Here is a 114791-nt window from a genome sequence, read left to right on the forward strand (position 1 = left end):
CGCGTCACACCACAGGTGTGTGTACGTCGCGTGCGACCTCGGCGTTCGAGCCGTCCTTGCGGAACAGGGCTCCTCCCATGCCCAGGCCTTCCCGGCCGCCGGTCCCCGTCGCTGCGGTGTCTCGATACGCGTTTGCCCCTGATCGCCCCGAGCAACCGCGGAGGCCCGCATGTCACCATCCATCACCTGTACGTCCCTCGCCTTCACCTGGCCCGACGGCACCACCGTCTTCGAGGGCCTCGACGCCGCCTTCGGCCCCGGCCGTACCGGGCTCGTCGGCGTCAACGGGTCCGGCAAGTCGACCCTGCTCAAGCTGATCGCCGGCGAACTGCGCCCGGCCGACGGCGTCGTCCGGGTCGCCGGCGAGGTCGGCTACCTGCCGCAGAACGTGACGCTCGACACCGCCCTGCGGGTCGACGAGGCGCTCGGCATCGCCGCACACCGTGCGGCGCTGCACGCCATCGAGGCCGGCGACGTGGCCGAGGAGCACTTCGAGACCGTCGGCGATGACTGGGACGTGGAAGAACGCGCCCTGGCCACGCTCGGCGAACTCGGCCTCGGCCACATCGGCCTCGACCGCACCGTGGGCGAGGTGTCCGGCGGTGAGTCGGTGCTGCTGCGGCTGGCCGCGCTGCTGCTGCGCCGCCCGGACGTGCTGCTGCTCGACGAGCCCACGAACAACCTCGACGTGTACGCCCGCAAGCGGCTGTACACGGCCGTCGCGGGCTGGCCCGGCGTCATGATCGTGGTCAGTCACGACCGTGAACTGCTGGAACTCGTCGACCAGATCGCGGACCTGCGCTCCGGGGAGGTGACCTGGTACGGCGGCGCCTTCTCGGCGTACCAGGAGGCGCTCGCGGTCGAACAGGAGGCCGCCGAGCGCATGGTGCGCGTCGCCGAGGCGGACTTCCGCAAACAGAAGCGCGAACTGGTCGACGCCCAGGTCAAACTGGCCCGCCGTAAGCGGTACGGACAGAAGATGTTCGAGCAGAAGCGCGAGCCGAAGATCGTCATGGGGGCGCGCAAGCGCGCGGCACAGGAGTCCGCGGGCAAGCACCGCATCATGCACGAGGAGAAGCTCGCCGAGGCCAGGGAACGGCTCGACGACGCGGTGGACGCCGTACGGGACGACGACGAGATCCGCGTCGACCTGCCGTACACGGCCGTACCGCCGGGCCGCGGCGTCCTCACGCTCATGGACCTGGAGCTGGCGTACGGCGCCCGGGTGAACGGCGGTCTCGATCTGCGCGGCCCGGAGCGGGTGGCGCTGATCGGGCGCAACGGCGCGGGCAAGACGACGCTGCTGCGCACGGTCGCCGGGGAGCTGGAGGCCGTCTCCGGCGAGGTGCGCGCCCATGTGCCCCTGCGGTTCCTGCCGCAGCGGCTGGACGTCCTCGACCCGGAGCTGAGCGTCGCCGAGAACGTGGCCCGGTTCGCGCCGGCCGCCACCAACAACCGGGTACGGGCCCGGCTCGCCCGCTTCCTGTTCCGGGGCGCCCGCGCCGACCAGAAGGCGGCGACGCTCTCCGGCGGCGAACGCTTCCGGGCGGCCCTGGCCGCGCTGATGCTGGCGGAGCCCGCGCCGCAGCTGCTGATGCTGGACGAGCCGACCAACAACCTCGACATGGCGAGCGTCCGGCAGCTGACCTCGGCGCTGGAGTCGTACGAGGGAGCCCTGGTCGTGGCCAGTCACGATCTGCCGTTCCTGGAGTCCATCGGGATCACCCGGTGGCTGCTGATGGAGGAGGGAGAGCTGAAGGAGATCGAACCGGAGGACGTCGAGTAGGCGGCCGGGGCGGTTACCGGCGGTACGGATTTGTGTCGGCCGGGGTGGTCCGGTCCGCACCGGCCCTGCATGATGGCTGGGCCGGAACCCGGGGAGCCTCCCCCGGCCCGGCCGCGTCCCCACACGTCCCGTCCGATGCGGAGTCCCCCTCGTGCCCAGCAAGAAGGCCCTCGTCCGCCGCCCTTCCCCCCCGTCTGACCGAGGGGCTGGTGACGCACGTCGAACGGGAAGGCGTCGACATGGACCGGGCGGTGGAGCAGTGGGAGGCGTACACGGAGACACTGCGCGCCCACGGCTGGGAGACGATCGAGGTCGACCCGGCCGACGACTGCCCGGACTCCGTGTTCGTCGAGGACACGGTGGTGATGTACCGGAACGTGGCGCTGATCGCCCGCTCCGGCGCCGAGTCCCGCCGCACGGAGACCCTCGGCGTCGAGGAGGCCGTGGCGTCGCTCGGCTGCTCGGTGAACTGGGTCTGGGAGCCGGGCACGCTGGACGGCGGCGATGTGCTGAAGGCCGGCGACACGGTCTACGTCGGCCGGGGCTGGGGGCACCTCCCACGCCTTTAAGGCAGTGGGGGAGGACCAACGCGGCCGGGGTACGGCAGGTGCGGGCCGCGTTCGAGCCGTTGGGGGCGCGGGTGGTCGCCGTACCGGTCGCCAAGGTGCTGCATCTGAAGTCGGCCGTCACGGCGCTGCCCGGCGGGACGGTCATCGGGCATGTGCCGAACATGGACGCGCCGGCGTTGTTCCCCCGTTTCCTTCCGGTTCCGGAGCCGGCCGGGGCGCATGTGGTGCTGCTCGGCGGGGACAGGCTGCTGATGGCGGCGAGCGCGCCGAAGACGGCGGAGCTGCTCGCGGACCTCGGCTACGAGCCGGTCCTGGTGGACATCGGGGAGTTCGAGAAGCTCGAGGGCTGTGTCACATGCCTCTCGGTCCGGCTGCGGGAACTGTATGCCTGACAGCCGGCATCTTCACCCGTACGGCTCAGCCACCTGCGGCTCCGCACCCCTGGACGGCGCTTCGGGGACCCCGCTGATCAGGGGTCTTTACGGCGCTCTTAACCTACGGCTACGTAACCTACGGACTCGTAGCCTACGATGCCGTAGGTTCCCGGCCCGCTCGCCGGTACTTCCGTATTCTCCCGTCCCCTGGAGTCACCCGTGTCGCTCACTTCTCCCCACCTGGGCAGCCCTTCGGTCTGGACCGACGCCCGGCTGTTGTACGCGCTGGAGGAAGTGGTCGAGAAGGAGCTCAACCGGCATCTGAAGGTCACCAAGGACTGGATGCCGCACGAGTACGTGCCGTGGAGCGACGGACGCAACTTCCCGGGCTTCTTCGAGGACGGCGAGGCCTGGGACAAGGAGCAGTCGAAGGTCACCGAGGTCGGCAAGATCGCCCTGGTGGTCAACCTGCTGACCGAGGACAACCTCCCCAGCTACCACCACGAGATCGCCACGCTGTTCGGCCGGGAGGGCGCCTGGGGCACCTGGGTGCACCGCTGGACGGCCGAGGAGGGCCGGCACGGCATCGTGATGCGGGACTACCTGCTCGCCTCGCGGGCGGTGGACCCGGACAAGCTGGAGCAGTTCCGCATGTCGCACATGAGTGAGGGCTTCGAGTCGGACAACCGGCACTCGATGCTGCACTCGATCGCCTACGTCGCCTTCCAGGAGCTGGCCACCCGCATCTCGCACCGCAACACCGGCCACCAGTCCGGTGACCCGGTCTGCGACCGCATGCTGGCACGCATCGCGACCGACGAGAACCTGCACATGGTCTTCTACCGCAATCTGCTGAAGGCGGCGTTCGAACTCGCCCCGGACCTCACGATGCAGGCGGTGCGCGATGTCGTGGTGAACTTCCGGATGCCCGGACACGGGATTCCCGGGTTCGAGCGGGCGGCCGCGCAGATGGCCATCGGCGAGGTGTACAACATGCGCATCCACCACGACGACGTGCTCCAGCCGGTGCTGCGCTTCCTGAAGATCATGGAGATCGACGGGCTGGGCCCCGAGGGGCTCAAGGCGCAGGAGGAGCTGGGCCTCTTCATGGGCGGCCTGGACGCGGAGGCGTCGAAGTTCGACGAGAAGCTGGCGGCTCGCAAGGCCCGTATGGCGGCCCGCGCGCAACACGTCTAGTCAGCGGCCCGTTCGGCGCAGTTCCAGGCGTTCCTTCTCGGACATGCCGCCCCAGACGCCGAACCGCATGTCGTGGGAGAGGGCGTACTCGAGGCACGTCGCGCGGATCGGGCACAGGCCGCAGATCCGCTTGGCGTCACGGACCGAGCTGCCCGGCTCGGGGAAGAAGAAGTCTCCCCCGGTCTGCGCGCACAGCGCCTCCTCCTGCCAGGCGAGGTCGGGCGACGGGAACGTTTCGGTGTGCATGACCGGAAGCGTGCCGGGCGGCGAAAAACGTTCGCTCAACGCGGGATCAACGCGGGGATTCGCGTGACCGCATGATGATGTCGGCGGGACACCCGGCGCGCACGGCGGCGCGCCGGGTCTTTCACGTCTGGCGGGGGTCGCCCTTGATGACGGCGAACCGTGCGCCGTACGGGTCCTCCAGGCGGGCCAGCCTGCCGACGCCGGCGAGGGACGTGGCGGGCAGGCGCACCCGGCCGCCCAGTTCCACGGCCCTGGCGACGACGGCGTCCGTGTCGTCCACCCCGAAGTACGGCAGCCAGTGGGGCTCGCCGGTCTCCGGTCCGGCGAGGTCGTCGGCGGGCGGGACCAGTCCGCCGAACATGCCGTCCTCGCCCGTCCCGGCGGGGTTGACGGAGGTGTAGACGCCGCCCGGGAAGGCCACCGCCGAGGTCTCCCAGCCGAGGACGGAGTGGTAGAACGCGGCGGCGCGGGCGATGTCCGGGGTGCAGAGCTCGACCCAGCAGAGCGAGCCGGCCTCTCCGGCCACTTCCAGGCCCTTGCGCTGCGCGGGCTGCCAGACGCCGAAGGGGACGCCGGTCTGGTCGGCGAGGATCGCCATGCGGCCCTGCCGCATGACGTCCACGGGTGGGACGGGGACGCTGCCGTGGGCCTGTCGGGCGGCCTCGGCGGTGGCGTCGGCGTCGGGGGTCCGGAAGTAGACGGTCCAGGCGGGTGGGCCCTGTTCGGGGGTGGTCCGCATGCCGCCGGCGACGATGCGGTCGGCGAGCCGGAAGAAGCCGTAGCCTCCGGCGTCGGGGCCGGCGGAGGCGAACTCCCAGCCGAAGAGGGTGCCGTAGAAGTGGGCTGCGCCGTCCATGTCGGCGGTGCCGACGTCGATCCAGTTGGGGGAGCCGTCGGTGAAGTGGGTGGTGAGCATGGTGCCTCCTCCCTGGCGAGTGTTCCACCGTTGGGTGACCGTCACCGCCGGGGCGGGGCGGACGGGTGGGGGTTCTACTCGCCCCCGCCGCCCCTTCCCGTCCCGACACCGGGGCTCCGCCCCGGATCCCCGCTCCTCCAACGCCGGAGAGGCTGAGTTCAGCCTCTCCGGCGTTCGAAGACCCTCGTGTCACGCTGACGCTCGCCGCACCAGCGTCGTCGGGAGGATCAGACCGTCGGCATCGGCGCCGTCGAGGTCGCTCAGGAGGCGACGGGCCATCAGCCGGCCCATCTCCTCTATGTCCTGACGGACCGTCGTCAACGGCGGATCCGTCTGTTCCGCGATCGGCAGCATGTCGTCGAAGCCCACGACCGCCACGTCGTCCGGCACCCGCCGCCCCTGCTCACGCAGCACCCGCAACGCCCCCGCCGCCATCAGATCGTTCGCCGCGAACACCGCGTCCAGCGACGGGCACCGCTCAAGAAGCAGCCGCATCGCCCGCTCACCCCCGCCCGGCGTGAAGTCCCCCTCCGCGACCAGCGGGGGATCCGCGTCCCCCATGACGTCCCGGAACCCGTCCAGCCGGTCCACCGCCGCCGTCTGGTCCAGCGCGCCGGTGATGTGGGCGACGCGCCCGCGGCCGAGGCCGAGCAAATGCCGTACGGCGTCACGCGCGCCGCCCCGGTTGTCGCTGTCGACGTAGGACACGCCGCCCTGGCCGCCGTTCCAGTCGGGCCGGCCGCCGTACACGGTGGGCAGACCGGCCCGCTGGATCAGCTGGGGCAGCGGGTCGTCGATGTGCAGGGAGAACACCAGCGCGCCGTCGACATGCCCGCCCGCCAGGTAGCGGCCGACGCGCGCGTGGTCGTCGCGGTCCTCGGTGAGCAGCAGGACCAGCTGGTTGTCGTGGGCCGTCAGTTCCTTGCTGATGCCGCGCAGCTGCCGGGCGAAGAAGGGGTCGGCGAAGACCCTGGTCTCCGGTTCGGCCACGATGACCGCGACGGCGTCGTGCCGCTTGGTCACCAGGCTGCGGGCCGCCTGGTTCGGCACGTACCCGAGTTCGTCCACCGCCCGCCTCACCCGCTCGGCCAGGGGTTCGCGCACCCCGTCCGAGCCGTTGACCACGCGGGAGACCGTGGCCCGGGAGACCCCGGCCCGCGCGGCCACGGCCTCCAGGGTGGGGCGCGGCACTGTGTCGGTCACTGTCAGGGCTCCTCACCTGCGGCTGCGGGCAAGGATAGCCCCGCCCCGCCACGGGCGAGAGCGCTCTCGGATCAACGTCCGGTGCGTCAGTGCTCGTGCTCGTGGGTCTCCTCGGCGGCCGCCCCGTGCGCGTGTTCGTGGGGGTCGTAGCCCGGGATCGTACCGTCCGGCTTCTTCACCAGGAACAGGCCGACCATGCCCATGTCGGAGTGGCTCTGGACATGGCAGTGGTACATCCAGGCACCCGCTCCGACCCCTTCCCCGGCGATGATCTGGAAGCCGAAGGAGTCGGCGGGGCCGCAGATCTTGGTGTCGATGACCTGGCTGGGGTCGTCGGGCCCGGTGAGCATGCCGGTGCGGTTGTCGGCCCAGCGGTGACCGTGCATATGGAAGGTGTGGTAGAACTCGCCGTGCGTGATCATGACGATCTCGACGCGATCCCCCACCGTGGCCTCGAAGTTCGGCCCGGTGTGCGCCGGCTTGTTGTTGATCGACATGTCGTTGAAGACGATGGTGTGGGTCGCGTCCGGCAGTACGTCGCCCTTGCGGCGCACGATCACCGGCCCGTACAGCCCGTTGCGAATGCCGCCGGTGCCGTGCACCGTGCCGACCACATGGTCGTGGTAGTGCCAGTAGCCCGCGCTGCCCGACCGCCAGGTGCCGTCGGAGCGGCGGCCGGGCTTGTGGGTGCGCCAGGTGTAGGTGCGGGTGCCCCCGGGCGGGACGTCGCTCTTGTTCTGCTGGGTGCCGTCGCTGGAGATCTCGTAGTCCAGCCCGTGGACGTGCAGGCTCACGGGCACGTCCATGGTGTTCTCGAACTCGACGTGCAGGGTGTCGCCTTCGTTGAGCTCGATCAGCGGTCCGGGGATGGACGCCTTGCCCTTCTCGAGGCCGTAGCCCATCTGTCCGCCGCCGAGCCGCTCGGCGTACAGCTTGATACGCCGCACCTCGCCCCCGGCGGGCGCGGTCTTCGCCGGTGTGGCCGCGCTCACGGCCTCGGGCGCGATGGACAACGATGTCGCGACGGCAGCGCCGCCCAGCAGTACGCGTCGGTTGAAACCGCGTCTGTCCATGCCGAACTCCCCACGTGGCTGTCATGAACCTGTGAAACCGTAGCGGCCGCCCCCTCGTTTATCCACACTCAGGACAAAGTTCGTGTCATCTCTGCGATAGGTATTGGCGTGTGGCGCAAAGAGGTCTAGCTTCCTTGACGCTGTTGCTGCGACCGAGGAGGGGTGGGTGGCCACGTGCGGTCCACATCGCATCAAGAACCCATGCGCTTACGAGGGCTGAGCACGAGAAGCACCACGAGCGCACGAAGGACGAGAACCGGACGACGCGCCTGGGCGGCCACCGTGACCGCCGGTGTCGTCGCCGCCGGACTGCTGTCGGGTCCCGCCGCCAGCGCGCGTACGGCCCCGGATCCGTCCCTGACAACGATGTCCATCAAGTCGCCCCCGGGCGGCGCGAACGTACGTGTGCTGCTGTTCTACGGCTCCGCGGCCGCCGGTGACGAGTCACCACTTGTGAACGCCGGGATCGCGGCGATCGAGAAGATCGGGCTGTCCGGTCCGGAGAACCAGCGGTTCAAGGTCACCGCCACGGACGACGCCTCGGTCTTCACCAACGAGAAGAAGCTGGGCCGGTTCAACGCCATCGTGTTCCTGACCGGCGGCGGGGACGTCCTCGACCCGGACCAGGAGGCGGGCCTCGAGGCGTACATGGAGGCCGGCGGCGGTTTCGTCGGTCTGCACGACGCCGCCCGCGCGGAGCCGTACTCGGACTGGTTCACCGGTCTGATCGGCGCCCGCCCGGCCGCCTCCAGCCCCGGCACGGTGCAGCGGGCGACCGTCGAGGTCGGCGACCGGACGCATCCGGCGGCCAAGAGCCTGCCGCAGCAGTGGAAGCGGCCCGACAAGTGGCTCAACTGGGTGAAGAACCCGTCCGGCGACGTGCACACGGTCGCCAGGGTCCGCGAGTCGACGTACGAGCCCGGTGCGAGCGCCAACGGCTGGGACCACCCGGTCAGCTGGTGCCGTGACTACGACGGCGGCCGGTCCTTCTACACCGGGATGGGCGGCACGGTGTCGTCGTACGACGAGACCGACTTCCGTGACCATCTGCGCGGCGCGCTGCTGTGGACCACCCGGCTGGTGCGGGCCGACTGCAAGGCGACCATCACCGGCAACTACAAGGCGGAGCGGCTGACCCAGCCCAACCAGCCGGGCCGGAACGACCAGATCGGCGAGCCGCACGGCCTGGTGGCGGCGCCCGACGGCCGCGTGCTGTACATCGGCCGGGGCGGCGCCGACGCCTCCCAGCCCGTGGTGACCGACTGGAACGACCCGGACATCGGCAAGGGCAGGGGCGAGGTCCACGTCTACGACCCGAAGACGAAGAAGGTGACCCTCGCCGGGGCGCTCACCGTCTTCGGCAACAAGGGCGGCGGCGACGAGCTGCGCAAGGTCGAGGAGGGCCTGCTCGGCATCGAACTCGACCCGGCGTTCGAGCAGAACGGGTGGGTGTATCTGCACTACACCCCGCACTCGGAGATCAACCGGGACACGCACATGGCCGAGCGGCGGGTCTCCCGCTTCACGCTCGACCCGGCCACCGACAAGCTGGACCTGTCCAGCGAGAAGGTGCTGCTGAAGTGGCCGGTGCAGATCCACAGCTGCTGCCACGCGGGCGGCGGGCTGGCCTGGGACTCCAAGGGCAATCTGTACATCGCCACCGGTGACAACAACTCCAGTGGCTTCAGCGACGGTTACTCGGGCAACAACCCGCAGCCCAACTTCAAGGGCGTGTCCTTCGCGGACGCGCGCCGCACCGCCGGCAACACCAACAACCTCAACGGCAAGATCCTTCGCATCCACCCCGAGCCGGACGGCACGTACACCCTCCCCGAGGGGAACCTGTTCACCGGTGAGGAGACCGCCGAGGGCGGCGGCAAGACGCGCGGCGAGATCTATGTGATGGGTGTGCGCAACCCCGCGCGCATCTCCGTCGACCGGCGGACCGACACCCTGTACGCGGGCTGGGTCGGCCCGGACGCCGGCGCCCCGTCGACGACCTGGGGTCCGGCGAAGTACGACACGTTCGCCGTGATCACCAAGGCGTCCAACCGCGGCTGGCCCTACTGCATGGGCAACAAGCAGCCCTACCGGGACCGCAATCTGCCCGACCCGTCGAAGCCGCTGGGCTGGTACGACTGCGACCACCCGAAGAACGAGTCGCCGAACAACGACGGTCTGGTCAATCTGCCGCCGGTGACCGGCAACAACATCTGGTACTCGCCGCAGGGCGGCGGCCCGGACTACCCGCGCGACGCGAACGGCGTCCCGTCGTACGTCCAGGGTGAGGCCACGTACAAGCTGCCCTGGCTGAAGGGCGGCGGACAGGCCGCGATGAACGGCCCGGTCTACCGCTACGACGCCGACAGCGCCAGTGAGGTCAAGTGGCCGGCGTACTGGGACGGCAAGTGGTTCGTCGGTGACTTCTACGACGCCGACCAGCCGCGCAACGCGGTGCTGATGGACCCGAAGACGCAGGGGGACGGCGGTCTTCCGGTGCACTCGGAGTCACTGAAGAAGATCGTGCCGGTCGGCAACGACGGCATCAGGAACCTGATGGGCTGGAAGTTCGGCCCGGACGGCTCGCTGTACGTCCTCGACTACGGCCGGGGCTTCTTCACCTCCGACTCCAAGTCCGCGCTGTGGCGGGTCACCTACACGGGCGGCGGCCCGACCCCGGCCGCCGGTCAGCTGGCGAGGAAGGCCGAGTGAAACCAGTGATACGGCAACGAAGAATATGGGCCGGTCTGCTGGCCGCCCTGCTGATGACGCTCGGTCTGCAGACGACGTCCGCGGCCGGTGACCCCCGGTCCGCGGCCGGCGCGGCGGCGGAGCAGGTCCTCACCTGGACCGCCGGTGACAGCATCACCGACTATGTGTCCGCGCCAGTGACCGCGGTGGCCGGTGCGGCGACGATCGTCTTCGAGAACAGCGCGGCGACGGGCAACACCACCGGAATGCCGCACACATTGACATTCGTGACCTCCGACCCGGAGTTCAACAACGACGTCCAGCTGAACATCCTGGCCAATCCGGCCGACGCCCAGGGCGGGAAGCACACCGCCGAGGTGACGCTCACCCCGGGGCGCTACTTCTACCACTGCACCATCCCGGGCCACGGGGAGATGCAGGGCATCCTCACGGTGACCGAGGGCGGCGGCGGTGACGACACCACCGCGCCCGAGGCCACGGCGAAGGTGACCGGTTCGCAGAACGCGGACGGTGAGTACGTCGGTTCGGCGAGCGTCGCGCTCGCCGCCACCGACGAGGGTTCGGGCGTGGAGCGGATCGAGTACGCGATCGGCGCCGACGGCGCCTGGCAGCCGTACACCGCCCCGGTCGTCGTCGACCAGGTCGGCACGCACACCGTGCGCTACCGCGCGCTGGACAAGGCGGGCAACGTATCGGCGGAGCAGAGCGTCGAGTTCACCGTGGCCGCCCCGCAGTCCGACGACACCACCGCGCCTCAGACCTCGGCGACGGTGGCCGGTGAGAAGAACGACGCCGGTGACTACATCGACATGGCGACGGTCACCGTCACCGCGTCGGACACCGGTACCGGCGTCAACACCATCGAGTACGCGATCGGCGCCGACGGCGCCTGGCAGCCGTACACCGGACCGGTGATGGTGCATCAGGTGGGTACGCACACCGTGCGCTACCGGGCCACCGACAGGGCGGGCAACGCGGCGGCGGCCAAGAGCGTGGAGTTCACGGTCGTCGCCGCTCCCCCGCAGGACACCACCCCGCCGGCGACCGGTGTGACCGTGGAGGGCACCAAGAACTCCGACGGCGCCTACGTCGGTGACGCCAAGGTGACCGTCACCGCCGACGACGGGCACGGAGGTTCCGGTGTCGCCGGTATCGAGTACTCGCTCGACGGCGGCCCCTACCTGGCGTACACCGCGCCCGTGGTGGTCGACCGGGCGGGCCGGCACACGGTCGCCTACCGGGCGAGCGACCGGGCCGGCAACACCTCCGAGCCGCTCGCCGTGAACTTCACGGTGGTGGCGGACGGCGGGGTGCCCGCGCCCAACTGCCCTGAGTACGACGAGCGGTTGACGGTAATCGTCGGCACGGTCGACTCGGGTGTGCCGAACCGGGTCACCAACAGCCGGTGCCGGATCGGTGAGCTGATCGAGGACGAGAAGGAGTGGACCTCCCAGGCGCTGTTCCTCAAGCATGTGAAGACCGTCCTGGACAGGCTCAAGAAGGAAGGGGTCGTCGACCAGCGGGAGTACCGGGCGGTCAACAAGGCGGCCCGTCAGTCCGGCATCGGCAAGCCCGGCCAGACCGACGGCTACCGCAAGATCCTGGACGGCACCCAGGAGTCGTTCGGCAAGTGGGAGCACGTGGGCGGCGGTTCGTTCGCGCTGAACCCGGACGGCTCGATCACCTCCGGCACCTCACGGGGCGGCCTCGGCATGCTGTGGTTCCCCGAGCGCAAGTACGGCGACTTCTCGCTGAAGCTGCAGTGGCGTGATGACGGTCCGGGCACCGTCAACGCCAACTCCGGTGTGTTCGTGCGGTTCCCGCAGGTCCACGACCACCCGGAGGAGCCGAGCCCGGAGTGGGTCGCCATCAAGTACGGGCACGAGGTGCAGGCGTTCGACTCGCCCACCGGCGACATGTACAAGACGGGCTCGGTCTACGGCTTCGACCGGGTCGGTCTGGCCGGCGCGGGCGTGACGCAGAAGGGCACCTGGAACGACTACGAGATCCGGGTGGTGGACCAGCACTACTCGGTCTACCGCAACGGTGTGCTGATCAACGAGTTCGACAACATCGGCGGCCAGGACTTCACCCCGCCGCGCTCGGACGACCCGGGCACGGACGGGCGGCGGTTCGCCTCCGGTTACGTCGGACTGCAGGTGCACAGCACGACGGACGTCGTCTCCTTCAGGGACGTCCGGATCAAGGAGCTGTAGGCACGTCCCCCGGGTCAGGAGGCCGGAGGTTCCGGTTTCCTGGCCCGGCTGGGCTGTACCCGCAGGGGCTCCCCCGGCATCTTCGGATACTCGGGCGGGTACGGCAGATCGCCCAGGCCGTGGTCGTGCTCGTCCCGGCGGGCGAGTTCGAGCAGGGGCTCCAGTGAGTAGGCGTGATCGTCCATGTCCGCGTGCACATCGCCGAGTTCGGCGAAGCGCGCGGGCATGGTCGTGATGTCGAAGTCCCGCGGACGCGCGGCGCCGGTCTCCTCCCAGCGCAGCGGCGCCGAGACGGGCGCGTGCGGGCGGGGGCGTACGGAGTAGGCGGAGGCGATGGTGCGGTCGCGGGCGGTCTGGTTGTAGTCGACGAAGATACGTTCGCCGCGCTCCTCCTTCCACCACTTGGTGGTGACCCGCTCGGGCATCCGCCGTTCCAGTTCCCGTCCGACGGCGATGGCGGCCCGCCGTACCTGGGTGAAGGTCCAGCGCGGCTCGATGGGCACGAAGACATGCAGTCCCCGGCCGCCGGATGTCTTGGGCCAGCCCCGGAGTCCGCCGAACTCGTCCAGTACGGCGCGCAGTTCACCCGCGGCACGGACGGCGTCGTCGTAGTCGGTGCCGGGCTGGGGGTCGAGGTCGAGGCGGAGTTCGTCGGGGTGGTCGACGTCGTCGCGGCGCACCGGCCAGGGGTGGAAGGTGAGGGTGCCGTACTGGGCGGCCCACACCACGGCGGCCTCCTCGGTGGGGCACATCTCGTCGGCGCTGCGTCCGCTGGGGAAGGTGATGTGCGCGGTGGGGATCCAGTCGGGCATGCTCTTCGGCGCGCGCTTCTGGTAGAACCACTCGCCGGTGACCCCGTCCGGGTAGCGCTGCAGGGTGGTGGGCCTCTCGCGCAGGGCGCGCAGGATGCCGGGGGCGACGGCCTGGTAGTAGCGGGCCACGTCGAGCTTGGTGTATCCGGGCTCCGGGAAGAAGATCTTCCCCGGACTGGACAGCCGTACGGTCCGGCCCGCCACCTCGAGTTCCACCGCGTCGCCCATGCGAGCCACCGTAGGCGTAGCGCGCATAGCGCGCACACCGGGCGGTACCGGGCGCGGGCGCGCAGAATCGGGGCATGGATCTGCCCGTGATGCCGCCCGTGAAGCCGATGCTCGCCAAGTCCGTGGCGAAGATCCCGCCGGGGATGCAGTACGAGGCGAAGTGGGACGGGTTCCGGGCGATCGTGTTCCGTGACGGGGACGAGGTCGAGCTGGGCAGCCGTACCGGCAAGTCGCTGACCAGGTACTTTCCCGAGCTGGTGGTGGCGGTGCGGGAGCGGTTGCCCACCCGGTGTGTGATGGACGGGGAGATCGTGATCGCGCGGGAGGGACACCTCGACTTCGACGCGCTGACCGAGCGCATCCATCCGGCGGACTCGCGGGTGCGGACGCTCGCCGAGCGGACGCCGGCCTCCTTCGTCGCCTTCGATCTGCTGGCGCTGGGGGACGAGTCCCTGCTGGAGACCGCGCAGACCGGCCGCCGGGAGCGGCTGGCCGGGGTGCTGGCGGGGGTGCGTCCGCCGGTGCATGTGGCGCCGGCGACGACGGACATCGAGGTGGCGCGGGGCTGGTTCGAGCACTACGAGGGGGCGGGTCTGGACGGGGTGATCGCCAAGCCGCTGGAGCTGCGCTACCGGCAGGACGAGCGGGCCATGTACAAGATCAAGCACGAGCGCACGGCCGATGTGGTGGTCGCGGGGTACCGGTTGCACAAGAGCGGCCCGGTGGTGGGCTCGCTGCTGCTGGGGCTCCACGACGACCAGGGGCGGCTACAGCATGTCGGTGTGTCGGCGGCGTTCCCGATGAAGCGGCGGGCGGAGCTGATCGGGGAGCTGGAGCCGCTGCGGATGGACGACGTGTCGGGGCATCCGTGGGCGGCCTGGGCGGACGAGGCCGCCCACGAGTCGGCGCGGCTGCCGGGCGCGCCGAGCCGCTGGTCGGGGCGGAAGGACCTCTCCTGGGTGCCGCTGCGCCCTGAGCGGGTGGCCGAGGTCGCGTACGACCACATGGAGAACGGGCGGCGCTTCCGGCACACCGCCCGCTTCCGCCGCTGGCGCCCGGACCGCACCCCGGAGAGCTGCACGTACGGGCAGCTGGAGGAGCCGGTCCGCTACGACCTCGCCGAAATCCTCGGCGGCGCCTGAGTCAGGGCCGCATCAGCACCTTGACCGCGCCGTCGCGCTTCTCCTGGAACATCGCGTAGGCCTCCGGGCCCTCGTCGAGGGAGACATGGTGGGTGGCGAAGTCGTCGACGCCGAGCCGGTCCTCGTCGGTGAGGTGGGGGATGATGTCGTCGCTCCAGCGGCGTACGTTCGCCTGTCCCATGCGCAGCTGGATCTGCTTGTCGAACAGTGTGAGCATGGGCATCGGGTCGGCCATACCGCCGTAGACGCCGACGACCGAGATCGTGCCGCCGCGCCGCACCAGTTCGATGGCGGTGTGGAGGGCGGCGAGCCGGTCGACGCTGAAGCGTTCCGCCATCGGGCCGCTGAGTTTGCGGGGCAGGAGTGCCGAGACGTTCTGCACCATGCGGGCGGCCGCGCCGCCGTGCGCCTCGGTGCCGACGGCGTCGATCACGGCGTCGGGGCCACGGCCGTCGGTCCGGTCGCGGATCGCGGTGACGAGTTCCTTCTCGTCGTCGAAGGAACGCAGGTCGAAGGTCTCCACGCCCCGTTCCTTGGCCCGGTCGAGCCGTTCCGGGACCAGGTCGACGCCGAACACCGTCCCGGCGCCCTGCACCTGGGCCACCCGGCAGGCCATGTCGCCGATGGGGCCGAGGCCGAGCACGGCGACGCTGCCGCCCCGCGGGACACCGGCGTACTCGACCGCCTGCCAGGCGGTGGGCAGGACGTCGGAGAGATAGACGAACCGGTCGTCGGACGGCCCCTCAGGGACCTTGATCGGGCCGTACTGCGCCTGCGGGACCCGCAGGTATTCGGCCTGGGCGCCCGGCACCGCGCCGTACAGCCGGGTGTAGCCGAACAGGGCCGCGCCCATGCCCTCGGCGCTGACCTGGGTGGTCTCGCACTGGGTGGGCAGTCCGGTCAGACACATCCAGCAGTTGCCGCAGGCGATCTGGAACGGCACCACGACCCGGTCGCCGGCCTGGAGGTCCGGCACCGCTGCCCCGACCTCCTCGACGATGCCCATCGGCTCGTGGCCGAGGATGTCGCCCGGTGTCATGAACGGGGTGAGTACCTCGTACAGATGCAGATCGGATCCGCACAGTCCGGTGGAGGTGATGCGGATGATCGCGTCCGTCGGCTCCTCGATCCGGGGATCGGGCACGTTCTCCACCCTCACGTCCCGCTTTCCCTGCCAGGTCAGTGCCCTCATCGCCGCCCGCTCCCTTCTGTGCCGGCCGGTGTGCCGCTCGTGCGGTGGGCGTCCGGGTACCCGAGCGGCGGCACGCCGAACCGCGGGCCGCTGGGCCGATCGGCGGACGTCACCGCGCGGGAACGCCTCTGATCGGCTATGGCCAGTGACTATCGGAAAAGCGCACAATCAAGACAACGGATGATATGAGGCGGGCGCGGTGGCGACGGTGGGCACGGGACAAGGGGCGCGCCGACGGCGCGGCACGGGGGCGAGAGCGCTGGTGGCCGCGTTGCTGGCGGCCGGACTGGCGGCGGGGTGCACGGTGTCGCAGGCGCCGGGCGACGACGGGCGCGGATCGCCCCGGCAGTCGTCCGCCGCGCCACGGGAAACGACGCCGAGCGAGCCGGAGAGTGAGCCGGAGACCTCTCCGGTGCTGGCCGTGAAGATCGACAACGCGTTCCCGGCCCGGCCGCAGACGGGTCTGGACGCCGCCGACGTGGTCTATGTCGAGCAGGTGGAGGGCGGACTGAGCCGGCTGCTGGCGGTGTACGCCACCCGGCTCCCGGAGTCCGTGGGGCCGGTGCGCAGCGCCCGTGAGTCGGATCTCGAGCTGCTGCGCCAGTTCGACCGTCCGGTGCTGGCCTTCTCCGGGGCGCAGGGCAAGCTGCTGCCGCTCATCGACCGGGCTCCGCTGGAGGCGGTGACCCCCGAGTCGGCGCCGGACGCCTTCGTCCGGCGCTCTGGACGGTTCGCCCCGCACAATCTGTATCTGCGACCGGACCGGCTCAGGAAGGAGCCGCCCGGCGCGGCCTCGCCGACCACCGGATTCCATCAGGGTCCGGCGCCGGCCGGCGGCAGGACGGACGCCGAGGTGACGGTCCGCTTCCCGGCGGCCCGCTTCACCTTCACCTGGTCCGGCGCCCGCGACGGCTGGCTGGTCTCCATGGACGGGACGCCCGCGCTCACCCCGGAGGGCGAGCGGCTGGCGCCGCCGACGGTCGTCGTGCAGCACGTGAGCGTGCGCCGTTCCCGGTTCGGGGACTTCCTCGGCAACAACACCCCGTACACCGAGACGGTGGGCTCGGGGAAGGCCACGGTGCTGCGTGGCGGGCAGGCGTACGAGGCGCGGTGGAGCCGTCCGACGGCCGGGGACGGCACGTCGTTCACCACCGGCGACGGCGAGGAGGTGAACGTCGCGCCCGGTCAGGTGTGGGTGGTGTACACGGAGACGCCCTGAGCGGTACCGGTCAGTGCGGGGCGGCCAGGGAGGGGGCGGGGTCGCGCAGCCCTTCGGCCGCGTCGGCCACCCTGCGGATCAGGTCGATGAACACCGCCTGTTCCTCGGGGGCGAGAGGGGCCAGCAGTACCTGGTTCATCCGGGCGGTGCGCACGGTCAGCCCGCGGTGGGTGCGTACGCCGTGGTCGGTGAGGCGCAGCAGGAAGCGGCGGCCGTCCTGCGGATCGCGGACCTTGTCCAGCAGTCCGCGCCGCAGAAGCCGGGCGATCACCTCGGCGATGGTGGACCGGTCGAGGCCGACCCTCTCCCCCACGGTGCGCTGGTCCAGGCCCGGTTCGGCGACGAGGGCGTTGAGGACCGCGAACTGCGGCGAGGTGGTCTCCTCGGAGACCATCGTGTTCCACAGCAGGTGGTGCGCCTGCTGGAGCCGGCGGGCGAGGTGCCCGGGATGGGTGGTGAGGTCCACGGCGGCCATGCGCTCCCCCGGTACTTTTGTCAGTGCACTGATCTCTTGCAGGCATCCGAAGAGTACTGGACAGCAGAGCTGTCCCACGTAAATACTCAGTGCGCTGACTAAATCGGTCGTCTCGCTGGGATGGGGTTCCTCGGATGGACAAGGTGGTCGCCTCCGCTGCGGAGGCGGTGGCTGACGTACCGGACGGCGCGTCGCTGGCGGTGGGTGGCTTCGGCCTCAGCGGTGTGCCGAACGTGCTGATCCAGGCGCTGTACGAGCGCGGGACCGGCTCTCTGTCGGTCGTCTCCAACAACTGCGGGGCCATGGAGTCCGGGCTCGCGGTGCTGCTCGCGGCGGGCCGGATCGCCCGGGTGACCGGTTCCTACATCGGCGCGAACAAGGAGTTCGCCCGGCAGTATCTGGCCGGTGAGCTGGAGGTGGAGCTGATCCCGCAGGGCACGCTCGCCGAAAGGCTGCGCGCCGGGGGCGCCGGCATCCCCGCGTTCTACACCCCGGCCGGGGTGGGCACGCAGGTCGCCGAGGGCGGTCTGCCGTGGCGCTACGACGGCTCCGGCGGCGTCGCCGTCGCCTCGCCGGCGAAGGAGGTGCGGGAGTTCGACGGCATTCAGTACGTGCTGGAGCGCGGTATCCGCACCGACTACGCGCTGGTGCGGGCGGCGAAGGGCGACCGGCACGGAAACCTCGTGTTCGGCAAGTCGGCCCGCAACTTCAACCCCCTTGCCGCGATGGCGGGCCGGGTGACGGTCGCGGAGGTGGAGGAGCTGGTCGAGCCCGGCGCGATCGATCCGGACGCGGTGCATCTGCCGGGCGTCTTCGTGCGGCGGGTCGTCGCGCTCACGCCCGACCAGGCGGCGGACAAGCGGATCGAGCGGCGGACGGTGAGCGGCTGATGGCCTGGACCAGGGAAGAGATGGCCGCGCGGGCGGCCCGGGAGCTGAGCGACGGCCAGTACGTCAACCTCGGCATCGGTCTGCCCACGCTCATCCCCGATCACCTTCCGCCGGGTGTCGAGGTGGTGCTGGAGAGCGAGAACGGCATCCTCGGCACGGGCCCGTATCCCACCGAGCCGGAGGTCGACCCGGACCTGATCAACGCCGGGAAGGAGACCGTCACCGTCCTTCCGGGCGCGTCCTTCTTCGACTCGGCGCTGTCGTTCTCGATGATCCGCGGCGGGCACATCGATGTCGCCGTCCTCGGCGCCATGCAGGTGTCCGGGCGCGGTGACCTGGCCAACTGGGCGATACCCGGCAAGCTCGTCACCGGGATCGGCGGCGCGATGGACCTGGTCCACGGCGCCCGCACGGTGATCGTGGTGATGACGCACACCGCGAAGGACGGCTCACCGAAGATCGTGACCGAGTGCGCGCTGCCGCTGACCGGCAAGGAGTGCGTGGACCGGATCATCACCGACCTCGGTGTCCTCGACGTCGCCGACGGCGGACTCGTCCTCGTGGAGACCGCTCCCGGCGTGTCCGTCGACGAGATCACCGCCAGGACCGGAGCCGAACTCACCCTCGGGGAGGGCCTGTCGTGACCGACGTACTCACTCAAGCCGACATCGACCGGGAGATCGCGGCCGAACGCGCCGCGTACGGGAAGCGGGTCGCGGACGGGGCGCCCGTCGAGCACCACCCGCGCCGCGACTACGCCCCGTACCGCTCGTCGGTGCTGCGTCATCCGCAGCGGCCGCCGGTCGCCATCGACGCCGGTAAGGACCCGGAGCTGGTGGAGCTGTCCTCCCCCGCGTTCGGGGAGCGGGACATCACCGTGGTCGACAACGACCTCACCCGGCAGCACCCCGGTGAGCCGATCGGTGAGCGCGTCACCATCTCCGGGCGGCTGCTCGACCGCGACGGCCGGCCCGTGCGCGGTCAGCTGGTGGAGGTGTGGCAGGCCAACTCGGCCGGCCGGTACGCCCATCGGCGCGAGCAGCACGAGGCGCCGCTGGACCCGAACTTCACCGGCGTGGGCCGCACGCTCTCCGACGAGGACGGCTTCTACCGCTTCACCACGGTCCAGCCGGGCCCGTATCCATGGCGCAACCATGTGAACGCCTGGCGTCCGGCGCACATCCACTTCTCGGTCTTCGGCTCGGCGTTCACCCAGCGGCTGGTGACGCAGATGTACTTCCCGAACGACCCGCTGTTCCCGTACGACCCGATCCTGCAGTCCGTCACCGACGACGCGGCGCGGCAGCGGCTCGTCGCGACGTACGACCACAGCCTGTCGGTGCCGGAGTTCTCGCTCGGCTACCACTGGGACATCGTGCTGGACGGGCCGCGGGCCACCTGGATGGAAGAGGGACGCTGACACCATGACGCGCATCGACACGGACAACGCGCTGCCCACCCCCTCGCACACCGTCGGCCCCTTCTACGGCTACGCGCTGCCGTTCCCCGGCGGCGAGGACATCGCACCGCTCGGGCATCCGGACACCGTCACCGTGCACGGCCATGTGTACGACGGCGAGGGCCGGCCGATTCCCGACGCGCTGCTGGAGATCTGGGGGCCGGACCCCGAGGGGAACGTGGCGACAGCGGACGGCTCGATGCGGCGGGACCCGGCGAGCGGCGGCTTCCTCGGCCGCAACGGCGTGGAGTTCACCGGGTTCGGGCGGATCCAGACCGACGCGGACGGCCACTGGTACGTCCGTACGCTGCGCCCCGGAGCGCGCGGCCGGAGCGCGCCGTATCTGAGTGTGTGCGTGTTCGCGCGTGGTCTGCTGGTGCATCTGTTCACCCGGATCTATCTGCCGGGCGACGAGGCGGCGCTGGCGGCGGACCCGCTGCTGTCCCGGCTCGACACCGGGCGCCGCGACACGCTGGTCGCGGGCGCGGAGGGCGCGGGCACGTACCGTTTCGACATCCGCCTTCAGGGCGAAGGCGAGACGGTCTTCCTGGAGTTCCAGTGACATCAGCCGATCACGGCACCGGTCTGCTCGCCCCCGGGTGGGCCGGTTCCCCCGCCGCCGCCGAGACCGCGGACACGGCGGTCCTGCGGGCGCTGCTCGACGCGGAGACGGCGCTGACCCGTGCCCAGGCCGCGCTGGGGCTCGCCCCGCAGCGGGCGGCGACGGCGGTGACGGAGGCCGCCGACCCGGCCCGGTTCGCCATCGCGTCCCTCGCCGCGCGGGCGCGGGGCGGCGGCAATCCGGTGATCCCGCTGGTCGCGGAGCTGACCCGGGCGGCCGGCGAGGAGCACGGCCCGTATGTGCACCGGGGGGCGACCAGCCAGGACATCATGGACACGGCGATGATGCTGGTCGCCCATCGCGCCCTGCGCCCGGTCCTCGCCGACCTGGACCGCTGCGAGCGGGCCCTGGCCCTGCTGGCCGCCGGGCACCGGGACACGCCGATGCCGGGCCGGACGCTCACCCAGCACGCCGTACCGACGACGTTCGGGCTGAAGGCGGCCGGGTGGCGGTCGCTGGTGCTGGACGCGCGGGACAGGGTGACGGCGGTACGCGGCTCGCTGCCCGCCCAGCTCGGCGGCGCGGCGGGGACACTGGCCGCCTTCTCCGCGTACGGCGCCGGGGACCCGACCGCGCTGCCGGGCGCGTACGCCCGTGAACTCGGCCTCGCGGAACCGCTGTTGCCCTGGCACACCCTGCGCACACCGGTCGCCGACCTGGCAGGGTGTCTCGCCTTCGCGGCCGGCGCCCTGGGCAAGCTCGCGGCCGACGTCCTCACCCTGTCCCGTACCGAGATCGCGGAGGTCGCCGAGGGCAGCGGCGGCGGCTCCTCGGCCATGCCGCACAAGGCGAACCCGGTCCGCTCGACGCTGATCGCGGCCGCGGCCCGGCGGGCACCGCAGCTCGCGGCCACGCTGTACGGCTCCCTGGTCGCCGAGGACGAGCGGCCGGCCGGGGCGTGGCACGCCGAGTGGGAGCCGCTGCGGGATCTGCTCCGCCTGGTGGGCGGAGCCACCCGGGACGCGGCCGAGCTGACCGAAGGGCTGCGGGTGTACCCGGAGGTCATGCGCGGACACCTCGGCCTCACCCACGGACTGATCGTCTCCGAGCGGCTCTCCGCCGGACTCGCTCCAGTCCTCGGCCGCTCCCGCGCGAAGGAACTGCTGACCCAAGCGGCCCGGCGGGCGTACGAAGAAGGCCGCGAGCTCGGTGAACTGCTGGCCGAGGAGCAGGAGTTGAAGGAGGTCGACCTCTCCCCGCTGATCGACCCCGCCCGTTACACCGGCTCCGCCGGAGCCCTCACCGACCGCGCTCTGGAGCGACGTTGACCGACCGACTTCTCAACCACCGTGAAGAGGGCGCCGCTTCGGCTCCCCCGCTCCTGCTCGGGCCTTCGCTCGGCACGTCGTACGCCCTGTGGGACAGGGTGGCGCCCGAACTGTCGGCCGGACACCGGGTGGTCCGCTGGGATCTGCCGGGGCACGGGGGTTCGGCGGCGGGGCTGATCGGTGCCGGTGCGACCGTCGGCGACCTCGCCTCCCTGGTGCTCACGCTCGCCGACACGCTCGGCATAGGGCGGTTCGCGTACGCGGGTGTGTCGCTGGGCGGCGCGGTCGGGCTGCATCTGGCCGTGCACCACCCGGACCGGCTGTCGTCACTGGCCGTGATCTGTTCCTCGGCGCATTTCGACGGCGCCGGGCCCTGGCGGGAGCGGGCTGCACGGGTGCGGCGCGAAGGGCTCGGCGGCCTCGCGGACGGTGCGGACGCCCGCTGGTTCACGGCCGGCTTCACCGTGCCGCGGCTGGTCCGGGACCACCGGGAGGCCGACCCGGAGGCGTACGCCGCCTGCTGTGACGCGCTCGCCGCGTTCGATCTGCGGGACCGGCTGGCCGAGGTCCTTGTGCCGACGCTGCTGATCGCGGGCCGGGAGGACCCGGCGACACCCCCCGGGCATCTGCGGGAGATCGCCGACGCGGTACCGGACGCCACGCTGGTGGAGCTCCCCGGGGCCTCGCACCTGGCGCCCGCGCAGCGGCCGGAGGCGGTACTGACGGCGCTGCGGGCGCACTTCGACGGGACCGCCCGGCGTGGCATGAAGGCGCGCCGGGAGGTGCTGGGCGACGCGCACGTGGACCGGGCGCAGGCGCGGCAGACGCCGTTCACGGCCCGCTTCCAGGACTTCATCTCCCGCTATGCCTGGGGGGAGGTCTGGACCGACCCGACCCTCACTCGCCGCGAACGCAGCATGATCACGCTCACGGCGCTGGTCGCGCACGGCCACTACGACGAACTCGCCATGCATGTCCGCGCGGCGCGCCGGGGCGGGCTCACCCCCGAGGAGATCGGCGCGGTGCTGCTCCAGACGGCCGTGTACTGCGGGGTCCCGGCGGCCAACTCGGCGTTCGCGACGGCCCAGCGGGTCCTGGCGGAAGAGGACGAGTAGCCACGGGCGCTAGCGTGGCCCCACGCCCGTCCCGAGTTCCTGTGCGGCCCGCTCCGCCAGGGCGTCCGCGCCGCAGGCGCGGGCCAGGGCCAGTCCGCGTTCGAGGTCGGGGACGGAGCGGGCGAGGATGCCGTACTCGACACGGGCCGCGGCGTGTTCGTACTGGCAGGGCGAGGACTCCAGGTAGGTGACCGCCTGGGCGGCGAGACGGACAGCGCGCTGGCCGGTCTCCAGAGCGGCGGCGACCCGCAGGGCCTCGCCTATCGCGGTGTCCGTGCCGAGGCGTTCGGCCCGTCGGCGGAGATCGACCGCCAGCCGGGCGGCGCGCACCGGGTCCTCCGTGACGAGGGCGCGGGCGAGATCCGCGGCGCAGAACACATGTACCGGGTGGTGGTGGCCGCGCGCGGCGGCCGCCTTCTCCGCCGCCTCCAGTTCGTTGACTCCGTCCTTGGTGCGGCCGACGGCCAGCAGCAGCCGGCCGCGTACCGAACGCGGGTCGGGCAGCACGACGGTGGACGGGTAGGGCGGGGCGAAGCCGTGCCGTTCGGCGACCTCCCACGCCTCGTCGACATGGCCGCGGGCGAGCAGGGTGTCGACGAGGTTGCAGGTGGCCGTCCAGTAGAGGGGCAGCCCGCGGCCCACGCGTTCGGCCAGGCGCAGGGACTCGCGCAGTGAGGTCTCCGCCGCCTCCAGCCGGCCCCGCCGGCGGTGCCCGAGGCCCACATAGGCGTGCGCGAGAGCCAGGTGCCCGCCGCTCCAGCCCGCCGTGTCGTAGGCGCGCAGGGCCTCGTTGTAGAGGCTCTCGGCGCGGTCGAGGCGGTCGGTGTAGGCGTAGGAACTCGCCAGCATCAGGAGGAGTTCGACGCCCCACTCGGAGTCGGTCCAGCCGAGGCCCGGCGCGAGGCGCCCGTTGACGAGGGCGCGGTCGCAGACCTCGACGATCTCCTCGGCGTTCTCACCGCGCATCATGGCGTCGAAGCCGCGCAGGATCAGCAGCACGCGTTCGGAGTTGTCACGGCCGGTGCAGGTGGCGGCGAGTTCGGCCAGCCGCTCGGAGCGGCCGGGTGCGCCCGCCTCCCCGGCGAGCAGGCCCTCCCACATGAACTGCACGGCCCGCAGGCGCAGTTGGCCGGGGCCGGGTTCCAGACGGGCGGCCTCCGCCTCGACGGTGCGGACGGCCTCGTCCATCTGGTTGTTGTGGAGCAGCGCCTGGGAGAGCCGGACCACGGCGTCCACCCGGCGGTCGCCGTCGAGGCCGGGCATGCCGAGGGCGGCCCGCAGATGGCCGATGGTGCGGGCGGGCGCGGTAAGGAAGGTGGCGCAGCCCAGTTCGTAGAGGACATGGGCGTGGATCTCGGGGCGGGGCGGCTCCTCCAGGGCGCGTTCCAGGCAGCGGCGGGCCGCGTCGGGGGCGCCGACGGCGACATGTTCGCGGGCGGCCTCGCGCAGTTGCCAGACCAGTTCCTCGTCGTCGTCCGGGTGGACCTCGAGGAGATGGCGGGCGGCCGCCGCCGCGCCGCGTCCGGAGTCGGTGACGATCCGGGCGGCGATGCCGTGCATGGCGCGGCGCAGTGCGTCGGGGATGGAGTTGTAGACGGCGGTGGCGATCAGGGGGTGGACGAACTCGAGGTCGCCGGGTGTGCCGCGGCCCGCGCCGGACGGGTCGGGGGTGGTCAGGATGCGCGCGCTGCGCAGGAGTTCGGCGCAGCGGGCGGCCGAGTCGGGTTTCAGCATGGCGAGTTCGGCGACCAGGTCGACAGTGATGTCGTTGCCGAGGATGGCGGCGGCCCAGGCGAAGCGGGTGGCGTCTATGCCCAGTTGTTCGAGGCGGGCGACGAGTCCGCCGCCGCGGGCCGAGCGGTTGAGGTCGCGCAGTTCACCGGCGTGGGCCTCGACGGGTTCGAGTTCGCTGTCCTGGACCTTGGCGAGGAGTTCGACGGTCTCGTAGGGGTTGCCGCCGGTGACGGCCCAGACCTCACGGCAGAACGCGGCGTCGGCGTGAGTGCCCAGGGCGGCGCGGGTGAGTCCGGCGGCGGCCTCCGGGGTGAGGGCGCTGAGGACGGTGACGGGGCGGTCGGCCGCGGCGGCGACGGCGTCGAGGTGGCCGGCGCTCACTCCCGAGATCTCGCCGGGGCGGCGGGCGACCACGACGAGGACGGACAGGTCGGCGAGGCGTTCGGCGAAGGCGGCCAGCCAGTGCAGGGTCTCCTGGTCGGCCCAGTGGGCATCGTCGATCAGCAGGACCAGCGGCCAGTCCCGGCGGGCCAGCCGGCTCACCGCGGCGACCAGTCCCTCGCACACGCCCTGCGGGTCGGCGTGACCCTCGCCGGGGTCGGTGATGCCGAGGGCGGGGCCCGCGATGCCGTACGAGTCGCCGAGGTACTCCCGTGCCTCCTCCGGCAGCATCGACACCAGGGCGGGCTGCAGCAGCCTGCGGACGACGTTGAAGGGGACGGAGCGCAGGGTCTCGCCGCCACGGGCCGACCACACGGTGCAGCCGCGCTGTTCGGCGATGCGGCGGGTCTCGGCGAGCAGCGCGGTCTTGCCGAATCCGGCCTCGCCGCGGAGCACCAGCAGACTGCCCGGCGAGGAGCGGTCCGCGCACAGCGTGTCGATGGCCCCCGCGATGGCGGCGACCTCCTCGTCGCGCTCCCACAGACCCGCCGTGGGGGCGCCCGGGGGCCGTACCTCCGTCATCCCGCTACCTCCCCGAGTCGCCCGAATGACGTACAGAGGTCGAGCGTAGTCCCCCGGCCGTCCGAGCGGTGCCTGCTCGTGGCACGTGTTGCCGTGAAGGGTGACATGGACGCCGGAAGTCGACGCATACCGCTCCCGACCAGGGTTCCCTTTGGTCAACAGCTGTCAAGGGCAGGGGAGATGGAGATTTCCGGGTGGGCCGCGCGGCGGTGTGACGGGGCTCTCTCATCCGGCTTTCACCGACGCCTCATACGGTGGGGGCATGACGCAGGTGACTCCTCCCGGGTGGTACCCCGACCCCGGGCAGACGAATGAGGGGCCGGCCACCGAGCGCTGGTGGGACGGCAGGGCCTGGACGGAGCAGGTCCGTCCGGTGGGGCAGGCCGCCGCCCCTTGGGGTCCTCCGGCGCCGGGCGGGCCGGCATATCCGGCCTATCCGGCGTATCCCGCCGCACCCCCGCCCGGACGGAGCCGGCGGGTGCGCAACGGGATAGCCGTGGCGGTGGCCGTCGCCGTGCTGGCGAGTATCGGTGTGGGTGTGTACGCGCTGACGGACGACGGCGGGGGCGGCGGAAACGCGGCCTCACAGGGTCCGGACGGCCGGGACGGCGGGCCGTTCGGCGACTCGGGCGGCGGGTCCGGCGGGGGCTCGGGCGGGTCCGGCGGTTCCGGCGGTTCCGGCGGTTCCGGCGGTTCCGAGGGGGACGAGCCGGGCCCCGAGGGATCCGAGGCGCCGCGGATCGAGAGCGGGTCGGTGACCGACGGGCTGAGCGGGATCAGTCTGCCCATCCCGGACGGCTGGTACGGACAGGAGCTGGAGGTCGGCGCCTCGGTGACGTCGAAGAACGCGTACGACTGTCCCGGCGACACCTCGAAGACCTGCACCAAGGGCGGGGCGTACTCGGCGCCGGCCCTGGCGTTCGGGCTCAAGGGCACCACCGCCGAGGAGGTCGCCAAGGAGGACATCACCGCCAACGCGGAGCAGAGCTACGGCGGCGACTCGTACGGGAAGATCACCTCGCACGATGTCCTCGCGTCCAAGGCCGTGACCGTGGCCGGGCAGAAGGGCTATCTGGTGCGCTGGAAGGCGGTCACCAGCAAGGGCTCCGACGGGTATGTGCAGTCGCTGGCCTTCCCGTCCCCGGCGCAGCCTCGGCAGATCGTCGTGGTGCGCTTCGGGGTGGACACCGACCAGAAGGAGTCCGTCCTCGACGAGATCACGAAGGGCATCGAGGTGTCGTCGGGCGGCGGCAGCGGCCAGGACGTCTGACGCCCCACGGACGACGGCCGGGTGGGACACCCTCCGCTCAGAGGTGTCCCACCCGGCCGGCGTGAGCGCCGCCCCCGTCCCCACGGTGCGGCGCGGTCAGACCCCCGCCGTACGGTCATGCCGTCGGCGGCGGCCTGCGTCTCATTCGAGGCCGAGCGCCGGCAGTACGGCGGCCTCGACGAAGCGGATCAGATAGTCCGGGTCCGCGTTCCGCCCGTCCAGGATGGGGCGGACCCGGAGCACGCCGAAGAGCTGTGCCGGGATGTACTCCAGCGCCGCGTTCTCCGCGGCGACCTCCCCGCGGTCGACGCCGCGCCGCAGGATCTCCTCCAGCGCGGTGATCTCCGGGTCGACCAGCGCCTCGCGCAGCGCCTGCGCCAGCTCCCGGTCCTGGGTGACCGCGTGCCCCAGCGCCTGGAGCAGCGTGGTGTCCTTCGGCGACCACTCCCCCGCGCACCGCGCCGCCTCGCGCAGATCACCGGCGAGGCTGCCGGTGTCGATACCGGCGAACCGCGCCCGCCGACTGGAGCGCAGGGCCGCGGCGACGAACTGCGGCTTGGTCCGCCACTGCCGGTACAGGGTGGACTTGCTGCACCGCGTACTGGCGGCGACGCCCTCCATGGTGACGGCGTCGTAGCCGCACTCGCGGATCTGGTCCAGCACGGCGTCGAAGAACTCCCGCTCACGCTCCGGCGTGATCTTGGAGCGGCGCGAGGTTCCGACCGGCCCGGGTCGGTCCGCGTCCTGCGACGTCATCGGCTCGGCTCCTTGCCTCTCGGGTGAGACCCACTTCATCGATACGCCAGTGTACCGGTACGCGACCGTATCGGTACACTGGCGTATCGGTACGGACCCGTATCGATGAGACGGTCGGTGGAAGGGCCGGGGGATGAATGCCCGCAAGGAGCCTGAAGCGGTAGGGCGCGCCGCGGCGGCGCGCCCGCCGCTCGTCCGTGAACTCCTCCTGGTGACGGCGCTCTTCCTCGTCTACAAGCTCGGGCGGCGGCTGGCGTCCGGCCACACCGCTGCGGCGTTCCGCAACGGCCACGAGGTGTGGGACCTGGAGCGGGCACTGCGCCTGCCGGGCGAGGGTGCGGTGCAGTCCCTGCTGCTGCGCGGCGACGGGCTCGCGCACGCGGCGAACGTCTACTACGCGGCCGTCCACTTCCCCGCCACCGTGGCCTTCCTGGTCTGGCTCTATCTGCGCCGCCCCGTGCACTACGTGTGGGCGCGGCGGGTGCTGGCGACGGTCACCGCCGCCGCGCTGGTGCTGCATCTGGCGTTCCCGCTCGCCCCGCCCCGGATGCTCGCCGTGACGGGGCTCGTGGACACCGCGCGGGTGTACGGGCCGTCGGTGTACGGCCCGCCGGCGACGGACGGGCTGTCGAACCAGTTCGCGGCGATGCCGTCGCTGCACTTCGGGTGGGCGCTGATGGTCGCGGTCGGGCTGATCGTCACCACGCGCGCGCGGTGGCGCGGGCTGTGGCTGGCGCATCCGCTGCTGACGCTGCTGGTGATCGTGGGGACGGCGAACCACTTCTGGCTGGACGCGGTCGTGGCGACGGTGCTGCTGGGAGCGGCGCTCGTGCTGCTGCGGGTGCCGAGGGGGCCTTCCGGGGGAGCCGGGCGGATCATCCGGGCCCGTCATGTGCCGGTGGGGCGGCGGGCGCTCGTGGGGGCGGGACGGTGAGCGCCGTTCTCGTGGCCGTGCTGCTGTCGCTGGTGTCCGCCGTCGCGTACGCCGCCGCGGCGGTGGCGCAGGAACGGCTGGCCTCCCGGTCCGGCGGCACGCTGCGGGTGCTGGGCGACGGTGCGTGGTGGCGGGCGGTCGCGCTGAACGCCTCGGCGGCGCTGCTGCACGTGGTGGCGCTCAGGTACGGCCCGCTCACCGTGGTCCAGCCGCTGGGCGCGCTGACCCTGGTCGCGGCGGTGCCGATGGGCGCGCGGCTCGCGGGGCGGCGGGTGCGTGCGGTGGAGTGGCGGGGTACGGCGCTGACGGTGGCCGGGCTGGCGGCGGTGCTGGTGACGGCGTCCGGGCCGGCGCCGGACGATGCGCTGAGCGCGCGGGAGGTGCTGGTCGTCGCGGGCGGTACGACGGCCCTGATCGGCCTGCTGTCCTGGCCGGGCACCCGGCCCGGCCTGCGGCACGCGGCGGCGTCGGGGATCGCGTCAGGGGTGGCGTCGGCGCTCACTCGGACGGTGATGGTCGGGTCCGGTCCGCTGCCGGAGGTGGTCGTGGTGGCGGTTCTGGTGGCTGCCTTCGCGGTGAGCGGTCTGCTCCTGTCCCAGACGGCCTACCGCGACGGCCTGGGCGCGCCGCTGGCGGTGGTCACGCTGGCGAACCCGCTGGCGGCGGCGGTTCTGGGGACCACCCTCCTAGGCGAACGCCTGAACGGCGGGGTGACGGGGGTTCTGCTGGCGCTCACCGGCGCGGCACTCGCGGCGCGCGGCGTCCTCCTGCTGAGCCACCCCTCGAGCTCCCCCGGCATACCGGCGCCTGCGCCGGCCCGCGACCGCACGACGATTCCATCGCCGGCCGCTGCGGATCGCGCCGCAGCACCCGCGATCCCCGCTCACGCCGCCGGCCGCGGTCAGGCGCGCCGCAGGGCGGCACGGGTACGCACGACAGCACCCCACTCACGCCGGGCTGCGTGACTCCCCCCGGTCACCCCCCCCCAGCACCTCACGCTGCACTGTGCAGGCTGACGCGTGTGGGGGCTGAGCGGGGGTTGGTCTGCTTACGCGCGCTTGCGGGGTGCCGCTGCGCCCACCCGTGCCGCCCCAGCGGCACGACTGCCCGCCGCTGGGGCGGGAGAATCGACCGCGGCTGCGGCTGGGGCGGCGCGGGGCCCGCAGCGGGGACGGGGCGGGTGGCCGCTGGGGCGGTCAGGCTGGGGACAGGGCCGGGTCGCTGGTGCTAGCGTGGCCTGTTTCCACGTGGCCCGCGTAGCGGCGCAGGTACGTCGGGTCGGACGGGGACGTGATCGTCAGGTCGTACCAGTGGTGACTCGCGTGGAGCCGGACCGTGCGGTGGGTCCTCCCACCGGGGCGCAGCGTCACCGCGGTGTGGGCGGCACCGTACGCGTCGGACACCCGCAGGCGTACCGCCTCCTCCCCTTCGTTGACGAACGTCAGCCGGATGTCCTCCCCGGTGTGGCGGGCCGTGACCTCGCACCCCGCCACCCCGTTCGACCCCCGGAACACGCGGAGGAACCCGTTCGGACCGTGCACGGTCAGGTCGTACGCACCCCCCGAGTACGCCGAGTTCCACGTGTCCGCGATCGACTTGCCCGCCTCCGTCGTATACGTCCACGGCCCGTCCGTACGGTTCCCGGACGTGACCAGGAACGCCGCGCCCGCGCGCGCCCCGGACGCGAGGGTCAGCGTGAACCGGCCGGTCGCCGCGTCCACCGCACCGTCCACCGCCGGCGCGTACCGAAGCGGCCGTGCCGGCCGCACCCCCCGCTCCTGCCGGGGCATCCCCGCGTCCAGCGGCGGCGTCGGCCGGTAGTCGGGGTGCCGGTTCCGGTCCGGCGGCTCGTACGCGTCGGTGTCCGGCAGCCGGGCCTGCCGGCCGTCCCTGCGGGAGAAGTCGAAGGCGGAGGTCAGATCACCGCAGATCGCCCGCCGCCACGGCGAGATCTGCGGCTCGCGCACCCCGAAGCGGCGCTCCATGAACCGGATCACCGAGGTGTGGTCGAACGTCTCGGAGCAGACGTAGCCGCCCTTGCTCCAGGGCGAGACGACCAGCATCGGCACACGCGGGCCGAGCCCGTAGAACCCCTCGCGGTGGGTGGCGCTGCCCTCGAAGACGTCCAGCGACACGTCGACCGTGGAGCGGCCGTGCGCCGCGGACTTCGGCGGCAGCGGCGGCACCACATGGTCGAAGAACCCGTCGTTCTCGTCGTACGTGATGAACAGCGCGGTCTTCGCCCACACCTCCGGATCGGAGGTGAGCGCGTCCAGGACCTGGGATATGTACCAGGCGCCGTAGTTCGACGGCCAGTTGGAGTGCTCGGAGAAGGCCTCGGGCGCGGCGATCCACGAAACCTGCGGCAGCCGCCCGGCCTTGACGTCCGCGCGGAGCCGGTCGAAGTATCCGTCGCCGTTCTTGACGTCGGTGCCGGTGCGCGCCTTGTCGTACAGCGGGTCGCCGGGCTCGGCGTCACGGTACTTGTTGAAGTACAGCAGGGAGTTGTCGCCGTAGTTGCCGCGGTAGGCGTCGGAAATCCAGCCCCAACTGCCCGTCGCGTCCAGTCCGTCGCCGATGTCCTGGTAGATCTTCCAGGAGATCCCGGCCCCTTCGAGCCGCTCGGGGTACGTCGTCCAGTCGTAGCCGAGTTCCTCGTTGCCGAGGACCGGCCCGCCGCCCCTGCCGTCGTTGCCGGTGTGGCCCGACCACAGGTAGTAGCGGTTGGGGTCGGTGGAGCCGATGAAGGAGCAGTGGTAGGCGTCGCAGACGGTGAAGGTGTCGGCGAGCGCGTAGTGGAAGGGGATGTCCTCACGGGTCAGGTACGCCATCGTGGTGGTGCCCTTGGCGGGCAGCCAGCGGTCGTACCTGCCGTCGTGGTAGGCCTCCTGGCCGTCGGGCCAGCTGTGCGGCAGCCCCTCCAGGAACTGCATGCCGAGGTCGTCGGCCGCCGGGCGGAAGGGCAGGACCTCGGTGCCGTCGCTCTTGGTCTGGTGCCACACCGGCCTGCCGCCGTCCAGGCGCACCGGGTGCGGGTCGCCGAAGCCGCGGACGCCGCGGAGACTGCCGAAGTAGTGGTCGAAGGAGCGGTTCTCCTGCATCAGGACGACGATGTGCTCGACGTCCTCGATCGACCCGGAGCGATGGTTCGCGGGAAGTGCGGCGGCCCGCTCGATGCTCGCGGACAGGGCGCTGAACGCCGTGGTGCCGCCCGCGAGTTGGAGGAATCGGCGCCGGTTGACTTCGGGCATGGATGAGGCCTCTCGGACGGTGCCGGACAGTGTCGGGGTGCGCGCGAGAGGAGTGTTTCAGGGGTGACGAACGTCAGGGAAGGGTGCCATGGCGCGGGTGTGAAGGTCGCCGGTACGTGAGGTGCGCCGCGGTGTCACGGGCGTCCCGGGGTCAGGTGTCCCGCTCCGCGTCGAGCCGGGCGACCAGGCCGCGCAGGACGGGGCCGTACTCCGGGTGTGCGAGGGCGGACGCCATCTGGGCGACGAGGTAGTCGGCCGGGTTGCCGGTGTCGTACCAGCGGCCCTTGATGACCTGCCCGTACACGGCGCGGGTGGTGGCGTAGGCGTTGATGGCGTCGGTCAGATAGACCTCGCCCGTGCGGTGCTCGTACCAGCGGCGGGTCTGCTCGCGCAGTTCGTCGATGATGCCGGGCGTGACGACGTAGCCGCCGATGGCCGCGTACGAGGAGGGCGCGGCGGCGGGCTCCGGTTTCTCCACCAGGCCGGTGATCCTCAGCTGGCCGTCCCCGAGGTCCTCCTTGACGACGGGGACGCCGTAGCGCTGGGACTCGGCGGGGTCCATCGGCATGAGGGCCAGGACGGGGCAGCCCGTCTGCTCGTAGGCGCGGATGAGCTGCTGGGCGCGGGGGACCTCGGCGACGAAGACGTCGTCGGGCCAGAGCACCAGGACCGGCTCGTCACCGAACGTGCGGGCGGCGTTGAGCACCGGGGTGCCGTTGCCGTAGGGGCCGTACTGGTCCAGGTAGGTGATGTGGCCCCGGCGGGCCAGCTCCGCGATCTCCTCCACCGCGTCCGCGTAGGCCGTCTTGCCGTCCTCGCGGAGCTGTGCGACGAGGGCGGGGCTGGGGCGGAAGTGGTCCTGGATGAGGCTCTTGCCGCCGGAGACGACGATGGTGATGTCGGTGATGCCGGAGTCCACCAGTTCGCGCACGGTGTGCTCGATGACCGGCTTGTCGCCGACGGGGAGCATCTCCTTCGGTGTCGCCTTCGTCAGGGGCAGCAGGCGGGAGCCGAGACCGGCGGCGGGGATCACGGCCCTGCGGATCGTCGGGGACATCGGCTTCCTCCCGGTCGGGCGGCTCGGCACACCTCGACGCTATCAATCCCGGCCGGGGCCTGGCAGGCACTCCCCACTGCCGCTGCCCGAACGGTTGGGGAGGTGGCCCCGTCGCGTCGGCTCCCTCCTCCGTCGTACGGCCGCACGCACCCGACCCCGCTCACCCGGGCGGCGAAGGCGCCGCCGGTTTCCTCCGACTTGATCCGCCGGACAGGCCCTGGGCCCCGTTCGTCTCCGGGCCGCCCCGGCCTCCGCCACCGCGCGGGACGGGCATCCGCTGCTCATCCGGTCGCCGCCAGCAAGGTGGTGCGGCCGCCCAGCGCGGCCGAGAACTGGTCGGCGACCTGGGCCAGCGCCTCGGCCGACCCCGGTGCGACGGTGAGTGTGCCGTCGTCGGCCACCGTGATGTCCTTGTCGAGCGTGAACCAGCCCGGGGTGATGTGTGCGGGGCCCATGGAGGCGAGCACCGGGCGCAGGGCGTAGTCGATGGCGAGGACGTGGGCGGTCGTGCCGCCGGTGGCCAGCGGGAGGACCGTCTTGCCGGCCAGGGCGTACTGCGGGAGCAGGTCGAGCAGCGACTTCAACAGCCCGGAGTAGGCGGCCTTGTAGACGGGGGTGCCGATCACCACGCCGTCCGCCTGCTCGAACAGGGCGCCGGCGCGGACGATCGCCGGGTGGCCGAAGTCGGCTCCGAGCAGCGCCTCGGCGGGGAGGGTGCGGACGTCCAGCACGATCACCTCGTGTCCCTGGGCGGTGAGCCGCGCGTCCAGGTGGCGGAGCAGCCGGGCGGTGCGGGAGGTGGCGGAGGGGCTTGCGGAGACGGACAGGATCGTGGCCATGCGAGGACCTTTCGGTTCGTCGTTCCAGGTGCGGCGCGCCACGCGGGCAGGGGGAAAGGGCTCCGCGGACATCAGACGTGCCGGGGTGGCGTGTGCGGGAAGTCCGACGTCATCACGGACATGCGTCAGGACCGTAATGCACGGGGGAAGTCAGGGAGGGAGCGAGTGGGAGGGTTCCCCTCAGGGGTTCCCTCGGGTGCGCTCAGACGCGACGGCGACAGAAGGCGCTGGAGACACGCGCGAGGTCGACATGGCGTCGCCGCGTGAGGTCCTGTCGCTTCATACCGTAGATCGAACCAGGGGAGAGTCAGGCCGGTCAAGAACACCCCGGGGGGATTTCACATGCTGAGAGCAGGTACGGCGGTGTGTTCCCGGGCCTCGGCCCGGTGAGCCGACGAACCGGGTGTCGGGGCGGTGCCGGGACGCAGGTCGACGCCGCCTCCGTCCGGTGGAACGTCTAACGGGCCGCGTGTGCCGCCCAGTCCAGGATCCGGACCGCCGCTCCGGCGGCCTCCAGGCCCTGGCAGCGGGCGTGATGACGGCGTTCGATGCCGTCGAGGTCGAGGTGGGCGCCGAACGCCGGGTGGGCCGTCAGACGGCGGGCGTAGGTCCACAGGGTCGGGTGGCCGGCGATGCGCCGGACGGCCGAGGCGTCCAGGTGGTTGCGGTGCACGGTGTCGAGTTCGACCAGGGTGACCCACAACTCGACGTCGGCGGCGGTGACTTCCTCGCGGATCAGATACATCCGCCCGGCCAGCCGGCGCTCCAGCGCACCGAGCGCCTCCAGCAGCGTCCCGAGTGCCGCGTCGCGCTCCGCCTGCTCGCCGCCCGCCGCACCGGCGCGCTGGGCGGCCTCCTCGATGCCCCGCGCGCACATCCGCTCGACGCCCTCGATCTCCGACTCCGCGCCGCCCGGGTAGGGCGAGGGACGGTCGCTGTCGAACCTGTGGGCGAGGTCGCGCATGATGTCCGGGGCGTGGGTGCTGACGATCCTTCCGGACCAGCCGTCGCTGAGCACCGGAGCGGCGGCCGGTCCGGTGTACCGGTGGGCGCTCGCCTCGTACAGCGGACGCAGAGCCGGGTGGACACCCTCGGGGCAGTCGGGCATGGCGGGCAGGTAGGCCGCCGGACAGACGGTGCCCAGGCCGAGCAGGCTGTGGAGGACGGCGATGCGCAGGCCGTCGGGCCAGGCGGTCGACAGATGGAGGCGGTAGCGGCCGGGAACGGCGTAGTGGCCGCTGCGCGCGTCCCTGCCGATGCGGCCGCGGAAGGCGGGTGCGGGCAGGTCGGACACGTGTGCGGCCGGTGGTGGGACGATCATGACTCTCCCCGGGAGCGGGCGCGGAGGTGCGCACGGCGGAAGCGGCGTCAAGCCGGCGGGTGTGATCGAGCGATCCCGTCGTCCGCCCGGAGGGGGCGGGCAGGCGTGCGCGTCGGACGCCGTCGGGCGGGAGGGGCGCCGGGTCAGCCCCGGGGCCTGAGGGCGCTGCAGACGCGGAGCAGATCGATGTGCCGACGGGAGGTCAGAAGAGGCGAACGGCCCGCTCGTGCGGTGGCCGGATCAGCACGCCTCATGTTTCCCTACCTATTCACTAGGATTCCCCAGCGAGTGTCGATGGGGCCGCCGCCGTCGTCAAGTCCCTGTTCTCCCGAAGCCACGGCGAAGTGACCGCGTCCACAGCCGGCCGGGTGACACGCCTGGCCGGGGAGGGGCCCGCGGCCACCGTGCTCGCGGTCGGCTCGGTTCGGCTACGCGTCGCGCCTGTGCAGCAGCAGGCTGCCGACCAGCAGCGCGGCCGCGGCCCACGTGGCGAGCACGCCCAGGCCGGCCCATGGGCCGATGGGCAACTCGTGCAGACGGACGGTGGCTTGGACCGCGAGTCCGGCGGACATGGGCGAGATCTGCTGGAGGTGGCGCTGCCACTCCGGGTCGTCTACCACCTGGGTGACGACCGGGAAGAGATAGAGCAGCCCGAGCACGATCCCGATGGCGGTCGCCGCCTCCCGTACCGCCGTCGCCACGCCGAGGCCGATCAGGGCGATGAGGACGAGGTAGAGGACCGAGCCCACGGCCGCCCGCAGGGTCGGGCCGTCGGCCAGGGAGAGCGGGGCATAGTCGTGCGCCTCGGTGAATCCGTTGCCGGGCAGGATGTGGCGGCCGGCGAGAAGGGAGGCCAGGACGGCAGCCGTCCCCGAGGCCAGGACGACCGAGGTGAGGATCGCCGCCTTGGCGGTGAGGACGGTGATCCGGTTCGGCACCGCCGTGAGCGTGGTGCGGATCATCCCGGTGCCGTACTCGCCGCTGACGGCCAGCACCGCGAGCACGGCGACGACCGCCTGCCCGACGGTGACGCCGGTCAGGGCGAGCTTGACGGCGTCCTGGCCGCACCCCGCGTCCGGGCACTTCACGGCCTTGGCCGTGCCGCAGCCGACGGCCACGGTCAGCGCGACGGCGAGCAGCAGCAACCTGCCCACTTCCCCCGCGGTGCGCAACTTCGTCCACTCCGCGCGCAGGGCGCGGCCGAAGACCCCTCGCCACGCGCCGTCAGCCGTGCTCGTGAGGCGTGCACCGCTCGGGAGACTCATACGTCCCTCCCGCGCAGCCGCACCACGGCCAGACCGAAGGCGAGCGCGGCGTATCCGCACAGCACGGCGAGACCGGCCCAGGGCGCCAGCGGGTAGTACCCGGTCGACGGCTCGTACACGCTGAGCACCTGCGCGTACTGCGGCAGGGTCTGCTGGATGGCGAAGCCCGCAGCCGGGGTCACCCGCAGCAGCCACTCCGAGACGCCCGGGGGCAGTACGCCGGAGGTGGCGAGCAGGAAGGGCAGCACGATCGACGCGATGACCAGGGCGACCGCCGTGCTGCTGCGCCGCAGCAGGGCACCGACGCCGAGAGCGAGCACGGCGGTGGCCGCGCAGAGCAGGCCGGTGCCGACCATGACGCGCGCTTCGGTCGCCGACGTGACGGGGAAGACATGGAAGCCCCTGCCGCGCGCACTGCGTTCCCCGAGGGGAACGGTGATCGCGGCGGCGGCCAGGCCGAGGGCGAGCGCGACGCCCCCGGCCACCAGCGCCTTGGCACCAAGCACCCGGCCCCGCACAGGAGTCGCCGCCATGGTCGTACGCAGCAGACCGCGCCGGTACTCGCCGGTGATGAACACCGTGCCCACGGCGATCACCACGATCAGCCCGGCGAACGTGCCCACGAGGAAGTTCTCGACGGTGAAGCCGACCCCCATGGCGGGCCCGCCGACGACCGGTGCGATGTCACCGGCGCCGGTCACGGTGAACCCGCCGCCGTCGGTCTGGGTGAATCCGCCCTTGGTGGTGTTCGTGTAGCTGCCGGAGGTGCCCGCGTCGCCGCCCACCTGTGTACCGCTCCACGCGCCCCGGGACCAGCCACCGGTGAGGCCGGGGCGGCCGAAGGCGCCGGTGGCCACGGCGGGGCTGAAGCCCGTGCCCGCCGCTGTGTCCTGTTTCGCCTCCGGTGACGTGGCGAAGAGCCCGGCCCGCACGGTGCGCGCAAGCCTCGGCAGCTTCGCGTGGCCGATCTTGGTCCAGTGGGAGCCGTCGGTGGAGGAGAGACCGGTGAGGATGTCGCCGGAGCGGACCAGGCGCAGCCAGCGCGGGGACTCCTGGGTGACCTTGCCGGAAGGGCCCGCCGTGTCGTGCGTGTAGCCGTACTGCATGCGCACGCCGTGGCCGCCGGTCGCCATGACCGCCGCGTACGGGGCTCCCTGGGTGAGGCTTTCCTTCACCATGATCCCGGCCTTCGCCCAGGGCTGGACGCCCTGGGCCGTCCTGCCGGTCCCGGTGTCGGTCACACCGGTCAGCGACCGCAGGGGAACGGTGAGGGTGCCGTCGCCGGTGAGCGTCCTGTGGACGAAGTAGAAGCTGTCGTTGACGGCCTCTCCTCCGGGTCCCTTCGGGTACGAGGCGGAGTCGGCGCCGCCACCGCCGGGGGCGGGGGCGGCCGTGCCGAGCAGGCCGACCACGATCGTCACCAAGAGCGCCCCCGCCATGGCGAGGACCCAGCCACGTACCGTACGGAACTTCGTCCACTCGGCGTGCAGCGTCCTGAGGAACCCACTCCGCTCAGCGCGCCTCGTGGCCGGGGGGCGAGGGGTGACGGTGGCGGTCATCGCGTAGCCTCCCCCGCCGGCATGCCCCGGTACTCCACCGCGTCCCGGGTGAGCTCCATGTACGCCTCCTCGAGCGTCGCCCGGTGCGTGGACACCTGGGAGAACGGCACCCCGTTCCGGGCGAGCAGGGCCACGATCTCCTCGTCGGGCAGGCCCGTGACGCGGAGGGTGTCGGGGCCGGTGGCGAGAACGGTGGCGCCCGCGCCGTGCAGGACCTGGGCGGCGCGCGGAGGCGCGGAGGTACGCAGGGTGACCCGGCCGCCGGACGCCTCGGCGAGCAGCTCGGACACGCTGGTGTCCGCGACGACCCGGCCGCGGCCGATCACCACGAGATGGTCCGCGGTGTCTTCGAGTTCGCTCATCAGGTGACTGGAGACCAGGACGGCGCGGCCCTGCCGGGCCAGCGACGACAGCAAGCCACGCATCCACACGATGCCGTCGGGGTCGAGGCCGTTGAACGGCTCGTCCAGCATGACGGCCGGCGGGTCACCGAGCAGCGCCGCCGCGATCCCCAGGCGCTGGCGCATGCCCAGCGAGAAGCCGCCGGCCTTGCGCCGGGCCGCCGTGCCCAGGCCGGCCTGCTCGATGACCTCGTCCACCCGCCGGGCCGACACGCCCTGTGAGTGGGCCAGCCACAGCAGGTGGTTACGGGCGGTGCGGCTCGGCTGCAGCGCGGAGGCGTCGAGCAGTGCCCCCAGATGCCGAAGCGGGCGACGCAGGGTGCGATACGGCACCCCGTCGACCAGGGCCTTTCCCTCCTCGGCCGCGTCAAGGCCCAGGATCACGCGCATGGTGGTGGACTTGCCCGCGCCGTTCGGGCCGACGAAGCCGGTCACCCGACCGGCCCGCACCGTGAACGTCATACCGTCCAGAGCCGGCTGTGGCCCGAAGCGTTTGCGCAGACCGATGACCTCGATCGTCGCCTTCGTACTCTCATCGCTCATGGGCCCACTCTGTGACCGAGCGAGTTACAGGGGCCGAACGGCCACTGTCATCTCGCTGTTAGGCGCCTCGGCTTAGCCTGGCCCGGTACGTGTCCTGGTGCGGTGGCGAGAGGGGAGCATGCGTATGACATGGGGTCCGCCCCGACGTTTCGCGGGCCTGACCGCCCGGCTCGGCCTGCGCCGTGGTACTGCCCGCACCCGCTTCACCGCCTTGTACGTGACTCTGTTCCTGCTGTCGGGAACGGCGCTGCTCGCCATCGCGGCCGTGGTGGCATCCGGCGGATCGCGCTCCAGCCGGACCGCCCCCGGTGGCGGTACCGGTCAGCCCGTCACGGCGGCACAGGCCCAGGGCCGCATCGACGAGTTGGAGCGACAGCTGACCCAGGCGCACGACACCCGGTCCCGGCAGATCCTGATCGGCTCCGCCATCGCTCTCGGCGTCATGGCGGTGATCTCGGTCGGCCTCGGCTGGTTCGTCGCCGACCGGGTGCTGCGCCCGCTGCGCGTGATGACAGCGGCCACCCGCCGGATCACCGCCGACAGCCTGCACGAACGCCTGGCCATCGACGGCCCCGGCGACGAGGTGAAGGACCTCGCCGACACCATCGACGACCTCCTCGGCCGCCTGGAGGGCTCCTTCGACGCCCAGCGCCTCTTCGTCGCCAACGCCTCCCACGAGCTGCGCACCCCGCTCACCACGATGCGGGCCTCCCTGGACGTGGCGCTCGCCAAGCCGGGCCCGGTACCCGCGACCACGGCCACGCTGGCCGCCCGGATACGCACCGAACTCGACCAGGTGGACCGGCTGCTGGAGGGTTTCCTCGTGCTGGCTCGCACCCAGCACGGCGAGTTCACCGACGCCGCGCGCCTCGCCCTCGGCCGGCTCGCGCTGATCGCCCTGACCGGACGGGCAGAGGACATCGCGGCCAAGGGCCTGACCGTGCGCGAAAACCGGATCGACGACTCCGCGTGGGTGTGGGGCAGCCGGACGCTGCTGCGCCGCGTGGCCGACAACGTGGTCGACAACGCGATCGCGCACAACGACCCCGGGGGCTGGATCAGTGTCGCGGTACGGGCCGAAGGAGACGACGCAGGCGCGGTGTCCCTCGTCGTCGAGTCCAGCGGGCCGGTCCTCGACCAGCGGCGGGTGACGGACCTCGCGCAGCCCTTCCGCCGCCTTGGCGCCGACCGGACCGGCACCGGCCGGGGCAGCGGCCTCGGCCTCTCCATCGTCGCGGCCATCACCCGGGCCCACCACGGCACCCTGGACCTGCGCGCCCGCCCCGACGGCGGCCTGCGCGTCACCATCACCCTCCCCCGCACGGACGGCAGGGCGACGGCGGAAGCCCCCGACGCAGAGACGGGCGTGGCGCGTTGAGAGTCCTCGTGGTCGAGGACGCCCGCCCCCTCGCCGAAGTCATCGCCGAGGGACTGCGCGACCAGGGCATGGCCATAGACGTGGCCCACGACGGGTTCGACGCCGCGGCCAAGCTGGACGTCCACGCGTACGACGTCGTCGTGCTCGACCGCGACCTGCCGGGCATCCACGGCGACACCCTCTGCCAGATGATCACCGAGCGGGACGGCCGCGTGATGGTCCTGATGCTGACCGCCGCCGACTCACCCGGCGACCGCGTCAGCGGACTCACCCTGGGCGCCGACGACTACCTCGCCAAGCCCTTCCACTTTCCCGAACTCGTCCTGCGCATCCGCGCACTGGCGCGCCGCCGCCCCGCCGCACGGTCCCGCACCCTGAGCACGGCGGGCATCGAACTCGACCCGATGCGCCGCACCGCCCACCGCGACGGCCACCGACTCGACCTCTCCGTCAAGGAATTCGCGGTACTCGAAGCCCTCCTGAACGCGAGCCCCGCCTTCCTCAGCACGGAGGACCTCCTCGAACAGGTCTGGGACGAACACGCCGACCCGTTCACCAACACCGTCACGGTGACCATCAGCCGCCTGCGCCGCAAACTCGGCGCCCCGCCGGTCATCGCCAACACACCCGGCGTGGGGTATCGGATCATCGACCCAGCCGTCCCACCCGGCTGAGCAGCCGGCCCGGCTCGCCGTGCCGCTGCTCGCCCCTCGGACAGGAAGTCGACTCCCAGACTCCCAGCTCGGCACGCTCAGCGGGCACGGCATCCCGAGGGACAGGATCCATCTTCACCATGTACGAGATGAAGCGGCTCGGCCGCGACGCCGCAGAACTCACCGTGCTCGCCCAGCACGCCACGCGCGAGGCGTACCCCGAAGCCGTCGGACAGGCCCACGCCGGCTTCGCCGTAGCTTCGGGAGAGCAGGGCCGCCAAGAGGACCGTCGCGCCTGCCGTCAGGCGGGGGTGCCGAGCGGCGGGTGCTCGAGCACGCGGGGTCTGTACTCGACCAGCTGGATGCGGCCGTCGAAGGTGCGGTGACCGGTCATCTCGAGGGCGACGTCCGGATAGCCGTCGTAGATGCGTTCCGCGCCCGTGGCCCCGGTGATCACCGGGAACATCACGACCCGGAAGCGGTCGACGAGTCCGGCCCGAAGCAGGGACCGGCTCAGGCTGAGGCTGCCGATCGTGCTGAGGAGCCCCGAACCGCCCGATTTCATGGCGCGGACCGCCTCGACGGCGTCGTCGCGGACGAGCGTGGAGTTGGCCCACGTCAGCGGATCCTCGAGCGAGGAGGAGAACACCACCTTGGACGCCTGCGTGAGCTCGTCGACGGACGCCTCTTCCTCGGGCCTGAACTCGTCCTGGCCGGCCGGGACCTCGCCTGCGGCGAAGCCCGACATCAGGCGGTAGGTGTTCGCTCCCATCAGATAGGTGACCTCGGGCTGCTCCCCCAGCCACGCGAGGTATTCCGGGCCTTCGAGCCCCCAGAATCCGGGCCATCCCTCTCCCGACGCGTAGCCGTCGAGCGAGGTGATGAAGTCGACGAGAAGCTCCGACATGACGGTGTCCTTTCGCGGGGTGTCACGAGCTTGGACCGGCCGGGAGACGCAAACTCATCGGCCGCGCCGTGGAGCGACGGGAAAGCCTCCTGATGCCGCGGGATCGCGCGCACGGCGACGGGGGTCCCCCCATGCCGGAGGGACCGCGTGCCGCGCGTTCTGCGGCCGCACCTGAACTTCGCCCGGATCACCGGGGGAAACGCGGGCCCCGCGGGGCCGGTCCCGGAGTGCCGTCCGGGAAGCCGGGCTCAGCCGCCGCGCCGCACCCGGGCCGCCGCGCGGGCCTCCGCGAGTTTGCGGGCCTCGCCGCTCTTACGGGACGGCCTGCCACCGGAGCCGCCCCGCGCGTCCTTGCTGCTGCCCAGGCCGCGGAACGGGGCGTTGTGGTTCTTGGGGCCGGGTGCGGCCTGGCCGCGGTCGAGAGGCTGTCCGGAGGGTGCCTTGGCGCCGGTGATCCGGCTCAGCTCCGCCTCGCCGGACCGCACTTTGGTGACCTTGGGAACGACGCCGGCGTCCGCCGTGACCTGGCTCGCCTCGCGGAGCTGTCCCGACAGGACGAGCGTCACGGCGGTGCCGGAGCGGCCGGCCCGGGCCGTTCGGCCCGCGCGGTGCAGATAGTCCTTGGGGTCGGTGGCCGGGTCGACATTGACCACGAGGTCGAGGTCGTCGATGTGCAGGCCGCGTGCGGCGACGTTCGTCGCGACCAGCGAGGTGACCTGCCCGCTCCTGAACTGGGCCAGGGTCCGGGTGCGCTGCGGCTGGGACTTCCCGCTGTGCAGGGCGGCGGCGGCCACGCCGCTGGCCCGCAGATGCCGCGTGAGCTGGTCGACGCCGTGCTTGGTGTCCCGGAACAGCAGGACGCGGCCGTCCCGGGCGGCGATCTCCGTCGTCACGGCGTACCGGTCGGGACCGTGCACGACGAAGACGTGGTGCTCGATCGTGGAGACCGCGCTGGACGAGGGGTCCACGGAGTGGACAGCGGGGTCGCGCAGGTAGTCCCGCACCAACTGGTCGACATCGCGGTCCAGGGTGGCGGAGAACAGCATGCGCTGCCCGTCGGGACGCACCTGGTCCAGGATCTCGGTGACCTGCGGCAGGAACCCCATGTCACACATCTGGTCGGCCTCGTCCAGGACCGTGATGCGCACCCGTCCCAGCCGGCAGCCCTTGCGGTCGATGAGGTCGTGCAGTCGGCCGGGCGTGGCGACGACGATCTCGGCGCCGTCCCGCAGCGCGGCGGCCTGTCGTCCGATGGACACACCGCCCACCACGGTCGCGAGCCGCAGCCGCAGCGCCTCGGCGTACGGGGTGAGCACCTCGCCGACCTGCTGCGCCAGCTCCCTGGTGGGCACCAGAACCAGCGCCAGCGGCTCCTTGGGCTGCGCGCGCCGCCCGGCCGTCCGGGCGAGCACCCCCAGACCGAAGGCGAGCGTCTTGCCGGATCCGGTGCGGCCCCGGCCCAGGACGTCCCGTCCCGCGAGCGCGTTGGGCAGTGCCGCCGCCTGGATGGGGAAGGGCACCGACACATCGTGCTCGGCGAGCACGCGCAGGATCTCGGCCGGCAGCCCCAGCTCCGCGAAGGACGACGCCGGAGGCAGGGCCGCGGTGACACCGGACACCTCGTCCTGCTGCTGGACGTCGACACGTGCTGATTCGCTCATAGAAGGCCTTCCTCCACAGGGACCGTACCGAGGAAGGCGCGGCGGGGACGCGGCCACCGGCCAGGGGCCCCCACCGGGCACCGACGCGGCGGCACTGCAAACGCCACACGCTAGCACGGAGTGCACGGCCCATCCGTGGCAGCGGTTGTGTGGCGTCTCCCGGCCAGCCCTCTGAACAGGCCTTTCATGGAAATCCTTCCGCGAGACGGAAGGGGTGTTGCGGGCTCGTGAAGCCCTTGCGGACGATGTCGCCACGACAGAGCGACGGGAGTCAGCGCCCATGCCGCACATCACCGCCTTCGCCAGGAACCAGTGGTACGTCGCCGCCTACAGCCACGAGGTGGGCCGGGCGCTGCTCGGCCGGACGGTGCTCGGGGAGCCGCTCGTGCTCTACCGGACCGAGGGCGACGGAACTCCGGTCGTGCTCGACGACCGTTGTGTGCACCGCCGTTACCCCCTCTCCGAGCCACCGACGCGGCTCGACGGGGACCGTGTCGTGTGCGGGTACCACGGGTTCACGTACGACACCACCGGTACGTGTGTGTACGTGCCCGGGCAGAAGCGTGTGCCGCGCACCGCGCGGGTCGCCTCCTATCCCGTCGTGGAGCAGGATTCGCTGGTGTGGGTGTGGATCGGTGACCCGTCGCTCGCGGACCCGGCGTCGATTCCGCGGGCCCGGCACCTGGACTCGCCCGGCTGGGTGACCGTGCGGGGCATGGAGCCCATCGACTGCGACCACGGGCTGCTGGTCGACAACCTCCTCGACCTGTCCCACGAGACCTATCTGCACGGCGGCTACATCGGCACGCCGGAGGTCGCCGAGACGCCGATCACCACCGAGGTCGACGAGGGCGCCGGGATCGTACGGGTGAGCCGGCACATGGACGACGCCGCGTGTCCGCCGTTCTACGCCCGGTCGACCGGGATCGAGGGGCGGATCACCCGCTGGCAGGACATCGAGTACCACGCGCCGTGCCTGTATCTGCTGCACAGCAGGATCGCCCCGGTGGGTGTGCTGCCCGAGCCGGACGGCAGCGACCCGGGCGGCTTCCACACCGAGATCACGTACGCCATCACGCCCTCCGCCGACGGCAGGGTGTACGACTTCTGGGCGGTCTCGCGGGACTGGGCCACGGACGACGCCGAGGTGAGCGGGTTCCTGCGGAGCAACAACCACACGGTCGTCATGCAGGACGTGGACGCGCTCAATCTGCTGCAGCGCTCCCTGGGCACCGAGCGCACCGGCTACCAGGAGCTGAGCATCAACATCGACACCGGTGGCCTGGCCGCCCGCCGTATCCTCGCCCGGCTGGTGGAGGAGGGCGCCAAGCCCGTGGAGGGGGTCCGATGAGCGGGCGTACCGGCGAGATCTACCGCGTGGACTGGCTCCCGGGCACCGATGTGCTGCACGGCACCTGTCACTGCGGGCGTGAGCACACCGCGCGGGACCCGGTCGAGATGTGGGAGTGGATGCTCGCCCATCCGCGGGGGCACGAACCACGGGGAGCCTGTGCATGACCTCGTACGACGACATCGAACTCGTCGTGGAGCGGCGGGAGTCGGCGGCCGAGGGTGTGCTCGTCCTCACCCTGCGGCATCCGTCGGGAGTTCGACTGCCCCGCTGGGAGCCGGGTGCGCATATCGATCTGCTGCTCGGGCCGGGGCTGGAGCGGCAGTTCTCGCTGTGCGGGGACCCGGCGGACCGGAACGGCTGGCGGATCGCCGTGCTGCGGGAGCGGGACGGGCGCGGCGGTTCGGCGTATGTGCACGAGCGGCTACGGCCGGGTGACACGGTGCGGGCGCGCGGGCCGCGCAACCACTTCCGCCTGGAGCCGGCCGGGAGGTACCGCTTCGTCGCGGGCGGCATCGGCATCACCCCGGTACTGCCGATGCTGGCCGCGGCCGAGGCGGCGGGCGCCGACTGGACACTGCTGTACGGCGGCCGCACCCGCGCCTCGATGGCGTTCACCGGAGAACTGACCCGGTACGGCGAGCGGGTCACGCTCGCCCCCGAGGACGAGACCGGGCCGCTGCACCTGGCCCCGGTGCTGGACGGTCTGACGGCGGGCACCCTCGTCTACTGCTGCGGTCCCGGGCCGCTGCTCGACGCGGTCGGCGAGCGGTGCCCGGCCGGGGCGCTGCGCACGGAGCGGTTCCAGCCGGCGGAGCAACCCACCGGCTTCGACCAGGAGTTCGAGGTCGTCCTGGCCCGCAGTGGCCGGACGCTCACCGTCCCGCCGGGCGTCTCCGTCCTGGACGCCGTGCGCGGGGCCGGTGTCGAGCTGCTCTACTCCTGCACCGAGGGCACCTGCGGCACCTGTGAGACCGACGTCCTGGAGGGCGACCCCGACCACCGCGACTCGGTGCTCACCGACGCGGAACGGGCCGCCGGGGAGACCATGCTCATCTGTGTGTCCCGCTGTCGTGGGCGGCGGCTCGTGCTGGACCTGTGATCCGCAGGTCGGCGTCGATCCGGGCGACCGTCGCCAGCAGATGGGGCAGCAGGTCCCGGCGTACGGACTCGACCGAGTTGCGGCCGGCGTGCACCGCGATGTTCACGCCGGCCACCACCTCCCCGTCGCGGTCGCGCACCGGCGCGGCGACGGACCTCAGTCCGTCCTCCAGTTCCTGGTCGACGAGGGCGTACCCCTGGCGGCGCACCCGGCGCAGTTCGGCGCGCAGGGCGTCCGCCGAGACGAGGGTGCGGGCGGTGTGCGGGCGCAGATCGGCGCGGGCGAGCCGGATGTCGATCTCGTCGTCCGGCAGCCCGGCGAGGATCACCCGGCCCACCGAGGTGAGATGGGCCGGGAAGCGGGTGCCGACCGTGATCGACGCGGTCATGATGCGGCTGGTGGGGACGCGGGCCACGTACACGACGTCGTCCCCGTCGAGCACGCACAGCGAGGACGACTCCCGTACCTGCGCCACGAGTTGCTCCAGATGCGGTTCGGCGATCTGCGGCAGGGTGAAACCGGCGAGGTAGGAGTAGCCGAGTTCCAGGACGCGCGGGGTGAGGCGGAACAGCCGCCCGTCGGTGTGGACATAGCCGAGGTCGGCCAGGGTGAGCAGGAAGCGGCGGGCCGCCGCGCGGGTCAGTTCGCAGGCGCGGGCGACCTCGCTCAGGGTCAGCGCCGGATGGTCGGCGTCGAAGGCCCGGATGACGGCAAGGCCCCGCTCGAAGGACCGGACGAAATACGGTCCGCGGACGTCAACGGTCATCGTGGCCTCCGGGAAGACGTACGAACGTACGCGGTGCGCACGCTATGAGTGCGCGATGCGACTGTCAACGATGCGTCCGCGCACGGGTGGTTGTCCACGATGCGGTCGTCGATGATTGGACGGTGTACGGGGATTGACCGTGTCTCGGCACGGGCTCTACGTTCCCGCTCAGCACGTTCGTTCTCTCTGCGCACAGCCTGTCGGAGCAATTCGGTCCGGTCCCACCGCGGGAGTCACCGTCATGCGTCGTCGTCTGCTCATCGCCCTCACGACCCTGTCCGTACTGACCGCCGCGACGGCCTGCGGCTCCTCCGGCTCCGACGGGTCGGACGGGGCCGGTTCGTCCGGCGGCACCACCAGCGTGACGGTGGGGCTGATCCCCATCGTCGATGTGGCGCCCCTGTATCTGGGCCAGAAGAAGGGGTTCTTCAGCGAGCGCGGGCTGAAGCTCGAGTTCTCCAGCGCGCAGGGCGGCGCGGCCATCGTGCCCGGCGTGGCCAGCGGCCAGTTCGAGTTCGGGTTCTCCAACATGACCTCGCTGATGATCGCCCAGTCCAACAACGTGCCGGTGAAGGCGGTGGCGAACGGCATCGCCTCGACCGGCGAGGTCGGCAAGGACTTCGAGGCGCTCACCGTCAAGGGCGACAGCCCGATCAAGTCGGCCAAGGATCTGGAGGGCAGGAAGGTCGCCATCAACACCCTGAAGAACATCAACGAGACGGCGGTGCGCGCCTCGGTGCGCCGGGCGGGCGGCGACCCCGACAAGGTGGAGCTGGTCGAGCTGGCCTTCGACCAGATGCCGGCCGCGCTCGACGGCGGGCGGATCGACGCGGCGATGGTGGTGGAACCGGCGCTGGCCACCGTCAAGAGCCAGGGCGGCCGGGAGATCGCCTCCCCCATGATCGACGTCGCGCCGAAGCTCACCGTCGCCATGTACTTCACCTCCGTCAAGTACGCGCAGGAGAACCCGGAGACGGTGAAGAGGTTCCAGGAGGCCACCGCCGAGTCCCTGGCCTACGCCGACTCCCATCCCGACGAGGTGCGCGAGATCGTCACCACGTACACGAAGATCCCGGCGGACGTGCTGGCGAAGGTGACGCTGCCGAAGTGGCCGGCCGAGCCGAACCGCGCCGCCATCGAGAAACTCGCGGAGCTGGGCGCGAAGGACGGGCTGTTCAAGCAGGCTCCGGACCTGGACGAGCTGCTGCCGTGAGGGGCGGGAACGCCGCGCTCGGTGCGGCGGGGCTCGCGGCCTCCCTCCTGCTCGCGGAGGCGGTGCCGCGGCTCGGCCTGGTCGGGGAGGACTACTTCCCGCCGGCCTCCCGGATCGCCGACGCCCTCGGCACGGAGCTCGCGGACGGCGCCTTCTGGACCGCCCTCGGCGACACCCTCACGGGCTGGGCGGCGGGCCTGGCGATCGCGGTCGTCGCCGGGATCGTGATCGGGGTGCTCCTGTCCGTGGTGCCGTATCTGCGCGAGGCGACGGCCTCCACGATCGAGTTCCTGCGCCCCATCCCGTCGGTCGCGCTGATCCCCCTCGCCGTGCTGCTCTACGGCACCGAACTGAGGTCGGTGCTGCTCCTCGTCGTGTACGCCTCCTTCTGGCAGGTGCTGATCCAGGTCCTGTACGGCGTCCAGGACGTCGACCCGGTCGCCGAGGAGACGGCACGGTCGTACGGGCTCGGCACCTGGGCCCGGGTCCGGCACGTCCTGTGGCCGACCGCGCTGCCGTATGTGATGACGGGGGTGCGGCTGGCGGCGGCGGTCGCGCTGATCCTCGCCATCACCGCCGAACTCGTCATCGGCGCCCCTGGGCTGGGAGCGCGGATCGCGGTGGCGCAGACCTCGCAGGCGGTGCCCGAGATGTACGCGCTGATCGTGGTCGCCGGTGTGCTCGGGCTGCTGATCAATGTCGGGGCCCGGTCGGTGGAACGGCGGGCGCTGGCCTGGCACCAGTCGGTGCGCGGGGAGGTGGCGGTGTGAGGCGTCTGCTGTTGCGGCTGGTGTTCGTGCTCGCGCTGCCGGTGGTGCTGGTGGTGGTGTGGTGGGTGTCCTCGGCGGACAGCGAGGACGTGTACTGGCCGCCGCTGCGCACCGTCCTGGAGACCTTCCCCGACGTGTGGACCGGTGAGCGGTGGCGCGGTGATGTGCTGCCCAGCGTGCTGCGCCTGGCGGCGGGCTACGTCCTGGCGGCGGTCGCCGGTGTCGCGCTCGGCACGCTGATCGGCTCGTACCGGCGGGTGCGCGCGGTGTGCGAGCCGGTGCTGGAGTTCCTGCGTGCGGTGCCGCCTCCGGTGCTGGTTCCGGTGATCATGCTGTTCGCCGGCATCGGCGACACCATGAAGATCGTCGTCATCGCGAGCGGCTGTGTCTGGCCGGTGCTGCTCAACACGGTCGAGGGTGTGCGGGCGGTCGACGCGGTGATGACCGAGACGGCCCGCTCCTACGGCATCACGGGTGCCGCCCGTCTGAAGGCCGTGGTACTGCCGTCGGCGAGCCCGCAGATCTTCGCGGGGCTGCGGCAGGCGCTGTCGATCGGGATCATCCTGATGGTGATCAGCGAGATGTTCGCGGCCAGCAACGGTCTCGGCTTCACCATCGTGCAGTTCCAGCGGTCGTTCGCGATCCCCGACATGTGGACCGGCATCCTGCTGCTGGGTCTGCTCGGCTTCGTGCTCTCGGTTCTCTTCCAACTGGTCGAGCGGCGGGCGCTCGGCTGGTACCACGGTCTGCGCGCGGCCGCCCGGCGGTCCCGGTGACTCTCGCGAAAGGGCGGTCGATGCTCGACGTACGCGGTCTGCGGAAGGTGTACGAGGGTACGGGGCGGCACGTCGAGGCGGTGCGCGACCTGACCTTCACGGTGGAGGCCGGTGAACTGGTGTGTCTGGTCGGTCCGTCCGGCTGTGGCAAGACGACACTGCTGAAGTGCGTGGGCGGGCTGCTCGAACCGACGGGCGGTGAGGTGTATCTGGCCGGGCGGAAGGTGGACGGTCCGCCGCCCGGGATGGCGTTCGTGTTCCAGGAGTACGGGCGCAGTCTGTTCCCGTGGATGCGGGTCGGGCAGAACGTCGAACTGCCGCTGAGACAGAAGGGCTTCGACAAGGGGAGACGCCGCGCTCTGGTGGCGGACGCTCTCGCCTCGGTGGGCCTCGCGGACGCTGCCGGAGCGTATCCGTGGCAGCTCTCGGGCGGTATGCAGCAGCGGGTGGCCATCGCGCGGGCGCTGGCGTACGAACCCGAGGTGCTGCTGATGGACGAGCCGTTCGCGGCGGTGGACGCCCAGACCCGCGCCGATCTGGAGGACCTGGTACGGCGGTTGTGGCGGGAGCGCGCAATCACGGTCCTGTTCGTCACCCACGACATCGACGAGGCCGTGTACCTGGGTGAGCGGGTGGTGGTGCTGTCGGCCTCCCCCACCGTCGTACGGGAGCAGCTGATGATCGATCTGCCCGCTGAGCGGGACCAGTTGAGCACACGCGTGGCGCCGCGCTTCGCCGAGTTGCGGACCCATGTGTACGAGCAGATCCAGGCGGCGAAGCGCGGTGCCGTCAGGACTGGGACAGATAGGCCTCCACCTCACTGAACTGGGCCGCCGGCCAGCCGGTGTTGCCGGTGACGTGCAGCCGGAGGTAGCGGAGGTCACCGCTGACCGGGATGGTCACGGTGTTGCCGGTGGCCGGGTCGAAGCGGTAGTCCTTCGAGGCGACGACCGTCGAGTACGCCGAGCCGTCGGCGCTGCCCTGCACGGAGAGGGTCTGCGTGCGGGCCCCCCAGGCCGTCTGCGGGGGGAGCTTGAGCACCAGGCGGCGCACCGGCTGCCGGGACCCGAGGTCGACCGTGAGGGCCTGCGGGAAGGCGTGGTTGGCCGATTCCCAGTAGCTGTTGGCGTCTGCGTCGACGGCCTTGCCGGGGGTGTAGACGTCCTGGGAGCCGGTGGCGGTGGCCGGGCGGCCCTGGGCGAGATTGCGGTCCGGGTCGGGGTCGGGGTTGCCCTGGCCTGGCTGGGGCCAGCTGGAACAGTCCGCCCAGGTGCTTTCCCAGCCGGAGTTGCCTCCGCCGTCGGTCACGGCGAAGCTCCCGGAGCCGGACGGGTAGGGGCAGTTGTAGACGCCGGCCGAACCGACGCCGGACGCCGTCACGTTGCGGAAGGTGGCGGCGCCCTGCGTCTCGGCCTGGACGACGACCGTGCCCGCCCTGTTCACGGTGGCGCCGTCGACGGTGATGTTCTTCGCCGCGTATCCGCGTCCGCTGCCGGAGACGAACTCGAAAGCGCTGTAAGGGCTGTCGGTGACGGTCGTGTTGGTGATCCGCACCTGCGCCTCGATGGCGCTGTCGTAGGAGTCGACGCGCAGGGCGCCCATCGGGTGGTTCCAGTTGGGGTTCATGGCGCCGGTGCGGACCAGGGTGTTGCCGTCGACCGTGATGGTGCCGGACAGCGGGTGGAAGGGGTCGAGGAACTTCTGGTTGGAGATCGCGATACCGCTGCCCAGGGCGTTGGTGTCGGAGATCAGGTTGTTCCGTACGGTGATGTCGGTACCGCCGTAGATGGCGATGCCGTTGGCGAGGTTCGGCTGCGAGATGGTGTTGTTCTCGAAGCTGCTGTTCATGTCGGGGCCGTTCAGCGACCACATGGCGAGCGCGTCGTCGCCCTGGTTGCGCAGGAAGTTGTTGCGGACCTTCACTCCGCGCGCGTTGCCGTTGAGGTTGAGGCCGTCGGCGGTCATGTCGAGGAAGCGGTTGTTCTCCACGACGAGGTTGTCGTTGGTGCCGGTCAGCCAGAGCCCCACCTTGAAGTGCTGGAGCCACATGCCGGAAACGGTGGAGTCGGGGCCGAGGGAACCGTTGACGAAGTTGTCGGGGCTGGAGTCGACGCGTTCGGTGACCTCGCCGATGACGGCGAAGTCCTTGAGGTGGACGTTCCCGGCGGAGCCGGTCTGGTCGATGAAGCGGGAGCCGCGCACGACCGAGTGCCAGCTTCCCGCGCCCCGGACGGTGACGTTCTGGACGCCGTTGAGGGAGGAGGTGAGCCGGTACTCCCCCGGTGGGATCCAGACCGTGCCGCCCTGGGCGGCGGCGATCGCGGACCGGAAGGCCTGCGTGGAGTCCCCCTGGCCGCCGGGGTCGGCCCCGTGGTCGGTGACGGAGACGGCGCCGGAGGGCTTGGCGGCCGGGTCGGCGATCTGCTCGAAGTCGGCGACGTCCACCGTGACCTGCACACCGGTTGCCTCCACGGCGACCTTGTCACCGGCCTGGACGTTCCGCCCGAGCAGCATGCGGGTGTTGTCGTAGAGGTGGTGGGTCTTGGCGCCGGCGATCCAGGGGGTGTCGACGTAGGAGTACTTGGAGGTGACGGGGAGGGTCCGGGCGAGCCGCTGGCCGTTCACGTGGACGGCGAGGCTGCCGGACTGGCCGTCGGGGACGCTGTAGGCGACGTTCACCGAGTTGGCCGCGCGGGGCACGGTGAACTCGACGCGCTGCCCGGCGGCGAGGCGTACCGCCTGGCGGCCGGAGGCCTCGGAGGCGAGGGTGCCCTGGGTGTGGTCGGGGCCGATCTTCGTGCCGGTGCCGGCGGCCGCCTCGGCCTCGACGGAGGTGAAGGGGAGGGCGGCGCCCGCCGCGGCGTGGGCAGGTGCGGGGGCGAGGGCGACGAGCATGCCGGCGGCCACCGTCACGACCGTACCGATGGCTGACATGCTCCTGATACTGGTGCTCATGTGCTGGTCCCTTCGTGGTGGGGGTACGGGAACGAGCGGGTGCGGGTGGCTCAGGCGCGCAGCCAGACCGCGGTGTCCTTCGGCAGCCGTCCGTCGGGGTCCAGAGGGCCGCTCGCGAGGAGGAGTGCGGTGTGGGCGGGGAGGCCGGCGGGCGTGTCGGCGAGGTTGACCAGGCACAGGGCGTCGGCGCGGGTGAAGGCGAGGACTCCGTCGGGGGCGGGGAGCCAGGTGAGGGGGGCGTCGCCGAAGGCCGGGCGCAGCCGGATCGCCTCGCGGTAGAGGGTGAGCATCGAGCCGGGGTCGGTCTCCTGCCGGTCGGCCGCGTACGAGGCCCAGCCGGCGGGCTGCGGCAGCCACGGTTCGCCGCCGAACCCGGCGTGCGGAGCGCCGGCCGTCCACGGCAGCGGAACCCTGCACCCGTCGCGGCCGGGGTCCACACCTCCGGAGCGGGCGTGCATCGGGTCCTCGATGCGGTCGAGCGGGATGTCCGCCTCGGGCAGGCCGAGTTCCTCGCCCTGGTAGACGTAGACCGCGCCGGGCAGGGCGAGGGAGAGCAGGGCGGCAGCGCGCGCCCTGCGGGTGCCGAGGGTGAGGTCGCTGGGGGTGCCGAAGGCCTTGGTGGCGAAGTCGAAGCCGGTGTCGGCGCGGCCGTAGCGGGTGACGGTGCGGGTGACGTCGTGGTTGCAGAGCACCCAGGTGGCGGGGGCACCGATCGGGGCGTGTTCGGCGAGGGTGTCCTCGATGGAGGTGCGCAGCCGGGCCGCGTGCCAGGGGCAGGTCATGAAGGAGAAGTTGAACGCGGTGTGCAGTTCGTCGGGGCGCAGATAGCGGGCGAAGCGTTCGGTGTCGGGGAGCCAGACCTCGCCGACGAAGACGCCGCCGTACTCGTCGGCGACGGCGCGCCAGCCCCGGTAGACGTCGTGGAGTTCGTCGCGGTCGACATAGGGGTGCGGGTCGCGGCCCGCGGTGAAGTCCGGCAGCCGGGGGTCCTTGGCCGGCAGCGCGGCGGAGTCGATGCGTACGCCGGACACGCCCCGCTCGAACCAGAAGCGCAGGATGTCCTCGTGCTCCTGACGCACGGCGGGGTGGGCCCAGTTGAGGTCGGGTTGTTCGGGCGCGAACAGATGGAGGTACCAGTCGCCGTCGGGCAGTCTGGTCCAGGCGGGGCCACCGAACTCCGACCGCCAGTCGTTGGGCGGGAGTTCGCCGTGCGCGCCACGGCCGGGGCGGAAGTGGAACAGCTCTCGCTCGGGGCCGCCGGTGAGTGCCGCCCTGAACCAGGGGTGCTGGTCGGAGACATGGTTCGGCACGATGTCGACGATGGTGCGGATGCCCAGTTCCCGTGCCTCGGCGATGAGCTTCTCCGCCTCGGCGAGGGTGCCGAAGGCCGGGTCGATGGCCCGGTAGTCGGCTACGTCGTAGCCGCCGTCCTTCATGGGGGACAGATACCAGGGGTTGAACCAGAGTGCGTCCACGCCGAGTTCCGCGAGGTACGGCAGTCCGGCGCGGACACCGGCGAGGTCTCCGGTGCCGTCGCCGTCGCCGTCGGCGAAGCTGCGGACGTACACCTGGTAGATGACGGCGGAGCGCCACCAGTCGTCGTTCAGGGCAGGGGTGGGCTGTCCCACGGTGCTGGCCTTTCTGTTCGGGTGGTCGGGTCGGTGTTCAGCCCTTGGTGCTGCCCGCGCTGATTCCGGCGATGATGTGCCGCTGGAAGACGAGGAACAGCGCGACCATGGGGATGCTGGCGATCACCATCGCGGCGATGAGCACGGTCAGCTGGATGTTCTGCGACAACTGCACGAGGGCCACGCTGATCGGCTGCTTGTCCGTGTCGGAGAAGACCATCAGCGGCCACAGGAAGTCCTGCCACACGGCGACCAGCGCGAAGATCGACACCACGCCGAGCACCGGCCGGGACATGGGCAGCACGATCGACCACAGGGTGCGCAGCTTCCCCGCGCCGTCCATCTCCGCGGCTTCGAGGACGTCTTCGGGCAGTTGGTCGAAGAACCGCTTGAGCAGGTAGAGGTTGAAGGCATTGGCGACGGCGGGCAGCCAGATGGCGAGCGGGTCGTTGAGCAGTCCGAGGTCGGCCACGGTCAGATACTTCGGTACGACCAGGGCCTGGGCCGGGACCATCAGGGTGGCGAGGATGCCGCCCAGGATCAGCTTGCCGAAGGCGGGCCGCAGCTTGGACAGGGCGTAGGCGGCGGCCGTGCAGAACACCAGCTGGAACAGCCAGGCGCCGGCCGCCTGCACCACCGTGTTCCACAGGTGGGTGGGCAGCTGCATGAGTTCCCAGGCGTCGGTGTAGCCGTCGGTGCTCCAGCTCTCCGGGACGAGGGTGGGCGGGGTGCGCGCCACCTCGTCCGGTGACTTCATCGCGCCGCTCGCCATCCAGTAGACGGGGAAGAGGAAGGCGAGCGCGAACAGCAGGACGACGCCGGTGAACACGGTCCAGTAGACGGCCCTGCCGCGCGGGCGGGCCAGCACCGCCGGGGAGACGAGGGTGCGGGTGGCGCTCATGCGATGGCCTCCTCTCCGGAGCGGGTGAGCCGGAGGTAGACGGCGGAGAACGCGCCGAGCAGGGCGAGGAGCATGACGCTCAGGGCGCAGGCGCCGCCGAAGTCGTTGTAGAGGAAGGCGTACTTGTAGATGAGGTAGAGGACTGTGACGGTCGCGTTCTCGGGGCCGCCGCCGGTGATGACGAAGGGTTCGGTGAACACCTGCATGGTGGCGATGATCTGCAGCAGCATGAGCATGAGGATGACGAACCTGGTCTGCGGGATCGTCACATGGCGGACGCGCTGCAGAAGGCTCGCTCCGTCGAGTTCGGCGGCCTCGTACAGCTCGCCGGGGATGGACTGGAGCGCGGCGAGGTAGATGAGGACGGTGCCGCCCATGTTGGCCCAGGTGGCGACGACGACCAGGGAGAGCAGGGCGGTGTCGGCGCCGTTGGACCAGTTCGAGGTGGGCAGGTGGAGGAAGCGCAGTGCCTCGTTGGCTAGGCCGGCGCCCGGGTCGTAGAACCACTTCCACAGCAGGGCGCTGACCACCGGCGGGATCATCACCGGCAGATAGACGACGACCCTGAAGAACGCTTTGGCGTGCCTGAGTTCGTTCAGGACGAGGGCCAGCACGAAGGGGATCGCGAAGCCGATCAGCAGGGCGAGCAGGGTGAAGGTGAGCGTGTTGCGCCAGGCAGCGCCGAACTCGGGGTCGTCGAGAACCCGGGTGAAGTTGGCGGTGCCGACCCATTCGGGGTCGGAGCCGGGCGTGTACTTCTGGAAGGCGATCACGACGGCGCGGATCGCCGGGTACCAGGAGAACAGGGCGAAGCAGACGAGTCCGCCGGCGAGGAAGCCGTACGCGCGCAGCTGACCGGTGAGGCGGCGCCGCCTCCGGTCCCCCGCCGGGGGCGGCGCCTTCACCGGGTGGACCCGCGCGGCGGGCGCCGGCCGTTCCACGGTCTTCGTCACCGGTCAGCCCCGGGCCAGGATGCCGTCGATCTTGCCGGAGGCGTCCCCGAGGAGCCGGTCGATGTCCGCGTCCTCCTTGGTGAGGACGGCGGAGACGACACCGTCGAGGACGGAGTAGAGCTGCTGGGCGTGCGGCGGCTCGATCTTCATCTCCAGGTGCTGGTTGCCGTCGAGGAAGGCCTGGTAGTTCTCCACCGGGACGTTGGCGTTGGCCTTCTTGACCTGCTGGTCCCTGTCGTCGGCGGGGCCGGTGAACAGGCGGGGTTCGGGCAGGCCGACGGGGGCGTCGTTCTTCTTGGCGCGGGCGTAGTCGCCGAGGAAGCCGTCGCCGGGGGTGAGGAACATGTGGTCGAGCCACTTGAGGCCGGCGCGGATCTGCTCGGGTGAGGCGTTCTTGTTGAACATGTAGCCGTCGCCGCCGATGAGGGTGCCTTCGCCGCCGGGCATGGGGGCGAGCGCCATGTCCTTGTATGCGGCGCCCTTCTCCTTGACGAGGATGGGGATGTTGTCGGGGGCGGCGAGGTACATGCCGAGCTTGCCGGATCCCATCAGCTGCTGGACGTCGTTGATGACGAGCAGCTGCTTGCTGCCCATCGACTCGTCCTTCCACCGCATGTCGTGGAGGGTCTGGAGGACGGCCTTGCCCTCGGGGGTGTCGATGGTGGCCTTCTTGCCGTCGGCGCTCACCACGTCGCCGCCCTGGGAGTAGAGCTCTGCGGTGAAGTGCCAGCCGCCCTGGTTCTGGGCGCTGTAGTCGGCGTAGCCGATGGTGCCGTCGCCGAGTGCGGCGATCTTCCCGGCGGCGTCGCGGACCTCGTCCCAGGTGGTGGGCGGGCGGTCGGGGTCGAGGCCGGCCTTCTCGAAGAGCGCCCGGTTGTAGATCAGGCCCATGGAGTAGCCGGTGCGCGGGATGCCGTAGATCTTGCCGTCGACGGTGTAGATGTCGCGCAGTTGCTGCTGGATGGTGGCGTAGCTCTTCAACTCCTTGACATACGGGGTGAGATCGGCGGCCTGGTTGATGTCGACGACGTGCCGGGCGTCGGTGAAGTACGTGTAGAAGACGTCCTCCATCTGTCCGCCGGCGAGTTTGGCGTCGAACGTCTTCGGGTCCTGGCACGGGAAGGCGTCGTGCGGGACGACGTCGATCTCGGGGTTCTTCTTCTCGAAGGCGGCGATGTCGTCCTCGAAGAACTGCCGGTCGACCTTGGCGCTCTTGGGCGGCATGCAATTGACGGTGACGCGGGTCTTGCCGCCGGCGGCTTCGTCGTCGCTGGAGCCGCAGGCGGTGAGCGCGAGCGCGCCGACGCCCAGGGCGACGAGGGTACGACGGATCCCGGTGCTTCTCATCGGTGGACCCCTTAGGGACAGGAGTGAGTGAACCCCTCGGAACAGGAGCGGTGGGCGGGGCACACTCAAGCACCGACGACATCGGTCCGCAAGATGTCGCGCAGAATTTGAAATTATTCGACAGCGGGATGGATCTCAGGAACGGGGTGCCTGGGCGGTCGATCCGCGGACCACCAGCTCGGGTTCGAAGAGCAGTTCCTCGGGGGCGACGGTACTGCCGCTGATCTGCGCGTTCAGCAGTTCCACGACCGCTCTGCCCATGGCCTCGATGGGCTGCCGGACGGTGGTGAGCGGGGGTTCGGTGCAGTTCATCAGCGCCGAGTCGTCGTAGCCGACGACCGATATCTGTCCGGGGACGTCAAGTCCCTTGCGGCGGGCGGCCCGTACGACTCCGAGGGCGAGGGGGTCGCTGGCGCAGATGAAGCCGGTGACGCCCCGCTCGATCAGCCGGGACGCGGCGGCGTGGCCGCCTTCGATGGAGAACATGGCGCGGGCGACGTGTTCTTCGGGCACCTCGCCGGCGACCGCGCGGGCGGCGGCCAGCTTGCGGGCCGAGGGCATGTGGTCGCCGGGGCCGAGCACCAGCCCGATGCGCTCGTGGCCGAGGGAGGCGAGGTGCCGCCACGCCTGCTCCACGGCCACGGCGTCGTCGCACGACACGGCGGGGAAACCGAGGTGCTCGATGGCCGCGTTGACGAGCACGACCGGGATGTTGCGTTCGGCGAGCCGGCGGTAGTGGTCGTGGGGCGCGTCGGCCTGGGCGTAGAGCCCGCCGGCGAACACGACGCCGGACACCTGCTGTTGCAGCAGCAGGTCGACGTAGTCGGCCTCGGAGACGCCGCCGCGGGTCTGGGTGCACAGCACCGGGGTGAGCCCGAGCTGGGCCAGTGCGCCGCCGATGACCTCCGCGAAGGCGGGGAAGATCGGGTTCTGCAGTTCCGGCAGGACCAGGCCGACCAGCCGGGCGCGCTCACCACGCAACTGGGTGGGCCGCTCGTAGCCGAGCACGTCCAGCGCGGAGAGCACCGCCTGCCGGGTGGCCTCGGAGACCCCCGGCTTGCCGTTGAGCACTCGGCTGACCGTGGCCTCGCTGACCCCGACCTTCTTCGCCACCACAGCAAGTCGTCGTGTCATGCACGCAAGAGTAGCGCAAGAAACGCAAGACGTTTGCGTGGCAACGCAAATTTCGGTCAGTGTGCCGCCCAGAGCCCTCGGACATGTCCGAGGTGCCGGGTCATCACGGCCCGTACGGCCTCCGGGTCCCGGGTGAGGAGCGCGTCGAGGAGTTCCAGGTGTTCCTCGGCCGAGGCGTCCAGCCGTCCCTGCTCGACGAGCGCGGTCAGGCCGTAGAGCCGGGCGCGCTGCCGCAGGTTCCGGACGACCTCGACGAGGTGGCCGTTGCCCGCCAGCGCGAGCAGGCCGAGGTGGAACCGCTGGTCGGCCTCGATGTACGCGATGAGGTCACCGGCCGCGGCGGCGGTGACGATCTCCTCGGCGACCGGGCGCAGCGCCTCCAGGGCGACCGGGTCGGCGGTGACGGCGAGCCCGGCGGTGGTGGGGATCTCGATGAGCGCCCGGATATGGGTGTACTCGTCGAGCTGCCGGTCGGAGACGGCGGTGACCCGGAAGCCCTTGTTGGGCACGGTGTCGACCAGGCCCTCCTTGGCGAGGTCGAGCATGGCCTCGCGCACGGGGGTGGCGGAGACGCCGAAGCGGGTGGCGAGGGCGGGCGCCGAGTACACCTCGCCGGGGCGGAGTTCCCCGGCGATCAGGGCGGCCCGCAGCGCGTCCGCGACCCGTTCGCGGTAGCTGGGTCTGCGGCCGCCCAGGTCGGAGAGTGCGCTGCTCACAGGACGAACCCCGCCGGGAAGGGGTCCGTGGGGTCCAGCAGGTACTGGGCGGTGCCGGTGATCCAGGCCCGGCCGGTGAAGCTGGGCAGGACGGCCGGGCGCCCGGCGACCTCGGTGGTGCCGAGCAGCCGGCCGGTGAACCGGGTGCCGATGAAGGACTCGTTCACGAACTCGGTGTGCAGCGGGAGTTCGCCGCGTGCGTGGAGCTGGGCCATGCGGGCGCTGGTGCCGGTGCCGCAGGGTGAGCGGTCGAACCAGCCGGGGTGGATCACCATGGCGTGCCGGGAGTGGCGGGCGGTGGCGTCGGGTGCGGTCACCTGGACATGGTGACAGCCGTGGATGGACGGGTCCTCGGGGTGGACCGGTTCCTCCCCGGCGTTGATCGCGTCCATGAGCGAGAGTCCGGCGGCGAGGATGTCGTCCTTGCGGGAGCGGTCGTAGGGCAGTCCGAGGCGGTCCAGGGGCAGGATGGCGTAGAAGTTGCCCCCGAAGGCGAGGTCGTACGTCACCGTCCGCCCGTCGGGGAGGGTGGCCTTCCGGTCGAGGGCGACGGAGAAGGACGGGACATTGCGCAGGGTCACGGCCGTGGCGGCGCCGTTCTCCACCGCCACCTCGGCGACGACGACCCCGGCGGGGGTGTCCAGGCGGATGGTGGTGACGGGTTCGACGACCTCGACCATCCCCGTCTCGACGAGGACGGTCGCGACGCCGATCGTGCCGTGCCCGCACATCGGGAGATAGCCGGACACCTCGATGTAGACGACGCCCCAGTCGCAGTCGGGCCGGCACGGCGGCTGAAGGACGGCGCCGCTCATCGCGGAGTGCCCGCGCGGCTCGTTCATCAGCAACTGCTTGATGTCGTCGCGGTGTTCACGGAAATACAGGCGCCGTTCGTTCATGGTCGCGCCGGGGATGGCGCCGATGCCGCCGGTGATCACCCGGGTCGGCATGCCCTCGGTGTGCGAGTCGACGGCGTGCAGGACGAGTCTGCTGCGCATGACGGTGCCCCTCCCCTACGCGAGTCCGGCCGCGACGGCCTTCTCGGTGGCCGCGCGGACGGCCGCCTCCTGACCGGCGTCCAGCGGTACGCGGGGCGGGCGGCAGGGGCCGCCGTGCCGGCCGACGAGGTCCATGGACAGTTTGATCGACTGTACGAACTCGACCCGCGAGTCCCAGCGGAGCAGGGGGTGCAACTGGCGATAGAGCGGGAGCGCGGTGTCGAGGTCACCGGTCACGGCGGCGCGGTAGAGGTCCACGCAGGCGCGGGGCAGCGCGTTGGGGTAGCCGGCCACCCAGCCCTTGGCGCCCGCGATGGCCAGCTCCAGCAGGACGTCGTCCGCGCCGATCAACAGGTCTAGTTCGGGAGCGAGTTCGGCAATGCGGTAGGCGCGGCGGACGTCGCCGGAGAACTCCTTGACGGCGTGGATGTGCCCCTCGCCGTGCAGCCGGGCGAGGAGTTCGGGGACCAGGTCGACCTTGGTGTCGATCGGGTTGTTGTAGGCGACGACCGGAAGTCCGGCGGCGGCGACTTCGGCGTAGTGGGCGAGGACGGCGCGCTCGTCGGCGCGGTAGGCGTTGGGCGGCAGCAGCATCACGGCCCGGCAGCCGGCCTCGGCGGCCTGCTCGGTCCAGCGGCGGGCCTCGGCGGAGCCGTAGGCGGCGACGCCGGGGATGACGCGCTCGCCGCCGATCGCGGCGACGGCCGTCTCGACGACCCGGCTGCGCTCCTCGGGGGTGAGCACCTGGTACTCGCCGAGGGAGCCGTTCGGTACGACGCCGTCACAGCCGCCCGCGACGAGCCAGGCGCAGTGCTCGGCGTAGCGGTCGTAGTCGACGGAGAGGTCGTCGGTCAGCGGGAGCGCGGTGGCGACGAGGACGCCGCGCCAGGGGCGGAGGTCGGTCATGAGGGTCCTCTCTCGGTGTGAAGGTCGTGCGGGTCGTGCGGGTCGTGCGGGTCGTGCGGCCCGAGCCCGTCATGCCGGTCGCACGGCTCACGCCCGTCGTGCTCCTCGGGCAGATCGCACGGCTCGGGTCGCTCGCGCTCCTCGTGCAGATCGCACAACTCGTGCTGCTCGTGCTGCTCGTGCTCCTCGTGCTCCTCGTGCTCCTCGTGCTCCTCGTGCTGCTCGTGCTGCTCGTGCTGCCGGGCGAGTACGCCCAGGGGTACGGGACGGGCGAACGGACGTCGGGGCGGGGTGGGTTCGCAGCCGGTGAGGCCCGCGACCGCCGTTGCGCACATGCGGCCCTGGCACCAGCCCATCCCCGCCCGGGTGAGCAGCTTGACCGTGCGGGCGTCCCCGGCGCCGAGTGCGAGGCCCGCGCGGACGGCACCCGCGGTGACCTCCTCGCAGCGGCAGACGACGGTGTCGTCGGTGACCCGCTCCGCCCAGCCGGCGGGCGGCGCGAACACGGCGTCGAGCGCACCGGCGCTCACGCGCAGCCGGGCGCGGGCCCGGGCGGCAGGCGCCCACTGCCCCGGATCGGGGGTGGCGCCGCGCAGCCGGGCGGCGATCGAGCGGCCGGCGACATGGCCTTCGGCGAGGGCGAGCCCCGACCCGCCGACGCCGGTGGCCTCGCCCGCCGCCCACACTCCCGGTACGTCGGTGCGCTGTTCGGTGTCCACGGCCACGGTGAGTCCGTCGAGGCGGCAGCCGAGGCTCTCGGCGAGGTCGGTGTGCGGGAGCATGCCGTGGCTCACCGCGAGGGTGTCGCAGGGCAGCCGGCGTTCGGTGCCGGGCCGGACCCGGCCCCGGGCGTCGAGGGCGGCGACGGTCACGCCGGTCAACCGCCCCTCGCCGTGGGCGCGCAGCACGGTGTGGCGGGCGAGGACGGGAACGCGGTGGCGCAGCAGCCGGGCCGCGTACCCGGCCCCCTCGGGCAGCTTGCCCGCCAGTGGCCCGGCGTGCCGCAGCATCCGTCCGGGGTCGGCGGACTCCACCAGCGCGCCGACCCGTACGCCCGCCGCCGCGAGTCCGGTCGCCACCGGCAGCAGCAGCGGCCCGGTACCGGCGACGACGGCGGTCCGGCCGGGTACGGCGAGCCCGCCCTTGAGCATCGCCTGGGCGCCGCCCGCGGTGACGACACCGGGGAGGGTCCAGCCGGGGAAGGGCAGCACGGTCTCGTAGGCGCCGGTGGCCAGGAGCACGGCGCGGGCGTGCACCTCGGCCGGTTCCTCCTGCTCCGGTCCGAGCAGCGCGTGCACGATCAGCCCCTCGGGCGTCCGTTCCACGCTCCACACATGGTGCTCGGTCAGCAGCCTTACGGAGCTCGTCGCGAGCCGGTCGCGCAGCCGCGTCCAGGTGCGCCACTGGTGGTGCAGGGCCTGAGGGCGTTCCGCGCGGAGTGCGGGGGCGGGCTGCCGGTAGAACTGGCCGCCCGGTTCCGGTGCCGCGTCGACGAGGGCGACCCGCAGGCCGCGCCGCTCGGCCGCGAGGGCGGCGGCGAGTCCCGCCGGTCCCGCGCCGATCACCGCGAGGTCAGTGCGCACGGCCCGTCCCCTCCTGGGTGCGGATCACATCGCCGGGCCGTGCCGGGACGAGACAGGCCCGCTGGTTGGGGCGGTCGTTCACGGTGACCAGACAGTCGAAGCACACCCCGATCCCGCAGAACACCCCGCGCGGGCGTCCGCCGTCACGGGTGGTGCGCCATGAGGTGATGCCGGCGGCCCACAGGGCCGCGGCGATCGTCCGGCCGGGCAGCGCCTCGAGGGCCCGGCCGTCGAAGGTGATTTCGAAGTCGGGTCCGGGCCGGGCCCCGGCGAGCTCCAGGGGGTTCACTGCTCGGCCTCCTGTGCCGTAGGGGGGAAGCGGTCGGGGCGGAAGGGGGTGAGGTCGGGTCCGGGTGGGTGTCCGGTCAGCGCCCGGGCGATCAGCAGGCCGGTGCCGGGGGCCAGCCCGATGCCCGCGCCCTCGTGGCCGCACGCGTGGAACAGTCCCGGCATCCGGGGGTCGGGGCCGATCGCGGGGAGGTGGTCGGGGAGATACGGCCGGAATCCGGCGTACGTGCGCATGGCCCGTACGCCCGACAGGAACGGGAACAGGCGGGTCGCCCCCGCCGCGAGGGCGCGCACCGCCGGGAGGGACAGGGAGCGGTCGAAGCCGACCCGCTCCCGGCTGGCGCCGATGAGGACCGGTCCGGCGGCCGTTCCCTCCACCACCGGGGAGGTCTGCAGGGCCGCCGAGTCGCTGGCTACGTCGGCCACGTAGTCGGCGGCGTACACCTTGTGCCGGATACGGGGCGGCAGTGGCTCGGTGACCAGGACGAAGCCGCGCCTGGGCAGGACGGGCAGGGACACCCCCGCGCGGGCGGCCAGTTCGCCGCCCCAGGTGCCGGCCGCGTTGACGACGGCGGGGGCGTGCAGGTCGCCCCGGGCCGTGCGGACGCCGCGTACCGTCCCTTCCGGGGTGTGCAGGACCCGGGTGACCTCGCGGCCGGCGAGCACCCGGGCGCCGGAGGCGCGCAGCAGGTGGGCGGCCGCGAGGGCCGGCATCACCTGGGCGTCCTGCGGATAGTGGACGCCGCCCGCGAGGCCGGGCGCCAGCAGGGGCTCGAGGTCGTGGAGCCGGCCGGCCGGGACGGGGTCGGCCGTCACCCCGGCCGCCCGCTGTGCGTCCGCGAACGTCCCCAGCGCGTCCAGCGTTTCGGGGTTGGCGGCGACGACGAGTCCGCCCTTCGCCTCGTACTCGACCTCCCGGCCCAGCTCCTGGGCCAGGTCCGCCCACAAGCGCAGGGACAGCAGGGCGAGTCGGAGTTCGGGGCCGGGCTCCTTGTCGGAGACGAGGAGGTTGCCCTCGCCCGCGCCGGTCGTCCCGCCGGCCACCGGACCCCGGTCCACCACGATCACGTCGAGGCCCGCGCGGGCCGCGTACAGGGCACAGGCGGCGCCCGTCATTCCGGCGCCCACCACGACGACATCGCAGGTCAGCGGCTCGCTCACCTCAGTACTATGTCACACAGCACTGATGCCGGGAAGAGGACGGACGGTGCCGGCGCGGGGCCTGGTCAGTCGGCGGCGTGGACCACGCGCAGATGTGAGGCGGCGCGCCGGGATCTGCGGTGCCCGGAAGGGGCGCGGTGGGTCTCACGCAGTACGAGTGTCAGCCGGGCGCAGTCCAGCTCGGCGAGGGTCGGTGTCGTCTCCACGACGATGCGGCAGTCGGTGGCGCCCCAGCGCGGGTCGGGGTGCAGCAACGACCGTACGGATCCGTCGTGTTCGGCGGCACGCTCGCCCACGGCCCGCAGCCAGTGCGGCAGTCCGTGCCGGTAGGCGGCCTCCATGATGGGGTCCTGGCCGATGTCGCGGCGGATGGCCTGCAGTCCGCGGTCGTGGCCGTACCGTTCGACGGTCTTGGCGAAGTGGGCCAGCATCGGCAGGCACCAGCCGGCCTCGTGGTCGCCGAGGACCGTGGCCGCGTCGGGGTGGAAGAGGACGAAGCGCAGGAAGTTGTCCCAGGGCAGCGCCGTGGGGTGCGGTTCGACGTCCCGGAAAAGTGTCCGGAACGCGGTGTTGGTGAGCAGCACGCCCCAGCGGTGGTCGACGACCAGGGAGGGGAAGGGGCATGCCTCCAGGAGCGCGCCGTAGTCCCGCAGATAGGCCTGGACGTCGGGAGTCCCGGGGGCGGGCCGCGGTACCGGCCGCTGCCCTCCTGCCTGATGTGCCATCGGGAGGTCACCCCTCTTGCCTGTGCGGCCCTGACGCGGCGTCCCGATCCTGCTGCCCGCAGGGGAAGCGTGTCAACTATCGTGGCATTTCGTGCCTGTTGACGGCCGAAATTGGCCACAGTTGTGGCGAGACCTGGATGTGAGTTCGAGGCAACGGCTAGTCTCCGTGACGTTCACGGCGATCGCTTGTGAGAAGCCTGTGAGAGACCTAGGAGATCTTTCGGTGACGGGTGGCCTCGAGGTTCCGGGCAGTGTGCCGACGACCGCGTTGCCGGCCGTCGTCGCCCGGGTCACCGCACTCGCCGACCGACTCGGCGTGGCGCACACCGAGGTCTTCGACACCGGCCGGCTGTCCGCCGCCTCCGGCGTACCGGAGTCCGTGGTGAAGGCGCTGCTGCGCGGCCGCCTCGCGGGTGAACCCGATGTGCAGGCGCGGTTCGTGCAGCGGCTGGACCTGCTGCGCCGTACCCGGCTGAAGCCGAACGGCCGCAGGTACACCCAGCAGGAGATCGCCGACGGCACGGGCATGTCCCGGCAGCAGGCCGGCGCGCTGATCAACGGCGACCGGCGGCCCACCATGGAGCACTGCGACGCCATCCAGCGGTTCTTCCGGGTGCACGCCGGTTTCCTCACCGCGGAGGACCCGGAGGCGCTCGCGGGCGCGCTCCAGCACACCGAGCAGGAGCTGCTGCAGAAGCTCGCGGACCGGGAGCGGGCTGCCGCCGCGCCGGCCGACGACCCGCTGGAACGGCTGCTGCAGGACCACGGGGTGCGCGGCATCGCCTGGCGGGCCGCCCAACTCCCCACCGACCAGCACCGGGACAAGGTCGCGGAGTGGCTGGACATGCTGCTGGAGAGCGTGCAGCGGCCCAGGTCCTGAGCCGAACAGGCCCTGACGGCCCGCGGTGATGCCCGATTGTCAGTGGTGGGCGGCAAGCTGGAGCCGACCTGTCACCGAACGCGACACGGGGAGATCCGAGCGATGACGACCGCCGTACCGACCGACCGCGAGCGTACCGCCGTCCAGGCCTATCTGCGGCTGCTGCACACGGTGCGCGCCGCCCTCGACACCCGGCCGGACCCGCCGGGTGTCCCCGGCCCCCCGATGGTGCCGCCCTCCGTGCTCGCCGAGGCGGAGACGGCCCTGGCGCGGGCGGGGCTGGCGGGGAACGAGGAGGCGTTCTTCCGGATGGTGCGCGACTGGCATCCGGAGCCGTAGGGCGTACACGGCGGCGGTCGCCGTACCGATCAGCCGTGCGGTACGGCGACCGCCGTCGTGACCAGGTCGCCCTGGACGATCCAGCGGCCGCTGAAGTGGTCGACGACGCGGGCGCCCACGCGCGGGCCGGGGACGAGGAGGGTGGCGCGGAAGCCGCCGCGCGACTGCTCGCCGGGGTCGGCGTGGAGGTCGAGGTGGGCCTCCATGAAGTCCAGCCACTTCCCGGTGAGGGGGAACCACGCCTTGTAGACGGACTCCTTGGCGCTGAACAGCAGCCGGTCCCAGTGCACTGCGGGCAGCTCCTCGGCCAGCCCGGCGAGCCGCGTCGCCTCCGCCGGAAGCGCCACGGAGGGCAGCACGCCCTCGGGCAGCGGCCCGTGCGGCTCGGCGTCGATGCCGAGGGAGGCCAGGTCGGCCGCGCGGACCAGGGCGGCGGCACAGTAGCCCTGGCAGTGGGTCATGCTGCCGGTCAGCCCGTCCGGCCAGCCGGGGGCGCCCCGCTCGCCGGGCAGCACGGGCCGCTCCGGCACACCGAGCTTGCGCATGGCGGCGCGGGCGCAGGACCGTACGGCGGTGAACTCCCGGCGGCGCTTGGCGACGGCGCGTCGCAGCAGCGCCTCCTCCTCGGGGTACAGCGGGGCGTCCACGCGTTCGTCGCCGTAGGCCTCGACGGCGACCACCGTCGGCGGCAGCAGTTCCTCGATCACCGCCCCTCGTCCTCCCGCGGCACGATCCGGCGCAGCCGTCCCGGCGGCTGGTCCCGTTTGCGCCATTCGCGCGGGTAACCGACCGACACCTCCTCGAAGTGAACGCCGTCCTGCCGGGTGGAGCGGGGGATGTGCAGATGGCCGTAGACCATGGTGTGGACGGGGAACCGGCGGTGCCAGTCGTCGGTGAGCGTGGTGCCGCACCACATGGCGAACTCGGGGTACCACAGGACGTCGGTCGGGTGGCGGTGCAGCGGCCAGTGGTTGACGAGGACGAGCGGCAGCCCGTCCGGCACCTCGGCCAGCCGGCGTTCGGTCTCGGCGACCCGGGCCCGGCACCAGGCCTCCCGGCTCGGGTAGGGGTCGGGGTGCAGCAGCCGCTCGTCGGTGCAGACCACCCCGGTGCCGTACGCGTACTGGAGCCCCTCGTCCTTGGTGGCGCAGCCGGACGGCAGGAACGAGTAGTCGTACAGGAGGAAAAGCGGCGCGACGGCGACCGGGCCGCCGGGACCGTCCCAGACGGGGTACGGGTCCTCGGGGGTGAGCACCCCGAGGTCGCGGCAGTGTGCGACCAGGTGCTCGTAGCGGGCGACGCCGCGCAGGGTGACGGGGTCCTTGGGGTGGGTCCACAGTTCGTGGTTGCCGGGCACCCAGACGACCTGGGCGAACCGGCCGGCCAGGGTCTTCAGCGCCCAGCCGATGTCCTCCACGGTCTCCGCCACGTCACCGGCGACGATCAGCCAGTCCTCGTCGGACCCGGGCCGCATGCCGTCGACCAGGGCACGGTTCTCGGCATAGCCGATGTGCAGGTCGCTGATGGCCCACAGCTGTCCGCCGCCGTCTCTTCCCGACATCACCCGTCGCTCCTCCAGCCGTCACGAACTCCACCAAGAGACCACATCGCGTGCACCGGAACAAGGAGGACCGGCACCGGGTGTGGTACGGGAACAGCCCGGGAAGCCGTATAGTCTGCCCCGACACCACCGCAGGGAAACGCCCTTCGCGCAGGCGGTTCGGTGACCCTCCATATGTTTGCCCGGGCAACGGGCCGCTGAGCCCTGCCCGCGAACCGTGAAAGGCGGCCTGCATGGTCTCTCGCGTACGCGTCTGGCTCAACCGCACGTACGCGGAGAACGTGTTCTTCATGGATCAGCTGCGGCGAAATCCCAGCGACCGGGCCGTCGAGATCCATGCCACCCACGGCGACCCGGACTCCCCCGTACTGGCCGCCGCCGACACCGCCGAACCGGAGCCCGAGGGGCTGTCCCCGGCGGCGTACGTCGAGTACGCGCTCGCCCAGTGCGAGCGGCGTGGCATCGATGTCTTCGTGCCCCGGCTGCACCAGTCGGCGATCGTCGCGCAACGCGCCGACTTCGAGTCGGTCGGTACGGCGCTGCTGGCGCCGCCGCCCGAGGCGGTGGCCGTGTTCCACGACAAGGTGATCGCCTATGAGGCGGTCCAGGCGATCGGGGTGCCCGTACCACCCTGGTGGCGGGTCCGGAACGCGGACGATCTCGAGGCGGCCGTGGAGGAGTTGGAGGCGGGCGGTCACCTGGCCTGCTTCAAGCCCGCGTCGGGCGCGGGCGGGGTGGGCTTCCGGGTGATCACCCGATCCCCCTACTCGCTGAGCCAGCTGAACGGTTTCCCGAGCCCGTACGTGCCGCTGCACCTGGTGCTGGAGGCGCTGCGGTCGGCCCAGGAGCCGGTGGACTGGCTGGTGATGCCCCGGCTGGAGCAGCCCGAGGTGTCGGTGGACTGCCTCACCGGCACGGACAACCGGGTGCGGATGGCGGTGGGACGGACGAAGAACGGCCGGCGGCGCGGGTTCACGCTGCACGAGCAGTGGCTGGAGCCGGCCCGGCGGATCGCCGAGGGGTTCGGGCTGCACCATCTGTCCAACATCCAGTTCCGGATGCTGGGCGACCGGCCCGTGCTCATGGACGTCAACACGCGCCCTGCGGGCGGACTGCACCAGCTGTCCCTGTGCGGGGTGAACGCCCCCTGGGCGGCGGTACGGCTGGCGCTCGGCGACGATCCGGGCGAGATCACGCCGCCGTTCCTGGGCCAGGACTACTCGGTGGTGTCCGGGCCGCGCCCGCTGCTGCCGGTGTCGCTGCCGCACCAGCGGGCCGACGCGGGCGCGTTGGCCGTCGTACCCGCCCCGGCACCGCCCGTGGAGCCGCGGACGGCGACCGGCGCGCCGACCCAGAGGATCGGCCTCTAGAAATTCTCCAGAAAATCTCCGCCAGGGGTGTATCAGGGGCCGCGGTGCGGACTCTTGATGATGAAGGCGACTTGGGGAAGCCGCCGGGGGGAGCACGGGGGAACGGGGGGGCTCGGGTCGGTCGGCCGCTGTCACGGGGGGCGACCGGCCGACCCGAGCCGGGTATGTCAGCCGAGGTACGCGAGGCCCGGATGGGCGGCGGTGTAGCCGTCGACGAGCCGGCGGGCCACGTTCACGGAGTCGACGAGCGGATGCAGGGCGAACGCCTTGACGGCCGTCTCACGCGAACCGGACCGGGCAGCGGCCAGCACCTCGCGTTCGACGGCCTTGACGGCGCAGACCAGACCGATGGCATGGCCGGGCAGCGGATCGACGGAGACGGGGTGCGCGCCACTCGCGTCCACCAGACACGGAACCTCGATCACGGCCTCCGCGTCCAGCGGTGAAAGGGTGCCCCGGTTACGGACGTTGAGGATCAGGGTGGTGCGTTCGTCACGGGCGACGGCCCGCATCAGGGCCAGCGCCACGTCCTCGTAGCCGCCGGACAGATCCTCCTCCTCACGGTCGCCCGCACCGGCCGTCTCCCGGTTCTCGGCCATGTACGTGGCCTCGCGTTCGGCGCGTGTTCGGTCCCACAAGTGCAGTGCGGGCACGGCGGTGTCGGCCGCCCCCGCGTAGAAGCGGGCCTGCTGGTCACGCAGGAACGCGCCGCGTGTCTGCTTCGCCTCCTGGTAGGCGTGCACGGCCTCACGGTTGAAGTAGTAGTAGTGCAGGTACTCGTTGGGGATCGCGCCCAGCGAACGCAGCCATTCGGTGCCGAAGAGCCGGCCTTCCTCGAAGGAGCCGAGCAGGGACGGGTCCGCGAGCAGGCGCGGGAGTTCGTCCCGGCCGGCGACGCGCAGGCCGCGCACCCAGCCGAGGTGGTTGAGCCCGACGTAGTCGACCCACGCCTCGCGCGGCCGCGCGCCCAGCACCCGGGCGATGCGGCGGCCGAGGCCGACCGGTGAGTCGCAGATGCCGATGACGCGGTCGCCGAGGTGGCGGGACATGGCCTCGGTGACGAGCCCCGCGGGGTTGGTGAAGTTGATGACCCAGGCGTCGGGGGCGAGGCGGGCCACCCGCCGGGCGATGTCGACGGCGACCGGGACGGTGCGCAGACCGTAGGCGATGCCGCCCGCGCCGACCGTCTCCTGGCCGAGCACGCCCTCGGCGAGGGCGACCCGCTCGTCGTGCGCCCTGCCCTCGAGGCCGCCGACGCGGATCGCGGAGAAGACGAAGTCCGCGCCGCGCAGGGCCTCGTCGAGGTCGGTGGTGGTGCTCACCTCGGGCGCGTCGGACACCCCGGCGGCCTGTTCGGCGAGCACGCGGGCGATCGCGCGCAGCCGTCCGGCGTCCACGTCGTGCAGGACGACATGGGTCACCCGTCCCTCGGCGCGGTCCCCCAGCAGCGCCCCGTACACCAGGGGGACGCGGAATCCCCCGCCGCCCAGAATCGTCAGCTTCACATCCGCACCTTCCGACCACGACGAACCGGGTCGACCCTACTCGCGGCGCGACCGCAGCGGCGGTACCCTCCGCCGACCCGACCCTGTGGAGGACAGCCGGTCATGACCAGCCGCTCCGCGTCCGACCGTCTGCTGTCCGTGCTCGCCTCGTTCGACCACGGGCATCCGGCGCTCACGTTGACGGACATCGGCCGCCGGGCCGGGCTCAGCCTGTCCACGGCGCACCGGCTGGTGGGTGAGCTGACCCGCTGGGGCGCGCTGGAGCGGGACGCGTCGGGGACGTATCACGTGGGGCTGCGGCTGTGGGAGCTGGCGGCGCTCGCCCCGCGCGGACCGGCGCTGCGGCAGGTGGCGCTGCCGTATCTGGAGGACCTGTACGAGGCGACGCACGAGAACGTGCAGCTGGCGGTGCGCGACGGGCGGGAGGTCGTCTACACCGAGTGGCTGTCGGGGCGGTCGGCGGTCGGCGTGCACATACGGGTCGGCGCACGCTGGCCGCTGCACGCCACGGGGGTGGGCCTCGCCCTGCTCGCGCACAGTGCCCCCGCCTACCAGGACATGTACTGCGCGGGCCCGTTGGCCGCCTTCACCCCGTACACGATCACCGAACCCGCCCTGCTGCGCCGCACACTGGCGGAGGTCCGCCGTACCGGCGTCGCGGTGAGCGACCGCCAGGTCACCAGTGACGCCCTGTCGGTGGCGGCCCCGGTGCACGACCCCACCGGCACGGTCACCGCGGCGATCTCGGTCGTCGTCCCGGAGTCCGGCGCCCGGGTCCCGGCCCTGATCCCGGCCGTACGCCTCGCCGGCCGTGGCATCTCACGCGCCCTGGGGTGGCGTCCGGCGCCCGAAATCCCTCTCACCGGTGAGGACTCGGCCCCCGGGCGCTCGTGATACTGGGACAGCCCCCGCCTCGAGGAGCCGTTCATGTCCCTGCGGTCCGTTCGGTCCGTTTTCGTGCCGGTCGTCGCGCGCTGGCGTGCGGCGAGTCCGTACGCGCTCGATGTCGCGGTCGCCGCGATCGTGCTGTTCGCCGTGTCCCTGCAGTGGATGTTCCCCGACGAGGGGGACGACCCGCTGAGCCTCGGGGGCTGGCTGCTCGGTGCCGCCACGGCCGTACCTCTGGTGTGGCGGCGGCGGGCGCCCTGGGCGTCCGGGTGGGCCGTGTCGGCGGCCACCCCGGCGCAGGCGCTGTACCACGCTCCCCCGCCGGACGTGATGTACGGCGGGATGGTCGTGCTGTACACCATGGCCGCCCTCGCCAGGCCCTGGCAGCGGCGGCTCATGCTCACGGGGTGGATCGTCGGCGTCGTCTCCACCATGCAGCACCAGGCCGACAAGGAGCCCTTCGAGTACGCGTTCCATCTGATGGGCATCGTCTGCGCCTACGCCCTCGGGATGCTCGCCCGCGTCCAACGCGCCTACACCACCGAGCTGGAGGACCGGGCCCGCCGGCTGGAGGGACAGCGGACCGCGGACACGGCGAGGGCGCGCGCCGAGGAACGCGCCCGTATCGCCCGGGACATGCACGACATCCTGGCGCACGCGGTGAGTCTGATGGTCGTACAGGCGGAGGCCGGACCCGTCGTGGTGCGCAAGGATCCGGAGCGGGCGGAGGCCACCTTCGACACGATCGCGGAGACCGGCCGGGACGCCATGGCCCAACTACGTCGTATCCTGGGCGTGTTGAAGGAGGAGCGGCCGGACGGCGGGGTGACCGGGCGGATGCCGCAGCCGAGCGTGGCGGCGCTGCCGCTGCTGGTGAGCCAGGTGGGGGACTCCACGGGGCTGCACACCGAACTGCGCATCACGGGCGAACCGTGCCCCTTGTCGTCGGACACGGAGATCGCCGCCTACCGTGTGGTCCAGGAAGCTCTCACCAACACCGTGAAGCACGCCCGTGCCTCGCGCGCCGTGGTGGAGCTGGACTGGACCGAGGACGGGGTGACCCTCACGATGACGGACGACGGACGCGGTCCGTCCGCCCCGGTCGGCGGGCACGGGCTGATCGGCATCAGGGAACGGGCCGCCGCCTGCGGGGGCAGCGCCGAGACCGGCAGCGGCCCGGACGGCGGTTTCCGCGTGGTCGTACGGCTGCCCGTGGCCGCGGACCGGGAGGGGGCCCTCGGGTGAGCATCCGGGTGGTCGTCGCCGACGACCAGGAGCTGGTGCGGGCCGGTTTCGGCATGATCCTCGACGCGCAGGACGACATCGAGGTGGTCGCCGAGGCCGGGAACGGCGAGGAGGCCGTCGCCGCGGTCCGCCGGCACGCCCCGGACGTGCTGCTCCTCGACATCCGCATGCCGGTGATGGACGGCCTGGAGGCGGCCCGCCTGGTGTGCGCGCAGTCGAGCTGCAAGGTGGTCATGCTGACCACGTTCGACCTGGACGAGTACGTGTACGAGGCGCTGTACGCCGGTGCCGGCGGCTTCCTGCTCAAGGACGTCCGCCGGGACGACCTCGTGCACGCGGTACGCGTCGTCGCCGCCGGTGACTCGCTGCTCGCGCCCGCGGTGACCCGGCGGCTGGTCGCGGACATCGTGCGGCGCCGCCGGGAGCGGGCCATCGCCGAGACGGCGACCCCGCAGCGGCTGGACGCGCTCACCGCCCGCGAGGTGGAGACGCTGCGGCTGCTGGCCAGGGGACTGTCCAACGCGGAGATCGCGACGACCCTGTTCGTCAGCGAACACACCGTCAAGACCCATGTCAGCAACGTGCTGGGCAAGCTCGCTCTCAGGGACCGGGTGCAGGCGGTGATCTGCGCCTACGAGACGGGGCTGATCGCCCCCGGCTCGCCCTGAGGAGTGAGTCCCCGGGCCGTCTCCCCCGTACGGGCGAGGCCCGCAAACCGCTCCCTCCGGCGATCCGCCGCACCGCCCCGCGGCACGACTCTGTGAGTCGATGACGAACCACCATCCGCCGGGAGGGACCGTGCTTTCCGCACTCGCCCGGGCGGCCACCCGCCGCCCCTTGACCGTGATGCTCCTGTGGGGGCTCTTTCTGCTACTGGGCTTCGGCCTGGGGACGGGCGTGTTCGCCCGGCTCTCCGACAATGTGCCCGAAGTACCCGGAACCGAGTCGGAGTCGGCCGCCCAGTACCTGGACCGGACCGACCCGGCGGGCGAGTCGATCACCGGCGTGGTGGCCGGCACCGCCGTCTCGGACGCGACGCTGCGCGCCGAGGTCGAGCGGGCCGTCGCCGACGTCCGGAAGGTCGCCGGGGTCGCCGCCGTGCCCGACCCGTACACCACGCCGGGACTTCTCGCCGAGGACGGGAAGGCGCTGATCGTCCCCGTCACACTCGTGGGCGGTCTGGACGACGACGCCGAGGAGCGCACGCTCGAGGCGGCGGCCGACCGGCTCCGGGAGATCGACGCGCCCGACGTCCAGGTCAGCGGCGGCCCGCTGCTCGGGCAGCAGCTCAGTGAACAGGCCCAGGAGGACGTCAAGTTCGCGGAGATCGTCTCCCTGCCGGTGGTGCTGGCGCTGCTGCTCGTGGTGTTCGGCGGGCTGCGCTCGGCGCTGCTGCCGCTGGTCGTCGCGGTCAGCGGGATCGCGGGCGCGTTCCTGGCGCTGTTCCTGTTCAGCGAGGTCACGGACATCTCCGTGTACGCGATCCAGGTGACGACGATGCTGGGGCTCGGGCTCGCCGTGGACTACGCCCTGCTGATGGTGATGCGGTTCCGGGAGGAGCGGCGGCACACCGAGGACGTCGTCGAGGCGGTGCACCGTACGGTCGCGGCGGCCGGGCGGACGGTGCTGTTCTCCGGGCTCACGGTGGCCGTCAGCCTGACCGGGCTGCTGGTCTTCCCGAGCGTGTTCCTGCGGAGCATGGGCCTCGCGGTCGCCGCGGTCGTGGTCATCGACATGCTGGCGGCACTCACCCTGCTGCCGGCGCTGCTGGCCCGGTTCGGCGGGCGGATTCCGCCGGCGAAGGTCCGTGCGGACGGCGATGAGGGACGGGTCTTCGCGCGGCTCGCCCATTTCGCGGCACGGCGGCGTTTCGCCGTACTGGCCGTGGCCGTTCCGGTGCTGCTGGTGCTGGCGGTGCCGGTGGCCGGGATGAAGATCGCCATCGGGGACGCGCGGCAGTTGCCCACGAGCAGTGAGGCGCGGCAGTTGCATGACACCGTGGGTGAGCATTTTCCGCCCGGTGCGGGAGTGACGCCGGTGACCGTGGTGGTGCGGCCCGGTACCGATGCCGGGGTCGTCGAGGGGATCCGCGCGTTGTCTCCGGGGGCGGCTGTTCGTGAACTGCCGGGTGGAGCCTCGGTGCTGGAGATCCGGCCGCCCGGGGAGGCGGACGGCAAGGAGGCCACCGACCTGGTCGAGCGGGTGCGGGACGTACGCGGCGACGCACCGGTCGAGGTCACCGGTCCTGCGGCGCGGCTGGTCGATTTCCGCGAGATGCTGGCGGAGCGGGCGCCGTGGGCCGCGTTGACCGTACTGGCCGGGATCTTCGTGCTGTTGTTCGCGTTCACCGGGTCCGTGCTGCTGCCGCTGCGCACCATCGTGACGACGCTGCTGAGTCTGGGAGCGGCACTGGGTGCGGTGGTGTGGGTGTTCCAGGACGGGCATCTGGCGGGGCTGCTGGGCGCGGAGGGGCTGGGGGCGTTGAGTCTCACCGCTCCGCCGTTGATCGTCGCCATCGCGTTCGGGCTGGCCATGGACTACGAGCTGTTCATTCTGGCGCGGATGCGGGAGGCGCGGGAACGGACGGGGGATGACGCGGGGGCCGTGGTGGACGGGTTGCGGCGGTCCGGGCGGGTGGTGACCTGTGCGGCGCTGCTGCTGGCGGTTGTCTTCGCCGCGTTCATGACGGGTGGGTTCTCGCCGATCCTGCAGATCGGGCTGGGGCTCACGCTGGCCGTGCTGATCGACGCGACCGTCGTTCAGATGCTGTTGGTTCCGGCGACGATGTCACTGCTCGGACGTGTCGCGTGGTGGGCGCCGGCGCCGTTGCGGCGGGTGCACGACCGGTTCGGCCTGCGGGAGGAGCCGTCGGAGGAGCCGAAGCGGCGGGTCCCGACGGGGGTGTAGGCCGGGCGCCTTCCTCCCGTCCCTGGGGGCTCCGCCCCCAGACCCCGTTCGCGCAGTTCCCCGCGCCCCTGATCAACCACGCGCCCTCAGCGCAACGCCCCGTAAGGGGCGCGGGGAACTGCGCGACCAGCCCCCACCACCCCACGAACGCCCACCCCTCAGGGGCGCGGGGAACTGCGCGAACAACCCGCACCCACCCCACAAGCGTCGAACGCGTCGACGAGCACCGCCCCCGGGCCGCTCCCGGGACCGTGGCCATCCCTCGGAAGCAGCACACGTTGCCCGGGTTCGCGTCCATTCGGGACCTGAACTCCCCCCACCCCTCACCACTTTCTCGGTTACACCTCTTGACGGCGCCCGAGGCGCGGAGCACATTGGCGTCACTGTGAGAGCGCTCTCAACGACATCCGGCACTCGAACCCGAGAGGGCTACCCCACATGAGTGACTCCCCCGGCACACCCCGCAGACCCGACAGATCCCGGCCCCTGCGGCGGGCCGTTCTCGCCGTCGTCAGCACGCTCGCCCTCGCGGCGGGTGCCGCGGCGACCGCGAGCCCCGCGAGCGCCTCCGCTCCGACTCCCCCCTCCGGCTGGACCCAGGTCTTCGTCGACGACTTCAACGGCTCCGCGGGCAGTGGTGTCAACACCGCCAACTGGCAGTACGCGACCGGCAAGGGCTACCCGGGCGGCCCCTCCAACTGGGGCACCGGTGAGATCGAGACGATGACGTCCAACGCGGACAACGTCTCGCTGGACGGCAACGGCAACCTCCGTATCACCCCGCGTCGCGACGGCTCCGGCAACTGGACGTCGGGCCGGGTCGAAACGAAGCGCACCGACTTCCAGCCCCCGGCCGGCGGCAAGCTCCGTGTGGAGAGCCGTATCCAGGTGCCGAACGTCACGGGCGCCGCCGCCAAGGGCTACTGGCCGGCGTTCTGGATGCTGGGCGCCCCCTACCGCGGCAACTACTGGAACTGGCCCGCGGTCGGCGAGCTGGACATCATGGAGAACACCCAGGGCAACAACACGGTGTTCGCCACGATGCACTGCGGCACCTCACCGGGCGGCCCGTGCAACGAGACCAGCGGTATCGGCAGTTCGACCACCTGCCAGGGCACGTCCTGTCAGGCCGGCTTCCACACCTACCGCATGGAGTGGGACCGTTCGACGAGCGTGGAGGAGATCCGCTTCTACCTCGACGGCAACAACTTCCACACCGTGCGGGAGAACCAGGTCGACGCGACGACCTGGACGAACGCCACGAACCACGGCTACTTCATCATCCTGAACGTGGCGATGGGCGGCGGCTTCCCGGACGCCTTCGGCGGCGGCCCGGACTCGGGCACCCAGCCGGGGCACTCGATGCTCGTCGACTACGTACAGGTGCTGACCTCCGGCGGCGGGAACGGCGGCGACCCCGGTACGCCGGGCAGCCGTGACGCCTACGGCACCATCCAGGCCGAGTCGTACGACGGCCAGGGCGGCACGATGACCGAGAGCACCTCGGACTCCGGCGGCGGGCAGAACGTGGGCGCGCTCGCCAACGGTGACTGGCTGCAGTTCAAGGGGGTCACCTTCGGTTCGAACCCGGCCCGGCAGTTCTCCGCGCGGGTGGCGAGTGGTGCGGGCGCCAGTGTCAGCGGTCTGGTCGAGGTGCGGCTGGACAGCAGGAGCAACGCGCCCATCGGCAGCTTCGCGGTGGGCAACACGGGCGGCTGGCAGTCCTGGCGGACGATCCCGGCGAACATCAGCAATGTGACCGGCACCCACGACGTCTATCTGACCTTCACCAGCGGTCAGCCCTCGGACTTCGTGAACGTCAACTGGTTCACCTTCGGCCACTGATCCCACCCCCCACACCCGGCCCTCCTCGGCCGGGATCCGAAGAGGGCTCCACGCACCCGCGTGGGGCCCTCTTCCGTCAGCGCAGTTCCGCGCGGAACGCCGCCGGGGTCGTACCCGTGTGCTGGTGGAAGAACTTGGAGAAGTTCGCCGCGTCCGGGAAGCCGACCGCCGCTCCGACGCGGCCGATCGGCAGGCCGGTGTGGGCGAGGAGACGCTTGGCCTCCAGGACCACTCGCTTGTCGATGAAGGCCTTGGGGGTCTCCCCGGTGGCGGCGCGCACCGCGCGCAGGAGGGTGCGGCGGGAGCAACCGAGTTCGCCGGCGTAGGCGCTGACGCTGTGGTGGGTGGCGAAGCCGTGCTCCACCGCGTCCCGGAACAGGGTGAAGGTGGTGTCGGTGACCCGCCGGGCCGCCTCCGCCCGTGCCGAACCGGCGGCGAGATGGGCGAGGCGCAGCAGGAACGCGGTCAGACAGTGGCGCAGTACGGCCGTGTGGAGGCTCAGCGGCAGCGTGGCCGTGTCCTCGTACTCGCGGCGCAGCTGGCCGAGGGCCGCCCTGAGCGCGCTGAGCTGCGCCGGGTCGGGGCGGAGCAGGGGCTGTTGGTCGTAGCGGTAGAGGCCGGTCGCCTCGACGGTGGCGCGCGGCAGGAAGCCGGGCTGCATGGCGAGGGCGGTTCCGCGGTACTCGCCGCCGCGGGAGAAGCGGTGGACCTGCCCGGGGCGGATCCACAGCAGATCGCCGGCCGTGGCCTCGTACTCGGTGAAGTCGATCATGTGCCGGACCGGTCCGCCGTCGAGCAGCAGCACGATGTGGAAGTCGATGCGGTGCACCCGGTCCGGCGGTGCGTCGGCGTGCCAGCCGTGGCCGGGGCCCATGGGGGCGATCTGCATGCCGACCCCGAGGACGGTCCGGTCCACCGGGAAGGGGAAGGTCCTGATCCAGTCGCCGTCGCCCGATTCCGCGCGGTCCGCCCGCCCCGGCCGTCTCATGTCCGTTTCGCTCCGCCCTGCCCGTACGCCACGTCCGGCCGTGTCCCGGATTCACCAAAGGCTGGCACACGGAGACCCTCCACCGGAAAGGTCATACTTTTAAGCTTGAACGTAGGGCGGCATCGATGTTGCTTGAACCGAGGACTTCTTGAAGTGACGCACCGGGAATCACCGGCAGCCGCGCGCGGTTGACGCGACCGCGAGAAAGAAGATGATCACTGTGAGCGAAGCGACCGCGAGCGCGGGAGCACTGAGGAGACTGGCCGACGAGGGGGTCTCGGTCTGGCTGGACGACCTGTCGCGCGAGCGCCTGACCTCGGGGAGCCTCGCCGGGCTCGTGGGGGCGGGGACCGTCGTCGGTGTCACCACCAACCCCTCGATCTTCCGGGCGGCCATCGGGTCCGGCGCGGGCTACGAGGAGCAGCTCGCCGATCTGGCCGTGCGGGGCGTCACGGTGGACGAGGCCGTACGGATGATGACGACCGCCGACGTACGGGCCGCCGCCGACGTCCTGCGGCCGGTGTACGAGGCGACCGGCGGACGGGACGGCCGGGTCTCCATCGAGGTCGACCCCCGGCTGGCGCACGACACGGCGGCCACCGTCGCGGAGGCGAGGCAGCTGGCCTGGCTGGTGGACCGGCCCAACGTCATGATCAAGATCCCGGCGACGCGGGCCGGCCTGCCCGCGATCACCGAGGTGACCGGCGCCGGCATCAGCGTCAACGTGACGCTGATCTTCTCCCTGGAGCGCTACCGCGAGGTGATGGACGCCTACCTCACCGGTCTGGAACGGGCCCGCGCGGCGGGACGGGACCTGGGCGCGATCCACTCCGTCGCCTCCTTCTTCGTCTCCCGTGTCGACGCCGAGATCGACAAACGGCTGTCGGTGCTGGGCACCGGCCAGGCCCTCGCGCTGAAGGGCCGGGCGGCCCTGGCGAACGCGCGGCTCGCCTATGCGGCGTACGAGGAGGTCTTCGGCGGTGAGCGCTGGCTGGCGCTGGCCGGCGGCTCGCGGGCCCACAAGCAGCGTCCCCTGTGGGCGTCCACCGGGGTGAAGGACGCCGCGTACAAGGACACCCTGTACGTGGAGGAGCTGGTCGCACCCGGCACCGTCAACACGATGCCCGAGGCCACGCTGCGGGCCACCGCCGACCACGGTGTGGTCCGGGGCGACACCGTCACCGGCGGTTACGCCCAGGCGCGGGCCGATCTGGCCGCCGTGGAGCGGCTCGGGATCTCGTACGACGAGGTGGTGCGGCAGCTTGAGCACGAGGGCGTCGCGAAGTTCGAGGACGCCTGGCAGGAACTGCTGGACGCGGTGACGAAAGCGCTCGACAGCAAGGGAGTTGACGCCACATGACCGACGAGACGACCGAACCGGCGGCTGACGCGCCCCGCCGGGAGCCGGAGGAGGAGCTCCTCGGGGCCCTCTCCGCGCCCCCGGCGGACTGGGACAACCCGCTGCGCGACCCCCGGGACCGGCGGCTGCCCCGCGTGGCGGGCCCCTCGGGACTGGTCATCTTCGGGGTGACGGGCGACCTGTCCCGCAAGAAGCTGATGCCCGCCGTGTACGACCTCGCCAACCGGGGTCTGCTGCCGCCCGGCTTCTCGCTGCTCGGTTTCGCCCGCCGGGACTGGGAGGACCAGGACTTCGCCGAGGTGGTGCACGACGCCGTCAAGGAGCACGCGCGGACCCCGTTCCGTGAGGAGGTCTGGCAGCAGCTCGCCGAGGGCATGCGGTTCGTGCCGGGCGACTTCGACGACGACCAGGCGTTCGAACAGCTGCGCAAGGCCGTCGACGAGCTGGACGCCTCCCGGGGCACCAGCGGGAACTACGCCTTCTATCTCTCCGTACCGCCGAAGTTCTTCCCGAAGGTCGTGCAGCAGCTGAAGAGGCACGGGCTGGCGGACGCCCCGGAGGGGTCCTGGCGGCGGGCGGTGATCGAGAAGCCGTTCGGGCACGATCTGAGGTCGGCCCAGGATCTCAACGCGATCGTGCACGAAGTGTTCGACCCGGAGCAGGTGTTCCGTATCGACCACTACCTCGGCAAGGAGACCGTGCAGAACATCCTCGCGCTGCGGTTCGCCAACCAGATGTTCGAACCGATCTGGAACCGGTCCTTCGTGGACCATGTGCAGATCACCATGGCCGAGGACATCGGCATCGGCGGGCGCGCGGGCTACTACGACGGCATCGGCGCCGCCCGTGACGTCATCCAGAACCACCTTCTGCAGCTGATGGCACTCACCGCGATGGAGGAACCGGCCTCCTTCGACGCGGCCTCGCTGCTCACCGAGAAGCTGAAGGTGTTCCGGGCCGTGCGGCTCCCGGACGACCTGGGCTCGCACACCGTGCGCGGACAGTACGAGGGCGCCTGGCAGGGCGGTGCGAAGGTGTGCGGCTATCTGGAGGAGGACGGCATCGACGCCTCCTCGAAGACCGACACGTACGCCGCGATCAAGCTCGGCGTCGACAACCGGCGCTGGGCGGGTGTCCCCTTCTATCTGCGCGCCGGCAAGCGGCTGGGCCGCCGGGTCACCGAGATCGCGGTGGTGTTCCAGCGGGCGCCGCACTCCCCCTTCGACTCCACCGCCACGGAGGAGCTGGGACAGAACGCGATCGTCATCCGGGTCCAGCCGGACGAGGGCATGACGGTCCGGTTCGGCTCCAAGGTGCCGGGCACCTCGATGGAGCTGCGGGACGTGACGATGGACTTCGCATACGGCGAGTCGTTCACCGAGTCCAGCCCGGAGGCGTACGAGCGGCTCATCCTGGATGTCCTGCTGGGCGACGCGAATCTGTTCCCCCGTCACCAGGAGGTGGAAGAGTCCTGGAAGATCCTCGATCCGATCGAGGAGTACTGGGCGTCGCACGGACGGCCGGCGCGGTACACCTCGGGCAGCTGGGGACCCGCGGAAGCCGACGAGATGCTCGCACGAGACGGACGGAGCTGGCGCAGGCCATGAAGATCGACCTGACCGACACCACGGCAAGCAAGGTCAACAAGGCGTTGGTGCAGGGCCGCCGCGCCATCGGCACCCCGGCCGTGGGCATGGTCCTGACGATGGTGATCGTCACGGACGAGGAGAACGCCTACGACTCGATCAAGGCGGCCGAGGAGGCCTCGCACGAGCATCCCGCGCGCACCCTGGTCGTGATCAAGAGGCACACCCGCAATCCGCGCGAGCGCACCCATCCCCGGCTGGACGCCGAGGTGCGGGTCGGCTCGGAGGCGGGCACCGGCGAGACGGTGGTGCTGCGGACGTACGGCGAGGTGTCCGACCACGCCGACTCGGTCGTGCTGCCGCTGCTGCTGCCGGACGCGCCGGTGGTGGTGTGGTGGCCGGCCCAGGCGCCCGAGAACCCGTCGCAGGACCCGCTGGGCGCGCTCGGCCAGCGCCGGATCACCGACCTGTACATGGTCGAGAACCCGATGGAGGTGCTGGAGGCCCGCCGGCGCACGTACGCGCCCGGTGACACCGACCTCGCCTGGACCAGGCTGACGCTGTGGCGTTCCATGCTGGCGGCGGCGCTGGACCAGGCGCGGGCCGCGGTCGTCTCGGCGACCGTGGAGGCGGAGGCCGACAACCCGGCCGCCGAGCTGCTGGCGCGCTGGCTGGAGGCGCGGCTGCGGGTGCGGGTCGAGCGGGTGGTGACCGGGGGGCCGGTTGTCACGGCGGTCCGGCTCGGTACGGCGGACGGCGAGGTCGTCATCGACCGTCCCGAGGGCCCGCTGGCCACGCTCACCCTGCCGGGTCAGCCGCCGCGCCGGCTGGCGCTGAAGGTCCGCCCCACCTCCGAACTCATCGCCGAGGAGCTCAGGCGCCTCGACGCGGACGAGATGTACGCCGTCGCCCTGCGCGGCGAGGTCACCGAGGAGAACCCCGCTCATGTCTGACGTTCCCGAACCGACCCGGCGCCCCCAGTGGGCCGCCCTGGAGAACCACCGCAGGGACACGCTGCCCCGGCCCGACCTGCGCGAGCTGTTCGACACCGACCCGTCCCGCGCCGAGCGGTACGTGGTGAGGGTGGGCGATCTGCGCATCGACTACTCCAAGCACCTGGTCGACGACGAGACGCTCGCCCTGCTGCGTGAACTCGCGGAGGCCACCGATGTGTTCGGCCTGCGGGACGCCATGTTCCGCGGGGAGCGGATCAACACCACCGAGGACCGGGCCGTCCTGCACACCGCGCTGCGCGCCCCGCGCGACGCGGTGATCGAGGTCGACGGGGAGAACGTGGTCCCGGCCGTGCACGCCGTGCTGGACCGGATGGCCGACTTCGCGGGGCGGGTCCGTTCCGGCGAGTGGACCGGGCACACCGGCAAGCGGATCCGCAACGTCGTCAACATCGGGATCGGCGGCTCCGACCTCGGCCCGGCGATGGCGTACGAGGCGCTGCGCGCGTACACCGACCGCTCGCTGACCTTCCGTTTCGTGTCGAACGTGGACGGCGCCGACCTGCACGAGGCGATCCGCGATCTGGATCCGGCCGAGACGCTGTTCATCGTCGCGTCGAAGACGTTCACCACGATCGAGACGATCACCAACGCGACCTCGGCACGCTCCTGGCTGCTCGACGCGCTCGGCGACGAGAAGGCGGTCGCCCGGCACTTCGTCGCCCTGTCCACGAACGCCGGGAAGGTCACGGACTTCGGGATCGACACGGCGAACATGTTCGAGTTCTGGGACTGGGTCGGCGGACGCTACTCCTTCGACTCGGCGATCGGCCTCTCGCTGATGATCGCCATCGGCCCGGACCGGTTCCGGGAGATGCTCGACGGGTTCCGGATCGTCGACGAGCACTTCGTCAACGCGCCGGCCGAGGCCAACGCCCCGCTGCTGATGGGCCTGTTGGGCATCTGGTACAACAACTTCCTCGGCGCCCAGTCGCACGCGGTACTGCCGTACTCGCACTATCTGTCGAAGTTCACCGCCTATCTCCAACAGCTCGACATGGAGTCCAACGGCAAGTCGGTGGACCGTCAGGGCCGCCCGGCCACCTGGCAGACGGGTCCTGTGGTGTGGGGCACCCCGGGCACCAACGGACAGCACGCCTACTACCAGTTGATCCATCAGGGCACGAAGCTCATCCCGGCCGACCTGATCGGTTTCGCCCGGCCGGTCGCCGAGCTGAGCGGTGAACTCGCGGCCCAGCACGATCTGCTGATGGCCAATCTGTTCGCACAGGGCCAGGCCCTCGCCTTCGGCAAGACCGCCGAGGAGGTACGGGCGGAAGGCGTGCCCGAGGAGCAGGTGCCGCACCGCACCTTCCGGGGCAACCATCCCACCACCACGATCCTGGCCACCGAGCTGACCCCCTCGGTACTCGGCCAGCTGATCGCGCTGTACGAGCACAAGGTGTTCGTCCAGGGCGCGGTCTGGAACATCGACTCCTTCGACCAGTGGGGCGTCGAACTCGGCAAGGTCCTCGCCAAGCGCGTCGAGCCCGCTCTCACGCAGGGGGCCGACGTCCCCGGCCTCGATCCGTCCACGGCCGCGCTGGTGGCCGCCTACCGCGAACGCAGGAAGTGAACTGACATGCAGATCGGTCTTGTTGGTCTGGGCAAGATGGGCGGCAACATGCGGGAGCGCCTCCGCAACGCCGGCCACACCGTCATCGGATACGACACCAACCGCGAAGTCTCCGACGTGGACCATCTGTCCGACCTGGTCGACCGGCTCGACGGGCCGCGCGTGGTGTGGGTGATGGTGCCGGCCGGCGCCGCCACCCAGCTCGTGGTCGACCAGCTGGGAAGCCTGCTGCGCCACGGGGACGTCGTCGTGGACGGCGGCAACTCCCGCTGGACGGACGACGAGAAGCACGCCAAGGAGCTGCACGCCCGGGGCATCGGCTTCGTCGACGCGGGTGTCTCCGGCGGGGTGTGGGGCCTGAAGAACGGCTACGCGCTCATGGTCGGCGGCGACGAGGAGCACGTGGAGCTGCTGAAGCCGATCTTCGACGCGCTCAAGCCGGACGGGCCGTACGGCTTCGTCCACGCGGGCCGGGTGGGTGCCGGGCACTTCGCGAAGATGGTCCACAACGGGATCGAGTACGCCATGATGCAGGCGTACGCGGAGGGCTGGGAGCTGCTCGAGAAGGTCGAGTCGGTCGACAACGTCCGGGAGGTGTTCCGCTCCTGGCAGGAGGGCACCGTGATCCGCTCCTGGCTGCTGGACCTCGCGGTGAACGCGCTCGACGACGACGAGCATCTGGAGCGGCTGCGCGGCTACGCGGAGGACTCGGGTGAGGGCCGCTGGACGGTGGAGGCGGCGATCGACAACGCCGTGCCGCTGCCGGCGATCACCGCGTCGCTGTTCTCGCGGTTCGTCTCGCGTCAGGAGGACTCGCCGCAGATGAAGATGGTGGCGGCGCTGCGCAACCAGTTCGGCGGGCATGCCGTCGAGTCGGCGGAGAAGGCGTAGCGCCGGTGGGAGATCTGCTGCTGGCGCGGCACGGCGAGACGGAGTGGAGCAGGGCGGGCCGGCACACCGGCGGGACCGACCTTCCGCTGACCCCTGCCGGTGAGGCCCAGGCCACGTCGCTCGCCCCGCTGCTGGACGGGCGGACCTTCGGGCTGGTCCTCACCAGCCCGCTGGTCCGCGCCCGGCGCACCGCCGAGCTGGCGGGCCTGACCGGCGCGATACCGGAGCCGGACCTGCGGGAGTGGGACTACGGCGGCTACGAGGGCATCACCACGGCGGACATCCACCGCAGCCGTCCCGGCTGGGACCTGTGGACCGACGGCGTACCGCCGGGCCGGGACTTCCCCGGCGAGTCCCCACGGCAGGTGGGCGACCGCGCGGACCGGGTCCTGGCCCGTCTGTCCGAGGCCCTGGACGAGGGTGATGTGATGCTGGTCGCCCACGGCCACCTGCTCCGCGTCCTCACCGCCCGCCGCCTGGGCCTTCCCCCGTCCGCCGGCCGCCTCTTCCGCCTGGAGACGGGCACCCTGAGCCGTCTGTCCCTGGAGCACGGCAACCCGGTCATCGCGGAGTGGAACACCCGCCCGTGACTCCGGCGCCGCCCTGTGCCGCGTGCTGGGCGGCCAGGCGGACGGGGGCGTTGCGGGCGCCGTAGCCGTGGTGGGCGCCGTCGCGTTGGAGGAGTTCGAAGAAGACCTGGCCGACGGTGAGGGTGTAGCAGTGGCGCAGGGTGCCGTGCTCGTCCCTGTCGTAGAGGATGCCCAGGTCGCGGTAGGTCTCCAGCTCGCCGTCGGCGAACTCGTGACGGGCGGCGAGGTCGTCGTAGTAGTTGGCGGGGATGGGCAGCAGCCGGCCGCCCGCGGCGCGGAAGCGGCGGGCGGCCGCGACCACGTCGTCGGTGGCGAACGCGATGTGCTGGGCGTGCGCGGTGTCGTCCCTGGGCGCGGCGCCGACGCCGAGGGCGATACGGACGCTGCCGTCGGCGGTGCCGACCGCGCGGCTGCGCAGCAGGCCGTAGGGGTCGGGAACGTCTACGCTCTCCTCGGCGCGCAGTCCGAGGACGCCCCGGTGGAAGAGGGCCGCCTCGTCGAAGTGGTGCCAGGGCTGGGTGAGGGCGAGATGGTCGATGTGCCGGACGTGCGGGGCGGCGGGCGGGTGGTCCAGGCCGGTGAAGTCGGAGCGCCAGGCGCCGCAGAAGAACAGGTGTGTGCCGTCGGGTGCGGCGACCGCGTCGAGCGGCGCGTCCTCGGGGGCCCGGCGGCGCGGCAGTACCGGCGCGAGCAGGGCCTCGGCGCGGCGGGCGGCGCCCTGCGGGTCGGGTGACTCCAGTCCGACGGCGGCGAGCCGGGTGCCGTCGCGGCGCACGGCCGTCCCGGTGTTGACGAGGACGCGGGCCTCGCCCTGCTGCCAGAGGTCGACGGGTTTGCTGCGGTGCCGTGCGGTGCGGGCGAAACCGAGCGCGTCGAGGAGTCCGGCGAGGGGCTCCGCGTCGGGGGTGACGAGTTCGGCGAAGGCGACTCCGGTGGGGACGGCGGGGGCGGGCAGGGCGCCCGCGCCCGTCTCCTCCTGGAGCAGCAGCAGGGAGCGGCGGGCGTCCACGGCGGTCGGTCCGGCGTCGGCCTGCCGTACGACGTCGTTGAAGACCTCGAGGGACAGCGGCCCGGTGTAGCCGGTGCGCAGCACGTGCCGGACCAGTCCGGCGACGTCGAAGCCGCCCTGGCCGGGGAAGCAGCGGTGGTGGCGGCTCCACTGGAGCACGTCCATCGCGGGCAGCGGCGCGTCGGCGAGCTGGAGGAAGAAGATCTTCTCGCCGGGAATGTCCTCGATGCCGCGGGGGTCGCTGCCGCGCGAGAGGATGTGGAAGCTGTCCAGACAGGTCCCGAGCGCGGGGTGTCCGGCCGCCTCGACGATGCGCCAGGCGTGGTCGTACGTGCTCACATGCCGCCCCCAGGCCAGCGCCTCGTACGCCACCCGGATGCCGAAGCCGGCCGCCAGGTCGGCGAGTTCGCTCAGCTGCCGGGCGGCGAGGGCGTCGTCGTCGAGCGCGGACGGGTCGACGCTGGAGCAGACGAGGACCATGTCGGCGCCGAGCCTGCGCATCAGCTCGAACTTGTGCCGGGCGCGGCGCAGATTGCGGGCGAAGAGGTCGTCGGGTACGGCCTCGATGTCCCGCAGCGGCTGGTAGAGGTCGATGCCGAGGCCGAGGTCGGCGCAGCGGGCGCGAATGTCCTCGGGGGTGAGCGGTGCGGTGAGCAGGTCGTTCTCGAAGATCTCCACCCCGTCGAAGCCGGCCCGGGACGCGGCCGTGAGCTTCTCGGTGAGGGAGCCGCTGAGGGAGACGGTGGCGATGGACGTACGCACGTCGGTACCTCTCGCTTTCCGGGGTCGGTCTACTGCGGCGCCCCGACGGCGCCGCCGGTCAGCTCGGTGAGGTCCGCGAGCATCCGGGTGCTGTCGGGTTCCCGGCCGGTGAACAGGCGGAACGCGTCGGCGGCCTGGAACGCGGCCATGCCGCCGCCGTCGAGGGTGGCGCAGCCGGCCGTGCGGGCGGTGCGCAGCAGCTCGGTCTCCAGCGGACGGTAGACGACCTCGGCGACCCACAGGCCGGGGTGCAGCAGTCCGGCCGGCAGGGGGAGGCCGGGGTGGGCGGCCATGCCGGTGGGGGTGACGTGCACGAGCCCGCCGTTGCCGTCGGCGGCGGCGAGCAGCTCGGGCAGCCGGTCCGGGGTCGCGGCGCGGGCCCGGCCCGCCCCGAAGCCCCGGTTCAGCGCGGCGGCGAGGTCGGCGGCCCGTTCGGGCAGGGCGTCGACGACGGTGACCCGTTCGGCGCCGAGGGTGAGCGTGGCGTGTGCGACGGCCGCGCCGGCGCCGCCCGCGCCGAGCTGGACGACCCGTTCCAGCGGGGCGTCGGGCAGTCCGCGGGCGAAGGCGGTGGCGAAGCCGGTGACGTCCGTGTTGTGGCCGACGGCCCGTCCGCCCTCGAAGACGACGGTGTTGACCGCCCCCAGCGCCTCCGCCCTCGGGTCGAGGGCGTCCAGGTGCTCGACGACGAGCCGCTTGCACGGGTGGGTGATGTTGAGCCCGTCGAAGCCGAGCAGCCGGGCGGCGCGCAGCAGCTCGCCCACCTGCTCGGGCGGGACGCCGATGGTGTCGAGGTCGAGGAGCCGGTACAGACAGCGCAGGCCCTGCCGGCCGGCCTCCCGTTCGTGCAGCGCGGGGCTGAGCGACGGGCCGATGCCGGAGCCGATCAGCCCGACGAGATACGAGTCCTTGAGCACCGCGGACCTCCAGAGCGGCTCAGCAATGTACGAACCAGTACGTTAGCTATATCAGCCGTCCGAGGCCCTCGGGAAGACCCGCCCGGGCCGGGCGGAGGGCTGCTTCTAGAATCACCGGCACTGCACCTCGGCCCGGAGGAACCCGATGACCAGCGTCGAAGAACCGGCACGGCCCGGCGAGCGGATCCGCGACGCCGCCCGTACCAGGGCCGAGATCCTCGACGTGGCGACGGCGGAGTTCGCCCGGGCCGGGTACGACGGGGCCCGCGTGGACGAGATCGCCGCCCGCACCCGTACCACCAAGCGAATGATCTACTACTACTTCGGCGGCAAGGAACAGCTGTTCACGGCCGTGCTGGAGCGGGCGTACGGCGTGATCCGCGAGGCCGAGCAGCAGCTGGACGTCGATCATCTGGACCCGGTGGCGGCCATCAGGCGGCTGGCGGAGCTGACCTTCGAGCACCATGAGCGGCACCCGGACTTCATCCGCCTGGTGAGCATCGAGAACATCCACGACGCGGAGCACATCGCGGCCTCGGAGGAGCTGGGCCGGATGGGCTCCCCCGCGCTGGACGTGATCCGCCGGATCCTCGCCGCCGGGCAGGAGTCGGGGCTGTTCACGGCCGACGTCGACGCCGTGGACCTGCATGCGATGATCAGCTCGTTCTGCTTCTTCCGGGTGTCCAACCGGCACACCTTCGGCGCCCTGTTCGGCCGCGACCTGGTGGCCCCGGACCGGCGCGAGCACTACCGGGCGATGCTGGGCGACATGGTGATCGCCTATCTGACGGCGGAGCGCGCCGCGGACTGAACCGCGCGCCGGCATCACGTACGACGCGACCTCTTGACAGTGCGGGCGACCGGGCGCAGCATCCCTACCCAGCCGCGACTAACTATCCAGTGGGTTAATTAGCGCCTCGGCACATCCCCTCCGCTCTCCCCCTCCGCGTACCGTCGTGGAGTCCCCCGAAGGAGCCCGCCGTGACCGTCCCCGTACCGCCCCGCGACGCCTCCCCGCCCGGACAGCCGAGGAAGGCGGCGGCCGCCGCCTGGATCGGCAGCGCCCTCGAGTACTACGACTTCTTCATCTACGGCAGCGCGGCCGCGTTGATCTTCCCGGAGGTGTTCTTCGACGACTCCGACCCGGCCACCGCGACCCTGCTGTCGCTGGCCACGTTCGGTGTCGCGTACGCGGCCCGGCCGGTCGGCGCGCTGTTCCTCGGGCATGTCGGGGACCGGCTCGGCCGTAAGAAGATCATGGTCTTCACCCTGATCCTGATGGGCGTGTCGACGTTCCTCATCGGCTGTCTGCCCACCCGCGCCCAGGTCGGCACGCTCGCCCCCGTGCTGCTTGTGCTGTGCCGGGTGCTCCAGGGCATCTCGGCGGCCGGCGAGCAGGCGAGCGCCAACTCCATGACGCTGGAGCACGCGCCGCCCCACCGGCGGGGCTTCTTCACCAGCTTCACCCTCAGCGGTACGCAGGGCGGCCAGCTGCTGGCCACGCTGGTGTTCATCCCGGTCGCCGCGCTGCCCGAGGAGCAGTTGCTGTCCTGGGGGTGGCGGGTGCCGTTCTGGCTGAGCATCGCGGTCGCCGTCGTCGGGTACGTGATCCGGCGCCGGCTGGACGAGACGCCGGCGTTCGAGCAGCAGACCGCCACGGAGGGGGTCGTGAAGCTGCCGCTGCTGGTGCTGCTGCGGGAGCACTGGGCGGACGTCCTGCGGGTGATCGCGGGCGCGCTGATCGCCTCGGTCAGCACGATCTTCACGGTGTGGGCGCTGGCGTACGCCACCAGTGACGCGGTGGACATGTCGCGTACGTCGATGCTGTGGGTGGGCGCGCTGGCGAACGTCGTCGCGCTGGCCGCGATCCCGCTGTGGGCCGCGCTCGCCGACCGGGTCGGGCGGCGTCCCGTCTTCCTCGTCGGGGCCGTGGGCAGCGCGGTGACGATGTTCCTCTACCTGTGGGCGATCTCCACCGGCAACTATCCGCTCACCCTGGTCCTCGGGATCGTCACGTTCGGCGTCGTCTACAGCGCCGCGAACGGGGTGTGGCCGTCCTTCTACGGCGAGATGTTCCCGACCAGGGTCCGGCTCTCGGGTATGGCGATCGGCACGCAGATCGGCTTCGCGGTGGCCGGGTTCGCCGTCACGTTCGCCGCGCGGCTCGCGGGCCCCGACGGCGACGACTGGACGGCGGTGGCCTTCTTCACGGCGGCCCTGTGCGTACCGCCGGTGATCGCGGCGATCACGGCCCGCGAGACCCATCGTGTCCCCACCGAGCGGCTGGGCGAACGGGCCGTGGAGGCGGGTGCGGAGCGGCCGGCGAAGGTCACGGCCTGAGCGGACGTCGCGGGCGTTCCCCGGTCGGTCAGGAATCGAGAAGCGCAGGTGGCCACGGGTCGCCTAGCCTTGCCGGGTTGGGGAACGCCGGCGGGGGCCGTACGCGGTCGCCGCCCGACGGATGGAGAGCGATGAGCATGGCCACGAGGGCGGACGGGCAGCCGTCCGAGCCGCACGCCGCCGACAGTCACGAGCTGATCCGCGTGCACGGGGCGCGTGAGAACAACCTCAAGGACGTCAGCATCGAGATCCCCAAGCGGCGGCTCACGGTGTTCACCGGCGTGTCCGGCTCGGGCAAGAGCTCCCTGGTGTTCGACACGATCGCCGCCGAGTCGCAGCGGCTGATCAACGAGACGTACAGCGCCTTCCTCCAGGGTTTCATGCCGAACCTGGCCCGCCCCGAGGTGGACGTGCTGGACGGTCTGACCACGGCCATCACCGTCGACCAGCAGCGGATGGGCTCCGACCCCCGCTCCACCGTCGGCACCGCGACCGACGCCAACGCGATGCTGCGCATCCTCTTCAGCAGGCTCGGCACCCCGCACATCGGCCCTCCGGCCGCGTACTCCTTCAACGTCGCCTCCGTCTCGGCGACCGGCGGCTTCACCGTCGACCGGGGCTCCGAGAAGACGAAGACCGAGAAGGTCAGCTTCACCCGCACCGGCGGCATGTGCACACACTGCGAGGGCCGGGGCACGGTCTCCGACATCGATCTCGCGCAGCTCTTCGACGACTCGAAGTCGCTGTCCGAGGACCCGTTCACCATCCCCACCTACACCGGGGACGGCTGGGTGGTGCGGGTCATCGCCGAGTCGGGGTTCTTCGACAAGGACAAGCCGATCCGCGAGTACACGAAGAAGGAACGGCACGACTTCCTGTACCGGGAGCCGACCAAGGTCAAGATCAACGGGGTCAACCTCACCTATGAGGGGCTGATCCCGAAGCTGCAGAAGTCGTTCCTGTCCAAGGACCGCGAGTCGATGCAGCCGCACATCCGGGCCTTCGTGGACCGGGCGGTCACCTTCGCCCGGTGTCCCGAGTGCGACGGCACCCGGCTCAGCGAGCCGGCCCGCTCCTCGAGGATCGGCAAGCTGAACATCGCCGACGCCTGCGCCATGGAGATCCGCGACCTGGCCGAGTGGGTGCGCGGGCTGGAGGAGCCCTCGGTGGCGCCGCTGCTGGCCAAGCTCCGGCACGGCCTGGACTCGTTCGTGGAGATCGGCCTCGGTTATCTCTCGCTCGACCGGGCCTCCGGCACGCTCTCCGGCGGCGAGGCGCAGCGCACCAAGATGATCCGCCACCTCGGCTCCTCCCTCACCGATGTGACGTACGTCTTCGACGAGCCGTCCATCGGTCTGCACCCGCACGACATCCAGCGGATGAACAATCTGCTGCTGCGGCTGCGCGACAAGGGCAACACGGTGCTGGTGGTCGAGCACAAGCCGGAGACGATCGCCATCGCCGACCATGTCGTGGACCTCGGCCCCGGCGCCGGTACGGCGGGCGGCACCGTCTGCTTCGAGGGCACCGTCGAGGAGCTGAGGGCGAGCGGCACCGTCACCGGCCGCCATCTCGACGACCGGGCCAAGCTGAAGGACACCGTCCGCAAGGCGACGGGCGCGCTGGAGATCCGGGGCGCGAACGCGAACAACCTCCAGGACGTCGACGTCGACATCCCGCTCGGCGTGCTCTGCGTGATCACCGGTGTCGCCGGTTCCGGCAAGAGCTCCCTGGTCCACCGTTCCGTCCCGGCCCCCGAGGGTGTGGTCTCGGTCGACCAGACCCCCATCCGGGGCTCGCGGCGCAGCAACCCGGCCACCTACACGGGCCTGCTCGATCCGATCCGCAAGGCGTTCGCCAAGGCCAACGGCGTCAAGCCGGCCCTGTTCAGCGCCAACTCGGAGGGCGCCTGCCCCACCTGCAACGGCGCCGGCGTCATCTACACCGACCTGGCGATCATGCAGAGCGTCGCGACGACCTGCGAGGACTGCGGCGGCAAGCGGTTCGACGCGTCGGTGCTCGAGTACCACTTCGGCGGCCGGGACATCAGCGAGGTGCTCGCGATGTCGGTGGCCGAGGCCGAGGAGTTCTTCCGCGAAGGCGAGTCACGCATCCCGGCCGCGCACCGCATCGTGGAGCGGATGGCGGATGTCGGGCTCGGCTATCTCACCCTCGGCCAGCCGCTGACCACGCTGTCCGGCGGTGAGCGGCAGCGGCTGAAGCTGGCGGTGCACATGGCCGACAAGGGCGGGGTGTACGTCCTCGACGAGCCGACGACCGGTCTGCACCTCGCCGATGTGGAACAGCTGCTGGGCCTGCTGGACCGGCTGGTGGACTCGGGCAAGTCGGTGATCGTCATCGAGCACCACCAGGCGGTCATGGCGCACGCCGACTGGATCGTGGACCTCGGCCCCGGCGCCGGTCACGACGGCGGCCGGATCGTCTTCGAGGGCACCCCCGCGGATCTGGTCGCCGCCCGCTCCACCCTCACGGGCGAGCATCTGGCCCAGTACGTGGGCGCCTGAGGCGTACGCCGTGCGCGCCGGGGTGGTTGTCTCACGCCCCGGCGCGGTGCGGGATGCCGTACGCCCGCTCCACCCGCAGCCGCAGCACAAGGCGCCGGTCGCGGACCATGGCGGCGCGGTACTCGTCCCAGTCCGCGTGCTCGCCGCCGACGTCGCGGTACAGCCGGATCAGCTCCTCCACCGTCTCGTCGTACAGGTTGCCGGCCACGGGCGACAGGTCGGCGGTGCCCTCGGCGACCGTGTAGGCCCAGCGGTCGTCGCTGGTGACGTGGTAGGAGGCGCGGGGGTCGCGGCGCAGGTTGGCGGTTTTGGCCCGGTCGTCCGTGAGCGAGACGCGGATGACGCGCTCGTCGGGGTAGTAGGCGTGCATGACGTTCGACAGCTGGGGCCGTCCGTCACGTTTCAGTGTGACGAGCACTCCGCCGTGCCCCTCGGACAGCAGGGCGAGCAGTGCGTTCTGTTCGGCGTCGTGGGTCATGACTGGTTCAACGCCCCGAACGGGGCCGGCGTTCCCCGAGGAGACCGATGACAGTGCTGCGGCAAGAGGCCGATCCCTCCGAGGCCGGACTGGACGCGGAGGCGCTGAAGCGGCTGGACCGCCACCTCGCCGGCCTGGTGGACGAGGGGAGGCTGCCCGGTTTCCTGGTGGCCGTCGCCCGCGGCGGTCGGGTCGCGCATCACACGGTGCACGGGGCGCGGGACGTGGCGGCGGGGCTGCCGGTGGAGAGTGACACGCTGTGGCGGATCTACTCCATGACGAAGCCGGTGACGGCGGTCGCCGCGCTGATGCTGGTGGAGGAGGGCCGTCTGTCCCTGGACGACCCGGTCGGCGACCACCTCCCGGCGTTCGCGCACCCGCGCGTGTACGAGTCCGGGTCGGGCACGGCGATGCGCACCCGCCCGCCCGGGGGCCCGCTCCTCGTCCGCCATCTGATGACGCACACGGCGGGTCTGACGTTCGCCTTCTACAACTCCCACCCCGTCGACCAGCTGTACCGGGAGGCGGGACTGGAGTCGTCGGTGGCACCGGGCAGGGATCTGGCGGGCACGACGGAGGTGTACGCGAGCCTGCCCCTGCAGTTCGATCCGGGCACGCAGTGGAACTACTCGGTCGCCTCGAACGTGCTGGGCCGGATCATCGAGGTCGTGTCGGGCAAGCCACTGGACGTGTTCCTCGCCGAACGCGTCTTCCGACCGCTCGGCATGACGGACGCCGGTTTCGAGGTGACGGACGCCCAGGCGGAACGGCTGGCGGAGCTGTACGGCGAGTCGGACGACGGCGGCATCGAGGCCGTCCCCGGCCTCCCTCTGCGCGGCCGCCCCCGGTTCCTCTCCGGCAGCGGCGGCATGGTGGCCTCGGCCCACGACTACCACCGCTTCATGGAGGTGCTGCGCCGGCGCGGCGAACTCGACGGCGTACGCCTGCTCGCTCCCACGACGGTGGACCTGATGACCCGCAACCACCTCCCCGACGGAGCCGACATACGCGCCGTCGGCAGCCGCCCCGCGCACGACACCCCCGGCAACGACGGCATCGGCTTCGGCCTCGGTGTCTCCGTCGTCGTCGACCCGTCCCGTACGCAGGCCCCGTCCGCCCTCGGCAGCTACGGCTGGAGCGGGGTGGCCACCACCACGTTCTGGGTCGACCCGGGCCGCGACCTGACCGTGCAGTTCCACACACAGGTGCGGCCCAGGTCCTCCCACACCGTGTTCCGGGACCTCAAGCGGCTGGTGCACGAGGCGGTGACGGGCTGAGCTACGACAGGTGCGCCACCGCGTCGAGATGGGGCAGGTGGTGGTCGAGCCGCTCCCGCTTGGTGCGCAGGTAGGTGATGTTGCTCTCGCACGGCGGTATCAGCAGCGGCACCTGCTCGGCCACCTGGATGCCGTGCCGGATCAACGCCTCGCGCTTGCGCGGGTTGTTGGACATGAGGCGCACCGAGCGGACGCCCAGGTCCTGGAGCATGCCGGCGGCCGCACCGTAGTCACGGGCGTCCACGGGGAATCCGAGGGCCACGTTCGCCTCGACGGTGTCCAGGCCCTCCGCCTGGAGGGCCATCGCCCGGAGCTTGCCGAGCAGGCCGATGCCACGTCCCTCGTGGCCGCGCAGATAGACGACCACGCCCGCGCCCTCGGCGACGACGGCGCGCAGCGCGGAGGCCAGCTGGTCGCCGCACTCGCAGTGCTGGGAGCCGAAGGCGTCCCCGGTGAGGCATTCGGAGTGCAGCCGGGTGAGGACACCGTCGGTACCGATGTCGCCGTACACGAGGGCTACTTGCTCGTCACCGCGGTCGTGGTCCATGTAGCCGACCGCCTGGAACTTTCCGTACACGGTGGGCAGCGGCGCATTCACGACGCGTTCCACACCGGTCCGCCGCTGGGGCTTCTTGCCGAGGACGCCTACTTTTTCTGTCATGATTCTCGAGTTCCTAAGCAGAGACGAAAGGCCGTGACGATATGGGTGGTTCACAAAAGCGGTCGGCGGCATACGGCCCGGTGCACGGTCTGTTGCCGGCGGATACTACAGAGGATGTACGGACGCGGGGCGCCGACGTCTCACGGCAGATCGCGGTACTTCCGGTCGGGAGTTTCGAACAGCACGGTCCCTACCTGCCGTTGGCGACCGACACACTGGTCGCCTGCGCGATCGCACAGGAGATCGCGGACGCCTATCCGGTGCATCTCCTCCCTCCGGTGACGATCTCCTGCTCGCACGAGCACGCGGCCTGGCCGGGCACGGTCTCCCTCTCCTCCGTGACCCTTCACGCGGTGATACGGGACATCGCCGACTCGCTGCGCAGGTCGGGCGTGGACACCCTGGTGCTGGTCAACGGGCACGGCGGAAACTACGTACTGGGCAACGTCGTTCAGGAAGCCTCGGCGCGAGGCGAGCGCATGGCGCTGTACCCGGCCGCGGAGGACTGGGAAACGGCCCGCACACGGTCCGGCGTGGTCACCTCCCTCCTCACCGACATGCACGCCGGCGAAATCGAAGCGTCCATCCTCCTGCACACGCACCCCGAATTGCTCCGCCCCGGCTACGAAACCTCGGACCACACAGCGGACGACCGCCGCCACCTCCTGACAATGGGCATGGCCCCCTACACGGATTCGGGCGTCATAGGCCGCCCCTCCCTGGCATCGGCGGAAAAGGGCAAGGAACTCCTGGCGGCCTTGACGGATTCCTTCTCGGCATATATCTCACTGCTGACAGAAGACAACGAACCGTCACCGTTCTCCACCCCGTCCGGCGTTTGAGGACAACCCCTCTCCACCCCGTCCGGCGTTAGAGGACAACCCCTCTCCAGCCCGTCCGGCGATTGAGGACGAGGCCCGGAAGGCCGACCGGGGGGTCCGGGGGCAACGCCCCCGGGGACGGGAAGGGAAGGGGCGGCGGGGGCGAGAACACCACGTCGAACGACCAGCACCACCACCCCCGGCAGGCTGGCCACCAGACTCAACACCCCGTAAAGCACCGCAACGGTCAGCCCCCGCCCCGCCCCCAACCCCGCCGCCCCGAACGCCCAGGCGGTGACCCCTTCCCGAGGCCCCCACCCCCCCACATTCAGCGGCAGCCCCATGGCCAGCAACGCCAGCACAGCCAACGGCACCAGTTCACCCACCGACGCCCCCACCCCCGCCACATCGGCGGCCAGCACGAACATCGCAACGTACCCACCCAGCACCACGACGGACGACAGAACCACCACAGGCGCACTACGCCGAGAGAACAACCCCTCCCGAACCTCAGCGACCCAGGCCCGCCGCCGCCCGACGGCCCCCCGCCCACGGTTCATCCGCAGAGCCACCCCCACCGCGAGCGCTCCGACAGCCCCCAACCCCACCAGAGGCGCAGCCTGCCGCACAGCCCCCCGCACCGGCGACGGCATGCAGACCAACACACCCGCCCCCACCACGAACAACGCGAGCTGCCCGGCGGTCCGCTCCCACACCACCGCCCGCACCCCCCGCCCCATGTCCCCGGCACTCCGCCCGTGCCGCACGGCGCGATGCACATCCCCCAACACCCCGCCGGGCAAGGCCGCGTTGAGAAAGAGCGCACGGTAGTAGTCGGCGACGGCGGCACCGAAGGGCAGCCGGATCCCCACCCCCCGGGCCACGACCACCCACCGCCACGCACTGAACACGGTGGTCACGACGCCGATCCCCACCCCGGCGAGCAGCGTCCCCCCGTCGATCCGCCGCAGCCCCTCCCCCAGCGCCCGGGTGTCGACCCGCCACACCAGTACGGCGAGAATGAGAACCCCGCCCAGCGCCCCCAGCCGTGCGCGCGACCGCGCACTCATGCGTCCCCGTCCACCGGCCGGCACAGGGCGAGCAGATCACTGTGATGGACGACGACCCGCAACTTCCCCGCGGCACAGGCCTCCAGCCGGGAGGCCAGATACCCTTCGGCCCGTGAGGCGAGCTCGGGCCGCTCCTCCACCGCGGCTCCCACCCACCCCCGCAGCCACTGCTCGGTCAACGAGGCGTCCGCGGGCCCGAGCCGCCAGGGGCTCGGGTTGATCCGCACGGTGGCCCCGTGCTCGGCGAACAGCTCGGCGGCCACGTTGACGGCGTCCGGCCCGAGCATCCCGCCCCGCCGCTGATGGGCGTTGAACGCCTCCATGATCTCCCGGTCCAGCGGGTGGGGCTCGGTCAGCTCCACCCGCCCGGCCACGGACAGCGTCAGCAGAGCCGTGCACCCGGCGCCCGCGCAGGCGGCGGCAAGCGCCTCGATCTCCTCCCGGCCGAGGACATCGAGCAACGCGGACGCGGTCACCAGCGAGGCCCCGGCCAGCGCCTCCGGCGTCAGCCGGGCGACATCACCCCGCCGGGTCTCCACGGTCACATGGCTCCCGTCGGCGGCGGACCGGGGCGAGGCGACGGCGGCGAAGTGCAGCAGATACGGATCCCGGTCGTGCAGCACCCAGTGCTGGGCACCATCCAGCCGGGGCGCGAGCCACCGTCCCATGGACCCGGTCCCGCACCCGATGTCGTGGATGACGAACCCGTCCGCCCTGCGCGGCAGATTGGCGAGCCGGATCCGCAACGGATCGAGCAGGTCGTACGAGCGGGCGGCGGCGTCCGCCGGTTCCCGCAACTGCAGCCACTCGGGCGCGTAGCGGGCGGGTTCGTCCTCGTCGTCGTCCCGCAGCCGCAGCGTGGCCCGCTCGCCGGGGCGGAGCGCGGGTCCGGCGCCGGGGATGACGTCCCGGACGCCGGGCCGGCCGGAGACCGTGCCGTCGTGCTCGGTGGTGGTCGCCGGGTTCGTCATGCGGCCCTCCGCGGTTCGGTGGGAAGCCGGCGCAGTACGGCCGCCAGGCTCTGTGCGGTGCCGGCCCAGCCGCCGAGGGCGGCCCGACGGCTGCGGGCGGCGGACTTGAGCCGGCGCCGTACGTCCGCCTCGCCGAACCAGTTGCGCAGTTCGACGGCGATGGCGGCGGGATTCTCCGGCGGGACGAGGATGCCCGGCATACCGCCGTCGGGCGCGCGGCCGACGGCCTCCGGCACCCCGCCGACATCGGTGGCGAGCACCGGAATGCCACGCGCCAGCGCCTCGGTGACCGCCATGCCGTACGTCTCGGCGTACGAGGTGAGCACCATCAGGTCCGCGGAGGCGTAGCTCGCGTCGAGTTCGGCGCCCGCCTGCGGACCGGTCAGCTCCAGCCGGTCCTCGAGGCCATGCGTACGGATGAGTCCGCGCAGGTGGTCGACGTACTCGGGGTCGTGCCCCAGTCCGCCGACGAGCGCGCAGCTCCACGGCAGGTCGGCCACCGCCGCCAGCGCCTCGACCAGCCGGTGCTGGCCTTTGCGCGGGGTGACGGCGGCGACGCACAGCAGCCGGGAGACGCCGTCGGTGCCGGGCGCGACGGGGGCGATGTCGGCGCCGGGAGCGGCGACATGGACCCGCTCGGGGGCCAGGCCGTGGTGGGAGACGAGTCGGCGTACGGCCCAGTCGCTGGTGGCGATGACGGCGGGCACGGCCCGCAGGACCGCGCGTTCGCGGGCGTCCAGGTCGGCGGCGACGGCCGGGTCGAGCCCGGTCTCGTCGCCGAGGGGGAGGTGGACGAGGACGGCCATGCGCAGCCGTCCCTCCTCCGCCTCGGGGACGATGATCTCGGGCACCCCGCAGGCGACGATGCCGTCGAACAGGACGACGGCGCCGTCGGGGAGTTCGCGCAGGGTGCGGGCGAGTTCCGCGCGGGCGGCGGCGTCCGGGCGGGGCCAGTCGCCGGGCACGGCGTGCCGGTGTGCCTGCCAGCCGAAGCCGGGCAGGTCGAGGCAGACGCGCCGGTCGTAGGCGTTGCCGCCGCTGGGCGCGCCCGGGTCGTCGACGCCGCCCGGCATGACGAAGTGCACGGAGCGCAGGGACATGGGGATGATCCCGCCGTTCCTCGAGAAGGCCGTCTGCCGGGGAACGTAGTCGAGGCGGGCGGTGCCGGCCCGGTCGGCGGTCGTGGGGGTCACGTCCAGGGTCGTGTCGGTCACAGGTCACGCTCGTAACTCGCCCAGGCGATGTGCGACTCGTGCAGGGTGACGGCGACCTTCGCGATGCCCTTGGCGCCCTCGCCGAGCGCGCCCTTGTGGATGCGTTCGGCGAGCCGGTCGGCGATGACCTTGGCCAGGAACTCCGTGGAGGTGTTGACCCCCGCGAAGTCGGGCTCGTTGTCGAGGTTGCGGTAGTTCAGCTCGCCGACGACGGCGCCGAGTTCCTGTGTGGCGAGGCCGATGTCGACCACGATGTTGTCCTGGTCCAGCTGTTGGCGCCGGAAGGTGGCGTCCACGAGGAATGTGGCGCCGTGCAGGCGCTGGGCCGGTCCGAAGACCTCGCCGTGGAAACTGTGGGCGATCATGATGTGATCGCGGACGGTGATGCTGAACAACGGACGACCCTCCATGTGCGGCGCGTCTGCTCCCCGGCCGATGGCCGCCGGGGATGCCGTGTAGTACGGCTGACTGCCTTCCCGTGTTCAGCCCTCTCTACCTCTTTTCTCAGGTCAGGCGTGCCGGTGCCGCTCCACGGTGTCGTAGCGCAGGCGGTGGCACAGGGCGGGGATCTCGCCGGAGGCGAGGCGGGGCATGACGTCGGGCAGGTCCTCGAAGGCGGATTCGCCGGTGACGAGGGCGTCGAAGGCGGGGTCGGTGAGCAGGTCGAGGGCGAGGGCGAGCCGGTCGGCGTAGCCGAGGTGCGCGCGGGCCGGGGAGACGGTGCCGACCTGGCTGCCGCGCAGGGTGAGGCGGCGGGAGTGGAAGGCCTCGCCGAGCGGGAGGCTGACCCTGCGGTCGCCGTACCAGCTGAGTTCGACGACGGTGCCCTCGGGGCGGAGCAGTTCGAGGGCGCGGCCGAGGCCCCGCTCGGTGGCGCTGGCGTGGACGACTAGGTCGCAGTCGCCGAGGGCGTCGGCGGGCAGGGCGAATCCGACGCCGAGTGCCGCGGCGGTCTTGGCGCGGGCCGGGTCGGCGTCGACGAGCTGGACGCGTACGCCGGGGAAGCGGGCGAGCAGTGCGGCCACCGAGCCGCCGACCATGCCGCCGCCGACGACGGCGATACGGTCGCCGACGAGGGGTGCCGCGTCCCAGAGCGCGTTGACGGCGGTCTCGACGGTGCCGGCGAGGACGGCCCGTCCGGCGGGCACCCCGTCGGGTACGGGGGTGACGGCGTGCGCCGGGACGACGTACCGCGTCTGGTGCGGGTACAGGCTGAACACGGTCCGCCCGACGAGTGCTTCGGGTCCTTCCTCCACCACACCCACGTTGAGGTAGCCGTACTTCACGGGGGCCGGGAAGTCACCTTCCTGGAACGGCGCGCGCATGGCGGTGTGCTGGCTCTCCGGCACTCCGCCGCGGAAGACGAGTGTCTCCGTGCCCCGGCTCACTCCGGAGTAGAGGGACCGCACCAGGACCTCGTCCGCGCCGGGCGCGGGCAGGGCGATCTCACGGATCACCCCTCGGCCGGGTGAGTCGAGCCAGAACGCACGGGCGGTGCGGTTCATCGGAATCCTCCTGAACGATCGGGAAGCTGCACGCGTACCGAGGGGTGCACAGGCCGCGCACAAGGTAGCGGCGTTGATCGACTCTGTCACACGGCCGGAGGATGTTCGGTGGCCCTGAACCACAGTTACGACGCGAGGCTCGTACAGCAGGAGACCGCGGTGGGGGCGGGCGTACAGATCCTGTTGCTCGCCCTCATCGGTACGGCGGTCGGCATGGGCCCTGTGGGCTGGCTGACCGGGCTCGCGTTCGCGATCGCCACCTGGGCGGTGCTCTCCCGGGCCCTGCACCGGTCCCGGCTGCGCTCGTTCGGCGCGGCGAACCGGGTCACGCTCGGCCGTGCCACCCTCGTCGGCGGGGTCACCGCGCTGGTCGCCGAGGCGTTCCAGGACTCACCCCCCGTCTCCCTGTTCGTCGGCCTGACGGCCGTGGCCCTGATCCTGGACGGTGTCGACGGCAAGGTCGCCCGCCGCACCGGTACGTCGACTCCGCTGGGCGCCCGCTTCGACATGGAGGTGGACGCGTTCCTGATCCTGGTGCTGAGCGTGTACGTGTCGATGGCGATGGGTCCGTGGGTGCTCCTCATCGGTGGAATGCGGTACGTGTTCGTGGCCGCCGCGCGGGTCTGGCCCTGGCTGACCGCGCCGCTCCCGCCGAGCACGGCCCGCAAGACGGTGGCCGCGCTCCAGGGTGTGCTGCTGCTGGTGGCGGGCGCGGCACTGCTCCCTCACGCCGTCAACGTCGGTGTGGTGGCGCTGGCGCTGGGCCTGCTGCTGTGGTCGTTCGGCCGGGACGTGCTGTGGCTGTGGCGGACCTCCCGCGTGGGGACGGTCCCGGTCCCGCACGAGGTACGGGAACTGGTCGCGGGCTGAGGGCACACCGCCTCCCCGGCGGCCGGGTCCCGCGTCCTCACCTCGCCCCCCATTACTCGACGCCGGCCGCGTCGAGCAGCCGGATCACGTCCCTGCGCCCGTAGCCGAGCAGCCGGGCCCGGTGGGCCGCCGTGAGCAATGACTGCGTGACGATCACGCCCGCGTGTCCGTCCCGGTCGCACCCGTACCACTCCTCGGGTCTCCCGGCCCCCAGGCCGGTCAGCATCAGCCCGTGCTCCCGGCGCACCTCCGCGACGGTCCCGGCGACCGCGTCCATGAGCGTCCGCCCCGGCCGCTCGCACCGCAGGGCGAAGCACCCCCGGTCCACGGGCACGCACCCCCGCGGCGGACGCGCCCGCACCCCCGCGTACCGCTCGTCGTCCGCCCCGGCGTCCTCGAACGCGTCGTGCGCCAGCACGAACCGGTGGAACCCGGGTGGGACCGGTGGTGGCGGCGGGGTGTACTCCCAGCCCGCGTCCTCGTACAACTGCCGTGTCACCTCCTCCTCTTCGGCGTGGGTCACGGTGAACCCCGTGGCCTCGTTGCGCCCGGTCATCGTGCCGTCGGCGTTGCGGTGGAAGGTGAGACCCATGACGTACTCCGTTCATCACCGAGGGACTGCCCCGAGGGGCTGATCGGACGGACCCATCCCGTCCGTGCCCGTCACCGAATCGAACGGACCACCCGCCCGACTCGTGCCCATTTCGCACAGCCGCACCCGAACGTGTGAACACGCCCACCCGCCACCGGCATGGGTCCCACCAACTCGCCGTCAACAGCCCCCGTTGCACCGCAGCGGTTGTCGGAGTCGGGAGTTATCCTCACAAGGCGCTTGCGACACATGTGTCTTACGACAACGGGGGGTGTCCATGCAGAGCCGTGACCAGAGCTTTCCGCAAGACTGTCCGGGTGGTCATCCGGGCATGTCGACGGAGGCGGGGATCGATGTCCAGCGTCAGCTGGAGTCCCTGATCCAGGACTTCCGGACCAGCGATCCGCCGATGCCGGTGATCGTGCTGCACGCCGAGGACGCGGCGGACGACGACCGTGTCACGGAACTCGTCGACGAGCTGAGCGAGGGCCAGCTGCGGTACGGTACGCGGACGGCCGTCGCCCCGACCGAGCCGCAGCCCGGCGACCTCGACCCGACCGCCCGCGCCGCGCGCCTCCTGTGGGACCTGGGCGACTCGCGCAAGTGGGGCGACCGTTCCGCCGCGTACCGCCCCTACTCCTTTCCCCGCCTCGGTCTGGTGCGCGCCCTCCAGGAGGCGACCGACGATCCGGACATGCGCGAGCACTGGCCGACGGCGCCCGGCGGCACCCCGGACGGGAACGTCCAGCGGGAGCAGGCCCAGACGCAGCTCCTGCGCATCCTGGCCCGGCAGCGCTGGCGTCCCCGCAGGCCCTCGCGCCGAAACCGGCAGCTGCTGCTCAACGATGTGCAGCAGTTCCTCCCCATGGGCGTCCTGGGTGCCTTCACCGCGCTGCTGACCCGCCCCGAGTGGTACATCGCCGTCCTCGCGGGCATCGGCCTGATGGTGCTCCTCGCCGGGCTGAACCATGTCCCCGGACGTGCTCCCCTCTTCCTGTGGCTGCGCAGGGAGAGCCGCTGGTTCCTGACCACGACCTTTCTGCAGTCCGCCGCCCGCCGGCAGTCGACGAGCGTGCGGCTGCTGAGGCCGATCCGTTCCTGGCGGGCGATCGCGGCCCGCGCCTGCGACGTGTCCGAGGCGATGCGCGACGGCGGCGAGTTCCCGCTCCAGCTGTACGTGCTCGCGCTCTTCGAGGATCTGCGCGACAACCACCGGCGCGCCAGCTGGGATCTGCGCGGCTTCAAGCGGACCCGCCCGCCGGTGCTGTTCCTGCGCCGGGCGGCCCGGGAGAACGGCGGGATAGAGCTGATCAGGGCGGTCAGTGACGTCCGCAGCCGGCGCAGCGAGCTCGACCCGCTGCTGATCGTGGCGGGCGTGGCCGCGGACGACACCGCGCTGCTCGACCGGGGCCCGGACGCGAGCCCCCCGGCCAACCGCCCGACACCGCCCTCACGCCTCCCGCAGCGGCTGAGGCACTGGTATGACGAATGGGCGGGTAATCTCCGTGCCGATCAGTCGCCGAGCCGGACGAACGCGCTGCCGTGGGTGCTGCGGATCCCGCTGCCGCACGGCGAACTGGACCAGTTGCGCCAGTCGGACTGGCGGTGTGTCAGGGCCCGGCACCGGCCGCCGGTGGCGCGCGTGGTGTGGTCGGTGCACAGCGTCCTGCTGGTCCTGGCCGTGGTCGTCACGGCCGGCGTCGTCCACGCGCGGGAGCTGGACCGGACGTACTGCTCGGCGGGTCTGCTGACCGCCGACCGGGACACGGAGAAGCGCCCCGCGCCGGGCGGCGGCACGGAGTGCGTGGGCATAGCCACCGGGGACGTCCGCTTCGGCGCGTATCTGACGGGCGGTACGGCAGGTGAGGGCAAGCGGCTGCGGGAGCTGGAGAGCCTGGTCCGCGCCGAGAACAGCAGGGTGGTGCGCGACCACCCCGACGCGTACGTCACGGTGGTGTACGCGGGACCGCTGAGCTCCGCCTCGGCGGACCCGTCCCTGGTGAAGGGCGCCGAGGAGCTGACCGGCGTATATCTGGCCCAGCGCGTGGTCAACGAGAACTACACGGTGAAGCTGCGGGTGCTGCTCGCCAACGGGGGCTCCGACATGGGCCACCAGAAGGTCACGGCCGACGCGATAGCCGCGTACGCCGACCGGGACCCGACCGTCGTCGGTGTCGTCGGCTTCGGCCGCGATCTGCAGAGCAGCCCCGATGTCACGCGCCGGCTGCTCGAGGCCGGACTGCCCATCGTCTCGGGCACCAACTCGGCGACGTATCTGCCGAAGGACTTCTCCAACTGGTTCAGTCTCGCGGCCCCCGACGAGCACCAGGCCAGGGCACTCGGTCTCATCGCCCGCCAGCTCCGTACCCGGCGGGACGAGGTTGCGCACGCTCTCGTTCTGGCGCGGGACACCAAGGAGTCGCAGGACCGCTACACCAGCGAACAGGCGCTGTACGGCGGGGAGATGCTGATCCGTGAGGGCTTCGAGCCGCTTCCCGCCCAGCGCTACCGGGTGGCGAACGGCAAGCCGGAACTGCGCGAGCACGCGGAGAGCATCTGCCGCGGCGAGAACGTCCCGTCGGTGATCTACTTCGCCGGCCGGGTGGAGGACATCGGCCCGCTGATGACGCAGCTGAGCACCGAACCGGGCTGCGCGAACCGGCAGATCTCGATCCTCACCGGCGACGACCTGAGCAAGGCCCGCTTCTCCGGCACCGGCGGCCGGGACGGCGTGGCCCCGCGGATCACGCTGTACCACGCGGCGCTCGCCGAGCTGAAGGAGGCCGCGTCCCGGACCGCCTTCTACGAGGACGCCTCCCACTATCTGCCCTGGCTGAAGGACGGCCGGGTGACGTATGACGCGGCCGGTTTCGCGAGCGGCCAGACGGCCCTTGCCCACGACTCCACGCGTGCCCTGTACTGGGCGGCCAGCCTCGGTGACGTCCCGCAGAGCCGGTCGGCGACCTGGGTGAACCTGCGGAATGTGAGACTCGACGGTATGGCCACCGGCACGATCGACTTCACCGGCGCCCCCCTGTACGCGGAGCGGCACGGCCACAGCATCGTCCTCAACCGGGTCCGCAGAACGGCGGAGGGCGTCTCACAGGCGGAGGTCCTGTGCAGCAGACCGGCGGGCAGCACGAAGCCGCTCAGTGTGAAGGAGTGCTCGATCACGTGAGAATCCCGGACCCCGGACAGATCCGCGCCCTGCACGAGAAACACGCACCCACCGCCGAGGCGTTCGCCGGCGTCCACACGCACTGCGAGACCGTCTGGAGCATCGCCGAGCAGTTGCTCTCCTCACCGTGCCTCGCCCACCTCGACGCCGAACTGGTCCGCGCGGGCTGTCTTCTGCACGACATCGGTGTCTACCGGCTCTACGGCGACGACGGCCGCCTGGACCACGCGAACTACGTCCGGCACGGTCTGCTCGGTCATGAACTCCTCGCCGGTGAGGGGTTCCCGGAGCCGCTGTGCCGGTTCTGCTCCCATCACACCGGTGTGGGCCTGACCCGCCACGACGTCGAGACGCAGCGTCTGCCGCTCCCTCCCGCCGACTATCTCCCGGTGACGGCGGAGGAGCGGCTGGTGATGTACGCGGACAAGTTCCACACCAAGTCCAGGCCGGCGCGGTTCCTCACCCCCGCCGACTACGCGGCCTTCATCGGCCGCTACGGCGAGGAGAAGGTGACCGCGTTCGAGGCCCTGCGGACGGAGTTCGGCGACCCGGATCTCGGCCGTCTGACGCCCGTCCTCCCGTGAGCGCGTTGTGCGGACCGCGTGACGGGACCGCGAGCCGCCTGTGAATCTTCCGGCACCCCGGATGACCTTCACCACAGCAGCGGAGCAAAGAATCGCGATCATCGGGCCGGGCAGGACCCGCTGAACCGCCGGGATCACGGCGGTTCAGGTCCATCAGGCACATGGACGCGCCCGTTTGCGCGCCATGACTCCCGCGCCTCATCACCCTTCCTCCTGCCCTAGGATCGTTCAAACGTCAACTTAGTCGCTTCTGCAACCCATCCCGGGCGGTTCTCGGCGACCGTGAACACGTCCGTCGGTGGCCCGCGGAGGGAAAGGTGAACCGCATGGCCCTCGGACTGCTCCGGCGTTCGCGTTCCCGCAGTGCCTCCGGCGCCGCACCGGACCTCTCGCTGCCTCTGCCGGCCGGCGCCGGCGCCTACGGCTGCGAGGTCGTCGACCCCATGGGCCAGCCCCTGGGCGGAGCCGAGGTCACGGTGACCGCCATGGACAGCCATCGGGTCGCCGCCCAGGGCACCACCGATCCGTACGGCCTGTTCATGGCGGCGCTCCCGCCCGGCTCCTACAGCGTGATGGTCTCGGCGGAGGGCCTCACCCCGGCCCGCAGCGGTGTCGACATCACCGCCGGTGCCGCCCTCCCCGCGGCGCGGGTCGAGCTGCTGCCCGCCCGGCAGCTGGAACTGCCGGCGCCCGGCACCTGGCTGTTCGACCCGCCGCACACCGCGATCCGGTTCATCGCCAAGCATGTCGGCATGGCCCATGTCCACGGACGCTTCACCCGCTTCACCGGCGGCATCCGCGTCACTCCGGACGTGACCGACTCCCAGGTCCAGGTGCGCATCGACGCGTCCAGCATCAACACGGGCAACCGGACCCGTGACAACCATCTGCGGTCCGCCGACTTCCTCGACGTCGAGCACTACCCGTACATCGACTTCACCAGCACCCGGTTCGTCTACCGGGGCGGTTCCCGCTGGACGCTGAACGGCACGCTGACCATGCACGGCACCAGCCGCTCCGTGGGCCTCGACACCACGTACCTGGGAACGGTGAACGGCGGTTACGAGCAGGAGCTGCGCTGCGCGGCCCTGGCGAAGGCCGAGCTGCACCGCGAGGACTTCACCCTCAACTGGCGTTCGATGCTGGCCCGCGGCATCGCGGTCGTCGGCCCGACCGTGCAACTGGAGCTGGACGTCCAGGCGATGTACCGCACGGCGGAGACCCCGATGCCCCCGGAGTAGGCAGCGGCCGCACACCTCGACAGGTTCCCCTTCATAGAGGTCGATATCTCCATTCGGCAACCCTCGTACCCGACGCGGTCCCCATCCACTACCGTGTCCCCCAGGCGCGCATCGCGGCTGATCAGAGGCTCGCCAGGACGGAATGTCGAGGACACACGTGCAGATCATGCCCCTGAACCCGGAGGATCCGGTCGCGCTGGGCGACTTCGAGCTTCTCGGCCGGATCGGTCAGGGCGGCATGGGGCAGGTCTACCTCGGTGAATCGCTCGGCGGTGAGCCCGCCGCGGTGAAGGTGATCAAGCCGTCGGTCGTGGACTCCGAGTCGCGCAAGCGCTTCGCGCAGGAGGTCGAGGCGCTCAAGACGATCTACGGGGCCCGTATCGCCGCGTTCCTGCAAGCCGACGCGGAGGCGGAGCAGCCGTGGCTGGCCACGGAGTACGTCGACGGCCCGGACCTGGCACGGCATGTCAAGACACACGGTCCGCTGCCGTCCGTCCTCGCGGCGGCGCTCGGCGCGGTCCTCGCCGAGGCACTGTCCGGGGTGCACGACCAGGGACTGCTGCACCGGGACCTCAAGCCGGCGAACGTGCTGCTGGGCCCGAACGGGCCGATGATCATCGACTTCGGGCTGGCCGCGTTCACCGAGTCGAGCGTTGCCCTCACCATGCCGCACCAGGTCGTCGGCACCCCGATCTGTATGGCCCCGGAGCAGGCCGCGGGGGTGAAGCCGCTGACGGCGGCGGTGGACGTGTACGCGCTGGGGGCGCTGCTGCTGTTCGCGGTGACGGGCCACTATCCGCATGAGGCGGCCACCCCGTACATGGTGTTCCACCTGGTCACGGACCCCGCCACGGCACCGGATCTGTCCGGTGTGCCGGCCGGACTGGAACCGCTGCTGACGGTCATGCTCGCCCATGATGCCGGGGACCGGCCGTCGCTGACCGAGGTGGTGCAGCGGTGCCGCGCGGTGATCGAGGCCCAGGGCATGAAGATCGCCCAGGCGCGCCGGAAACTCACCTCGCACGCCATGGGACCCGCCGACGCGCCTCCCACCCTGGTCTGGCCGGCCCCCGCGAGTGACACCCCGGCGACGGAGATCGTCCCGGCCGATCTGGAGTCGCCGGCCGAGCCCACGGCCGCCCGGCCCGAGCAGCCGGGCCCGATGACACGGACGCTGCGCCACTCCGTACAGGCGCGCCGGACGGCGGACCGTCTGCGTGCCGTCTACGCGGCGACCGCCCCGTTCTAGACACCCGCGCCCCATCCCACCCAGACGACCGCCCAGGAGGCACCCGCGTGACCGCCGACTCGATCCCCGCCCCCGTGACGAGCGTCGAGGACGCCCAGTTTCCGCCGGGCGCCCAGATCCTCGTACGGGACGAGGTGTGGCTGGTGCGCAACGCCACCCGGTCCGAGCACGACGGGGCACGGATCGAGGCGGTGGGCGCCTCCGACTTCGTACGCGACCAGGAGGCCGTGTTCTTCACCGGCCTGGACCGGATCGAACTCCTCGACCCGAGGCGGACCCGTCTGGTGCGGGACGACTCGCCGAACTTCCGCCGCTCGCGCCTGTTCCTGGAGGCGGTGCTGCGCAAGACGCCGCTGCCGCAGGCCGAGCGGGGCCTGGCGCTCGCGGACTCCTTCCTCCTGGACGCCCTTCCCTACCAGCAGCGGCCCGCCCAGCTCGCCCTCTCGGGCCGCAACCTGCGCCCTCGCCTGCTGATCGCGGACGTCGTCGGTCTCGGCAAGACGCTGGAGATCGGCCTCACGCTGGCCGAGCTGATCCGCCGGGGCCGGGGCGAGCGCATACTGGTCGTCACCCCGCAGCATGTCCTGGAGCAGTTCCAGCACGAACTGTGGACGCGGTTCGCGATCCCGCTGGTGCGGCTGGACTCGGTGGGCATCGAGCGGATCCAGCGGGAGATCCCGGCGGGCCGCAACCCGTTCACGTACTTCAAGCGGGTCATCGTCTCCATCGACACACTGAAGAACACGGACCAGTACAAGCATCATCTGGAGCGCATCAACTGGGACGCGGTCGTCATCGACGAGTCGCACAATCTGATCAACAAGGGCTCGCTGCGCAACCAGCTCGCCCGCACTCTCGCCCCGCACACGGACGCCCTGCTGCTGGCCTCGGCGACCCCGCACAACGGTGACGCGCGTTCCTTCGCCGAGCTGATCTCGCTGCTCGACCCGGCCGCGATCCGCGACCCGGAGCACTACCGCGCGGACGACATCAAGCACCTTTTCATCCGGCGGACGAAGGTCAGTCCCGAGGTGCGGGAGCAGATGAAGGGGCAGTGGGCGGACCGGGGCCCCTCGCAGTCGGTGCGGGTGACGGCCACCGCGGCGGAGGAGAAGGTCTTCGAGGAGCTGGCGGCGGTGTGGCTGCCGTCCGACGGGTCGAAGTCGGTCAGCGACGTGCCCCTGTTCCCGTACACGCTGCTGAAGTCGTTCCTCTCCTCCCATGCGGCGCTGAGGACCACGGTCTCCACGCGCATCAAGACGCTGGAGAGGAAGGACGACCCGGGGTCGACATCCGCCGAGCGCGCGGCGCTGCACCGGCTTCTCGAGCTGGTGTCGGGGATGACGGAGGCGGACTCGGGCAAGTTCGGGGCGCTCCTCGATCAGTTGCGGGAGATCGGCGTCGGGCCGAAGTCGGACACCCGGGTCGTGGTGTTCTCCGAGCGGGTGCAGACACTGGAGTGGCTGGCGCGGACCGTGCCGGCGGCGCTCGGCTTCAAGGGCAGGGCCGCCGAGCAGGCCGCCCGGGTCATGCACGGCGGGCTGTCGGACGAGCAGCAGATGCAGTGCGTGGAGGACTTCGGCCTCCAGGACACGCCGGTGCGCATCCTGTTCACCGGCGACGTCGCCTCCGAAGGCGTCAACCTGCACCGTCAGTGTCATCAGCTCGTCCACTACGACGTGCCCTGGTCGTTGATCCGCATCGAGCAGCGCAACGGCCGCATCGACCGCTACGGGCAGCTGCATCAGCCGCGGTTCCGGGCGCTGATCCTCACCAGCTCGGTCGACGGCGCGAAGGACGACACGCTCGTCTCGGAGCGGCTGCTGGAGCGGGAGGCCGAGGCGCACAGGTCGCTCGGTACGGCGGAGGCGGTGTCCGGGCTGTACCGGGCGGAGGCCGAGGAGAAGTCCCTCATCCAGGATCTGCTGCGGGGCCGTGACGTGGACGAGTCCCTGGACGCCGACCGCACCGTTGGTACCGACGATCCCGTGGACGACTTCCTCGCCGACTTCTTCAGCTCCGTGAACGAGGAGCTGGAGGAGGACACCGCCGACAGCGGGGTGGGTTCCGGGGCGGTGCCGCGCGCGGACGTGCCCCGGCTGTTCGGCTCCGCGCGCGAGTTCCTCGACGAGGCACTGCGCGAGGTCTACCCGGACGCGCACGACCGCCTCGACCTGTCCGCCGACCCCGAGAGCGGGCTGCTCTCCTTCGTGCCGCCCTCCGATCTGGTGCACCGGCTCAAGGCGCTGCCTCCGGAGTACGTCCGTGAGCAGGGCCTGCGCGACCGGCTGAAGGTCACCTTCAACCGGCGTCTCGCCGACAGCAGCCTCACCCGCGCCCGTGCGTCGGCCACGTCGAGCTGGCCGGACATCTCGCTGCTGACCGACCTCCACCCGGTCATGGAGTGGCTCACGGACAAGGTCCTGGTCCGCCTGGACCGGCAGGAGGCGCCGGTGCTGACCGCCGACGTTCGGCGGCCGGCCTATCTCGTACAGGGCATCTACTCCAACGCGCTCGGCCGGCCGACGGTCGTCAAATGGATGGCGGTCACCACGGACGGCGAGGTCGACGACGACATGGTGGCGGTGCTGCGCCGGGCCCAGGTCGGCCCGACGATGGCCAACCCCGGTTTCGACCACGACACGAAGCGGCTCGCCGAGGCGATCCCGGGTGTCCTGGACATGGCGGAGGCGTTCCTGGAGCGGCACCGCGAGGCGTGGGACGAACCACTGCGGGCGCCCGTCGAGGAGTACAAGACGCGCCTGGGCACGTGGGAGCAGCCGACGCTCGCCGCCGGTGGCGGTTCCGCGCCGACCGCGACGCGCGAGCGGCTGACCTCTCTCGCGGATTCCCTGCTCACCACCGGCCGGCCGATGCTGCGCGTCCTCGCCGTCCTCGCCCCGGCCCACGCCGCCGCCTGACCGACCCACCCAGAGGTTTCCCACGATGACGTTCGACTCCCTGGTCAACCGCGGCGACTACTTCTCCGCGCACTACCTCGCCGAGGTCCTGCCCAAGGACCTGAAGTCCGGTCTGCTCGCCGAGTGGAAGCAGCGCGAGGAGGACGCGGCCGGTGCCGAGCGGCCCGAGGGCGCGCTGCCGGTGACCCCGCGTGCGGGCCTACGGGCGCTGCGCCGTACCTACTTCGCGGCCCGCTCCTACTTCACGGTGGACGAGGAGCAGGCGGCGACCGGCGACGACGCCATGGCATACGACGCGCCCGAGTGGCGGGACCGTGTGCGCGCGCTCAACGGGGAGGTGCTGCGGGCTCTTCGCTTCGACGCCAAGCCGGGCACGCTCACCGTCGTCCGCGCGGATCAGTCGTACGAGGTGACGGTCGCGCACGCGGAGAGGAATCTCGTCGCGCTGGACTGCGGCTGGTCGGCGGAGCCCGATGACGCGTTGGACCCGGACGGTGCGGGACGGCTGCTGGACGGGCTGCGGCTGGACGGGCAGCACACCGTCGTCACCGGATCCAAGCTCGCGTCGTTCCTGTTCGCGTGCGAGGACGCACCGCGTTATGTGCTGTTGCTGGTCGGCGGGGTGGTGGTGCTCGCGGACCGGGCGGCCTGGGGCGAGGGCCGCTACCTCGCGGTGTCACTGGACGCGTGCCTGGAGCGCAACGACACCAAGGCGGGCGGCGAACTCGACACCGTGGCCGCCCTGTTCGGCGCGGACTCGCTGCGCACGCCCGAGGGGGGCGGGGAGAACCCCCTCGCCACGCTGGTCGACAAGTCGACGAAGCATGCGGTGGGCGTGTCGAGCGAGCTGCGGGACGGACTGCGGCTGAGCGTCGAACTCATCGCCAACGAGGTTCTGGACCGTGTGCGAGAGGGGGGCGTCCGGCCAGAGGACGTCAAAGAACTCCCCGAGCTCGGACGACAGTTGACGCGTGAGTCGCTGCGGTACCTGTACCGGATCCTGTTCCTGCTGTACGCGGAGGCCCGCCCGGAGCTGGGCATCCTGCCGTCGGACTACCCCGAGTACCAGTTGGGGTACGGCCTCGGCCGGCTGGGCGAGTTGATCGCCGAGCGGGATCTCGTCGACGAGAAGTCCCGCAAGGGGTTCTATCTGTACGAATCGCTGGACCTGCTGTTCAGCAAGGTGCAGCAGGGGTACCGGCCGCGCCGGACGCACGGGGTGGTGGACGCGAAGACGTCGGAGGACGCGGGGCTGCGGTTCGAGCCCCTGCACTCCAAGCTGTTCGAGCCCGGCGCGATCGAGCTGATCGGGGCGCGTGCGGTGGTCGATCCTCGGGTCGAGGGCGAGGGCGCCGGGGGCGGGGAGCGGTTCATCGACACCCGGCTGCGCAACGAGACGCTGTACCGGGTGCTGCGGCTGCTCATGCTCACACGAGGCAAGAGGCGGGAGCGCGGGGGGTTCATCTCGTACGCGCAGCTCGGGATCAACCAGCTCGGGGCCGTGTACGAGGGGCTGATGTCGTACTCGGGTTTCGTGGCCGGCGAGGAGCTGTACGAGGTCGCCAAGCACGGTGATCCGGCCGACGGTTCATGGCTCGTACCGGCGACGAAGGCCGACGAGTACCCGGATGAGGTGTTCGTCCGGCAGAAGGACGCGGATACCGGTGAGGAGCGGCGGGTGCGGTACGCGCCGGGCTCGTTCGTGTACCGGCTGTCCGGGCGCGACCGGCAGACGTCGGCCTCGTACTACACGCCCGAGTCGCTGACCCGCGTGACCGTGCAGTTGGCCTTGCGGCACCGGCTGGACCAGGGCGACACGGTGACGAGGGCCCGTGAGCTGCTTGAGTGGAGGATCTGCGAACCGGCGCTGGGTTCCGGCGCGTTCCTCAACGAGGCGATCAATCAGGTCGCGGCCGAGTATCTGCGTCGGCGGCAGGACGAGTTGGGCCTCGCCATCGACACCGAGAAGTACGCCGTCGAACTCCAGAAGGCCAAGGCGTATATCGCGCTGCACAACTCCTACGGCGTCGACCTCAACAACACGGCGGTGGAGCTGGCGGAGGTGTCGCTGTGGCTCAACACGATGCACCCGGGGATGGAGGCGCCGTGGTTCGGGCTGCATCTGCGGCGGGGCAACTCCCTGATCGGCGGCCGGCGGGAGGTGTACCCGGCTGAGCGTCTGAGGAAGGGCGGCTGGCTGGGGGCCGCTCCGGAGCGGTTCCCGTTGTCGGAGGCGGTGGCGGGGGCCCCGCTGCCTGAAGGGGCGGTGCATCACTTCCTGCTTCCGGCGAAGGAGTGGGGCGCGGTCGCGGCCGAGAAGGAGGCCAAGGCGCTGGCTCCGGCCGAGGCGAAGGCGCTGGGTGCTTGGCGGAAGGCGATCACCAGGTCGCCGAGCGCCGCGCAGGTCAAACGACTTCAGGGGCTGGCTCGGCGGGCCGAGTATCTGTGGGGACTGGTCGTCCGCCGGCTGGAGATCTCCGAGCGGGAGATCTCTCGGCGGATCGATGTGTGGGGGGCCGAGGGGGGCTGGCTGCGGTCGCCCGAGGTGGCTGTGCCGAGGGAGAAGGTCAAGGCGGACCTGGAGGCCGTCGATACGCCGTACTGGCGACTGAAGACGCTGATGGACGCATGGTGTGCGTTGTGGTTCTGGCCTGTTCAGCAGGCCGGGCTGCTGGATGGGTCGCATGGCTCGTACGTGCGGGCGGCGGAGGTGACTGCGCAGTCGGCGGGGTGGACCGTGTCGGCGGCTCCGGCTCCGGCTCCGGTTCCGGTTCCGGGGCAGATCCGGGAGACGTACGAGTCGGAGGACCTGTTCGGGGATGTGCGGGTCGTCGAGGTCAGGGGGAAGGAGGCGCGGGGCGGTGGCCGCAAGGAACAGATCCGGGGCGAGCGGCGTCCGGTGATCGCGTTGGCCTCGCTGGACGACTGGCTGGACTTCGCCGAGTCGCTGTTGGGTACGCAGGATGTGGCCGCGGACTCGTTGGTGGCCCGGTTCGACACGCTGGACGAACTGGAGCAGTACGAGGACGAGTTGCCCGAGTGGATGGGCATGGAGCGGTTCTACTCTTTGGAGTCGCGGTATCCGTGGGCGGGGGTCGCTCGGGATGTGGCTGAGCGGCAGGGGTTCTTCCACTGGGAGTTGGAGTTCGGACAGGTCTTTGCCCGGGGCGGATACGACTTGCAGGTGGGGAACCCGCCCTGGGTGAGGCCGGATTGGCAAGAGGATGCGGTCCTCGCCGAGCTGGAGCCCTGGTTCAAACTCGCACAGAAGCCAAGCCCTCAGGAATGGCGACTCCGAAAGGAGGAGGCCCTCCGGAGATTCGACCCCACCTACTTCCTGGATGAGCTGGCAACAAACGCCGGCGTTGGAGAATCACTTACGTCTGCGGCGCTCTACCCTCTCATCATGGGATCTCGCCCCAACCTCTACCGATCCTTCATGTGCCAAGTATGGCGACACGCGAACAGTCGCGGAGCGTCCGGACTGATTCATCCGGACACGCACCTCGAAGGGTCGAAGGACGGGCGTCTCCGAGTGGAGGCATACCACCATCTGCGACTGCACGCCACATTCATCAATTCT

At 71.6% G+C, this 114791-nt stretch carries 96 protein-coding genes and 3 pseudogenes (1 of these 99 cut by a window edge); 51 read left to right on the forward strand and 48 right to left on the reverse strand.

What is annotated here, in order from left to right:
- The first annotated feature begins 169 nt into the window (after positions 1–169).
- From ACGFR9_RS00270 to ACGFR9_RS00280, 3 genes and pseudogenes are all read left to right on the forward strand, one after another.
- The gene (locus ACGFR9_RS00270; protein WP_393201260.1) at positions 170–1786 is read left to right on the forward strand and encodes an ABC-F family ATP-binding cassette domain-containing protein; all 1617 of its coding nucleotides are present in this window, start codon (positions 170–172) and stop codon (positions 1784–1786) included.
- 151 nt (positions 1787–1937) lie between these two features.
- Positions 1938–2747: pseudogene (gene ddaH / locus ACGFR9_RS00275) on the forward strand (dimethylargininase).
- 201 nt (positions 2748–2948) lie between these two features.
- Positions 2949–3926 (forward strand): acyl-ACP desaturase, encoded by a 978-nt coding sequence (locus ACGFR9_RS00280; protein WP_393201263.1) that lies wholly within the window; start codon positions 2949–2951, stop codon positions 3924–3926.
- Here ACGFR9_RS00280 and ACGFR9_RS00285 read toward each other — a convergent pair whose 3' ends face one another.
- The 4 genes from ACGFR9_RS00285 to ACGFR9_RS00300 form a co-directional block, all read right to left on the reverse strand.
- Positions 3927–4172 (reverse strand): WhiB family transcriptional regulator, encoded by a 246-nt coding sequence (locus ACGFR9_RS00285; protein WP_030219100.1) that lies wholly within the window; start codon positions 4170–4172, stop codon positions 3927–3929.
- Positions 4173–4293: 121 nt separating this feature from the next.
- Complete coding sequence (locus ACGFR9_RS00290) at positions 4294–5088, reverse strand: VOC family protein (RefSeq protein WP_393201266.1); 795 nt, start codon at positions 5086–5088, stop codon at positions 4294–4296.
- Positions 5089–5277: 189 nt separating this feature from the next.
- Positions 5278–6291, reverse strand: a complete 1014-nt coding sequence (locus tag ACGFR9_RS00295; RefSeq protein WP_393201269.1) for a LacI family DNA-binding transcriptional regulator — start codon at positions 6289–6291, stop codon at positions 5278–5280.
- A gap of 86 nt (positions 6292–6377) precedes the next feature.
- Positions 6378–7364, reverse strand: a complete 987-nt coding sequence (locus ACGFR9_RS00300) for a multicopper oxidase domain-containing protein (RefSeq protein ID WP_393201272.1) — start codon at positions 7362–7364, stop codon at positions 6378–6380.
- A 201-nt stretch (positions 7365–7565) separates the two neighbouring features.
- On the opposite strand from ACGFR9_RS00300, the gene ACGFR9_RS00305 reads away from it, so the two are divergent.
- Positions 7566–10076 (forward strand): ThuA domain-containing protein, encoded by a 2511-nt coding sequence (locus ACGFR9_RS00305; RefSeq protein ID WP_393201275.1) that lies wholly within the window; start codon positions 7566–7568, stop codon positions 10074–10076.
- A 23-nt stretch (positions 10077–10099) separates the two neighbouring features.
- Complete coding sequence (locus ACGFR9_RS00310; RefSeq protein ID WP_393202723.1) at positions 10100–12292, forward strand: OmpL47-type beta-barrel domain-containing protein; 2193 nt, start codon at positions 10100–10102, stop codon at positions 12290–12292.
- Between the two features lie 14 nt (positions 12293–12306).
- On the opposite strand, the gene ligD is transcribed toward ACGFR9_RS00310, so the two are convergent.
- Positions 12307–13332, reverse strand: coding sequence for a non-homologous end-joining DNA ligase (gene ligD / locus ACGFR9_RS00315; protein ID WP_393201278.1), 1026 nt, complete (start codon positions 13330–13332; stop codon positions 12307–12309).
- 74 nt (positions 13333–13406) lie between these two features.
- Here ligD and ACGFR9_RS00320 point away from each other — a divergent pair, with 74 nt between their 5' ends.
- Entirely contained in the window at positions 13407–14474 is a 1068-nt protein-coding gene (locus tag ACGFR9_RS00320) for an ATP-dependent DNA ligase (protein WP_393201281.1), read from the forward strand.
- A gap of 1 nt (position 14475) precedes the next feature.
- Here the strand turns inward: ACGFR9_RS00320 and ACGFR9_RS00325 are convergent, their stop codons facing one another.
- Positions 14476–15666 (reverse strand): zinc-dependent alcohol dehydrogenase, encoded by a 1191-nt coding sequence (locus ACGFR9_RS00325; protein ID WP_393201284.1) that lies wholly within the window; start codon positions 15664–15666, stop codon positions 14476–14478.
- 199 nt (positions 15667–15865) lie between these two features.
- Here ACGFR9_RS00325 and ACGFR9_RS00330 point away from each other — a divergent pair, with 199 nt between their 5' ends.
- A complete protein-coding gene (locus tag ACGFR9_RS00330) occupies positions 15866–16885 on the forward strand; it encodes a DUF3048 domain-containing protein (protein WP_393201287.1) in 1020 nt (339 codons plus the stop codon).
- Positions 16886–16895: 10 nt separating this feature from the next.
- Here the strand turns inward: ACGFR9_RS00330 and ACGFR9_RS00335 are convergent, their stop codons facing one another.
- Complete coding sequence (locus ACGFR9_RS00335; RefSeq protein ID WP_393201290.1) at positions 16896–17360, reverse strand: MarR family winged helix-turn-helix transcriptional regulator; 465 nt, start codon at positions 17358–17360, stop codon at positions 16896–16898.
- A gap of 134 nt (positions 17361–17494) precedes the next feature.
- Between ACGFR9_RS00335 and ACGFR9_RS00340 the strand changes: the two genes are divergently transcribed.
- Genes ACGFR9_RS00340 through pcaD form a run of 6 tightly spaced genes read left to right on the forward strand, consistent with a single transcriptional unit; the run spans position 17495 to position 22714 of the window.
- Positions 17495–18250: a CoA transferase subunit A gene (locus ACGFR9_RS00340; RefSeq protein ID WP_393201293.1), complete on the forward strand. Its 756-nt coding sequence runs from the start codon at positions 17495–17497 to the stop codon at positions 18248–18250.
- A complete protein-coding gene (locus ACGFR9_RS00345; RefSeq protein WP_393201296.1) occupies positions 18250–18894 on the forward strand; it encodes a CoA transferase subunit B in 645 nt (214 codons plus the stop codon). Before ACGFR9_RS00340 ends, ACGFR9_RS00345 begins: the two co-directional genes overlap by 1 nt.
- Positions 18891–19670: a protocatechuate 3,4-dioxygenase subunit beta gene (gene pcaH / locus ACGFR9_RS00350; protein WP_393201299.1), complete on the forward strand. Its 780-nt coding sequence runs from the start codon at positions 18891–18893 to the stop codon at positions 19668–19670. The genes ACGFR9_RS00345 and pcaH overlap by 4 nt, the downstream gene beginning before the upstream one ends.
- A gap of 4 nt (positions 19671–19674) precedes the next feature.
- Positions 19675–20271, forward strand: coding sequence for a protocatechuate 3,4-dioxygenase subunit alpha (gene pcaG / locus ACGFR9_RS00355; protein WP_393201302.1), 597 nt, complete (start codon positions 19675–19677; stop codon positions 20269–20271).
- Positions 20268–21599, forward strand: coding sequence for a 3-carboxy-cis,cis-muconate cycloisomerase (pcaB, locus tag ACGFR9_RS00360; protein ID WP_393201304.1), 1332 nt, complete (start codon positions 20268–20270; stop codon positions 21597–21599). The genes pcaG and pcaB overlap by 4 nt, the downstream gene beginning before the upstream one ends.
- The gene (gene pcaD / locus ACGFR9_RS00365; RefSeq protein WP_393201307.1) at positions 21596–22714 is read left to right on the forward strand and encodes a 3-oxoadipate enol-lactonase; all 1119 of its coding nucleotides are present in this window, start codon (positions 21596–21598) and stop codon (positions 22712–22714) included. Before pcaB ends, pcaD begins: the two co-directional genes overlap by 4 nt.
- A gap of 9 nt (positions 22715–22723) precedes the next feature.
- Here pcaD and ACGFR9_RS00370 read toward each other — a convergent pair whose 3' ends face one another.
- Entirely contained in the window at positions 22724–25411 is a 2688-nt protein-coding gene (locus tag ACGFR9_RS00370; protein ID WP_393201310.1) for an ATP-binding protein, read from the reverse strand.
- Between the two features lie 262 nt (positions 25412–25673).
- On the opposite strand from ACGFR9_RS00370, the gene ACGFR9_RS00375 reads away from it, so the two are divergent.
- Positions 25674–26681, forward strand: coding sequence for a DUF2510 domain-containing protein (locus ACGFR9_RS00375; protein ID WP_393201313.1), 1008 nt, complete (start codon positions 25674–25676; stop codon positions 26679–26681).
- A 141-nt stretch (positions 26682–26822) separates the two neighbouring features.
- Here ACGFR9_RS00375 and ACGFR9_RS00380 read toward each other — a convergent pair whose 3' ends face one another.
- Positions 26823–27437, reverse strand: coding sequence for a TetR/AcrR family transcriptional regulator C-terminal ligand-binding domain-containing protein (locus ACGFR9_RS00380; protein WP_393201316.1), 615 nt, complete (start codon positions 27435–27437; stop codon positions 26823–26825).
- 133 nt (positions 27438–27570) lie between these two features.
- Here ACGFR9_RS00380 and ACGFR9_RS00385 point away from each other — a divergent pair, with 133 nt between their 5' ends.
- Positions 27571–28371, forward strand: coding sequence for a phosphatase PAP2 family protein (locus tag ACGFR9_RS00385; RefSeq protein WP_393201319.1), 801 nt, complete (start codon positions 27571–27573; stop codon positions 28369–28371).
- Positions 28368–29336, forward strand: a complete 969-nt coding sequence (locus ACGFR9_RS00390) for a DMT family transporter (RefSeq protein ID WP_393201322.1) — start codon at positions 28368–28370, stop codon at positions 29334–29336. The genes ACGFR9_RS00385 and ACGFR9_RS00390 overlap by 4 nt, the downstream gene beginning before the upstream one ends.
- Before the next feature lie 231 nt (positions 29337–29567).
- Here the strand turns inward: ACGFR9_RS00390 and ACGFR9_RS00395 are convergent, their stop codons facing one another.
- The 9 genes from ACGFR9_RS00395 to ACGFR9_RS00435 form a co-directional block, all read right to left on the reverse strand.
- Positions 29568–31622, reverse strand: a complete 2055-nt coding sequence (locus tag ACGFR9_RS00395; RefSeq protein WP_393201325.1) for a phosphocholine-specific phospholipase C — start codon at positions 31620–31622, stop codon at positions 29568–29570.
- A 151-nt stretch (positions 31623–31773) separates the two neighbouring features.
- Positions 31774–32679, reverse strand: coding sequence for a UTP--glucose-1-phosphate uridylyltransferase (locus ACGFR9_RS00400; protein WP_393201329.1), 906 nt, complete (start codon positions 32677–32679; stop codon positions 31774–31776).
- A 281-nt stretch (positions 32680–32960) separates the two neighbouring features.
- Positions 32961–33518: an NADPH-dependent FMN reductase gene (gene ssuE, locus ACGFR9_RS00405; protein ID WP_393201332.1), complete on the reverse strand. Its 558-nt coding sequence runs from the start codon at positions 33516–33518 to the stop codon at positions 32961–32963.
- Between the two features lie 202 nt (positions 33519–33720).
- On the reverse strand, positions 33721–33801 hold the full coding sequence (locus tag ACGFR9_RS00410; RefSeq protein ID WP_369016194.1) for a putative leader peptide: 81 nt from the start codon (positions 33799–33801) through the stop codon (positions 33721–33723).
- A 174-nt stretch (positions 33802–33975) separates the two neighbouring features.
- Complete coding sequence (locus ACGFR9_RS00415) at positions 33976–34839, reverse strand: glutathione S-transferase C-terminal domain-containing protein (RefSeq protein ID WP_393201335.1); 864 nt, start codon at positions 34837–34839, stop codon at positions 33976–33978.
- A gap of 143 nt (positions 34840–34982) precedes the next feature.
- Entirely contained in the window at positions 34983–35093 is a 111-nt protein-coding gene (locus ACGFR9_RS00420; RefSeq protein ID WP_393201338.1) for a putative leader peptide, read from the reverse strand.
- 174 nt (positions 35094–35267) lie between these two features.
- Positions 35268–36104 (reverse strand): ABC transporter permease subunit, encoded by an 837-nt coding sequence (locus ACGFR9_RS00425; protein ID WP_393201341.1) that lies wholly within the window; start codon positions 36102–36104, stop codon positions 35268–35270.
- Complete coding sequence (locus tag ACGFR9_RS00430; protein ID WP_393201344.1) at positions 36101–37663, reverse strand: ABC transporter permease subunit; 1563 nt, start codon at positions 37661–37663, stop codon at positions 36101–36103. The genes ACGFR9_RS00425 and ACGFR9_RS00430 overlap by 4 nt, the downstream gene beginning before the upstream one ends.
- Positions 37660–38607, reverse strand: a complete 948-nt coding sequence (locus tag ACGFR9_RS00435; RefSeq protein ID WP_393201347.1) for an ATP-binding cassette domain-containing protein — start codon at positions 38605–38607, stop codon at positions 37660–37662. Before ACGFR9_RS00435 ends, ACGFR9_RS00430 begins: the two co-directional genes overlap by 4 nt.
- Positions 38608–38731: 124 nt before the next feature.
- Here ACGFR9_RS00435 and ACGFR9_RS00440 point away from each other — a divergent pair, with 124 nt between their 5' ends.
- Complete coding sequence (locus tag ACGFR9_RS00440) at positions 38732–39985, forward strand: sensor histidine kinase (protein WP_393201350.1); 1254 nt, start codon at positions 38732–38734, stop codon at positions 39983–39985.
- Positions 39982–40659, forward strand: coding sequence for a response regulator transcription factor (locus ACGFR9_RS00445; protein WP_393201353.1), 678 nt, complete (start codon positions 39982–39984; stop codon positions 40657–40659). The genes ACGFR9_RS00440 and ACGFR9_RS00445 overlap by 4 nt, the downstream gene beginning before the upstream one ends.
- A gap of 280 nt (positions 40660–40939) precedes the next feature.
- Here ACGFR9_RS00445 and ACGFR9_RS00450 read toward each other — a convergent pair whose 3' ends face one another.
- Together ACGFR9_RS00450 and ACGFR9_RS00455 are read right to left on the reverse strand one after the other, a co-directional pair.
- Complete coding sequence (locus ACGFR9_RS00450; RefSeq protein WP_393201355.1) at positions 40940–41545, reverse strand: dihydrofolate reductase family protein; 606 nt, start codon at positions 41543–41545, stop codon at positions 40940–40942.
- 248 nt (positions 41546–41793) lie between these two features.
- Positions 41794–43206, reverse strand: coding sequence for a DEAD/DEAH box helicase (locus tag ACGFR9_RS00455; protein WP_393201358.1), 1413 nt, complete (start codon positions 43204–43206; stop codon positions 41794–41796).
- A gap of 280 nt (positions 43207–43486) precedes the next feature.
- Here ACGFR9_RS00455 and ACGFR9_RS00460 point away from each other — a divergent pair, with 280 nt between their 5' ends.
- The 3 genes from ACGFR9_RS00460 to ACGFR9_RS00470 are packed head-to-tail and all read left to right on the forward strand — an operon-like array spanning position 43487 to position 45659.
- Positions 43487–44557 (forward strand): Rieske 2Fe-2S domain-containing protein, encoded by a 1071-nt coding sequence (locus tag ACGFR9_RS00460; RefSeq protein WP_393201361.1) that lies wholly within the window; start codon positions 43487–43489, stop codon positions 44555–44557.
- Complete coding sequence (locus tag ACGFR9_RS00465) at positions 44554–44724, forward strand: hypothetical protein (protein ID WP_393201364.1); 171 nt, start codon at positions 44554–44556, stop codon at positions 44722–44724. The genes ACGFR9_RS00460 and ACGFR9_RS00465 overlap by 4 nt, the downstream gene beginning before the upstream one ends.
- Positions 44721–45659 (forward strand): PDR/VanB family oxidoreductase, encoded by a 939-nt coding sequence (locus ACGFR9_RS00470; protein ID WP_393201367.1) that lies wholly within the window; start codon positions 44721–44723, stop codon positions 45657–45659. Before ACGFR9_RS00465 ends, ACGFR9_RS00470 begins: the two co-directional genes overlap by 4 nt.
- Here the strand turns inward: ACGFR9_RS00470 and ACGFR9_RS00475 are convergent.
- On the reverse strand, positions 45610–46425 hold the full coding sequence (locus ACGFR9_RS00475; protein WP_393201370.1) for an IclR family transcriptional regulator C-terminal domain-containing protein: 816 nt from the start codon (positions 46423–46425) through the stop codon (positions 45610–45612). The two genes, ACGFR9_RS00470 and ACGFR9_RS00475, sit on opposite strands and share 50 nt — an antisense overlap.
- 241 nt (positions 46426–46666) lie before the next feature.
- On the opposite strand from ACGFR9_RS00475, the gene ACGFR9_RS00480 reads away from it, so the two are divergent.
- From ACGFR9_RS00480 to ACGFR9_RS00495, 4 genes are read left to right on the forward strand one after another with little or no spacing between them, the layout of a single operon-like run.
- Positions 46667–47638, forward strand: coding sequence for an ABC transporter substrate-binding protein (locus tag ACGFR9_RS00480; protein WP_393201373.1), 972 nt, complete (start codon positions 46667–46669; stop codon positions 47636–47638).
- Positions 47635–48408: an ABC transporter permease gene (locus tag ACGFR9_RS00485; protein ID WP_393201376.1), complete on the forward strand. Its 774-nt coding sequence runs from the start codon at positions 47635–47637 to the stop codon at positions 48406–48408. The genes ACGFR9_RS00480 and ACGFR9_RS00485 overlap by 4 nt, the downstream gene beginning before the upstream one ends.
- Positions 48405–49184 carry an ABC transporter permease gene (locus tag ACGFR9_RS00490; RefSeq protein ID WP_393201379.1) on the forward strand — a complete coding sequence of 260 codons (780 nt, stop codon included), beginning with the start codon at positions 48405–48407 and terminating at the stop codon, positions 49182–49184. The genes ACGFR9_RS00485 and ACGFR9_RS00490 overlap by 4 nt, the downstream gene beginning before the upstream one ends.
- Positions 49185–49204: 20 nt before the next feature.
- Positions 49205–50008, forward strand: coding sequence for an ABC transporter ATP-binding protein (locus ACGFR9_RS00495; RefSeq protein ID WP_393201382.1), 804 nt, complete (start codon positions 49205–49207; stop codon positions 50006–50008).
- Here the strand turns inward: ACGFR9_RS00495 and ACGFR9_RS00500 are convergent.
- The 13 genes and pseudogenes from ACGFR9_RS00500 to ACGFR9_RS00560 all read right to left on the reverse strand — a co-directional run bounded on the left by ACGFR9_RS00500 (position 49974) and on the right by ACGFR9_RS00560 (position 64479).
- On the reverse strand, positions 49974–52139 hold the full coding sequence (locus ACGFR9_RS00500; RefSeq protein WP_393201385.1) for a discoidin domain-containing protein: 2166 nt from the start codon (positions 52137–52139) through the stop codon (positions 49974–49976). The genes ACGFR9_RS00495 and ACGFR9_RS00500 overlap by 35 nt on opposite strands.
- Positions 52140–52189: 50 nt before the next feature.
- On the reverse strand, positions 52190–53767 hold the full coding sequence (locus ACGFR9_RS00505; RefSeq protein WP_393201388.1) for an alpha-amylase family glycosyl hydrolase: 1578 nt from the start codon (positions 53765–53767) through the stop codon (positions 52190–52192).
- A gap of 37 nt (positions 53768–53804) precedes the next feature.
- A complete protein-coding gene (locus ACGFR9_RS00510) occupies positions 53805–54668 on the reverse strand; it encodes a carbohydrate ABC transporter permease (RefSeq protein ID WP_393201391.1) in 864 nt (287 codons plus the stop codon).
- The gene (locus ACGFR9_RS00515; RefSeq protein WP_393201394.1) at positions 54665–55621 is read right to left on the reverse strand and encodes a carbohydrate ABC transporter permease; all 957 of its coding nucleotides are present in this window, start codon (positions 55619–55621) and stop codon (positions 54665–54667) included. The genes ACGFR9_RS00510 and ACGFR9_RS00515 overlap by 4 nt, the downstream gene beginning before the upstream one ends.
- Before the next feature lie 3 nt (positions 55622–55624).
- Positions 55625–56968, reverse strand: a complete 1344-nt coding sequence (locus tag ACGFR9_RS00520) for an ABC transporter substrate-binding protein (protein WP_393201397.1) — start codon at positions 56966–56968, stop codon at positions 55625–55627.
- 135 nt (positions 56969–57103) lie between these two features.
- Positions 57104–58102: a LacI family DNA-binding transcriptional regulator gene (locus tag ACGFR9_RS00525; protein ID WP_030219213.1), complete on the reverse strand. Its 999-nt coding sequence runs from the start codon at positions 58100–58102 to the stop codon at positions 57104–57106.
- A gap of 56 nt (positions 58103–58158) precedes the next feature.
- On the reverse strand, positions 58159–58818 hold the full coding sequence (locus ACGFR9_RS00530; RefSeq protein ID WP_030219215.1) for a GntR family transcriptional regulator: 660 nt from the start codon (positions 58816–58818) through the stop codon (positions 58159–58161).
- On the reverse strand, positions 58815–59816 hold the full coding sequence (locus ACGFR9_RS00535; protein WP_393201401.1) for a proline racemase family protein: 1002 nt from the start codon (positions 59814–59816) through the stop codon (positions 58815–58817). Before ACGFR9_RS00535 ends, ACGFR9_RS00530 begins: the two co-directional genes overlap by 4 nt.
- Positions 59817–59831: 15 nt before the next feature.
- Complete coding sequence (locus ACGFR9_RS00540) at positions 59832–60722, reverse strand: dihydrodipicolinate synthase family protein (RefSeq protein ID WP_393201404.1); 891 nt, start codon at positions 60720–60722, stop codon at positions 59832–59834.
- 227 nt (positions 60723–60949) lie between these two features.
- Positions 60950–62305, reverse strand: a pseudogene (locus ACGFR9_RS00545) (FAD-dependent oxidoreductase); the annotation flags it as partial.
- Positions 62295–62594 (reverse strand): (2Fe-2S)-binding protein, encoded by a 300-nt coding sequence (locus tag ACGFR9_RS00550; protein ID WP_393201407.1) that lies wholly within the window; start codon positions 62592–62594, stop codon positions 62295–62297. The gene ACGFR9_RS00550 and the pseudogene ACGFR9_RS00545, both read right to left, overlap by 11 nt.
- Entirely contained in the window at positions 62591–63754 is a 1164-nt protein-coding gene (locus tag ACGFR9_RS00555) for an NAD(P)/FAD-dependent oxidoreductase (RefSeq protein ID WP_393201410.1), read from the reverse strand. Before ACGFR9_RS00555 ends, ACGFR9_RS00550 begins: the two co-directional genes overlap by 4 nt.
- 65 nt (positions 63755–63819) lie before the next feature.
- Positions 63820–64479 carry a hypothetical protein gene (locus ACGFR9_RS00560; protein WP_393201413.1) on the reverse strand — a complete coding sequence of 220 codons (660 nt, stop codon included), beginning with the start codon at positions 64477–64479 and terminating at the stop codon, positions 63820–63822.
- 223 nt (positions 64480–64702) lie between these two features.
- Here ACGFR9_RS00560 and ACGFR9_RS00565 point away from each other — a divergent pair, with 223 nt between their 5' ends.
- Together ACGFR9_RS00565 and ACGFR9_RS00570 are read left to right on the forward strand one after the other, a co-directional pair.
- On the forward strand, positions 64703–65359 hold the full coding sequence (locus ACGFR9_RS00565; RefSeq protein ID WP_393201416.1) for a helix-turn-helix domain-containing protein: 657 nt from the start codon (positions 64703–64705) through the stop codon (positions 65357–65359).
- A 102-nt stretch (positions 65360–65461) separates the two neighbouring features.
- Positions 65462–65698: a hypothetical protein gene (locus tag ACGFR9_RS00570; RefSeq protein ID WP_030219239.1), complete on the forward strand. Its 237-nt coding sequence runs from the start codon at positions 65462–65464 to the stop codon at positions 65696–65698.
- 29 nt (positions 65699–65727) lie between these two features.
- Here ACGFR9_RS00570 and ACGFR9_RS00575 read toward each other — a convergent pair whose 3' ends face one another.
- Together ACGFR9_RS00575 and ACGFR9_RS00580 are read right to left on the reverse strand one after the other, a co-directional pair.
- On the reverse strand, positions 65728–66405 hold the full coding sequence (locus ACGFR9_RS00575; RefSeq protein ID WP_393201419.1) for a 4'-phosphopantetheinyl transferase: 678 nt from the start codon (positions 66403–66405) through the stop codon (positions 65728–65730).
- Complete coding sequence (locus tag ACGFR9_RS00580) at positions 66402–67259, reverse strand: metallophosphoesterase family protein (RefSeq protein ID WP_393201422.1); 858 nt, start codon at positions 67257–67259, stop codon at positions 66402–66404. Before ACGFR9_RS00580 ends, ACGFR9_RS00575 begins: the two co-directional genes overlap by 4 nt.
- Positions 67260–67492: 233 nt before the next feature.
- On the opposite strand from ACGFR9_RS00580, the gene ACGFR9_RS00585 reads away from it, so the two are divergent.
- On the forward strand, positions 67493–68629 hold the full coding sequence (locus ACGFR9_RS00585; RefSeq protein ID WP_393201425.1) for an ATP-grasp domain-containing protein: 1137 nt from the start codon (positions 67493–67495) through the stop codon (positions 68627–68629).
- A gap of 167 nt (positions 68630–68796) precedes the next feature.
- Here ACGFR9_RS00585 and ACGFR9_RS00590 read toward each other — a convergent pair whose 3' ends face one another.
- The gene (locus ACGFR9_RS00590; protein ID WP_393201428.1) at positions 68797–70134 is read right to left on the reverse strand and encodes a 6-phospho-beta-glucosidase; all 1338 of its coding nucleotides are present in this window, start codon (positions 70132–70134) and stop codon (positions 68797–68799) included.
- A 102-nt stretch (positions 70135–70236) separates the two neighbouring features.
- On the opposite strand from ACGFR9_RS00590, the gene ACGFR9_RS00595 reads away from it, so the two are divergent.
- The 5 genes from ACGFR9_RS00595 (at position 70237) to ACGFR9_RS00615 (ending at position 77019) form a co-directional block, all read left to right on the forward strand.
- A complete protein-coding gene (locus ACGFR9_RS00595) occupies positions 70237–71028 on the forward strand; it encodes an IclR family transcriptional regulator (protein WP_393201431.1) in 792 nt (263 codons plus the stop codon).
- 33 nt (positions 71029–71061) lie between these two features.
- Positions 71062–72267, forward strand: coding sequence for a sensor histidine kinase (locus ACGFR9_RS00600; protein WP_393201434.1), 1206 nt, complete (start codon positions 71062–71064; stop codon positions 72265–72267).
- Complete coding sequence (locus ACGFR9_RS00605) at positions 72264–72935, forward strand: response regulator (RefSeq protein ID WP_393201437.1); 672 nt, start codon at positions 72264–72266, stop codon at positions 72933–72935. Before ACGFR9_RS00600 ends, ACGFR9_RS00605 begins: the two co-directional genes overlap by 4 nt.
- Before the next feature lie 130 nt (positions 72936–73065).
- On the forward strand, positions 73066–75174 hold the full coding sequence (locus ACGFR9_RS00610; RefSeq protein ID WP_393201441.1) for an MMPL family transporter: 2109 nt from the start codon (positions 73066–73068) through the stop codon (positions 75172–75174).
- Between the two features lie 438 nt (positions 75175–75612).
- The gene (locus ACGFR9_RS00615; protein WP_393201444.1) at positions 75613–77019 is read left to right on the forward strand and encodes a glycoside hydrolase family 16 protein; all 1407 of its coding nucleotides are present in this window, start codon (positions 75613–75615) and stop codon (positions 77017–77019) included.
- Between the two features lie 76 nt (positions 77020–77095).
- Here the strand turns inward: ACGFR9_RS00615 and ACGFR9_RS00620 are convergent, their stop codons facing one another.
- Complete coding sequence (locus ACGFR9_RS00620) at positions 77096–78007, reverse strand: helix-turn-helix domain-containing protein (protein WP_393201447.1); 912 nt, start codon at positions 78005–78007, stop codon at positions 77096–77098.
- A 211-nt stretch (positions 78008–78218) separates the two neighbouring features.
- Between ACGFR9_RS00620 and tal the strand changes: the two genes are divergently transcribed.
- From tal to ACGFR9_RS00650, 6 genes are read left to right on the forward strand one after another with little or no spacing between them, the layout of a single operon-like run.
- Entirely contained in the window at positions 78219–79367 is a 1149-nt protein-coding gene (gene tal, locus ACGFR9_RS00625) for a transaldolase (protein WP_393201450.1), read from the forward strand.
- Complete coding sequence (zwf, locus tag ACGFR9_RS00630) at positions 79364–80974, forward strand: glucose-6-phosphate dehydrogenase (protein ID WP_393201453.1); 1611 nt, start codon at positions 79364–79366, stop codon at positions 80972–80974. Before tal ends, zwf begins: the two co-directional genes overlap by 4 nt.
- Entirely contained in the window at positions 80971–81906 is a 936-nt protein-coding gene (opcA, locus tag ACGFR9_RS00635; RefSeq protein WP_393201456.1) for a glucose-6-phosphate dehydrogenase assembly protein OpcA, read from the forward strand. Before zwf ends, opcA begins: the two co-directional genes overlap by 4 nt.
- The gene (pgi, locus tag ACGFR9_RS00640; RefSeq protein WP_393201459.1) at positions 81899–83542 is read left to right on the forward strand and encodes a glucose-6-phosphate isomerase; all 1644 of its coding nucleotides are present in this window, start codon (positions 81899–81901) and stop codon (positions 83540–83542) included. The genes opcA and pgi overlap by 8 nt, the downstream gene beginning before the upstream one ends.
- Positions 83543–83548: 6 nt before the next feature.
- Positions 83549–84433, forward strand: a complete 885-nt coding sequence (gene gnd / locus ACGFR9_RS00645) for a phosphogluconate dehydrogenase (NAD(+)-dependent, decarboxylating) (protein ID WP_393201462.1) — start codon at positions 83549–83551, stop codon at positions 84431–84433.
- Positions 84434–84438: 5 nt separating this feature from the next.
- Positions 84439–85023 (forward strand): histidine phosphatase family protein, encoded by a 585-nt coding sequence (locus tag ACGFR9_RS00650; protein ID WP_393201465.1) that lies wholly within the window; start codon positions 84439–84441, stop codon positions 85021–85023.
- On the opposite strand, the gene ACGFR9_RS00655 is transcribed toward ACGFR9_RS00650, so the two are convergent.
- Both ACGFR9_RS00655 and ACGFR9_RS00660 read right to left on the reverse strand, forming a co-directional pair.
- Positions 84995–86794: a TIM barrel protein gene (locus tag ACGFR9_RS00655; RefSeq protein WP_393201468.1), complete on the reverse strand. Its 1800-nt coding sequence runs from the start codon at positions 86792–86794 to the stop codon at positions 84995–84997. The genes ACGFR9_RS00650 and ACGFR9_RS00655 overlap by 29 nt on opposite strands.
- Before the next feature lie 29 nt (positions 86795–86823).
- Complete coding sequence (locus tag ACGFR9_RS00660) at positions 86824–87711, reverse strand: shikimate dehydrogenase (protein WP_393201471.1); 888 nt, start codon at positions 87709–87711, stop codon at positions 86824–86826.
- Between the two features lie 145 nt (positions 87712–87856).
- Here ACGFR9_RS00660 and ACGFR9_RS00665 point away from each other — a divergent pair, with 145 nt between their 5' ends.
- The 3 genes from ACGFR9_RS00665 to ACGFR9_RS00675 all read left to right on the forward strand — a co-directional run bounded on the left by ACGFR9_RS00665 (position 87857) and on the right by ACGFR9_RS00675 (position 92576).
- Positions 87857–88522: a TetR/AcrR family transcriptional regulator gene (locus ACGFR9_RS00665; protein ID WP_393201474.1), complete on the forward strand. Its 666-nt coding sequence runs from the start codon at positions 87857–87859 to the stop codon at positions 88520–88522.
- Between the two features lie 170 nt (positions 88523–88692).
- On the forward strand, positions 88693–90051 hold the full coding sequence (locus ACGFR9_RS00670) for an MFS transporter (protein WP_393201477.1): 1359 nt from the start codon (positions 88693–88695) through the stop codon (positions 90049–90051).
- Positions 90052–90182: 131 nt separating this feature from the next.
- The gene (locus ACGFR9_RS00675; protein ID WP_393201480.1) at positions 90183–92576 is read left to right on the forward strand and encodes an ATP-binding cassette domain-containing protein; all 2394 of its coding nucleotides are present in this window, start codon (positions 90183–90185) and stop codon (positions 92574–92576) included.
- Positions 92577–92607: 31 nt separating this feature from the next.
- Here the strand turns inward: ACGFR9_RS00675 and ACGFR9_RS00680 are convergent, their stop codons facing one another.
- Positions 92608–93054, reverse strand: coding sequence for a PPOX class F420-dependent oxidoreductase (locus ACGFR9_RS00680; protein ID WP_393201483.1), 447 nt, complete (start codon positions 93052–93054; stop codon positions 92608–92610).
- A gap of 47 nt (positions 93055–93101) precedes the next feature.
- Here ACGFR9_RS00680 and ACGFR9_RS00685 point away from each other — a divergent pair, with 47 nt between their 5' ends.
- Entirely contained in the window at positions 93102–94331 is a 1230-nt protein-coding gene (locus tag ACGFR9_RS00685) for a serine hydrolase domain-containing protein (RefSeq protein WP_393201486.1), read from the forward strand.
- A 1-nt stretch (position 94332) separates the two neighbouring features.
- Here the strand turns inward: ACGFR9_RS00685 and ribA are convergent, their stop codons facing one another.
- Positions 94333–94992 carry a GTP cyclohydrolase II gene (gene ribA / locus ACGFR9_RS00690; RefSeq protein WP_393201489.1) on the reverse strand — a complete coding sequence of 220 codons (660 nt, stop codon included), beginning with the start codon at positions 94990–94992 and terminating at the stop codon, positions 94333–94335.
- 41 nt (positions 94993–95033) lie between these two features.
- Between ribA and ACGFR9_RS00695 the strand changes: the two genes are divergently transcribed.
- Complete coding sequence (locus tag ACGFR9_RS00695) at positions 95034–95834, forward strand: creatininase family protein (RefSeq protein WP_393201492.1); 801 nt, start codon at positions 95034–95036, stop codon at positions 95832–95834.
- Between the two features lie 188 nt (positions 95835–96022).
- Here the strand turns inward: ACGFR9_RS00695 and ACGFR9_RS00700 are convergent.
- The 5 genes and pseudogenes from ACGFR9_RS00700 to ACGFR9_RS00720 all read right to left on the reverse strand — a co-directional run.
- Positions 96023–96883, reverse strand: a pseudogene (locus ACGFR9_RS00700) (lysylphosphatidylglycerol synthase transmembrane domain-containing protein); the annotation flags it as partial.
- Positions 96880–97854: a class I SAM-dependent methyltransferase gene (locus ACGFR9_RS00705; RefSeq protein WP_393201495.1), complete on the reverse strand. Its 975-nt coding sequence runs from the start codon at positions 97852–97854 to the stop codon at positions 96880–96882. The pseudogene ACGFR9_RS00700 and the gene ACGFR9_RS00705, both read right to left, overlap by 4 nt.
- Positions 97851–98954 (reverse strand): glycosyltransferase family 4 protein, encoded by a 1104-nt coding sequence (locus tag ACGFR9_RS00710; RefSeq protein WP_393202726.1) that lies wholly within the window; start codon positions 98952–98954, stop codon positions 97851–97853. Before ACGFR9_RS00710 ends, ACGFR9_RS00705 begins: the two co-directional genes overlap by 4 nt.
- A 110-nt stretch (positions 98955–99064) precedes the next feature.
- Complete coding sequence (locus ACGFR9_RS00715) at positions 99065–99463, reverse strand: 6-pyruvoyl tetrahydropterin synthase family protein (RefSeq protein ID WP_393201498.1); 399 nt, start codon at positions 99461–99463, stop codon at positions 99065–99067.
- A gap of 114 nt (positions 99464–99577) precedes the next feature.
- Positions 99578–100573, reverse strand: coding sequence for a zinc-binding alcohol dehydrogenase (locus ACGFR9_RS00720; RefSeq protein WP_393201501.1), 996 nt, complete (start codon positions 100571–100573; stop codon positions 99578–99580).
- A gap of 108 nt (positions 100574–100681) precedes the next feature.
- On the opposite strand from ACGFR9_RS00720, the gene ACGFR9_RS00725 reads away from it, so the two are divergent.
- Positions 100682–101443 (forward strand): CDP-alcohol phosphatidyltransferase family protein, encoded by a 762-nt coding sequence (locus ACGFR9_RS00725; protein ID WP_393201504.1) that lies wholly within the window; start codon positions 100682–100684, stop codon positions 101441–101443.
- A 52-nt stretch (positions 101444–101495) separates the two neighbouring features.
- Here ACGFR9_RS00725 and ACGFR9_RS00730 read toward each other — a convergent pair whose 3' ends face one another.
- The gene (locus tag ACGFR9_RS00730; RefSeq protein WP_393201507.1) at positions 101496–102035 is read right to left on the reverse strand and encodes a hypothetical protein; all 540 of its coding nucleotides are present in this window, start codon (positions 102033–102035) and stop codon (positions 101496–101498) included.
- 331 nt (positions 102036–102366) lie between these two features.
- Here ACGFR9_RS00730 and ACGFR9_RS00735 point away from each other — a divergent pair, with 331 nt between their 5' ends.
- From ACGFR9_RS00735 to ACGFR9_RS00760, 6 genes are all read left to right on the forward strand, one after another.
- On the forward strand, positions 102367–105213 hold the full coding sequence (locus ACGFR9_RS00735; protein ID WP_393201510.1) for an ABC transporter substrate-binding protein: 2847 nt from the start codon (positions 102367–102369) through the stop codon (positions 105211–105213).
- Entirely contained in the window at positions 105210–105797 is a 588-nt protein-coding gene (locus tag ACGFR9_RS00740; RefSeq protein ID WP_393201513.1) for an HD domain-containing protein, read from the forward strand. Before ACGFR9_RS00735 ends, ACGFR9_RS00740 begins: the two co-directional genes overlap by 4 nt.
- A gap of 326 nt (positions 105798–106123) precedes the next feature.
- Positions 106124–107038 carry a YceI family protein gene (locus ACGFR9_RS00745; protein ID WP_393201516.1) on the forward strand — a complete coding sequence of 305 codons (915 nt, stop codon included), beginning with the start codon at positions 106124–106126 and terminating at the stop codon, positions 107036–107038.
- A gap of 166 nt (positions 107039–107204) precedes the next feature.
- Positions 107205–108287, forward strand: a complete 1083-nt coding sequence (locus tag ACGFR9_RS00750; RefSeq protein WP_393202728.1) for a serine/threonine-protein kinase — start codon at positions 107205–107207, stop codon at positions 108285–108287.
- A gap of 47 nt (positions 108288–108334) precedes the next feature.
- On the forward strand, positions 108335–111208 hold the full coding sequence (locus ACGFR9_RS00755) for a DEAD/DEAH box helicase (protein ID WP_393201519.1): 2874 nt from the start codon (positions 108335–108337) through the stop codon (positions 111206–111208).
- A gap of 25 nt (positions 111209–111233) precedes the next feature.
- Positions 111234–114791: the 5' portion of a class I SAM-dependent DNA methyltransferase gene (locus tag ACGFR9_RS00760; protein WP_393201521.1), read on the forward strand. The gene runs 1488 nt beyond the window's last position; only the first 3558 of its 5046 coding nucleotides appear in the window; it begins with the start codon at positions 111234–111236; the stop codon falls past the right edge of the window.

This window comes from Streptomyces sp. NPDC048584 (assembly GCF_043199595.1).
GTDB lineage: Bacteria > Actinomycetota > Actinomycetes > Streptomycetales > Streptomycetaceae > Streptomyces > Streptomyces edwardsiae.

Excerpts from the sequence above, each read along its gene's own strand:
- ACGFR9_RS00270 (WP_393201260.1), top strand. The coding sequence starts at position 170 with ATGTCACCATCCATCACCTGTACGTCCCTCGCCTTCACCTGGCCCGAC.
- ACGFR9_RS00285 (WP_030219100.1), bottom strand. The coding sequence starts at position 4,172 with ATGCACACCGAAACGTTCCCGTCGCCCGACCTCGCCTGGCAGGAGGAG.
- ACGFR9_RS00290 (WP_393201266.1), bottom strand. The coding sequence starts at position 5,088 with ATGCTCACCACCCACTTCACCGACGGCTCCCCCAACTGGATCGACGTC.
- ACGFR9_RS00300 (WP_393201272.1), bottom strand. The coding sequence starts at position 7,364 with ATGGACAGACGCGGTTTCAACCGACGCGTACTGCTGGGCGGCGCTGCC.
- ACGFR9_RS00305 (WP_393201275.1), top strand. The coding sequence starts at position 7,566 with ATGCGCTTACGAGGGCTGAGCACGAGAAGCACCACGAGCGCACGAAGG.
- ligD (WP_393201278.1), bottom strand. The coding sequence starts at position 13,332 with ATGGGCGACGCGGTGGAACTCGAGGTGGCGGGCCGGACCGTACGGCTG.
- ACGFR9_RS00320 (WP_393201281.1), top strand. The coding sequence starts at position 13,407 with ATGGATCTGCCCGTGATGCCGCCCGTGAAGCCGATGCTCGCCAAGTCC.
- ACGFR9_RS00325 (WP_393201284.1), bottom strand. The coding sequence starts at position 15,666 with ATGAGGGCACTGACCTGGCAGGGAAAGCGGGACGTGAGGGTGGAGAAC.
- ACGFR9_RS00335 (WP_393201290.1), bottom strand. The coding sequence starts at position 17,360 with ATGGCCGCCGTGGACCTCACCACCCATCCCGGGCACCTCGCCCGCCGG.
- ACGFR9_RS00340 (WP_393201293.1), top strand. The coding sequence starts at position 17,495 with ATGGACAAGGTGGTCGCCTCCGCTGCGGAGGCGGTGGCTGACGTACCG.
- ACGFR9_RS00345 (WP_393201296.1), top strand. The coding sequence starts at position 18,250 with ATGGCCTGGACCAGGGAAGAGATGGCCGCGCGGGCGGCCCGGGAGCTG.
- pcaG (WP_393201302.1), top strand. The coding sequence starts at position 19,675 with ATGACGCGCATCGACACGGACAACGCGCTGCCCACCCCCTCGCACACC.
- ACGFR9_RS00370 (WP_393201310.1), bottom strand. The coding sequence starts at position 25,411 with ATGACGGAGGTACGGCCCCCGGGCGCCCCCACGGCGGGTCTGTGGGAG.
- ACGFR9_RS00375 (WP_393201313.1), top strand. The coding sequence starts at position 25,674 with ATGACGCAGGTGACTCCTCCCGGGTGGTACCCCGACCCCGGGCAGACG.
- ACGFR9_RS00380 (WP_393201316.1), bottom strand. The coding sequence starts at position 27,437 with ATGACGTCGCAGGACGCGGACCGACCCGGGCCGGTCGGAACCTCGCGC.
- ACGFR9_RS00385 (WP_393201319.1), top strand. The coding sequence starts at position 27,571 with ATGAATGCCCGCAAGGAGCCTGAAGCGGTAGGGCGCGCCGCGGCGGCG.
- ACGFR9_RS00395 (WP_393201325.1), bottom strand. The coding sequence starts at position 31,622 with ATGCCCGAAGTCAACCGGCGCCGATTCCTCCAACTCGCGGGCGGCACC.
- ACGFR9_RS00400 (WP_393201329.1), bottom strand. The coding sequence starts at position 32,679 with ATGTCCCCGACGATCCGCAGGGCCGTGATCCCCGCCGCCGGTCTCGGC.
- ssuE (WP_393201332.1), bottom strand. The coding sequence starts at position 33,518 with ATGGCCACGATCCTGTCCGTCTCCGCAAGCCCCTCCGCCACCTCCCGC.
- ACGFR9_RS00410 (WP_369016194.1), bottom strand. The coding sequence starts at position 33,801 with ATGAAGCGACAGGACCTCACGCGGCGACGCCATGTCGACCTCGCGCGT.
- ACGFR9_RS00415 (WP_393201335.1), bottom strand. The coding sequence starts at position 34,839 with ATGATCGTCCCACCACCGGCCGCACACGTGTCCGACCTGCCCGCACCC.
- ACGFR9_RS00420 (WP_393201338.1), bottom strand. The coding sequence starts at position 35,093 with ATGAGGCGTGCTGATCCGGCCACCGCACGAGCGGGCCGTTCGCCTCTT.
- ACGFR9_RS00425 (WP_393201341.1), bottom strand. The coding sequence starts at position 36,104 with ATGAGTCTCCCGAGCGGTGCACGCCTCACGAGCACGGCTGACGGCGCG.
- ACGFR9_RS00430 (WP_393201344.1), bottom strand. The coding sequence starts at position 37,663 with ATGACCGCCACCGTCACCCCTCGCCCCCCGGCCACGAGGCGCGCTGAG.
- ACGFR9_RS00435 (WP_393201347.1), bottom strand. The coding sequence starts at position 38,607 with ATGAGCGATGAGAGTACGAAGGCGACGATCGAGGTCATCGGTCTGCGC.
- ACGFR9_RS00440 (WP_393201350.1), top strand. The coding sequence starts at position 38,732 with ATGACATGGGGTCCGCCCCGACGTTTCGCGGGCCTGACCGCCCGGCTC.
- ACGFR9_RS00450 (WP_393201355.1), bottom strand. The coding sequence starts at position 41,545 with ATGTCGGAGCTTCTCGTCGACTTCATCACCTCGCTCGACGGCTACGCG.
- ACGFR9_RS00455 (WP_393201358.1), bottom strand. The coding sequence starts at position 43,206 with ATGAGCGAATCAGCACGTGTCGACGTCCAGCAGCAGGACGAGGTGTCC.
- ACGFR9_RS00460 (WP_393201361.1), top strand. The coding sequence starts at position 43,487 with ATGCCGCACATCACCGCCTTCGCCAGGAACCAGTGGTACGTCGCCGCC.
- ACGFR9_RS00465 (WP_393201364.1), top strand. The coding sequence starts at position 44,554 with ATGAGCGGGCGTACCGGCGAGATCTACCGCGTGGACTGGCTCCCGGGC.
- ACGFR9_RS00470 (WP_393201367.1), top strand. The coding sequence starts at position 44,721 with ATGACCTCGTACGACGACATCGAACTCGTCGTGGAGCGGCGGGAGTCG.
- ACGFR9_RS00475 (WP_393201370.1), bottom strand. The coding sequence starts at position 46,425 with ATGACCGTTGACGTCCGCGGACCGTATTTCGTCCGGTCCTTCGAGCGG.
- ACGFR9_RS00480 (WP_393201373.1), top strand. The coding sequence starts at position 46,667 with ATGCGTCGTCGTCTGCTCATCGCCCTCACGACCCTGTCCGTACTGACC.
- ACGFR9_RS00495 (WP_393201382.1), top strand. The coding sequence starts at position 49,205 with ATGCTCGACGTACGCGGTCTGCGGAAGGTGTACGAGGGTACGGGGCGG.
- ACGFR9_RS00500 (WP_393201385.1), bottom strand. The coding sequence starts at position 52,139 with ATGAGCACCAGTATCAGGAGCATGTCAGCCATCGGTACGGTCGTGACG.
- ACGFR9_RS00510 (WP_393201391.1), bottom strand. The coding sequence starts at position 54,668 with ATGAGCGCCACCCGCACCCTCGTCTCCCCGGCGGTGCTGGCCCGCCCG.
- ACGFR9_RS00520 (WP_393201397.1), bottom strand. The coding sequence starts at position 56,968 with ATGAGAAGCACCGGGATCCGTCGTACCCTCGTCGCCCTGGGCGTCGGC.
- ACGFR9_RS00525 (WP_030219213.1), bottom strand. The coding sequence starts at position 58,102 with ATGACACGACGACTTGCTGTGGTGGCGAAGAAGGTCGGGGTCAGCGAG.
- ACGFR9_RS00535 (WP_393201401.1), bottom strand. The coding sequence starts at position 59,816 with ATGCGCAGCAGACTCGTCCTGCACGCCGTCGACTCGCACACCGAGGGC.
- ACGFR9_RS00540 (WP_393201404.1), bottom strand. The coding sequence starts at position 60,722 with ATGACCGACCTCCGCCCCTGGCGCGGCGTCCTCGTCGCCACCGCGCTC.
- ACGFR9_RS00560 (WP_393201413.1), bottom strand. The coding sequence starts at position 64,479 with ATGGCACATCAGGCAGGAGGGCAGCGGCCGGTACCGCGGCCCGCCCCC.
- ACGFR9_RS00570 (WP_030219239.1), top strand. The coding sequence starts at position 65,462 with ATGACGACCGCCGTACCGACCGACCGCGAGCGTACCGCCGTCCAGGCC.
- ACGFR9_RS00580 (WP_393201422.1), bottom strand. The coding sequence starts at position 67,259 with ATGTCGGGAAGAGACGGCGGCGGACAGCTGTGGGCCATCAGCGACCTG.
- ACGFR9_RS00585 (WP_393201425.1), top strand. The coding sequence starts at position 67,493 with ATGGTCTCTCGCGTACGCGTCTGGCTCAACCGCACGTACGCGGAGAAC.
- ACGFR9_RS00595 (WP_393201431.1), top strand. The coding sequence starts at position 70,237 with ATGACCAGCCGCTCCGCGTCCGACCGTCTGCTGTCCGTGCTCGCCTCG.
- ACGFR9_RS00600 (WP_393201434.1), top strand. The coding sequence starts at position 71,062 with ATGTCCCTGCGGTCCGTTCGGTCCGTTTTCGTGCCGGTCGTCGCGCGC.
- ACGFR9_RS00615 (WP_393201444.1), top strand. The coding sequence starts at position 75,613 with ATGAGTGACTCCCCCGGCACACCCCGCAGACCCGACAGATCCCGGCCC.
- ACGFR9_RS00620 (WP_393201447.1), bottom strand. The coding sequence starts at position 78,007 with ATGAGACGGCCGGGGCGGGCGGACCGCGCGGAATCGGGCGACGGCGAC.
- tal (WP_393201450.1), top strand. The coding sequence starts at position 78,219 with ATGATCACTGTGAGCGAAGCGACCGCGAGCGCGGGAGCACTGAGGAGA.
- zwf (WP_393201453.1), top strand. The coding sequence starts at position 79,364 with ATGACCGACGAGACGACCGAACCGGCGGCTGACGCGCCCCGCCGGGAG.
- opcA (WP_393201456.1), top strand. The coding sequence starts at position 80,971 with ATGAAGATCGACCTGACCGACACCACGGCAAGCAAGGTCAACAAGGCG.
- pgi (WP_393201459.1), top strand. The coding sequence starts at position 81,899 with ATGTCTGACGTTCCCGAACCGACCCGGCGCCCCCAGTGGGCCGCCCTG.
- gnd (WP_393201462.1), top strand. The coding sequence starts at position 83,549 with ATGCAGATCGGTCTTGTTGGTCTGGGCAAGATGGGCGGCAACATGCGG.
- ACGFR9_RS00665 (WP_393201474.1), top strand. The coding sequence starts at position 87,857 with ATGACCAGCGTCGAAGAACCGGCACGGCCCGGCGAGCGGATCCGCGAC.
- ACGFR9_RS00675 (WP_393201480.1), top strand. The coding sequence starts at position 90,183 with ATGAGCATGGCCACGAGGGCGGACGGGCAGCCGTCCGAGCCGCACGCC.
- ACGFR9_RS00680 (WP_393201483.1), bottom strand. The coding sequence starts at position 93,054 with ATGACCCACGACGCCGAACAGAACGCACTGCTCGCCCTGCTGTCCGAG.
- ACGFR9_RS00685 (WP_393201486.1), top strand. The coding sequence starts at position 93,102 with ATGACAGTGCTGCGGCAAGAGGCCGATCCCTCCGAGGCCGGACTGGAC.
- ribA (WP_393201489.1), bottom strand. The coding sequence starts at position 94,992 with ATGACAGAAAAAGTAGGCGTCCTCGGCAAGAAGCCCCAGCGGCGGACC.
- ACGFR9_RS00695 (WP_393201492.1), top strand. The coding sequence starts at position 95,034 with ATGGGTGGTTCACAAAAGCGGTCGGCGGCATACGGCCCGGTGCACGGT.
- ACGFR9_RS00705 (WP_393201495.1), bottom strand. The coding sequence starts at position 97,854 with ATGACGAACCCGGCGACCACCACCGAGCACGACGGCACGGTCTCCGGC.
- ACGFR9_RS00710 (WP_393202726.1), bottom strand. The coding sequence starts at position 98,954 with ATGTCCCTGCGCTCCGTGCACTTCGTCATGCCGGGCGGCGTCGACGAC.
- ACGFR9_RS00720 (WP_393201501.1), bottom strand. The coding sequence starts at position 100,573 with ATGAACCGCACCGCCCGTGCGTTCTGGCTCGACTCACCCGGCCGAGGG.
- ACGFR9_RS00730 (WP_393201507.1), bottom strand. The coding sequence starts at position 102,035 with ATGGGTCTCACCTTCCACCGCAACGCCGACGGCACGATGACCGGGCGC.
- ACGFR9_RS00735 (WP_393201510.1), top strand. The coding sequence starts at position 102,367 with ATGTCGACGGAGGCGGGGATCGATGTCCAGCGTCAGCTGGAGTCCCTG.
- ACGFR9_RS00745 (WP_393201516.1), top strand. The coding sequence starts at position 106,124 with ATGGCCCTCGGACTGCTCCGGCGTTCGCGTTCCCGCAGTGCCTCCGGC.
- ACGFR9_RS00750 (WP_393202728.1), top strand. The coding sequence starts at position 107,205 with ATGCCCCTGAACCCGGAGGATCCGGTCGCGCTGGGCGACTTCGAGCTT.